Annotated in this window: 87 protein-coding genes, 2 tRNA genes and 4 pseudogenes (2 of these 93 running past the window's edge); 34 read left to right on the top strand and 59 right to left on the bottom strand. The window is 37.7% G+C overall.

All coding sequences use genetic code 11. The features are described from left to right. The 10 genes from CYTFE_RS0103970 to CYTFE_RS0103920 form a co-directional block, all read right to left on the bottom strand. Nucleotides 1-129, bottom strand: partial view of a sialate O-acetylesterase gene (locus CYTFE_RS0103970; RefSeq protein WP_152541675.1) — the start only. 1,191 nt of this gene lie to the left of the window's left edge; the window shows 129 of its 1,320 coding nt (coding positions 1-129); its start codon is at nt 127-129; its stop codon lies beyond the left edge, outside the window. Nucleotides 130-417: 288 nt separating this feature from the next. After that, nucleotides 418-900, bottom strand: coding sequence for a DUF5018-related domain-containing protein (locus CYTFE_RS0103965; protein ID WP_027470755.1), 483 nt, complete (start codon nt 898-900; stop codon nt 418-420). A 176-nt stretch (nt 901-1,076) separates the two neighbouring features. Continuing rightward, a complete protein-coding gene (locus tag CYTFE_RS0103960) occupies nt 1,077-2,879 on the bottom strand; it encodes a RagB/SusD family nutrient uptake outer membrane protein (RefSeq protein WP_027470754.1) in 1,803 nt (600 codons plus the stop codon). Nucleotides 2,880-2,893: 14 nt separating this feature from the next. After that, entirely contained in the window at nt 2,894-6,046 is a 3,153-nt protein-coding gene (locus tag CYTFE_RS0103955; RefSeq protein ID WP_052342975.1) for a SusC/RagA family TonB-linked outer membrane protein, read from the bottom strand. 428 nt (nt 6,047-6,474) lie between these two features. Continuing rightward, on the bottom strand, nt 6,475-7,251 hold the full coding sequence (locus tag CYTFE_RS0103950; RefSeq protein ID WP_027470752.1) for a T9SS type A sorting domain-containing protein: 777 nt from the start codon (nt 7,249-7,251) through the stop codon (nt 6,475-6,477). Nucleotides 7,252-7,262: 11 nt separating this feature from the next. After that, a complete protein-coding gene (locus CYTFE_RS0103945) occupies nt 7,263-10,250 on the bottom strand; it encodes a hypothetical protein (RefSeq protein ID WP_052342974.1) in 2,988 nt (995 codons plus the stop codon). Between the two features lie 96 nt (nt 10,251-10,346). Further along, nucleotides 10,347-11,828, bottom strand: a complete 1,482-nt coding sequence (locus tag CYTFE_RS0103940) for a sulfatase-like hydrolase/transferase (protein WP_044262550.1) — start codon at nt 11,826-11,828, stop codon at nt 10,347-10,349. 240 nt (nt 11,829-12,068) lie between these two features. Beyond that, nucleotides 12,069-13,433, bottom strand: coding sequence for a sulfatase (locus CYTFE_RS0103935; protein WP_027470749.1), 1,365 nt, complete (start codon nt 13,431-13,433; stop codon nt 12,069-12,071). Between the two features lie 223 nt (nt 13,434-13,656). Further along, nucleotides 13,657-15,522 carry a right-handed parallel beta-helix repeat-containing protein gene (locus CYTFE_RS0103925; RefSeq protein ID WP_200871224.1) on the bottom strand — a complete coding sequence of 622 codons (1,866 nt, stop codon included), beginning with the start codon at nt 15,520-15,522 and terminating at the stop codon, nt 13,657-13,659. A 523-nt stretch (nt 15,523-16,045) separates the two neighbouring features. Next, nucleotides 16,046-17,254: a hybrid sensor histidine kinase/response regulator transcription factor gene (locus tag CYTFE_RS0103920; protein WP_262505572.1), complete on the bottom strand. Its 1,209-nt coding sequence runs from the start codon at nt 17,252-17,254 to the stop codon at nt 16,046-16,048. 197 nt (nt 17,255-17,451) lie between these two features. Between CYTFE_RS0103920 and CYTFE_RS0103915 the strand changes: the two genes are divergently transcribed. Then, entirely contained in the window at nt 17,452-18,759 is a 1,308-nt protein-coding gene (locus CYTFE_RS0103915) for an IS701 family transposase (protein ID WP_027470370.1), read from the top strand. Here the strand turns inward: CYTFE_RS0103915 and CYTFE_RS0103910 are convergent. The 5 genes from CYTFE_RS0103910 to CYTFE_RS0103890 all read right to left on the bottom strand — a co-directional run bounded on the left by CYTFE_RS0103910 (nt 18,748) and on the right by CYTFE_RS0103890 (nt 23,764). Next, the gene (locus CYTFE_RS0103910; protein ID WP_027470746.1) at nt 18,748-21,705 is read right to left on the bottom strand and encodes a ligand-binding sensor domain-containing protein; all 2,958 of its coding nucleotides are present in this window, start codon (nt 21,703-21,705) and stop codon (nt 18,748-18,750) included. The two genes, CYTFE_RS0103915 and CYTFE_RS0103910, sit on opposite strands and share 12 nt — an antisense overlap. A gap of 132 nt (nt 21,706-21,837) precedes the next feature. Next, nucleotides 21,838-21,911: transfer RNA gene (locus tag CYTFE_RS0103905), tRNA-Arg, on the bottom strand. Between the two features lie 34 nt (nt 21,912-21,945). Next, nucleotides 21,946-22,019: transfer RNA gene (locus tag CYTFE_RS0103900), tRNA-Arg, on the bottom strand. A 226-nt stretch (nt 22,020-22,245) separates the two neighbouring features. Then, the gene (locus CYTFE_RS24885) at nt 22,246-23,013 is read right to left on the bottom strand and encodes a NigD1/NigD2 family lipoprotein (RefSeq protein WP_052342973.1); all 768 of its coding nucleotides are present in this window, start codon (nt 23,011-23,013) and stop codon (nt 22,246-22,248) included. 76 nt (nt 23,014-23,089) lie between these two features. Next, nucleotides 23,090-23,764, bottom strand: coding sequence for a Crp/Fnr family transcriptional regulator (locus CYTFE_RS0103890; RefSeq protein ID WP_027470745.1), 675 nt, complete (start codon nt 23,762-23,764; stop codon nt 23,090-23,092). A gap of 122 nt (nt 23,765-23,886) precedes the next feature. Between CYTFE_RS0103890 and CYTFE_RS0103885 the strand changes: the two genes are divergently transcribed. From CYTFE_RS0103885 to CYTFE_RS24880, 3 genes are all read left to right on the top strand, one after another. Continuing rightward, nucleotides 23,887-24,768, top strand: coding sequence for an ATP-binding protein (locus tag CYTFE_RS0103885; protein ID WP_027470744.1), 882 nt, complete (start codon nt 23,887-23,889; stop codon nt 24,766-24,768). Between the two features lie 66 nt (nt 24,769-24,834). Next, nucleotides 24,835-26,481: a hydroxylamine reductase gene (hcp, locus tag CYTFE_RS0103880; protein WP_027470743.1), complete on the top strand. Its 1,647-nt coding sequence runs from the start codon at nt 24,835-24,837 to the stop codon at nt 26,479-26,481. Between the two features lie 105 nt (nt 26,482-26,586). Further along, nucleotides 26,587-27,108 (top strand): GNAT family N-acetyltransferase, encoded by a 522-nt coding sequence (locus tag CYTFE_RS24880; RefSeq protein ID WP_052522369.1) that lies wholly within the window; start codon nt 26,587-26,589, stop codon nt 27,106-27,108. 368 nt (nt 27,109-27,476) lie between these two features. Here CYTFE_RS24880 and sucD read toward each other — a convergent pair whose 3' ends face one another. After that, nucleotides 27,477-28,346, bottom strand: coding sequence for a succinate--CoA ligase subunit alpha (gene sucD / locus CYTFE_RS0103870; RefSeq protein ID WP_027470742.1), 870 nt, complete (start codon nt 28,344-28,346; stop codon nt 27,477-27,479). Nucleotides 28,347-28,831: 485 nt separating this feature from the next. Between sucD and CYTFE_RS31020 the strand changes: the two are divergent. Then, a pseudogene (locus CYTFE_RS31020) lies at nt 28,832-29,032 on the top strand (methyl-accepting chemotaxis protein); the annotation flags it as partial. Nucleotides 29,033-29,416: 384 nt separating this feature from the next. Further along, the gene (gene mnmE, locus CYTFE_RS0103850) at nt 29,417-30,832 is read left to right on the top strand and encodes a tRNA uridine-5-carboxymethylaminomethyl(34) synthesis GTPase MnmE (RefSeq protein WP_044214266.1); all 1,416 of its coding nucleotides are present in this window, start codon (nt 29,417-29,419) and stop codon (nt 30,830-30,832) included. A gap of 67 nt (nt 30,833-30,899) precedes the next feature. Here mnmE and CYTFE_RS0103845 read toward each other — a convergent pair whose 3' ends face one another. Next, complete coding sequence (locus tag CYTFE_RS0103845; RefSeq protein ID WP_027470740.1) at nt 30,900-32,063, bottom strand: RtcB family protein; 1,164 nt, start codon at nt 32,061-32,063, stop codon at nt 30,900-30,902. A 156-nt stretch (nt 32,064-32,219) separates the two neighbouring features. Next, nucleotides 32,220-33,320 carry a slipin family protein gene (locus CYTFE_RS0103840; protein ID WP_027470739.1) on the bottom strand — a complete coding sequence of 367 codons (1,101 nt, stop codon included), beginning with the start codon at nt 33,318-33,320 and terminating at the stop codon, nt 32,220-32,222. A gap of 663 nt (nt 33,321-33,983) precedes the next feature. Between CYTFE_RS0103840 and CYTFE_RS0103835 the strand changes: the two genes are divergently transcribed. After that, nucleotides 33,984-34,997, top strand: a complete 1,014-nt coding sequence (locus CYTFE_RS0103835; RefSeq protein WP_027470738.1) for a helix-turn-helix transcriptional regulator — start codon at nt 33,984-33,986, stop codon at nt 34,995-34,997. A gap of 394 nt (nt 34,998-35,391) precedes the next feature. Here CYTFE_RS0103835 and CYTFE_RS24870 read toward each other — a convergent pair. The 7 genes and pseudogenes from CYTFE_RS24870 to tssD all read right to left on the bottom strand — a co-directional run bounded on the left by CYTFE_RS24870 (nt 35,392) and on the right by tssD (nt 41,991). Continuing rightward, nucleotides 35,392-36,578: pseudogene (locus tag CYTFE_RS24870) on the bottom strand (IS256 family transposase). A gap of 122 nt (nt 36,579-36,700) precedes the next feature. After that, entirely contained in the window at nt 36,701-37,417 is a 717-nt protein-coding gene (locus CYTFE_RS0103825) for a hypothetical protein (RefSeq protein WP_152541938.1), read from the bottom strand. A gap of 528 nt (nt 37,418-37,945) precedes the next feature. Beyond that, nucleotides 37,946-38,260, bottom strand: a complete 315-nt coding sequence (locus CYTFE_RS0103820; protein WP_027470736.1) for a transposase domain-containing protein — start codon at nt 38,258-38,260, stop codon at nt 37,946-37,948. Beyond that, nucleotides 38,223-38,873 carry a hypothetical protein gene (locus CYTFE_RS0103815; RefSeq protein ID WP_027470735.1) on the bottom strand — a complete coding sequence of 217 codons (651 nt, stop codon included), beginning with the start codon at nt 38,871-38,873 and terminating at the stop codon, nt 38,223-38,225. Before CYTFE_RS0103815 ends, CYTFE_RS0103820 begins: the two co-directional genes overlap by 38 nt. A 28-nt stretch (nt 38,874-38,901) precedes the next feature. After that, a complete protein-coding gene (locus CYTFE_RS0103810) occupies nt 38,902-39,546 on the bottom strand; it encodes a toxin-antitoxin system YwqK family antitoxin (RefSeq protein ID WP_027470734.1) in 645 nt (214 codons plus the stop codon). Between the two features lie 2 nt (nt 39,547-39,548). Further along, nucleotides 39,549-41,270, bottom strand: coding sequence for a hypothetical protein (locus CYTFE_RS0103805; RefSeq protein WP_027470733.1), 1,722 nt, complete (start codon nt 41,268-41,270; stop codon nt 39,549-39,551). A gap of 1 nt (nt 41,271) precedes the next feature. Next, nucleotides 41,272-41,991, bottom strand: a complete 720-nt coding sequence (gene tssD / locus CYTFE_RS0103800) for a type VI secretion system tube protein TssD (protein ID WP_027470732.1) — start codon at nt 41,989-41,991, stop codon at nt 41,272-41,274. 75 nt (nt 41,992-42,066) lie between these two features. Here tssD and CYTFE_RS24865 point away from each other — a divergent pair, with 75 nt between their 5' ends. Next, on the top strand, nt 42,067-42,327 hold the full coding sequence (locus tag CYTFE_RS24865; protein WP_044262546.1) for a transposase: 261 nt from the start codon (nt 42,067-42,069) through the stop codon (nt 42,325-42,327). Nucleotides 42,328-42,358: 31 nt separating this feature from the next. Continuing rightward, nucleotides 42,359-43,381, top strand: coding sequence for an integrase core domain-containing protein (locus CYTFE_RS24860; RefSeq protein ID WP_052342971.1), 1,023 nt, complete (start codon nt 42,359-42,361; stop codon nt 43,379-43,381). A gap of 502 nt (nt 43,382-43,883) precedes the next feature. On the opposite strand, the gene CYTFE_RS29285 is transcribed toward CYTFE_RS24860, so the two are convergent. The 5 genes and pseudogenes from CYTFE_RS29285 to CYTFE_RS30620 form a co-directional block, all read right to left on the bottom strand. Beyond that, nucleotides 43,884-44,063, bottom strand: a complete 180-nt coding sequence (locus CYTFE_RS29285) for a transposase domain-containing protein (protein ID WP_027470731.1) — start codon at nt 44,061-44,063, stop codon at nt 43,884-43,886. A 725-nt stretch (nt 44,064-44,788) separates the two neighbouring features. Further along, nucleotides 44,789-45,352, bottom strand: a pseudogene (locus CYTFE_RS28335) (IS66 family transposase); the annotation flags it as partial. A 98-nt stretch (nt 45,353-45,450) separates the two neighbouring features. Next, nucleotides 45,451-45,960 carry a HigA family addiction module antitoxin gene (locus tag CYTFE_RS0103770; RefSeq protein ID WP_027470729.1) on the bottom strand — a complete coding sequence of 170 codons (510 nt, stop codon included), beginning with the start codon at nt 45,958-45,960 and terminating at the stop codon, nt 45,451-45,453. A gap of 379 nt (nt 45,961-46,339) precedes the next feature. Then, the gene (locus CYTFE_RS24850; RefSeq protein WP_316929582.1) at nt 46,340-46,891 is read right to left on the bottom strand and encodes an RtcB family protein; all 552 of its coding nucleotides are present in this window, start codon (nt 46,889-46,891) and stop codon (nt 46,340-46,342) included. A gap of 105 nt (nt 46,892-46,996) precedes the next feature. After that, complete coding sequence (locus tag CYTFE_RS30620) at nt 46,997-47,152, bottom strand: RtcB family protein (RefSeq protein ID WP_200871236.1); 156 nt, start codon at nt 47,150-47,152, stop codon at nt 46,997-46,999. 211 nt (nt 47,153-47,363) lie between these two features. On the opposite strand from CYTFE_RS30620, the gene CYTFE_RS24845 reads away from it, so the two are divergent. After that, nucleotides 47,364-49,118: a glycoside hydrolase family 9 protein gene (locus CYTFE_RS24845; protein WP_052342969.1), complete on the top strand. Its 1,755-nt coding sequence runs from the start codon at nt 47,364-47,366 to the stop codon at nt 49,116-49,118. A gap of 86 nt (nt 49,119-49,204) precedes the next feature. After that, on the top strand, nt 49,205-49,642 hold the full coding sequence (locus tag CYTFE_RS0103755) for a hypothetical protein (protein WP_044212270.1): 438 nt from the start codon (nt 49,205-49,207) through the stop codon (nt 49,640-49,642). A gap of 74 nt (nt 49,643-49,716) precedes the next feature. Here the strand turns inward: CYTFE_RS0103755 and CYTFE_RS0103750 are convergent, their stop codons facing one another. Together CYTFE_RS0103750 and CYTFE_RS24840 are read right to left on the bottom strand one after the other, a co-directional pair. After that, nucleotides 49,717-51,060 (bottom strand): hypothetical protein, encoded by a 1,344-nt coding sequence (locus CYTFE_RS0103750; protein ID WP_152541688.1) that lies wholly within the window; start codon nt 51,058-51,060, stop codon nt 49,717-49,719. Nucleotides 51,061-51,171: 111 nt separating this feature from the next. Further along, the gene (locus CYTFE_RS24840) at nt 51,172-52,986 is read right to left on the bottom strand and encodes a DNA/RNA non-specific endonuclease (RefSeq protein ID WP_044212282.1); all 1,815 of its coding nucleotides are present in this window, start codon (nt 52,984-52,986) and stop codon (nt 51,172-51,174) included. Between the two features lie 287 nt (nt 52,987-53,273). Here CYTFE_RS24840 and CYTFE_RS0103740 point away from each other — a divergent pair, with 287 nt between their 5' ends. The 4 genes from CYTFE_RS0103740 (at nt 53,274) to CYTFE_RS0103725 (ending at nt 58,329) form a co-directional block, all read left to right on the top strand. Continuing rightward, nucleotides 53,274-53,978: an NUDIX hydrolase gene (locus CYTFE_RS0103740; RefSeq protein ID WP_044212269.1), complete on the top strand. Its 705-nt coding sequence runs from the start codon at nt 53,274-53,276 to the stop codon at nt 53,976-53,978. Nucleotides 53,979-54,200: 222 nt separating this feature from the next. Then, nucleotides 54,201-55,211: an SPFH domain-containing protein gene (locus CYTFE_RS0103735; RefSeq protein WP_027470725.1), complete on the top strand. Its 1,011-nt coding sequence runs from the start codon at nt 54,201-54,203 to the stop codon at nt 55,209-55,211. A gap of 3 nt (nt 55,212-55,214) precedes the next feature. Continuing rightward, entirely contained in the window at nt 55,215-56,156 is a 942-nt protein-coding gene (locus CYTFE_RS0103730; protein ID WP_027470724.1) for a diacylglycerol kinase catalytic domain-containing protein, read from the top strand. Between the two features lie 28 nt (nt 56,157-56,184). After that, entirely contained in the window at nt 56,185-58,329 is a 2,145-nt protein-coding gene (locus CYTFE_RS0103725) for a class I SAM-dependent methyltransferase (protein WP_044262543.1), read from the top strand. Between the two features lie 76 nt (nt 58,330-58,405). On the opposite strand, the gene arsB is transcribed toward CYTFE_RS0103725, so the two are convergent. From arsB to CYTFE_RS24835, 4 genes are all read right to left on the bottom strand, one after another. Continuing rightward, a complete protein-coding gene (arsB, locus tag CYTFE_RS0103720) occupies nt 58,406-59,428 on the bottom strand; it encodes an ACR3 family arsenite efflux transporter (protein WP_027470722.1) in 1,023 nt (340 codons plus the stop codon). Nucleotides 59,429-59,527: 99 nt separating this feature from the next. Next, nucleotides 59,528-60,337 carry an arsenite methyltransferase gene (locus CYTFE_RS0103715; protein WP_027470721.1) on the bottom strand — a complete coding sequence of 270 codons (810 nt, stop codon included), beginning with the start codon at nt 60,335-60,337 and terminating at the stop codon, nt 59,528-59,530. A 93-nt stretch (nt 60,338-60,430) separates the two neighbouring features. After that, nucleotides 60,431-60,850, bottom strand: coding sequence for an arsenate reductase ArsC (locus tag CYTFE_RS0103710; RefSeq protein WP_027470720.1), 420 nt, complete (start codon nt 60,848-60,850; stop codon nt 60,431-60,433). 206 nt (nt 60,851-61,056) lie between these two features. Beyond that, a complete protein-coding gene (locus CYTFE_RS24835) occupies nt 61,057-61,413 on the bottom strand; it encodes an ArsR/SmtB family transcription factor (protein WP_044212281.1) in 357 nt (118 codons plus the stop codon). A 448-nt stretch (nt 61,414-61,861) separates the two neighbouring features. On the opposite strand from CYTFE_RS24835, the gene CYTFE_RS0103700 reads away from it, so the two are divergent. Next, nucleotides 61,862-62,557, top strand: coding sequence for a hypothetical protein (locus CYTFE_RS0103700; protein WP_027470719.1), 696 nt, complete (start codon nt 61,862-61,864; stop codon nt 62,555-62,557). Continuing rightward, nucleotides 62,547-63,245, top strand: coding sequence for a DUF3307 domain-containing protein (locus CYTFE_RS0103695; protein WP_027470718.1), 699 nt, complete (start codon nt 62,547-62,549; stop codon nt 63,243-63,245). Before CYTFE_RS0103700 ends, CYTFE_RS0103695 begins: the two co-directional genes overlap by 11 nt. Nucleotides 63,246-63,356: 111 nt before the next feature. On the opposite strand, the gene speA is transcribed toward CYTFE_RS0103695, so the two are convergent. From speA to CYTFE_RS0103650, 9 genes are all read right to left on the bottom strand, one after another. Beyond that, complete coding sequence (speA, locus tag CYTFE_RS0103690; RefSeq protein ID WP_027470717.1) at nt 63,357-65,249, bottom strand: biosynthetic arginine decarboxylase; 1,893 nt, start codon at nt 65,247-65,249, stop codon at nt 63,357-63,359. 57 nt (nt 65,250-65,306) lie between these two features. Then, the gene (gene speB, locus CYTFE_RS0103685; protein WP_027470716.1) at nt 65,307-66,152 is read right to left on the bottom strand and encodes an agmatinase; all 846 of its coding nucleotides are present in this window, start codon (nt 66,150-66,152) and stop codon (nt 65,307-65,309) included. A 9-nt stretch (nt 66,153-66,161) separates the two neighbouring features. Next, nucleotides 66,162-67,331 (bottom strand): carboxynorspermidine decarboxylase, encoded by a 1,170-nt coding sequence (gene nspC, locus CYTFE_RS0103680; RefSeq protein WP_152541687.1) that lies wholly within the window; start codon nt 67,329-67,331, stop codon nt 66,162-66,164. Continuing rightward, on the bottom strand, nt 67,310-68,512 hold the full coding sequence (locus CYTFE_RS0103675) for a saccharopine dehydrogenase family protein (RefSeq protein WP_027470714.1): 1,203 nt from the start codon (nt 68,510-68,512) through the stop codon (nt 67,310-67,312). Before CYTFE_RS0103675 ends, nspC begins: the two co-directional genes overlap by 22 nt. Nucleotides 68,513-68,686: 174 nt before the next feature. Continuing rightward, the gene (locus CYTFE_RS0103670) at nt 68,687-68,923 is read right to left on the bottom strand and encodes a hypothetical protein (RefSeq protein WP_027470713.1); all 237 of its coding nucleotides are present in this window, start codon (nt 68,921-68,923) and stop codon (nt 68,687-68,689) included. A 6-nt stretch (nt 68,924-68,929) separates the two neighbouring features. Next, nucleotides 68,930-70,207, bottom strand: a complete 1,278-nt coding sequence (locus tag CYTFE_RS0103665) for a Gfo/Idh/MocA family protein (RefSeq protein ID WP_027470712.1) — start codon at nt 70,205-70,207, stop codon at nt 68,930-68,932. A 14-nt stretch (nt 70,208-70,221) separates the two neighbouring features. Then, the gene (locus CYTFE_RS28330) at nt 70,222-70,980 is read right to left on the bottom strand and encodes an FAD:protein FMN transferase (protein ID WP_162150066.1); all 759 of its coding nucleotides are present in this window, start codon (nt 70,978-70,980) and stop codon (nt 70,222-70,224) included. Between the two features lie 132 nt (nt 70,981-71,112). Continuing rightward, nucleotides 71,113-72,441, bottom strand: a complete 1,329-nt coding sequence (locus CYTFE_RS0103655; protein WP_027470711.1) for a Gfo/Idh/MocA family protein — start codon at nt 72,439-72,441, stop codon at nt 71,113-71,115. 55 nt (nt 72,442-72,496) lie between these two features. Then, nucleotides 72,497-73,855 carry a 3-keto-disaccharide hydrolase gene (locus CYTFE_RS0103650; protein WP_027470710.1) on the bottom strand — a complete coding sequence of 453 codons (1,359 nt, stop codon included), beginning with the start codon at nt 73,853-73,855 and terminating at the stop codon, nt 72,497-72,499. Between the two features lie 250 nt (nt 73,856-74,105). On the opposite strand from CYTFE_RS0103650, the gene CYTFE_RS0103645 reads away from it, so the two are divergent. From CYTFE_RS0103645 to CYTFE_RS31010, 9 genes and pseudogenes are all read left to right on the top strand, one after another. Then, nucleotides 74,106-75,335, top strand: a complete 1,230-nt coding sequence (locus CYTFE_RS0103645; protein WP_044212266.1) for a ligand-binding sensor domain-containing protein — start codon at nt 74,106-74,108, stop codon at nt 75,333-75,335. Then, entirely contained in the window at nt 75,281-78,061 is a 2,781-nt protein-coding gene (locus CYTFE_RS0103640) for a hybrid sensor histidine kinase/response regulator transcription factor (RefSeq protein WP_407689937.1), read from the top strand. The genes CYTFE_RS0103645 and CYTFE_RS0103640 overlap by 55 nt, the downstream gene beginning before the upstream one ends. An 87-nt stretch (nt 78,062-78,148) precedes the next feature. Next, nucleotides 78,149-79,501, top strand: coding sequence for a family 43 glycosylhydrolase (locus CYTFE_RS0103635; protein ID WP_081735901.1), 1,353 nt, complete (start codon nt 78,149-78,151; stop codon nt 79,499-79,501). A 108-nt stretch (nt 79,502-79,609) separates the two neighbouring features. Continuing rightward, complete coding sequence (locus CYTFE_RS24825) at nt 79,610-81,130, top strand: sulfatase family protein (protein ID WP_044212265.1); 1,521 nt, start codon at nt 79,610-79,612, stop codon at nt 81,128-81,130. 74 nt (nt 81,131-81,204) lie between these two features. Further along, entirely contained in the window at nt 81,205-83,658 is a 2,454-nt protein-coding gene (gene galB / locus CYTFE_RS0103625) for a beta-galactosidase GalB (RefSeq protein ID WP_027470706.1), read from the top strand. Nucleotides 83,659-84,221: 563 nt separating this feature from the next. Further along, nucleotides 84,222-85,349 (top strand): permease, encoded by a 1,128-nt coding sequence (locus CYTFE_RS0103620; protein WP_211238147.1) that lies wholly within the window; start codon nt 84,222-84,224, stop codon nt 85,347-85,349. 10 nt (nt 85,350-85,359) lie between these two features. Next, a complete protein-coding gene (locus tag CYTFE_RS0103615) occupies nt 85,360-86,424 on the top strand; it encodes a hypothetical protein (protein WP_027470704.1) in 1,065 nt (354 codons plus the stop codon). Nucleotides 86,425-86,537: 113 nt separating this feature from the next. Continuing rightward, nucleotides 86,538-87,671, top strand: a pseudogene (locus tag CYTFE_RS31015) (alpha-L-fucosidase); the annotation flags it as partial. Further along, complete coding sequence (locus CYTFE_RS31010) at nt 87,645-88,061, top strand: alpha-L-fucosidase C-terminal domain-containing protein (protein ID WP_316929581.1); 417 nt, start codon at nt 87,645-87,647, stop codon at nt 88,059-88,061. The pseudogene CYTFE_RS31015 and the gene CYTFE_RS31010, both read left to right, overlap by 27 nt. Nucleotides 88,062-88,360: 299 nt before the next feature. Here the strand turns inward: CYTFE_RS31010 and CYTFE_RS0103600 are convergent, their stop codons facing one another. The 3 genes from CYTFE_RS0103600 to CYTFE_RS0103590 are packed head-to-tail and all read right to left on the bottom strand — an operon-like array spanning nt 88,361 to nt 91,614. Then, nucleotides 88,361-89,818, bottom strand: coding sequence for an aminoacyl-histidine dipeptidase (locus CYTFE_RS0103600; RefSeq protein WP_027470701.1), 1,458 nt, complete (start codon nt 89,816-89,818; stop codon nt 88,361-88,363). 31 nt (nt 89,819-89,849) lie between these two features. Next, entirely contained in the window at nt 89,850-90,716 is an 867-nt protein-coding gene (locus tag CYTFE_RS0103595) for a transglutaminase-like domain-containing protein (RefSeq protein WP_027470700.1), read from the bottom strand. A gap of 22 nt (nt 90,717-90,738) precedes the next feature. Beyond that, entirely contained in the window at nt 90,739-91,614 is an 876-nt protein-coding gene (locus CYTFE_RS0103590) for a nucleoside phosphorylase (protein WP_027470699.1), read from the bottom strand. Nucleotides 91,615-91,793: 179 nt separating this feature from the next. On the opposite strand from CYTFE_RS0103590, the gene CYTFE_RS0103585 reads away from it, so the two are divergent. Then, nucleotides 91,794-92,255 carry a DUF4293 domain-containing protein gene (locus CYTFE_RS0103585; protein ID WP_027470698.1) on the top strand — a complete coding sequence of 154 codons (462 nt, stop codon included), beginning with the start codon at nt 91,794-91,796 and terminating at the stop codon, nt 92,253-92,255. A gap of 226 nt (nt 92,256-92,481) precedes the next feature. Here the strand turns inward: CYTFE_RS0103585 and CYTFE_RS0103580 are convergent, their stop codons facing one another. Beyond that, nucleotides 92,482-93,975: an IMP dehydrogenase gene (locus CYTFE_RS0103580; RefSeq protein ID WP_027470697.1), complete on the bottom strand. Its 1,494-nt coding sequence runs from the start codon at nt 93,973-93,975 to the stop codon at nt 92,482-92,484. Nucleotides 93,976-94,223: 248 nt separating this feature from the next. Here CYTFE_RS0103580 and CYTFE_RS0103575 point away from each other — a divergent pair, with 248 nt between their 5' ends. The 4 genes from CYTFE_RS0103575 to CYTFE_RS0103560 are packed head-to-tail and all read left to right on the top strand — an operon-like array spanning nt 94,224 to nt 98,484. Continuing rightward, nucleotides 94,224-94,739, top strand: a complete 516-nt coding sequence (locus CYTFE_RS0103575) for a KdsC family phosphatase (protein WP_027470696.1) — start codon at nt 94,224-94,226, stop codon at nt 94,737-94,739. A 9-nt stretch (nt 94,740-94,748) separates the two neighbouring features. Next, nucleotides 94,749-95,693, top strand: coding sequence for a geranylgeranylglycerol-phosphate geranylgeranyltransferase (locus CYTFE_RS0103570; protein WP_027470695.1), 945 nt, complete (start codon nt 94,749-94,751; stop codon nt 95,691-95,693). A 13-nt stretch (nt 95,694-95,706) separates the two neighbouring features. Next, nucleotides 95,707-96,291, top strand: a complete 585-nt coding sequence (locus tag CYTFE_RS0103565) for a Maf family nucleotide pyrophosphatase (protein WP_027470694.1) — start codon at nt 95,707-95,709, stop codon at nt 96,289-96,291. 42 nt (nt 96,292-96,333) lie between these two features. Beyond that, on the top strand, nt 96,334-98,484 hold the full coding sequence (locus CYTFE_RS0103560; RefSeq protein WP_027470693.1) for a S46 family peptidase: 2,151 nt from the start codon (nt 96,334-96,336) through the stop codon (nt 98,482-98,484). A gap of 66 nt (nt 98,485-98,550) precedes the next feature. Here the strand turns inward: CYTFE_RS0103560 and CYTFE_RS0103555 are convergent, their stop codons facing one another. Continuing rightward, on the bottom strand, nt 98,551-99,339 hold the full coding sequence (locus tag CYTFE_RS0103555) for a Rossmann-like and DUF2520 domain-containing protein (RefSeq protein ID WP_027470692.1): 789 nt from the start codon (nt 99,337-99,339) through the stop codon (nt 98,551-98,553). A gap of 398 nt (nt 99,340-99,737) precedes the next feature. On the opposite strand from CYTFE_RS0103555, the gene mnmA reads away from it, so the two are divergent. Continuing rightward, nucleotides 99,738-100,835, top strand: coding sequence for a tRNA 2-thiouridine(34) synthase MnmA (mnmA, locus tag CYTFE_RS0103550; protein WP_044212262.1), 1,098 nt, complete (start codon nt 99,738-99,740; stop codon nt 100,833-100,835). Here mnmA and tilS read toward each other — a convergent pair. The 5 genes from tilS to proS all read right to left on the bottom strand — a co-directional run bounded on the left by tilS (nt 100,810) and on the right by proS (nt 107,545). After that, nucleotides 100,810-102,141, bottom strand: coding sequence for a tRNA lysidine(34) synthetase TilS (tilS, locus tag CYTFE_RS0103545; RefSeq protein ID WP_027470690.1), 1,332 nt, complete (start codon nt 102,139-102,141; stop codon nt 100,810-100,812). The genes mnmA and tilS overlap by 26 nt on opposite strands. After that, on the bottom strand, nt 102,134-103,453 hold the full coding sequence (locus tag CYTFE_RS0103540) for an anthranilate synthase component I family protein (protein WP_027470689.1): 1,320 nt from the start codon (nt 103,451-103,453) through the stop codon (nt 102,134-102,136). The genes tilS and CYTFE_RS0103540 overlap by 8 nt, the downstream gene beginning before the upstream one ends. Before the next feature lie 99 nt (nt 103,454-103,552). After that, the gene (locus CYTFE_RS0103535; protein ID WP_027470688.1) at nt 103,553-104,188 is read right to left on the bottom strand and encodes a peroxiredoxin; all 636 of its coding nucleotides are present in this window, start codon (nt 104,186-104,188) and stop codon (nt 103,553-103,555) included. A gap of 195 nt (nt 104,189-104,383) precedes the next feature. Continuing rightward, the gene (gene pepT, locus CYTFE_RS0103530; RefSeq protein ID WP_027470687.1) at nt 104,384-105,607 is read right to left on the bottom strand and encodes a peptidase T; all 1,224 of its coding nucleotides are present in this window, start codon (nt 105,605-105,607) and stop codon (nt 104,384-104,386) included. 462 nt (nt 105,608-106,069) lie between these two features. After that, complete coding sequence (gene proS / locus CYTFE_RS0103525) at nt 106,070-107,545, bottom strand: proline--tRNA ligase (protein ID WP_027470686.1); 1,476 nt, start codon at nt 107,543-107,545, stop codon at nt 106,070-106,072. Between the two features lie 376 nt (nt 107,546-107,921). Between proS and CYTFE_RS28325 the strand changes: the two genes are divergently transcribed. Together CYTFE_RS28325 and CYTFE_RS0103515 are read left to right on the top strand one after the other, a co-directional pair. Beyond that, on the top strand, nt 107,922-109,346 hold the full coding sequence (locus CYTFE_RS28325) for a hypothetical protein (protein WP_027470685.1): 1,425 nt from the start codon (nt 107,922-107,924) through the stop codon (nt 109,344-109,346). 44 nt (nt 109,347-109,390) lie between these two features. Continuing rightward, nucleotides 109,391-110,917 carry an OmpP1/FadL family transporter gene (locus CYTFE_RS0103515; protein ID WP_152541683.1) on the top strand — a complete coding sequence of 509 codons (1,527 nt, stop codon included), beginning with the start codon at nt 109,391-109,393 and terminating at the stop codon, nt 110,915-110,917. A gap of 83 nt (nt 110,918-111,000) precedes the next feature. Here the strand turns inward: CYTFE_RS0103515 and cysN are convergent, their stop codons facing one another. From cysN to recN, 4 genes are all read right to left on the bottom strand, one after another. Next, a complete protein-coding gene (cysN, locus tag CYTFE_RS0103510) occupies nt 111,001-112,272 on the bottom strand; it encodes a sulfate adenylyltransferase subunit CysN (protein ID WP_027470683.1) in 1,272 nt (423 codons plus the stop codon). Nucleotides 112,273-112,301: 29 nt separating this feature from the next. Further along, the gene (cysD, locus tag CYTFE_RS0103505; protein ID WP_027470682.1) at nt 112,302-113,207 is read right to left on the bottom strand and encodes a sulfate adenylyltransferase subunit CysD; all 906 of its coding nucleotides are present in this window, start codon (nt 113,205-113,207) and stop codon (nt 112,302-112,304) included. Between the two features lie 159 nt (nt 113,208-113,366). Continuing rightward, the gene (locus CYTFE_RS0103500; RefSeq protein ID WP_027470681.1) at nt 113,367-114,212 is read right to left on the bottom strand and encodes an enoyl-ACP reductase FabI; all 846 of its coding nucleotides are present in this window, start codon (nt 114,210-114,212) and stop codon (nt 113,367-113,369) included. A gap of 289 nt (nt 114,213-114,501) precedes the next feature. Next, on the bottom strand, nt 114,502-115,343 hold the 3' portion of the coding sequence (gene recN, locus CYTFE_RS0103495; protein WP_027470680.1) for a DNA repair protein RecN. The gene runs 820 nt beyond the window's last position; 842 of the gene's 1,662 nt are visible here — the last part of the coding sequence; its start codon lies beyond the right edge, outside the window; the stop codon is at nt 114,502-114,504.

Genomic DNA, 115,343 nt, shown 5'->3' with positions numbered 1-115,343 from the left:
TCCATACATATCGCTTAGGGAATAGGCATCTTTTCCCCATGTTGATCTAACAATGATTCTCACATTGGGCTTGTCTTTACCCCATAACGCAACATTTGATTTTTGCTGCAATACCATATGGTCAGACAAAACCGAGGCCAATCTAGTCTGTGAAAAAACAGATAAAAATGAAAAAAAGAGTAACAAATAAAATCTTATTCATGTATCTTAAGATTAATATTTTAACAGCTGTATGAATCATATCCGCACCATTACTTTTCGTTGTATAAACCTAAAAAACACATTAGAAAATCTATTCTGAAATTATAATGCAACATTCGGGCTAAAAGATTCTTCTTTGTGTTACCAAGTATAAAACAGATACTAAACCTGTCCCATCCACTTTAAATGGATAGGTCAGGTAAAATCAAACTATTATTACTTATTAAATTCAGTAATATTCAGTGTCCATTCCTTCACTGTACCATCAGCTGCCACTACTTTATACATCAACGGAGAAACACTATAATCACCCATTTCACCCAACTTAGGTGCATTATCTATTGGCGACATGGTAGCTGCCGTTGATATATTGGCATAACCCACTAAAGAAGACAAGGAAACTTGATTTCTAATTTCAGTCGGAAAATCGTCTTTAGGGTTAGCACCTGTATCGGTTGCAGAAGGAACAGTGATTACACAATTCACCGTATTGGAAATCTCATCTACTGTTGAATTTACATCCATTGGATATACCCGAAGCTGATCATAATCTCCATTTTTCACAAGCCATCGATATTCAAAGGTGAAATTTTCAATATTTGCTTCATCAAAGGCGGGTAAATCGTCTAATCCGGACTTTAAACACGAAGAAAAAACAAGCATCAAAAGAGCTAATGATATATAATTAATTTTTTTCATATACTTATATTATAACAGTTACTATATGAAACATCCATGCAATGAACCACATAAAGGTTTATAAAACTTCACTACATGAGTATTTCTTAATTTATCTTTCACAAGATGAATAAACGAGCGCATCAAAGCACAATACAATCTTATGAGCACTCGTCATAATAAACTCATAAAGAGTACTACCATCCCGGATTTTGATCCAACATATCGTTAAGTATTCTCTCATTTTCAGGAACAGGGAACAGGTAACGTTTGGTAGAAAATCTCTTCTTATGGTTGTTAGGACTCAAAATTACAGGCATAATTTGATAACTCTTACCGTCAGCTGCAATTTCAAAAAATGTATGTTGTGTATCATTTAACTCTGAAATAACATTTCCACCTTCCTCTTTACCCCATCTTAAAAGAGACCAGTATCTATCATTTTCAAAAAACAGCTCAACTCTACGTTCAATTTTATACCACCTCCATGCTTCATTGAGACCAATACTTGTTGATAAAGCGGGTAATCCTCCATGCACTGTTCGTGTTTTATTAATATACTCAATCGCTATTTCAGGCTGATTCAATCGCAACATTACCTCAGCATAATTCAAATAAGCTCTTCCAATACGAGTAACAACCTGATGATAATTAGTATGCACTACTGCTTTAAATCCTTCCATGTCATAAATTCCCTTACGAATAAAGTAGCCTGATGGTGTTGAACGATTTGTTCCTTTGGTACTCTCTGCATAATGAAGATTTCCTCCCACACGTGTTGATATAACATTAGAAAAAAGCTTAGATGAATCCTGCACTATAGAGGCAAAAAATCTAGCATCACGATGTTTGTTATATATGGCATTGGAAATATAACCGCCTTTTGACTCAAAATCGTCAAAATAAGAAGTCTCATCCCAGCGCTTGGCTACTCCATCAACATCAGCTACCAAATAATCATCCACAAGACTACAGGAAGGCCATACTTCTGTCCATCCTAAAAAAGACTCCTTTAATGCAGGGCTACCTGTGGTTGCAGACACTTCAAGGTTGGGTACAATACCTTGCATCAGTGTTTGCTGACACCAAGTAACATCAATATGCTTATATAATCCAAGTATTATAGAATTCGAATTTAATGCATAATCGTAATCATTAAATAATGTACCATAATCCGAATCCAACGAATACCCTAAATCAAACAATTTTTCACTAGCCTCTTTGGCAATCTGATAGTAATCTTCTTTTCCTTCTTCAATATATGCAGCCCCTTGTAAAGCAATTTCAGCTAACATTGCATATGCAGCCCCCTGGGTGAGTTGCCCACTTTGTACTTCATTTGCTCCTTTTAAGTCAGGTGCTGCTTCCTGAAGATCTTTAATGATAAAATCATAGGTCTCCTTAATGGTTTTTGAACGTGGTAATTTCAACTCATCATCAGGAGTCAGTACCTTGTCAATAATGACATACTTACCAAACAAACGAGCTTTGGTATAATAAATCAAGGCTCGTAACATTTTACCTTGTGCTACCAGTGCTGCCTTTTCACTTTCGATAATACCTGTCGAAGCTGATACCTTTTCAATAATTAGATTACAGTCTCGAATTACCTCAAAGGAATTCTTTTTGATAGGCGCCTTATTTCCAGAAGGAGCCTTCCCGAAGAAATAGTACGAATTATTTTTTGCCCAACCAGCATCAAAGTATTTGTCTATCAGATCACGTGCTATGTTATTTGATTTTCGTGTTAATACATTGTCTGTATAATCATCATTTCCTACTCCACCAAAACGACTTTGTGGATCCAGTGGATTAACAAATAATTCCGGAATAACAGAGCCATATGTATTATAAATAAAACCTTGCGCCAAGCTGGCATCATTCCATATGTCCACCTCTGTATATTTATCTAGAGGCTTGGTATCTAGGAGGTCATCATTACAAGAAAAACAAATGTACCCCGAAAGAATAGTTAGTGTATATAATAATATTTTATTCATTGCTCTTTTATTTTTTAAAATCCAATATTAACACCTAAAGAATAAGTCCGTTGCACCGGATACCCATAGCTTTGTGTACCACTATTACTTTGTTCAACTTGTTCTGGATCAAAATAATCATTCACCTCTGATATGGTAAATAAATTAGTACCACTTACAAACATTTTACAAGATGCTATCCATGCTAGCTTATCTAATACTGACTGCTTAAAATCGTAACCAATCTGCAAGTTTTTAAGTCTGAAATACTTGGCATTTTTCAAGTAAAAATCAGAAGGATTACTCTGATTACTATTATTACCTCCATTCACTGCTTCAGAATGTGATACCCGAGGAAACAATGCATTCGGATTTTCAGGTGTCCAATAATTTTGTTGGTATTCATAGGTACGCCTTTTGGCTTCCACTACCATAAAATTATCAAAAGCAAGATATCTGTTTCCTGTCCCCTGAAAAAGTCCATTGGCAAACCAACCTTTATATTTCATACTGAAATCAATTCCATAGTTTAATCGTGGCAGACTAGGTAATCCAACAATTCGTTTGTCCTGATCATCAATTTTACCGTCACCATTCATATCACTATAACGAATATCCCCAGGCTGGGTTTGGGTAGAACCTAATAGGCGTGGAGTATTTAATATTTCACTTCCATCCTGATAAAGTCCATCCGAAACAAGTACAGCACCACCATCCCAATAACTGGTACGATGTGTTTTACGGGTATAAGGATTTTTAAGTGTAGCTTCATCTTCAGTATCTAGTTGTTCCCACAATTCATTAAAATAGGCTAGATTAGCTCCAAGCTGTAACTGCAAGTCTTTTATCTTGGTTTTATATCGTAATGAAAGTTCATAACCAGTTCTTCTATGAGCAGAGTTAGATTTTATCTGCGGTAGATCTTTACCTAATGGTTGGGAATAAGTATCCTTAGGGCTTACTAGATATCCAGTAGTACGATAATAAAAATATTCGAATGTACCACTTAACTTGTTTCCTAAAGAAGAAAAGTCAAGACCGTAATTTAAAGAAGATCGAGTATACCATGTAAGTTCAGATGGATTCACCAACTCTCCTTCAGAATAGCCATTTACAAGGTTACCTCCTACATTGTAGATACTAGATTCTAAATTATATACAGGAATATATCCAAAGCGATTAACGCCTTCAGTAACACCCATCTTTCCATAAGATGCTCTAATTTTTAGACTATTTAGGATATTTCTATCATCTAAACCATCCATAAAATCCTCTTCTGAAATATTCCAGGCTGCTGAACTAGCTGGAAAGAAACCCCACCTTTGATCTGGCGAGAAATTATCATTGCCATCATAACGTCCGCTGAACTCAACGATATATTTATAGTTATAATCGTATTTAACCCTTACAACATAGCCTGCATTGGCGCCTTCCTTTTCATTACCATCATTATCTTTACCGTCCTGCGGACCCGCAAACAACTGATCTACTGCACCCGACTGATAATCACGACGTGAAGCAGACATGTCCTCAGATGAACTTGTAGTTTGGTTATAAACAAAAGTTGCATCTATTCCATGTTTTCCAAATGTATTAGAATATGCAAGGCTAGACTCTACATACAAACGCTTCGAATAATAAGAAGAAACACCCAAATATGGTTTAGGCTGCACCATCAAAGAACCATCTTGCATATACAAAGGAGTATTTTTTTGCCATAACTTACCCCAACCATCTCCGTCACGATAGCTCCCCATTAAACCAAGTTTAAGTCCTTTTACACCAGACACATTCCATTTTGCGTGCAATTGAGTATTTATGAACTTATCTCTTGTCCTGTTATATCCAGCTTCTTTGCTTATAATAGCAATAGGATGATCTCCATTACCGCCTCCTGCAAGTGTTCCATCGATGTTATAGGCTCTATACATAGGATTGGTATTTTGGTTGATAGCTCGCCAAATACTATACATCCCAGCCGATGGCTCCTCATAATTTTCAATACTGGCACTAATGTTGATTCCTACCTCTAGTCCAATATTTTCAAAAGTGGTATTTACATTACTACGAATATTAAACCTATCGTAATTCACCACATCTTGCTTAAGAATACCCCCTTGATCAACATATCCAAGAGAAACAAAATATTTGGTTTGCTTATCTCCACCTGTGAGCGACAAATTATGTCGTTGTTGGGGCGCAAAATTCTTAAGTGTAAGATCTGGCCAATTATTGTCCGGATAAGTATCTAAATCAGAATGAGAACGTATAGTTTCAAGCTGTTCGTCAGTATAGGTTAATGGTGTACCATCGTATACGTTTGCCACATTTTGAAGTTTGGCATAGTCATATGAGTTCATCATCTCGGGCAATACTGTGGGTTGACTTAATTGAAAATTGTATGAATAATTTACATTAATTTTCCCTTCTTCACCTCGTTTTGTGGTAACCAATACGATTCCATTTCCTGCTCTTGATCCAAAAACTGCTGTTGCAGAAGCATCTTTCAAAAAACTAATAGATTCAATGTCGTCCGAATTGATAGCATTAAAATCCTGTTCTGCAGTTATTACTCCATCAATAACATACAGAGGCGATCCTCCTCCTCGAATAGAGATACTGGGAGTACTCCCTGGTCCTCCACCACTATTTTTAACAATAAGTCCTGGAACTTGACCTTGTAATGACTCTCCTGCACTCATAAATGGCGAATTCTCAAGCGTCTCAGCTTTCATCGTAGATATGGCACCAACCGCTTTTCGCTTGGTGGTTGTTCCGTATCCAATGGCCACTACTTCTTCAAGTCCTACCACATCTGACACCATAGAAACATTGATGTTTCTACTATCAATTACCTCCACTTGTTTGGATGTCATTCCTATAAAAGAAAATACCAATATAGCACCTTTTGGCACATTTGTAATCATGTAGTCTCCATCTAAACCAGTGATAGCCCCCAAAGATGTTCCTTGTACAACCACAGTTACTCCAGGTATTGGTTCGCCTTTTTCATCCACTACCTTACCCGTAATATCAAACGCGGCTTGTTGGACTAAGTTGGTAGTTAATAACATTTCACTATCGGCATCATTCTTCACCTCGGCTATACTTTGTTTTTGAATAAGAATTTTTCCTTCTTCTTCTTCATAAATACCTACTTTACTGCTATTTGCATTAGAGTAAACCATAGTAACGAAAGTAGACAGCATTAGAAGAGATATTTTTTTTATATCAAATATTTTCTTGGTTCTCTCCCTTTTCTCGCTGTCAAACCAGTATTTTTTTTCATAAATTTTAATGTTAATTTTTCAACAATTGCTAATCGTATTTTAAGAAGGGCTTCCGCCAGTCACATTTCCAATTCTGTCAAGAAATCTTTTTCTTAGAGTTTCTCATTGATTACAAATTCAAATATCTACATGTTTCATTTTTAAATATTTTATTCCTTTTTTTAACAATGTCAAGTAAGAAAAAACCTAGGCACTTGATGTACTTGCAAATAATTCAAATGCATTTATGAGTAAATTAACGCTCAACCACCTAGTTAACAAGAGCTAAAAGACCTATAAAAACTAACAAAGAATACACAGAAATAACAAATCAAATGATCTTCAAATTATTGAACTATTATTTTCTTAACAACACTTCCTTTTGCACATTTCATCTGCAACAAATAAACGCCTTGGGTTAGATCGGACACAATCACATTGAATTCATTTTCCATATGCGTAGAAGCTTTTGTCACATTTCCCTTCACATCGTAAATTCGATAACTAATACGTTCATCCGATTTAATATGCAAAATATTGTTAACTGGATTAGGAAAGACCTTAAAGTCAAAAGATTGTTTAACATTATTTGATAAACTTTTTTTATATAAAAATGATATATCATCGATATAAAACATCCCTTTTCCACCTCCATAATCCGGGTTGTTATTAACAAATATTTCAAAATAGGATTCATTAGCATCTTGACTAAAGTTCATCTCTTGAAATACTTCCACCCACCTATTCTGACTCAGCGTATCTATTTTCCATTCGCTTGAAATACAAGGTTTGTTTACTTGCGTGTAAATTTTTTTTATGGAGGTACTCTCTTCTATAAATATTTTCATTCTAACATCATAAACGCCAGCTGGTAAATAAAGATCTTTATTCAATTTTATCCTTGTAATAGAAGGGAGTACATACGCGCCCATATTTTTAACCAAACTATCCCCATACTCGGTTTCCATAGAGCTCTTAATCAAGCTGTTGAATAATGAAATATCTATAGGCCTTATAATACCAACACCCCCATAATTCAACACACAAGCCATAACTTTGGAAGTTTCACCTCGCATAAAATAGGTGAAAATCAAACACATAATAAATATCTTTGCCGTATTCATTTCTTTTCAATTTAAAGAGGCTTTGCCAATTCAATATCAATAAAACGGAACATACCACATGGCACACCTATCTCTACACCCGATGGATTACTTAGGTCAAAAAACTGATGATCTAACACATCCTGCATACTAACAGGAGTAATATTATTAAAGGTTACTTTAACTTTTCTATCGTTTGGGTTTAAATATCCACCATCCACCAATGTCAATCTTAAATGTGTGGGCGACATTTGTGCCACCACCCATCCTACCCGGTCTCCAGAAACCAGTATGGGGAGTTTTTTAGCACCTTCTTCTATGTCGTTTTTAATTTTTGTATAGTAAGAATTCGCACTAAAAACTTGCGTTCCATCACTTGACAGATAATCTACACCATTGGTAATATACTCTTTCATGATATCCTTGTAGATGGGATGTAGATGATCAACCATTTTACCCCTGGGTGCATTATTGTCGGCAAAAGCACCTTTTTGAACCGGAGTAATCAAAACCTGACCATGGGGATAAGGAGGAATACAGTTCTGACGTCTATCACCAACTCCAGAAGCATAAGTGGAGAAATCCCAAGGAGTTAGAGCAGCACCTAACCAAGTACCATTCATATGACTAAAGACTGCAGGATGATTCTCCTCATAAGTTCGTTGATAAAAAGTAGTCCATTTATTATTGGATGCTTCTTCTAAATAACTCGCTTCTGGTGAGATGATACTTAGATGAACGGGAGAGAAACTGAGAATCTCATTTCTCTTAGGAACATATAAGGCTTCCTTTTCAATGAGCTCCAACACTAAGCTCGTATGATTCTCAAATTTAGCATTTTCAGTATCCGCATAACTATTGTGAATAAAAGTGGCTCCACAGGCAACGCTATAAATTGTCTTTCTTAGAAGATGATTGGATAATTTTTGCGACGAAAACTGCCTTGATCTATCAAAACTAGGATCATCACGAGAGCAACGTACGGCCCAAGCATCAATTGAACCTGCAGCCCATAACCCCATGCGGCCCAACAAACTCAAATCTTGTGTCTTATCTGTTGTTTCTTCAAGTGTAGCAATGGCTACATTTGCATATTTACCCGAAACGATGTGTTTCCAAGTATCTGTATAAACATGACCTTGCCAAAAGGTATCTTTGGCTCTAAAGGCAACTTTTCCACCGATTGTTTTTAGGTGATCCATCAATGGATAAATTTGATGATCCATGACAAAATCAAATTCAGCACCATGATGATTCATTTCTGGATAAATATAAATAATAGATTTCTGACCATTATGATATCCATAATCAGCAATCTCTTTGAGAACTTTCAAACTATAGTAAAGTGGATCATTCCCATGACCTGCCCAGGTTGCAATTCCTTGACTACCTTCAAAATAAGTAGAGAAATGATTAAAAACATCCTCCTCACTTCGGGTATATTCGTTTCTTTTATCTCGTTTATCCTTGAATATATTTCCCTCATACAACGGACTTCTCCATGAGGGCTCCTGCAGCTTTCCTTTACTCCAAGGAGAAGCAAATAACGAAAGACTTTTACTATCTATTAACCTAGCGGCAATGGGTAAATCGAGTCCTTCAAAACCTACTACTTTTACCGGCTCTCTCTGCCAAGAAGGTTTTGTAAAAACTTCTAAATTCTCCCGCACCATCCTCGTATTTTTCATGATCTTAGCAATTTTACCTTCTGGCTCCATATTTTCAAAGGCACTTTTCCAATCAGGATTTCTAGTATCCACCATATAAATACAACTACCGCCATCTTGCACACTTGCCAATATAAAGCGTCCATGATCCATTGGCCAAATATCATTGTAAGCATAAATCCCTGACAACCTCTCTGTAACCACATCTTCACCACTTTGTGGAAAAGATAGTAACTGATTACTCGATAACACCATATAATCATAGCCTCCTTCTTGCCTATTTACAACAAACGGCTGATTAACACGATAGGAGGTTACACCCGTATTTCGCTTTTGAATATCATTCCTAGAAACAGTACTTAAGGTATACGAATCGTCACTAAATACAACTCTATTGTACGAATTACTATTTAATGTAGAAGTGCCGTATAAGATTTCCTGTTGACCATTACCAGTGGGATCCACAACTCTTAAATCACCAATACAATCAGACGTTTTAAGATCCAGTATTTCGTGATAAGTTTTTTCTGCCAATGGTTCAAACAGATACAAATGCCCTTTGGATTGCATATGATTATTAGAAGCATGGACAAGCAACAGGTCAGAACCATCTTTTAGATGAATTGGCCTTAAAAAATTTGCATTACTAACAAAATTATCTGGTTTTTGATCTCCCCATGCCTTTACCTTTGAATATTTCTTACTTGGAAGAACCTTAATAAGAGAACCTGTTTTAGTTAGGTAGTAAATATTGGTATCAAAACCGCCACAAACAACATACGGCGTTAAGGACTTATCTTTTACGACTGTAATTGCATACATCGGTGTCAAGTGACTGCTGTCAAATGGTTTAAACTCCCACAGTATCTTACCATCAATGTTCAAGCAGTACACGCTACCATTGGCATTAGCGGCTAGTATTTCATCCACCCCGTCCCCGGTAATATCTGCACACCAAAGATCATGATTCATGGTTCCGTGTCCTGTTGCACATTCCCATAAAATTGCTCCACTATAATCCACCCCTAAGAGTATACCATCATAATCAGAACCCACAATAATTTGTCGATCTTGATTCTTAGCCACACGAACTTTCATAATAGTATGACTCTTAGTATCTATACACGTAATTGGCGAAATAGAATAATCACCTTTATTGGGTGTAGCATACGCTAAACTATAATCACCCGATACAGACTTCGCATCAGAAATACTCCAAAGTGAATGAGTATCAGTTGCCCAATCTTTCTCTGTGTCATCGAAATCGTAACTTATATATTGTGCACCTAACGGTTGAACAATAATAGCAAATATAACAAAAGCAAAAAGCTCAAATAATAAATTCCTTATCATATGTCTCTTATTTATCTAATGATTAAATAAACCTCACCTTTCTATAACTACTTAGTAAAAAACAACGTTCTTCTGAGTTATTCAGATCTTAAAAGTCTATTTTGTATGTTTTTTGTAAGCTTTATATTCCTCACTCATTTTTTTAAAACCGATCTCAACCCCTTTTTGCATTTCTTCATACTGCAAAGGTTTATTGGCTTGTACCCATTTCAGCACATCAACACTGTTTGGGACAATAGGATGATATGTATGATCCACAGACAACATTTTTTTATCATACCTTGCCGTTATCTTCCTTAATTTTTCAAGTACAGCAGAATAAGATACTTCTAATGCTAGGTTATGTAATTCCTGCGGATCATTCTCCAAGTCATACAGCTCCTCCACAGGCTTATTATCAGCAAAAAACAAAGATTCTTTCTCATTCAACTTACCTTCATTTTTTAGTGATCGCATCACATGCACTGCCGGGCGATAAAATTCAAGATAAGCCTGATGAGCATCCCAAGGTTTTTCAGGCATGTCATTCCTTATATATTTCCATTTCCCAGAGGTCACAGAACGCATTTTTTCTTCCACTTCATCCCAAAGATCTCGTGCCGAATAAACATACTCTCGTCTGAAATGCTTATCAAAAATGGCCTTGCCTGTCATATATGAAGGCACTTCAATACCTGCAAAATCTAAAATAGTGGCAGTAATATCCGTAGCACATACTACATCTTTACGCACAGCTCCTCCTTTTAAAGCTGTTGGATAATACATGATGCATGGGATACGTAAACCTGAATCATATAAATAACCCTTTCCCCGAATATTACAGCGTCCATTATCACCAATAAAAATAACCAAAGTATTATCCAGTAAGTTCTTTTCTTTCAGCTCTTCCATGATCATACCAACCTCGCCATCCATATATTCCACTTGATCGAGATATTTTGCCCAATCCATTCTAATGACCGGATCATCAGCCAAGTACTTGGGTAATTCAACCTCATTTGGATCTACCCTATGAAAAGACTGTTGACGAACCTCATTCCACCAATCACCCCGATGGGTCACTACCAACTGAATTTGAGCAAAAAAAGGTTGATCTGCTGTCATTATTGTATCATACTTATCAAACAATCCAAAATTCTGCTTACCGTCCCAGGATCCTATGGCCGTATGTTGAAAGTTCACGTCGATTTTCCGTCCCTTCTTCATCACTCCATGATGACCAAGAATACATGTATATCCAGCTTTACGAAGCCAATAAGTAAAGGGCTTGTAGGGCTCAGACAATGGAACATCTCGATTACTTCGATGATGATGCGCATTGATCTTCACCTGATTGGTACCCGTCATCATAGCAGATCGACTGGGTGAACAAATAGGATTTGTAACAAAACAATTGTCAAAGCGAATCCCCTCACTAGCCAATTGGTTCAAATGAGGCGTTTTCACCGCCTTCATTCCATAACATTCCAAATCTAAGCTCATATCCTCTGCCATGATCCAAATAATATTTGGTTTATCCTGCGCAAAGGATAGCGTAGCGGCTATACATAATATATAGACGATAAATATCTTTTTCATATGATTAAATTTATCTTTCAAATAAAATTATTCTTGTACCTAGTCTTTGCAAGAAAACTCCAAATACTGCGTTATTCTCATTTTTGAAACAGTCATTTACAACCTGTAAACTCCTTGGTTTCAAAAATATCGAAAGCCTTGTCTTTGAAGCTTTCTTATCAAAGACAGAAAAAACAGTGGTTTTCTTGCAGCCACTACCTATCAACAAAAAAGCATCAAACACGAATGCCTTTCCATCATTTAGTTACTCAAAGAATTAGTAAAATCAGGCACAGCTTCTACCTCCCAAGCATCCAATTTCTTTTTAAGTTCCTTGGTTTTTTTTGGATAAACAAAAACCAAGTTGCTCACTTCTCCCATATCCTCTTTTACATTATACAATTGCACATTGCCACTGTGATATTTAATCAGCTTCCAATCGCCCTCAATAATAGCTGAATACTGATCTTCATATGATCTAAGGAAATACAATGCTCGTTTATTTAACGCCTCACCTTTAAGCAAAGGCATCAGACTCACCCCATTTATTTGTTTGTCTTTTTGGTCTTTCCCTGAAGCTATTTCTACCAGCGTTGGATATACATCTAAAGTTTGTATAGGAATATGACATTTGGTGCCAGGCTTAGTTAAACCAGGATAGTACATTATAAATGGTACCCGAGCACCACCTTCATTTAAAGTATATCCTCCATTTTTCTTTCCACGCAAAGGATAATTTGTAAAATAACCACCTTGATCAGAGGTAAATAATATAACCGTATTATCCGCGATCCCTTTTTTTTCAAGAGCAGCCCTTACGCGCCCTACAGATTCATCCATAGCTTCCACCATGGCGCCATATTCTGCGTATTTCGAATCCATTCCTTTAGCTTTATACTTATCAACCAAATCTTTACGTCCATGATGAGGTCCATGCACATTATAATACCAGAGGTTAAGCATGAAAGGCTTATTTTTATGATAACTACTAATAAAACGCTCAGCTTCATCCGTTAAGACATCTGTTAGATACTGATCATCTCCAATATTACTCAAAGGATTTCCTTTGCCAAAGAAAGGCTGATAATACCCTTTGGGATGACCATAATTACTGGTTCCATACTGGGCATCAAAACCTTGATGAATGGGGTGATATTTATCGGTACCAGAATGCCATTTTCCAATAAACATATTATAATAACCAAATTCCTTTAACCTTTCGGCATAGGTAATTTCCTCCAATGGCAAATGATTAATTGATGGCATTTGAACAGGATCTTTGCGCCACATATTATATCCTTCTTTCAAATAAGCCATTTTATTATCCTCCTCAATAATATGCCTAACCATACCAATTCTAACAGGTTCTTTACCTGTTAAGATGGATGCTCTACTGGGACTACACGAAGGAGATGCAATATATGCTCTTTCAAAGTCCAGTCCATCCTCTGATAACTGATCAATATTAGGCGTTTCAAATAAAGAGTTGCGGTAACCTAAATCAGCCCAACCTAAATCATCAACAAAAAGCACTACAATATTAGGTCTTTGTTGAGCTTTGCTTGAGTGGGCAATGCTAAAAATCATGCAAACCGATAACATTGCGCTAAATAGAATATTTTTCATTTATAACAAATTAATATTATGAATATTTTTTATATGTTTATATTTTTCCTTTCAAAGATGATATGGAACTCGCCCCAAAGACATCTCCCTATGTGGAAGATGCAATACTATGTTTTATTTCTTCAAAACATAGATAAAGAAAAGACTGATATCATGTGTTCTCTAGCGTTCAATATCATTACTTAGAGATAAAAAAATGTAAATCACACCAAGGTACATTCTTTTAATCCTTACCAAATCCCAAATTGTTTTTCACCGTCAGACTCGAACTACTCTTCTCATCAGCTTTAAAAGCAATAGGGTATGTACCTTTGTACTTATTACCTGTAATGACAATATTTTTACAATTAATAAGTTCAAATAGAGGTGCATTAGGATGTAGTTGAGGATGAGATTTTACCTTTTCAATAACATTATCCTTAATCATTAACCCATCCACCCTGTCAGCTATAACAATACGATTATCAAAGGTTTCTATTTTATTATTCTCAAATCGTATATTACGATCGTAAATAATATTCGAATCAAAATTCTTTCCTAAACGTGGTGTCACATACATTACTGCATGTTCCGACCCACTATACGCACAATACTTAAACTCATTATTACGTATTAAAACATCTTTTACAGCACCCGATTCAAACCAATAATAACTCTCACCTCTAAATAGTATGGAAGACATCATTGACGACAAAGTATTGTTCTCAATTACAATTTTCTCAGGTGTTTTAATCACAATATTACGTGCTCTATGATGCTGAATACTACATCCTCTCATCACAAATGTTGGATTCCATGTTTTATTTTCAAGTATATCACCTTTCTTTAAGTTCTTAGGCAACTTATCCTTAAATCTTAATACAGTATACTTGTCATTAATGGTATTCACCTCACTTACTCGGTTAATAATTCCACGTTCAGGATTTGGTTGATGAATAAACCACATTTGATCGCCACGACTGGCAAAATCGAAGCCCAATTGTTGAAAATGCTCTAAACCATAACGTAAGGTATAATCGTCCAACACCTCATCAACAACCACATAAGTACCATGCACATTGGTACCATCATCGAGCATACTTTCCAAACGACAGTCTTGAACCAGTATCTTACCTTTACAATTACAAAAATGAGTAGCATCGGCAATGGTAGAAACAACACGCTTAGAATCTTTAGCCACATAAACCCCACAATTCAATAAGCTTGCATTTTCTGTTTTCTCCATTAAAAAACCCATACCCAAGGCATGGTGAACAATTACACTATCCAAGGTTATATTCTTAGATGAAAGCACATGAACAGCAGGAGCATAGCGATTCTCGCCTTTGGGACCTTTAGAATTAAGAATCATACCAACCTTAGGGTAATGCTTTAATTTCTCATAGAAACGTATAATACCACCCGGACGCATTTCTACCTTACTGGGTCTGCTACTCAAATCCCAAGCACCATGTGCAACATCACCGGTTTCAGGATCAAAAGAAAGTGTACTTCCAAGACTCGAAAAATGAAATCCATCAATGTTTGGAAAGAAAATACGACCATTTTTTAATTCCCAAGAAAAACCTTCTGTGGAGGGTTTTATATCACGCCATCCTTCCTCTTTATTTACTGCCATTACTTCACCTTGAAAGGTAAAAGGGGTTTCCCAGTCGACAGAAAGGTTTTTCATATCAATCCTTTTACAATTACTAAACATAAAGGGCAATACCCTTCCATGAAATATTAATGAAGCCCCATTCCCTTGAATATCCACTGAGTCAAAATTTTCAATGGGAAAAATAACTTTCTTAAGACCATTCTCATGATTCGTGATAAAACAATATTTATCACTAGCATAATCTGGCTTAAAATAATAGGTTCCTTTCTCAAATATGATTTTAATGTCTTTATCTACCGCACTATCTATGGCTTTACGGACAATACTAGTCATATCCTCTGACGAAGGTTGTAACCTGATAACTGTTTCTGCTCTTAAGGAAACAAAACTTAGCCATATAATATTAATAACTATAATGCATACGTTCTTCATATTCTTCATTCTTAATAATTTGTCTGTTTTTATTCCTGCTAATCCATTCTTAGTCAAATAGGTTTATTTTAAGATTTGCATACATCCCTCATCGATATAGATTTTCTCACCTTGAAATATATCCTATCTTCATTTTGCTTTAAACAACTACCCCTTTTACGTAAAAGAGGTTATCCAAAGGCTTGAAACAAATGAACTAAAAACACATACATACACTATCCGTATGCGTTCAGTAAATGTACCTGAGCGTAAATTATATGCTTTTATAGAAAGAATTAGCTATTAAAAATGATATCTTAACCTAGGCAGAGTTAGAATAAACGGATAGAATATAAAAGAGGGAACTAAAAGATGAGCGTACTAAAAGGAGGCTTTTCTGTGACGAGGCATAACGCACCCTAAGATGGAAATTTCTCAACGCTTGTAATTTAAAAACACCAATCGCTTTAGAGTGATCTATGTTTTTCTAATAAATTTCCGGATCCATAGCTTTTTACCAACACCAACTACTGGGCAATTACTCTGACCTTCCCTGCAGCCTATTTATTAATAGTTAGAAATTTAATTAAACAAGAATTACTCATTCACTGGAATTACCAGTGTACTTATTTTTCATCTCGGTGGCATATTTGCCCGGCGTCACCTGGTACTTTTCTTTAAATAACTTATTAAAATGTGCACGACTTTTAAAACCTGTCATAGCAAAAGCTTCGTTAACAGATACCTTTTCCTGTCCTAGAAACTCAGCAGCCTTTTTAATACGATAATTTTTTAACAGTTCGTAAGGTGTTTGATTAGTAATAGCTTTTACTTTTTGAAAGAAATGTGTTCGATTGAGATACAACTCTTTGGCAAACAGATCCAGATCTAATTCCTGGTTATCTAGATTTTGCTCCATTAATTGATAGAGTTTTTCAAGAAATGCATTGTCCTTAGCACTGCTATCTTCTTTGCGCTGTGTTAATGGCAGGTCAATACTATATCTTTCCCTTAATTGTTGACGCCCTTTTAACAATGTTTCGGTACGCGTAATCAAGTGTTGTACATCAAATGGCTTTCTGATATAAGCATCAGCACCTAACTGAAGTCCTTGAATCTGATCATCAATAGTGGTACAAGCTGTCAATAAGATGACAGGAATATGACTGGTTTTAATATCAGCTTTTATATTCTTGCATAAATCAAATCCGTTCATTTCAGGCATCAGCACGTCACTAATCACAATATCAGGCCACTCTTCCTTCATTGCATCCAAACACTCCTGTCCATTAACAAAAGATTTCACCTTAAAAAATGCCTGCAACACGCCACACACAAAGTTTCGCATCTCAGTACTGTCCTCGACAAAATATACCGACGCCCCACTAAAATCGACATTGGACTTAATATGGTGAACATCTATATTTTGAAGCTCCAATGATTTTTGTTCCTGTTCTTTCTCTACCTTCAAAATCTCTTCATGTTCTTCATTGCTTAAACATGATTCTTCCACAACAACAGGTAAACGAAGCTCAAATGTACTTCCCTGCCCCAAGGTACTCGTGACCCATATATCGCCATAATGCATCTCAACCAATCGTTTGGTGAATGCTAAGCCAATACCAGAACCTCCCGTATAAGCACTGTGTTTTTTCTTTGATTGATAGAAACGCTCAAAAATATGGGGTAAATCCTCAGAGTCTATGCCCTTACCTGTGTCTGTAAAGCTCACAAACAAGTCTTTACCTATTCTTTTATAGTTTATAGAAATAGAACTATTAACTTTAGTATATTTAAAAGCATTATTAATTCTACTTTAACAGATTAAAATGATCACTGAAAAAACGATAATTTAGTATTGTTTTTCTTTCGTAATAAACAGTAAATTAGTATATTGCAATTGAAACAAAGAACAAAACTCAAGTTTGCAATGGGTAACGGGCGAAAAACTTAAAAAAATATACGAATAATGGTAAAACACTGCTAGCGGTCAACAACCGACTTGAAGTGTATTTATCTGAATTTCAGCACCATTTTAAAAATAGAACAAAATCCAACTTCGACAAAGCTACTCAATACGTCGAAGGTCTAGCTTTAAGCGATTTGAAAAACATCGAACGCATCACTGAGACATTAAACGCAGACTACCATAAGATGCAGCATTTTATCACCGAATCCAATTGGGATGCAAGAGCTGTCATCGACCAAATAGCAAATCAGGTAGACCAATCACTCCCAAACCAAAAATTAAAAGGATTACTCATAGACGAAAGCGGATGGGTGAAAAAAGGTGACAAAAGCATTGGTGTTGATCACCAGTATTGCGGGAACGTTGGGAAGACTGCAAACTCGCAGGTTGCAGTTTTTGGTTGCTTGTGCACGGACAAATATGCAGCGTTGGTCGACACGAGACTGTACCTTCCAAGGTCATGGTGTACTAACAACGCCAGGTGTGAAACTGCTGGCATCCCCAAAGAGGACAGGGTTTTCAAGACAAAACCGGAGCTGGCTACAGATATTGTGAAGCACCAACTGGAAATGGGTATCGAGTTCGATTACGTTGGGGGGGATGGACTTTATGGCAATGACCTTGCGTTTACCCGTTCGGTTGAGGATATGGGTTTGGTGTACATGCTTGACATTCATAGCGATCAAAAAATCCACCTTGAAAAACCAGAACTACATATTCCAGAGCGAAAGAGCAATCGTGGGCGCCCACCCAAAAGGCCGAAGGCAAGCACCCCATCGGTAAACGCTAACGAATATATAGAAACGCTTACAAACAAGGACTGGAAAAAGCTTGACATTCGTGATTCTGCCAAGGGAAAGCTGAAGGGATTGTTCCATTTTAAGACAGTTTACATTTGGGATAAGGTTCAGAACATTGTTGAGAAACGGTTGCTGGTCATTTCGAAAAGAAAGACAAAGCAGGGAGTAGAAATAAAATATTCGTTCACTAACGCAGAACTTGCTCAATACACGCATCAGGCGCTGGCATACATGCAGGCACAACGCTTTTTCATTGAGCATAGCTTCAAAGAGCAAAAACAGATAGTAGGCTTGGATCAGTTCCAAACCCGCAAATGGCTGTCATGGCATCACCAAGTAGCCCTCAACTTAATGGTGGGCAGCTTTATGCTGAAAGAAAAACTATTGAATCAAGACGAAGTCCCATTGTTGTCGGCAAGAGACATTATGGATTTTATGGTATACAAATTTTATCGTGAAATGACCGATGAACGGATGCTGGAAAAACTGCAGCAGCGACATGAAAAGCGACAGCGTGACATAGACCTCTGTTATTCAAAGCAATAAATCTGTTAAAGTAGAATTAATGATGTTATTAAATATCTTTTCTAATTTGTCTCTATCTGCCGAAACATAAATCGTGGCATCTTCCCCTTGTACACTAAACACTTTCTTTTCTGAACGGGCTAAGAATTCAAAATCAGTTTTTAGTTCATTAATAAAATCATCAAAACAAAATTGGGTGATGTCCATTTTTAACAAATTAGCTTCCAATCGCTGAAAATCATGCACTTGATCTACTAAACGGCTTATCTTTTTAGATTGTCGCTGCACGATCTTAAGCTTATCACTTACATCACTATTGGCATGAAAGCGTTCCGCTAAAATGTTTATGGGACCAGATATTAAAGTTAATGGGGTTTTAATTTCATGTGAGATATTAGAGAAAAAACGAAGTTTAGCAACATTGATTTCCTTTTGCTTATCTTTTTCGAGGTGCTCGATATGCAAATTATGTTTCAACGATTGCAGCTTTAACACAAAGTACATCACAACAAAAATAATCAATGCAATAAAAAACATATATAAAACATAAGCCTGCATCGTTTGCCAAATGGGTGGTTTAACAACAATATGCAATTCTTTGGGGGCAGTCCACTCGTGCAATGAGTTGGAAGCCATCACCCTCAGTATGTATTCTCCATGTTGAAGACCACTATACGAAATAACTCTCTGCCCAGACTTAACCTGTATCCACTCCTTATTAACAGGAGAAAGTTGATACTTGATATAATGATTATCAGGTGATGAAAAATGTAATGAATTTACCTCCAAGGAAAATACATTTTCATTATGTTTAAGTTCAATTTCTGATGTACTATTCAACCGCTTTTTGAGTAATACTCTATTGTTTATAGTATCTCCAGGTGCAACTACTTGGTTAAATACACGAAGTTTAGAAAACTCAAGTCGAGGCAAACTCTCATCATCGATAATATCTTCTGGCTTAAAATAACATATCCCCTTCATACCAGACAACACCACGTTTCCATTGTTGAGTTTCCCAAAGGAATACCAAAAATCTTCAAAAGGGAGTCCGTCAGATTCATAAAAACTCCTAAAATGATGATCTTTGACAAAAAATTTATTCAGACCTACATTTGTCGCAACCCAGAGATTATATTCATGATCGTAAAAGATACGTTTCACCACATTATTAGATAAGCCATCTTTTTCGGTGAAGGCAATAAACTTAGGATCTTTATCATAATCAAAAACCTTACAAATACCTCCTCTTTCGGTTCCTATCCACAAATCATCATTCGGTAAACGAACAATTGTACTTACAAAGTTACTAGATATGGAAAACTCTTTATTCTTATCACGCAATGAACGATGAATTTCCAGCTCTGTAATAGGGACACTCTTCTGGTTATCAATTCTAATCAGACCGTCCGAATCTGTACCTATCCAAATATAATTATGAAGAGGATCCACATATATACAGCGCACCAAATAAATGGGAGTTTGCTGAAAAAAAAGATGCTGGTTCAACTCCTCTACATTAAGAATTGAGCCATTGTCACCCACCGATATTTTGTAAACACCACTTTCTCCACCCATCCAAATATTACCAAACTGATCTTCACTGATGGTTCGAGGCCTTATATCTTTGTCAATTCCGTATTCACGTTCTCCAACTAAACTTAATTTGCGATCTCCATAACGAATCCTACACAAGCCAAGACCTCCGGTAACTTTTAACCATATATCTTTTCTGCTATCTACAAAAACTGAAGAAAAGTAACCAATCCCGTCAGGTACTTCAAAAGGTAATGGCTCCAAACGGCCTGTTTTTGTATTAAAAAGACCAAAACCTCCTCGTGGTGCACTTAAAAACACTCTATCCTGATCCCAGACAGCAATATGCGATACACTGTTATCGTAAAGATTGTACATCTCACCTTGATCTTTGTCGAAACTTTTAAAAGGATTATCCTCTATATCAAAACGATACACCCCTCTATTAAAAGTAGTAACCCAACAACCACTGGAAATATCAGCACGCACCGAGCTGGTTATAAGATTATCTCTTTCACTACTATATCTATTTTCTTCATATGGTTCCCCTAAAATAAAGGCATTGGCATTTTTAATACGAACAACACCCTTAAAGTTAGTTCCTACCCAAAGATTTCCCAATTTATCGATAGAGATACTGTTTAACTGTTCATTCTCATATTTTATTGTTTTAAGACGAAAAGCATATTGTCCATTTTCCTTTTTCCAATCAACAATAGAAACACCTCTATTTCTGGTTGCCAATATGTTATTTCCAACCAATAAAATACTCGCATTGGAAATACCGTTGTCATGTGGAATTTCAAACTTGAAAGAAAACGATTCTAATTGAAAACTAAAGAGACCAGCAGTGGTGGTAAAAATATAATTGGAACTATCCAACTCTACTCCATCAAAAAAGATCAGGTCATTATATCTCCCTTCCGGCATACATTTCGTTATTAATTGATTCTGCTTGTCAAATACTAAGATACCTTCGTATTGAGTCAGACAAAATATATACGCACCATCTTTACTTACTACTATCTTTCGAACGATCGGACTATTCTTATTTTTATCTGCTGTCTTTTGCGAATAAACAACACTAAATCTTTCTGTTTCATAATCGTAAATGGAAACTCCCTCATCCGTACCAATCCAAATATTACCCTTGCTATCCTCAGCTAAAGAACGAACTCGGTTGCTCGCCAACACTTGGTTATATATGGTATTTTTATAGGTAATTAACTCATAACCATTATACACATTAATTCCATCATAAGTTCCAATCCATAAATATCCCTTCGAATCTTCAAGTATGCAAGTTACACCATTATGCGCCAAACCATCAGAAATGGTTAGCTTTTGCGAAAGTTCCAACAAGTTACCAGCTGGTATAGCAACCATGCTATAAAAGGAAATAATCAGAAGCAGAAAAGTCTTTTGTATCATTAATTCTGGTACAAGAAATTAAATAAAATAAACCCAAAGGTATAAAAATACCCAAAACTCACCGCGCAAAAAATGCAAAAAAAAAAGCGCCTAAAACTTCTGTCCTAAGCGCTTTTTTATAATAAAATAAAGTGAACCTGAAGGGATTCGAACCCCTAACCTCTGCGGCCGTAACGCAGTGCACTATCCAGTTATGCTACAGGTCCATCATGTATTACCACAATAGTAATTTTATTTGTGTGAATCTGAAGGGATTCGAACCCCTAACCTCTGCGGCCGTAACGCAGTGCACTATCCAGTTATGCTACAGATCCATCATTTACTTGCTATTCAAGAACCATTTTCCTCAAATGCGCTGCAAATATAGGTAATTTATTTCTATCATACCAAGGGTAAAACCTAAAAACTTGATGATATTTCTGTACATTTTTAAATATAATGCAATAACAAAAAGGTTATCAGAATATTAATAGAATAAAAAAAAAGAGGCCATACCAAAAGTATTTTATAAAGCTAGTCGCACGGCCTCCACAAAGCTAATTATTGAATAGATTGTAAAAGACTCACATTCTCTGTGTCATATTGCTTATTAATAGATTCTTCCACTGAAGCAGATCCATAGGAATATGTAAGCACCTGGTTGTAATTATACGCACCGTCCTTTCCTTTGCTTCTAACAAAAAAGTCAATGGTATCCTTTTCTGCCGTCTGGAAAGCTGAAACATCGAACGAAGCGATCCCCCATTGCAGATAACTATAAGGATCTCCATTATGGTTATGCTTCAACTCCAAGATAATCGCACCATCTTCGGTAGTCGGGTTTTCTGCATCAAAAACCAAATTAATATAATGCACCGTTGCACCTCCTCCATACTCAAATTCTACATTTAAATAATCATCCGTAAACCAAGTGTCAACAATGGTTACTGCATCATCACCAATGGAATCAATAACATCGGCTGTCGTTTCAGAAGTAAACTCAAAAACAGGCTTTGTCAGAATCTTTGACAAACCATTTACTCTCACATAATAATCATAGCTGTCATTATCAGTGGCCTCTCCTAAAATAGTATAATTAACCAGCACACGCATACTATCTTCTAACAGACTAACGCTCACATTAGATGCTGATGGCCACAGCACCTTACCATTGTCTGTTTTAATGGAATAGGAATCCACATCCATTAATACGGTTCCGGATGACAGCGAAAAATTATCCAAAGAATAATCGCTATCATCGTCCAGCACATCACAAGATGTCAGCTTAAACAGAACCATCACCCCAAGAAATAATAATAACTTTTTCATTTTTACGTCCTCATTTAGTTGTTTATTCAAATGACCACAAAAAGGCACTATGGTTGCGTCTTCATGCCAAAAAATGCTAAACGAGGCATTCTTTTAATTTCTGAATATTTAAGATCTCTATTTCTTTGCCATTGGCCCGCACAATTCCATCATTATGCAATTCCCTCATCGCCCTACCAATGGATGGCCTGGCCACTCCAAAAAGCTCTCCCATTTGACTTTGCGATAAAGGTAAGGTAAGATGCATGGAATCTTCTTGGCGGATCTGCAACATATAATTAGCAATTTTTCCTTTTACAGTTTGAAAAGATAAAAATTTAATTTTTTGCGATAAAAATTGGGAACGATTAGAAATGGTGTTTAAGTAATTCAACAGAATAGTTTCATTTTTATTGAACAACTTAAGAACAGATTCTTTGGGTACAATCAATAATTCTGAGTGCTTATTAGAAACCACATTTACAGGATACCTGTTGTTCCTCCCAAATAAAAAGGCGATAGCCACCGGTTTAGGCGCTTCAATATCTTCTATTTTAATGGTCTTACCTGAAAAATCCATCATTTCCCCCTTTACACTACCCGATAACACAATCATCAAATGATCCACACGATCGCCAGCACAAGCCACCAAATGATCATCAGGATATCTCTTCACTTGAAAATGAACCTGCTTAAATAAGGCATTAATTTCTTCAAATGTTAAACCTTTAAAAACAGGACATTCCTTTAAAATAGGATAATCAAACAACATAAAAATAAGATTTAGAGGTATTAATAGCGGAAAAATACAATTTTTTCTGGAATTGTAACATATGTTACAAGCATGACACTACAAATCGCCTCATATTTGCAGTAAACAAACAACAAAAGGTGATGGAAAGAGACGTAATTAAAATTGATGAAGAGTTATGTAATGGTTGTGGCCAATGCATTCCTGGTTGCCACGAGGGAGCATTACAAATTATCGATGGAAAGGCCCGATTGATCAGTGACCTGATGTGTGATGGACTGGGCGCTTGCCTGGGTCACTGTCCGCAGGGTGCCATGGAAATCGAACGAAGAGAGGCGGATCCCTATGACGAAACCAAAGTGATGGAAATAATGGTTAGTAAAGGATTCAATACCGTTATTGCCCACCTTAAACACTTGAAAGACCATAACGAAATGGGCTTTGTGAAAGAAGCCATGGCCTTTTTAAAGAATAATACGGATAAATATGATTTTGATCTGCAAGAAGTAATAGATACGATGCACGGAAAAAAAGAAACACCCACAATGGCACACCAAGGTGGAGGCTGCCCTGGTTCGCAAAGTAGAGAAATTAAACGTACCGCCTTTTCTTTGGCTGATACAGCTCCTGTTACGCCTCAACCATCTCAGTTAAAACAATGGCCGGTGCAAATGCACCTGATCAATCCCGCAGCTAGCTTCTTTAAGGAAGCGGACATGGTGCTGGCTGCAGACTGTGTTCCTTTTGCCATGGGTGATTTTCATTCCAAATTTCTAAAAAACAAAGTATTGGCCATAGCTTGCCCTAAGTTGGATAATGGCATGGACACGTATCTAAATAAATTGGTTTCTCTAATTAACGATGCCAGAATCAATTCCTTGACCGTTGTAATTATGCAAGTACCTTGTTGCGGTGGCCTAATGGGACTCGCAAACCAAGCTTTACAGCTGGCCTCTAGAAAAATTCCCATTAAGAAAGCCGTCATCTCTATTGAGGGAGAGGTATTAAGCGAAGAATGGGTTTAACCTGGAAAATGCAATAGAAAATAATATATAAATAACACGTATCAATCACAATTAAAATATTTAATCATGAGTATGTTCTGTTATCAATGTCAGGAAGCAGCCAAAGGAACAGGTTGCACAATCAAAGGAGTATGTGGTAAAACCGATGAGGTAGCCGCACTTCAAGATGTATTATTATTTGTGACCAAAGGATTGGCGCACGTAAATACCATTGCAGCAAATAACCAATTAGCCAGTGATAAAGCCTATAAGTACATGATCGATGCTTTATTTATCACCATCACCAATGCAAATTTTGATGGTGGAAAAATAGAGTCTAAAATCATAGAGGGAATTGAACTAAGAGATGCTCTCAAAGAAGAATTAACAGCAAAAGGAATTGAGCTTCCTACGAAAGAACATAGTGTTAATTACGTGGGCTCAACCCAAGAGGACTTTCTGAAAGTAGCTCCTGCCATCGGTGTTCTTTCTATCGAAAACGAAGATATCCGCTCCTTAAAAGAGCTTTTAATTTATGGTGTTAAAGGTATGGCTGCTTATGCAGAACACGCTATGAACCTTCAATACGAAAGCAAGGAAGTATGTGAGTTTATACAAAAAGCATTGGTGGCATCTACCAATAATGATTTGGGAGTTGACGAACTGGTAGGCTTAGTGTTGGAATGTGGAAAATTTGGAGTGGATGTCATGGCGCTGTTAGATAAAGCAAACACAGAAAGTTATGGTAACCCAGAAATTACATCCGTAAATATTGGTGTTAAAAATAATCCTGCTATCCTTATTTCAGGTCATGACCTGAAAGACATGGAAGAGCTATTGAAACAAACCGAAGGAACTGGTGTAGACGTTTACACCCACAGCGAAATGCTACCTGCCAACTACTATCCTGCATTTAAAAAGTATACACATTTCGTAGGTAACTATGGCAACGCATGGTGGAAACAAAAAGAAGAGTTCGAAAGCTTTAATGGACCTATCTTATTCACAACCAACTGTATCGTCCCTCCTAAAGATAGCTACAAGGATAGAGTGTATACAACCGGAACCAGTGGTTTCGACGGATGTACACATATTGCGGACAGACAAAATGGGCAGGCTAAAGATTTCAGCGCCATTATAGAACACGCTAAAAAATGTGCTGCTCCTACTGAAATTGAAAGCGGTGAAATAGTAGGTGGATTTGCTCATAACCAAGTACTGCAATTGGCTGATAAAGTGGTTGATGCTATTAAAAGTGGTGCTATCAAGAAATTTGTTGTGATGGCAGGTTGTGATGGTAGAATGAATGAGCGTGAGTACTATAGTGAATTTGCTACTGAACTACCCAATGATACTGTAATCTTAACTGCCGGATGTGCGAAATTTCGCTACAACAAACTTCCTTTGGGAGATATAGGTGGTATACCAAGGGTATTGGATGCCGGACAGTGTAATGACTCTTACTCATTGGCAGTAACTGCGTTAAAACTAAAAGAAGTTTTTGGTCTTGATGATATTAACGACCTTCCAATTGTTTATAACATCGCTTGGTACGAACAAAAGGCTGTCATCGTATTATTGGCCTTATTAAGCCTCGGTGTTAAAAATATAAATCTGGGACCTACCTTACCTGCATTTTTATCTCCTAATGTAGCAAATGTATTAATCGAAAACTTCGGCATTGGTGGTATTACCAACGTTAAAGATGATATTGAAAGAATGATTCTTGCATAGCCTCACCTATTTAGTGGCTCAAGATATTCTTAGTACACTTTTTGTTTGTTCCCTCGTTGTGTATTCAACGGGGGATTTTTATTTTTGACACAAACAAAAACTGTCATGAACTATAATACGATACAATCAGAGGTGTACTTTCTTAAAATGATAACTCCTCCCCCACATCCCCAGAGCAATATTGAAAATACCAATATCGTTCATATTGAAAAACCAATAGACATAAATTGGTATAGAAAATTATATACCGAGGTTGGTGAAGCTTATAACTGGCTAGATAGAATCTTTATGGAAGATACCAAACTTCTTAAGAAAATAAACAGCCCCCAAACGCATATCTACACTTTTCTTGTTCATCAAAGTCTCGCAGGTTATTGTGAACTTGTTGAAGAGGGGAAGCATATTGAAATGCTCTACTTTGGCTTACTTTCTGATTTTATTGGTAAAGGGTATGGAAAATACTTTTTACGAAAAGCCATCGACCTGGCCTGGTCTTTTAATCCTACTCAAGTGCAATTAAATACCTGCGATTTGGATCATCCCAATGCCATCAGGAGTTATAAGAAAGCAGGCTTTGTACACTACAAAACCATCGTTGAAGAAAAAAAAATAACCATCGCACCTTAGCAAGCTTCTTTTCATGATAAAGAGCTCAAAATATTTTTTTTGAACAAAACAGAATCATCCCACAAAGTTGAACCTCTGATGATAGAAATATAGAACATCATAATCTAACAATAACGAAGTTCTAATACCTCACTTGGATACTTTTTTTGACTCACCATAGCTCACGCTATAATAAATTAAAGTAAATCAAACTGTTACTTGATGGACCAAAATTTCAATTCATCATCTATTTTCCAATTAGATACCGCATTCATGCAAAAAAAACCTCCAACATAAATGCCAAAGGTTTTTCAATAGATGATCATAATTAGTGGCTGCAAGAAAACAACTGTTTTTTCTTACAAAGATTAATTATATATTTTCTTGTCTTAGGAAAGGGCTTTTTTCATGGTAGCTCCCAATGAAGCAGGTGATTCCACCACATGAATACCACATTCTTTCATCACTTTCATTTTAGCTGCAGCAGTATCCTCTGCCCCACCAATAATAGCACCGGCATGTCCCATCCGGCGCCCTTTAGGTGCTGTTTGTCCTGCTATAAAACCAACAACCGGTTTAGTGGCATTCTCCTTTATCCACCGTGCCGCTTCGGTTTCCATACCACCTCCAATCTCACCAATCATAATAATACCTTCGGTTTCCGGATCATTCATCAATAATTCAACGGCCTCTTTGGTCGTAGTTCCAATAATTGGATCACCTCCAATACCAATACACGTACTCTGCCCCAAGCCTTCTTTGGTAAGCTGATCCACTGCTTCATAGGTCAAAGTACCCGAACGAGAAACAACACCAATCTTTCCTTTGGCATGAATAAAACCAGGCATAATGCCCACCTTCGCTAAGCCTGGAGATATCACTCCTGGACAGTTGGGACCAACCAAACGGGTTTCTTTATGTTGTAAATAATCTTTTACCTTCACCATATCGGCAGTAGGAATTCCTTCGGTAATAGCAATGGCCACTTTTATCCCCGCATCCGCAGCCTCCATAATTGCATCCGCAGCAAAGGCTGGGGGAACAAAGATGACAGACACGTCGGCTTGCACCTTCTCAACAGCTTCTTTTACCGTATTAAAAACAGGTAGATTCAAATGAGTTGTGCCACCTTTACCAGGCGTTACACCTCCTACTACCTTAGTACCGTATTCAATCATTTGAGAAGCGTGAAAAGTCCCTTCACTGCCGGTAAAACCTTGAACTATCACATTCGATTTATCTGTTACTAATACGCTCATAAATAAAATATCTAAATATTGGATTAACAAAGTATGAATATTTTAGACAACAGCCAAGCCTTCAATTTGTTTTTTTGTGTTAATACCAAATACCTAACATTTTAGTCGCAAACAGTGCTTTATCAATTAATTAATAGAATATAAATCTCTTTTTTTGATTTTATAACTCAAAGTGGAAAAAGCACTTACCCTAAACATCTTTCCTCTTAACGTAAGCTAATTAGGCAAGATAATGCGCCTTAAAAACCACAGCAAACGCCATATTTAATTAACAATAAAAATAAATAAAACCATAATTTTCAATTAATACTCAGCTAATGAGCCTATATACACATAGATCTATTTTTGCACGCAATAACCTACAGACAATAAATACAAAATTTACTACAAGCATTAACTTCTTTATTCTAGGCAAAAATATGAACTTTAATAAACATTGGCGAGATCTTAAGATTGCACAATAGCTAGCCACAACAGGAACCCAATCCATCGAAAAAATAGATTTGAGTCTGGAACAGAACCAACAAGCCATCCAGATGATGGATCAACTCATCCATAAGTCGGGAAGCGTCAAAGAAATCACCATGCAGACCAATATACTGGTTCTCAATGCTTCCATAGAAGCCGCCAAGGCCGGTCATACAGGCAAAGGCTTCGGTGTGGTGGCAAAGGAATCCGTGAACTAGCAGAAAGATCCCAAATCATTACCTCTGAAATAGCCAACATCTCCAGTAAAGGGAAGAAGTACTCCGATACAGGCAGTGTTAGTATTCAAAATATTCATACCGAATCTATCCAGACCATCCAGTTTATTCAAACCATCGCCCAATCATCGCAGGAACAAAAAAAGGAGGCTATACAAATAGCCAGTGCAATCAATGAATTGGATATACACACCCAAAAAATTGCATCCATGGCGCAGGAAATCTCCACTGAAGCAGATATCTTATTTAATGAATCCATTGACATGCAGGATATGTTACGCTTTTTTTCCGTAGACGAAGATCATTCTTGATCTTCCGCTTTGTTATTCGACTGCATTCTGTAAATTTGCAGCAAATAAAAATACAATGATAGACTTAAACAATACGATAGTCGCTGTTTCTACCGCTCAAGGGGCGGGTGCCATTGCAGTTGTGCGATTGACTGGCCCTGAAAGCATTCTCATTTGTGACAGGGTTTTTAACGCAGCCAAAAAAGGAAAGAGACTGACCAATCAGGCAGCCAATACCATTCATTTTGGATCACTGATGGATAACGGGAAAGAACTAGATGAGGTATTAGTAAGTATTTTTAAAGCACCCAACTCCTTTACCGGAGAAAATACAGTGGAGGTATCATGCCACGGGGCTCCATATATCCAACAAAAGGTATTGGAACTCTTCATCAAAAATGGGGCTGTAATGGCTGCTCCCGGAGAGTTCACCCAGAGAGCTTTCCTGAACGGAAAAATGGATCTTTCACAGGCAGAAGCCGTGGCTGACCTTATTGCCTCTAAGAGTGAAGCAGCCCGCAGGGTAGCCTTGCAACAAATGAAAGGTGGTTTTTCCAACGAATTAATGCGCCTGCGCGAACGCCTACTCAATTTCATCTCTCTCATTGAACTGGAACTGGACTTTAGCGAGGAAGACGTGGAATTTGCCGACCGCCAGCAGTTGATTGATCTCATCAACGAAATTGAACAACTATTGTCGAAACTACTCCACTCCTTCTCCTTGGGTAACGCCATCAAAAATGGAATCCCGGTGGCTATCGTTGGTCATACCAATGCGGGTAAATCTACCTTACTTAATACAATCCTGCAAGAAGAACGTGCCATCGTATCTGACATACATGGAACCACCCGGGATGTTATTGAAGATACCATCAATATAGAAGGTATCTCGTTCCGTTTTATCGACACTGCTGGCATACGAAAAACCACCGACACCATCGAAAACCTAGGCATAAACCGTACTTTTAGTAAAATAGAATCTGCGTCCATCGTTGTCTTGATGCTCGACATCAATGACCCCGATGAGAAAATACATGAGGCCATCGCCGAAGTCAAAGATAAAATGAATGCAGATCAAAAATTAATAGTGGCCATCAATAAAATTGATTTGTTGCCCCCAGAGGAAGTGGAAAAACGATTCAACAAAACAAAATTCCAAGATCTGTCAGGAACTGATACCATCATTTCCATATCGGCACAGAAACAAACGGGAATAGACCAACTATCGGCCGAATTGATAAAAATCATCAATCTAAAAGCTGTAGACAATGACGAAGTAATCGTCACCAATGCCCGTCACTACGAAGCCTTACAACGCTCTCACTCTTCAATACTACGTGTTGTCGACGGACTGCAAAAAGGTATTTCAGGCGATTTTCTGGCTCAGGATATCCGTGAGGTACTGGTGTTTCTGGGTGAAATAACCGGTGGTGAAATACAAACTGACGAAGTACTGGGCAATATATTTAAAAATTTCTGTATCGGAAAATAGTCGTCCGACGACGGCGAATAATTGAATTTTAATAGCAAAAAAACTGGTTATTTACACCAGTTTTTCTCTACCGTTTCACCACTGCCAAAGGCTCCAACTCCACTTTTACTTTAACTAAATCTTGTTGATTGGCCATTACGGTATCAATATCCTTGTAGGCTCCTGCCGCTTCATCTAGATCTTTGTTATGACGAATGCCGTGAATAATGCCCTTATCATCCAAACGCTTGATCTCAGTGTTCAAATCTAACTCTCGTTGCGCTTGTTTACGCCCCATTACACGACCTGCACCATGCGAGCATGACTCAAAGCTTTCTGGATTTCCTAAACCTTCCACGATATATGATTTGGTTCCTTGTGATCCCGGAATAATACCTAATTCACCTAAACGTGCTCTGGTTGCCCCTTTACGATGAACCAGCACATTTTCGCCAAAATGATTCTCCCAAGCAGCATAGTTATGGGCAATGTTTATTAATTCATCAAACTCCACTTCTCCTTTCATAACTGATTGAAAAGCATGTTGCACACGCTCCATCATTAAACGACGGTTAGCAAAAGCAAAATCTACACAATAATTCATCTCTTTCATATAAGCATGTGCTTCATCCGTTTCGATGGGCAAAAATGCTAAGTCGTATGAAGCTGGAACTGAAGCATGCCAACGTTCGTTTAAAGCTTTCGCTTTTTTGTTATAGAATTGAGCTACTTGATTGCCTAAGTTTCTACTCCCAGAATGAATCATTACCCAGATATAACCATCCGATCCGTGTTGAATTTCAATAAAATGATTTCCACCGCCTAAAGAACCAATCTGCTTTTGGGCTTTTATAATATGTCGTTCAACAATTGCGGGTAACACATCCATATTTGGCATATATTTTTCATCTTGAGCCTCTTTATGCCAATTAAATCCTACAGGAATCAGCTTTCGTATTTGACTCATGATACTCTTTAATGTATCAGAATCAGCATCACCTATACTGGTTCGCATAGCACACATACCGCATCCAATATCAACGCCTACAGCATTGGGAATGATAACACCTTTGGTGGCCAATACACCACCTATAGGCATTCCATAGCCCATATGCGCGTCTGGCATTAAAGCAACATGCTTATGTACAAAGGGCAAGTTGGCCATGTTTTTTGCCTGAATTAAGGCATTCTCTTCTATTTCGTCCAACCACATTTTTATAGGTCGGTTTTCTGTTGATATAACTTGTTTCATATTTAATTTTAATATCAAGACACAAGTATAAAGTATTTAGACTGATGTACAGGAATTAAAACCAATACACCATAATTCTTTACTTACTCCCATTAGGTTCTGGTCATACTCTATGTGACATTTTTTTAAATGGGATTCTTTAATGTTTTCTATTTTTTATCTATCAGTAGAAAATATCTCCTTTAACTGATCTACTACTTGTCCACCACCGGATAAGGAAATAGTATTGATTTTATCTGCAATTTTTTCCACATACTCCATTTCTTTTAACTTAAAAAGCATAGTATTATCCTCCATCAATTTAGCAGTATTCAATAAACTTCGTGTAGATGCTGTTTCTTCTCTGCGCGTGATAATATTAGCTTGAGCTCTCTTTTGTGCCACCAATACCTGATTCATGATTTCTTTAACTTCTCCTGGCAAAATTATATCTCGAATACCACCATCAGATAACTCTATACCATAATCAACAGATTTTTCGCGTACGGAACCCATAATAAAATCAGCCACCTCCTCTTTTCTCTCCAATATTTCATCCAAGGTTAACGTACCCACATATTCTCGCAAAGCTAACTGAAGCGTTACATGCAATTGCTTCTTATAATCTTGATTTTCTGTTAAAGCTTTCATCGCATTTACTACTTTATACGTAGAAAAAAAGCTGATTCGAATCGCTGCTTTATCTTTTGTTAATAATTCCTGACCTGAGATTTCTAGTTGTGTTTGACGCAAATCTGCTTTCATAACTAGTACTGGTGTATTATTTTTCCAAAAACAATATACACCTTGGTTTAACTCTTTAATAAACTTATCATCAACAAACAACAAACCTTTTTCGTACGACTCTACACGATAAATTCTTACATAAGGAAAAATATCAGTTTTATAAAGAATATTTACAGGTATATCTTCGGTAATATCTACCTTACTTAAATCTACTTTTTTAAAGGCATAGTTCGTTGATCCTTTCCAATACGCATAACGCCCAGGCTTAAGCACTTCATTGAATACTCCGTTTTCATATTTCAATACCAATTCATTATCCAACACTTCTACAACTTCTAACATGTCGGCTAATTCTTCATCTTGCAACAAGATGTTTAATTCCATAGATACTGTAAATGGTTGCGACATATTACAAATCCCTACTTTATCAAAGAACCACACCCAATGAGTACCAGCTTTTAATATTTTAATATAATCTCCATTTCTAAATACTAAACCGATTTTACCTTTGTTTATTCTTATTCGTTTCATCTTTAGGTATTTTTAGTTTGTTAATCATTCATTTAATAAATAAGCAGAGCGACAAAGCCATCTTTGGTAACGGGAATTAGAGAATCACTATTTCTGAACAATTAGTTTATCTATGGATTGAATTCGATAATCTGAATTGCATATCTATAGAGTAAGTAATTATCCGCAATAATCATTACACCTCATTCGCTAGTAAGCCAAAGATTGTTATCATCCGAAAATGAATACCGGCTATTAGTCACTCTACTTTCATGTAACTGTTAAAAAGTGAGTAGTTAACTCAGAGTCAGGGTTCGAACCTGTAGTCTTGCGACCTTACCAATTAGAGATGTTGCTCTACCTATTTTAGCTATTCTGACATTTATCAGAAGGAGGACTCGAACCTCCAACACACATCGGGTATGAAAAAAAGCAAAAAAACAAGTAGCACATTGAACTTTACTAAGCCAATACTATGAAGCTATACAGAAACTTACATCAAGCCTTGAAACTTTGTTTTAATCATGTCTTTATCCTCTCATACAGAGAAGAAATATTTTTAATCACAAAAGTGAGTGTATTCAAAGAACGTTTGTCTGATTGACTCTACAAAGATTCATCGTTACTGCGCAATCTTTTTGCGTAGTAGAATATTTTTTCTATTTTTCTTAAAAAAAATACAATATGCCAGTTAATAGGAATGCCCTCATTAGATATACTACTATTGATAAATGCTTGCGTAACAGATATAGGAAGTGGACTTTAGAGGATTTAATTGAAACTTGTTCTGATGCTTTATATGAGTTTGAGGGAATTGACAAAGGGGTTAGTAAACGTACCATTCAATTGGATATTCAAACCATGCGAAGTGAGAAATTGGGATATAATGCTCCTATCATCATCACCGATAAAAAGTACTACACTTATGAAGATCCTGATTATTCAATTACGAATTTACCCTTGTCAAATCAGGACTTAGATAAACTAACGGATGCAATAGAAATCTTAAAGCAGTTTCAAGGATTTAGTCATTTTAAAGAGATGACAGGATTAATACAGAAATTAGAGAACAAAATACATACTGAGCAAAATCAATCTCGTCCAATCATACATATTGAACGCAACGAAGAATTAAAAGGTCTTGAGCATCTAAATGGATTATACGAAGAGATTCTTAAACAGCAAGTCATTATCATTAATTATAAATCTTTTAAAGCCAGGAAATCACAACGCATCTATTTTCATCCATATCTACTAAAAGAGTTTAATAATAGATGGTTTTTAGTTGGAAGAAAAACAAAAGGAGAAACAATTATCACCTTAGCATTGGATCGTATTGAATCTTTTCAACCAGCTGAGAATATTAAATTTAAAATGGATGAAACTTTTCATCCGGACTCCTATTATGAAAACATTATTGGTGTTACCGTCAATCATGGCCTTGAACCAAGAATAATAAAATTAGCCATCAATTCAGAAAACGCACCTTACGTTTTAACCAAACCCATCCATTGGACGCAGAAACTCATTGAGCAAAACGATAATGGAATTATCATCAGTATTAAATTAATACCAAATTATGAATTGGAACGATTATTCCTAGGTTTTGGACCAGCATTGGAAGTATTATCTCCTCCTTCTTTAAGGAAAAAAATGAGTGATTTGCTTACAAAAGCCTATGAACAATACAACAAATAGATTACGAACGCAGTGCGTTCGTAATTGAGTATTGATTAATAATATTATATGCATTAAGATATAAAAAGCATAACTAACTACTAATTATATCTAAATACATATAACGAAAAACACTTTCATAAAAGTGTAAAACAGAAAACGTAAAGAAGATAATTTCACTCAGGTAGAATGAGCATATGAAGCTGATAATAAGTAGGGAATGTTAGCTGAACTCTGTCCTGTTGTTTTTTTACGATTTCAAATTAACTCATTATTTTTCTTTTAACCAATTTCTAAAAGCTTCATCGGGGAGCTTATGATTTTTGCCAAGGGCGGCTGAGGTACGAAGCCGTTTATATACCCTTGGCAGAACTCATAAGCGGACCTACCTTCGCTTTTATAATTTGGTGTGTGCTCACAGATTGATAACAAACCTCCCCTCAAACATGATACAAAGCTGCTGGGCTGTCAATGCCCAGTTCTGTATGGGTTGAGTCCACTTTTTCGATATGTTTTCGGTGGCCAGATAAATGAGTTTCATCAAAGCCATGTCGCTGGAAAACGCACCCTTGGTCTTGGTTACCTTGCGAACCTGCCTGTGGAAGCCTTCGACGGCGTTTGTGGTATAAATCAGTTTCCTAATGGGGGCGTCATATTTAAAGTAAGCGGACAGCTCCTCCCAGTTGTCGTTCCACGAACGCAGCACCACGGGGTACTTTTTGCCCCACATTACTTCTAGGTTAATCAGCTCGCTCTCGGCCTGTGACTTGGTTGGGGCTTGGTACACTTTTTTCAAGTCCTTCATAAATTCTTTCTGGTCTTTGGAGACCACGTATTTGAGCGAATTCCGAATTTGGTGTATCACGCACTTTTGAATTTCTGTATCGGGGAATATGCTTAATATCGCCTGTGAAAAACCCGTCAGATTATCCGTACAGGCAATCAGGATATCCTTTACTCCGCGACTCTTTAGGTCTGTCAATACCGACAGCCAGAAGTTAGCGCCCTCGCTTTCGGAAATGTACATCCCTATGAGTTCCTTCCTGCCGCTTTTGTTGATAGCCAAAATATTGTATACGGCGCGCGATACTACCCTTCCCCCGTCCCTTACCTTGTAGTGCATAGCATCCATCCAAACAATGGGGTAAACATCGTCTAGGGGTCGGTTCTGCCACTCCTTGACCTGTGGGATCACCCTGTCGGTAATGTTGCTCAAAACGGTTGGGGAAACCTCAACGTCGTACATGTCCCGGATATATGATCCGATGTCACGTAGGCTCATACCCTTGCCGTAAAGGCTAATAATTTGGGGGCAAGGCTGTCTGCCAAAACGGTCTGCCGCTTCTTTACTATTTCGGGCTCAAAATCCCCGTGGCGGTCATAGGGCGGTTCAATGTCCACACTACCGCCTTCGGATCTAACCGTTTTGTTACCCTTGCCGTTGCGCTTATTGCCCTGGGAGCGACGCTCGGAGGTCAAATGCTCGTCCATCTCGGCCTCCAAAGCGCTCTCCAAAAACTCCTTTATAATGGGTGTAAATACTCCACCCTTACCCGTCAGGGATTTACCGCTCTTTAACTGTTCGAGTGCCATATCACGCATAGCGATATACTCGGGGTTCAATTCTTTTTTTTCCATAATCCTCAAAAATATAATTTCTAAATTATGGACAGAGTTGAGTTTACAGTCTCTTTGAAAACGTAAAAATAATCACAGGAAAGTGTTCAGCTTACATTCCCGTCAAAGCAGATTAAAAGGCCTGAAACGGATTCTTTTAATACTTTAAGTTGTTTTGTTCCAGTAGGTTCTATCCTACCACAAACCTTAATATCATCTAAGTCTTTAAGGCTATCCTCTATATCTTTTAACTGGATCTTTAAATTTTTATAGAAAAATAAACTTAATGATTTTATCAATAATTCTCTTTCATTTTGAAGTAAACTATAACCTGTATCTGTATTTTTTTTAATCAAAGAAATTAAATCTAAAGATTCAATAAGTTCATTTCTATAACTTGTATTTAAAACTTTAGTTAAATTTTTAGGCTTTCCCCCAGCTTCAATTGCAGCTTGTGAGATCACGTCATTCCTAAATACATTTAATGCATATTTACCCTGATTATCTGCACCTTCTATAGATTTATATTGCAATTCAAAGAAACGTTTTTTTGTGTCATTAAATAAGGTATAAAGAATATCAAAGTTTCTTTTATTATCCGCTTTTTTATTTGCTCTTCTTTGCTCGTTATAGGCAAAATATATTAAAAAGCTACTTAAGACTCCAATAATTGGAGCTGTAACACCACCAATTGCACTTCCTATATTACTTGCATTATTAGTAGTAAAATCAAATCCCCATGTACTTTTAATAAAAATTCTCGGTAATATAAACAAGATAATAATCCCAAAAATCAGAAATAATAGAACCGAATACTTTTTCATAATTGTTTTCATTTATTGTTTCTTAAAAATATGTCTATAACATATTTCTATACTATATTCAAATATAAAAAAACGAAGTTAAGGTATAAAGTAAAGAGAACAATTGTAAGAGGCTTTAAAATGAGTATCAAACATAATTGACTAAGATGTTTTCAATATCGGTAAGTCTAGAAAATATTACCACGATTCTCATCGCTTATTTTGCGATATTTTGCAATATTTGCATGCCAAATGTACCCCCACCGCGGCACGTGCAATGCCATTAAGCTAAGATGCAAATCATTGTATACCAACATTATATAGTTGTTTTTGCCAATAGTGTTTTGTATGTTTGATTCATAATCAAAGTAATACGAACATGAAAAAAAACACCTGAAATTATTCTATCTAAAATCAGGAGTAAAGTAAATATGCGGTAAATATTCGGTCTGCTACATATTGCAAAGTAAAAAAATGCTCCAATCCGGATGTCGATTGGAGCGTTGGAATTCTCTAAGTTTTACTGGAATCTTTTGGAATTAATCGAAATTAGTGGGTGTTTTTTGGAATATTCTGACAACTATTAGACTTTTTCCAATTGTGCGGCAAAAGATCAGCCAAGTCTAAATCATAATTGCTGTTGTATAACGCAATCTTAGAAAATACATCCGTAAGCCATTCGCGAGGATTTACATCACTGGCTTTGCAGCATCCCAGTAGTAAATACCTAAAATCATTTTCTGAAGTTACACAGGCGACTAGAAGTCTATCGAACAGATTGTCTATGAGATAACGCCGATTAAAAGTTCCTTGATGTAAATCAACCTTAAAATTCTTCTTCCTTTTCCAAGTAATAGTGTCCATCTTTGGAACGAATCCAAGTTTTTTTATAAACCAATGTGCTGTCTTTTTGCAGATAAAAATTCTGTTCGAATACTGGCGCTTTAAGTAAGCATTCGTTATTAAATAGACCTAAACCTAATGGTATGTTTTTATAATGATGAAGTTGAAAGACAGATGAAGCATATGTATCCATCTTATCTTTATCGGTATATATTTTAGCAGTTATAGTAGTATCGATCCTATTATTTGTATAATACCATGTATCCCCCCATAATAAGCCATTTCTGCGTGTAGTTAATTGCCACTTTTCCCCGTCATAATAATCTATTTGCTCACCATCTAACAGTCCATTTTTGTATGTATATTGATACTTCATCAAACCTTTATAATAATGCGTCTTTTTTCCATTATCAAACCCATCTTTAAAATGTTGATTGCTATAACCTCTACAAAAAAAACGTTTGGATTTTATTATATAGTTACCGTTTAAAGGTTCACCCTTGTAAAAGTATTGTTTTCTACAATCACTTGTCGTAACGTCTATTTTTTTAAAAAAATAGACGTTCACTCCATCCTTTACTGTGATGCAGGAGGTAAATAAGCTGACAATTAAAAAATATTTAAATAGTTTCATTGTAATCGTTCCTTGATGTAAATGAACCTTAAAATTCCTCTTCCTTTTCCACGTAATAGTATCCATCTTTGGAACGAATCCAAGTTTTTTTATAAACCAATGTGCTGTCTTTTTGCAGATAAAAATTCTGCTCGAATACTGGCGCTTTAAGTAAGCAGACGTTCTCGAATAATACTAAAGGTAAGTTTTTATAAAAATGAAGTTGATAGACAGATGAAGCATATGTATCCATCTTATCTTTATGGGTATATATTTTAGCAAAAAAAGCAGTATCTCTACGATTTTCTCCATACATCAATGTATTTCCCCATAACAGACCATTTCTACGCGTTGATACTTGCCACTTTTCTCCGTCATAATAATCTATTTGCTCACCATCTAACAGTCCATTTTTGTATGTATATTGATACTTCATCAAACCTTTATAATAATGCGTCTTTTTTCCATTATCAAACCCATCTTTAAAATGTTGATTGCTATAACTTCTACAAAAAAAACGTCTGGATTTTATTATATAGTTACCGTTTAAAGGTTCACCCTTGTAAAAGTATTGTTTTCTACAATCACTTGTCGTAACGTCTATTTTTTTAAAAAAATAGACGTTCACTCCATCCTTTACTGTGATGCAGGAGGTAAATAAGCTGACAATTAAAAAATATTTAAATAGTTTCATGATTAAGAATTTATAAGTGTATTTATTTGTGAAATTGTGAATGACTTTCTATTTTCATCACCTGCCAGGTAATCCATAAAATTCTCTAAAGTCTCGCCCTTCTCTAAAGGATCAATGATTGCAGAAATAGCCTTTGGTGCAGCATTCGTAATTTTATTTGTAATTTCGAATGATTTCTCAGCTGCTATTTTAGACTCCATATCCAATAAACACAAGTTTGTGGATGTAATGATAAAATGTTGATTAGAGTAATTAGCGAAATAATAAATTTCATTTGGATTCTCTGGAATAAGCCATGTATTTAAATTTTCAAGATTACTTGTGATGTTCCTATACATATCATTATCGATAGTCGTTTTTTGTGTGCTCTCCTCTTCTTTTTCTGAAAAGGTATGATCCAAATCAAAAGCATGGCCAAATTCGTGAGCTAGTGCCCCATTTTGTTTGAATAGATCGCTAAAAGCACAGATGGTTTTTTTTCCATTTACCGACCATCCTGGATTACTTTTGGTTATAGTACCTGAAGACTTGCTTAGATTCTTTATTGCTGGCATGGTAAATAATAATAAATCCTCTTTAAGAGCCTCATTTTTCCAGTAAGTATTTGCATCATCATTAATGGACATATCGCTATTGCCGGGTGCAGGAAGCGTACCATATTCACTGAGCTTATCCCTATACTTATCAATGTATTCTTGATTTTCACTTATCGTTAAGGCTATTCTGTTCGCACTTCCTGCATGCTTATCAAAGGATTTCTGTAGCTTCTTAGCCATTTTATATGCAAAACGCCTTAAGGGAGACAAGTTCGGATAACTATTCAGATCTTTACTTAAAATTGTTCCTGTTTTTAGCTGATACCACGACTCGATAAGAGCTTTAAGAAAATAGTTTTGATTTTCAGAATTGTAATCAATTGTGCCGCTCGCACTATTATATCCTTTTAATTCTAATTCAGGGATAGTAAATTCATGGCAAGTAGTTGGTTGTTTTATGTATATTAATGCTTGGTTTAGCGAGTTTAGTTGCAAATAATCAAAATTTGATTTATACTGACTAGGTAAGGACACTGAGGTAATAGCGCTACTCCTACTGGAGCCAATATTTACCAAATAGACAGTTGGTTTTACTATTTTAATATGGTTGTTTTTAAGGACATTTAATTTTCCAATAACAACGTCAGAATCAATTGGATAAACATTAATACATTCATTGTTGGTTAACTCCCCTAAGATCTCAATTTCAATTTCTACCTTATCCCCAATACCGACTTCAGCCAATTCTGCAACCTGCGAACCGTTTATGACGAGATTAGGATTTGAAGATTCCACTCTTAATTGTCCTTTGCCATTTACACTATTACCTTTTTCAACCTTTAAGCAAACGAAGGCTTTGTTTACAGGATTATAAGATGCATCAATATCTTTATATTTACTCAAGACTGATTTTGGTGGCCAAAGTACTAACCAAGGTACTAAATATTCAGCATTAGCAATTTTCAAGTTTTCGAAAGCCGATTTAGGAGTTTGTCCTTCTCCATCAACAGCTAAATCATACCAGTCAAATCCAAATTCGCCACTGTACTGATTATCAGACGAACCAAATTTACCATCGGCACTCTTTTTTGATCTATAAAAACAAACTGTGGGCTCGAAGTGAGCGCTTTCATTTATCTTCAGTGTTTTTTCACCAACACCTTCTATTTTAGTCTTTATAATTAACATGTTAGTTATTATTTAAAGGTTGTTGTTTTATTACTTCCAAAGGGACTCGCTCTGTATTCTGGTTGATTACATAGTTTTTAAGGATATCATCTTTCACTATTTCACCATTGTGTTTGTAATCACATTTTTCGTTACTTAAATCAATTGTAATACTCTTACCGATACACCCCGAAGTTTTAATCACAAGATCAACATGCATGCCTGGCACAACATCATCAATTATATTGTTTTTATCATCAACCATATAAAGTTCATCATATGCAAGCTCCTCAGTAGTTGCCCCAGGCCCAAAAGCCTTGCTTTTAGGACTTATATCTGTTACTTTCCACACTTTCTGATCTTCTACACTACGGTTTCTGGTAATAGCTGGCGATAGACGCAGGTGAATACGCATGGGGGCACTTCCTTGGGAGCTCATGTGCTCGGCCAAACCCACGCAATAACAATCCCAGAACTCCATTTTATAACTCGATGTAGCATCGTCGAGATTTTGGCGGCATTTGCGTTCTAATTCTTTATCCAAAAGGCTCTGCTTAATAAGCGGCAAACTACGGTGATTATAAGGAGCCAGATTATAGGAATCAGACAACTCGTAAGGGAAATTCTTTTGGAGAAATTTGCGATAACGATCTTCGTTAATATCTACGGGGCAAAAGTATTCGTAATGCAGAGCTGTTAACCAACGCTCATAGCCATTCACTTCCAATTTTGCTTTAAACATGTTAGGCTTGTTATTTTTCTATATTAGCCCGTAATAAAACCGAGCAGAAAAATAAACAATTAAATTTGTACTGCTATGGAAAAAAAGACACGTTTTACGACAAAAATCAAAACAGAAATTGTTCTGTCCTTGCTTCGAGGAGAAAGCATGGAGGCTGCAAGCCGTAAGTATGGAGTAACGATCGCCGATCTGAGTTTTTGGCGTGATCAGTTTGTTAAGCATGGAGCTGATGGATTTAAGCGCAAGCCCGATGATTCTAGACTAAAGGAGGCCGAACGTATGATTGGTAAGCTGCAAATGGAGTTGGAACTCAAAAAAAAAAGAACGAATTGGTAGCAAAACTAAAAAGGAGATAATCGCCTTGTTGATGAAAGAGGTTTGCTCTATAACGCAAAAACCATATCCAAAGCGACTTATATTTAAGGTAGTGGGTTATAGTAGTAGCACATGGTATGAGAAACCAGTGGCAAAAACAGGTAAACGAGGTAGAAAACCCCTTCATAGTGATGAGACCGTCTTGCATGAGATCAAGGTTGAAATTCAGAATAGTGTATTTAAATCTGAAGGCTATTTCAAGGTTAAAAAGCGCATGCAAAGAAGGCCTAACAATGCCATTAGGGCTGGGAAAGAGCGAGTGAATAAGCTTATGCGTGAGAATGATTTACTGAGTCCAAACAGGAGATCCAGAAGTACTAAGAAGAACGATCATAAGGGGCGCATTATAACTGACAAACCAAATATAATGTGGGCCACTGATGGCAAAAAGTTCTGGATTAATGGAAGTGGGTGGCACTGGTTTTTCGGTGTTATTGACCATTTTAATGACGAAATATTGGCATGGCATATAGCAAAGATTGGTAACCGTTTTGCGGCTATGGAGCCAGTACGTTCTGCTATTCGGAAACAATTTGGCTCCGTTAATAGAGATGTTTGCAGAGGTATGGAGCTGCAGTTACGTAGTGATCACGGTTCACAATATGACTCTGCAGACTTTATGAATGAGATGAAGTTTCTTGGCCTAGGAATGTCGAAGGCGTATGTGAGGTCGCCGGAATGCAATGGCATAATTGAGCGGTTTCACCGTACCCTGGAGGAAGAGCTTCTACAGATCAAGCCTTTTAATTCTATTGAGGAAGCTCAACGGGAAATAGCTGAATTTATTGACAATTACAATACACATTGGATATTACACAGGTTGAACCATTACTCCCCGATGGAGTATAAACGAATGTATATAGAAGCGCTGAAGAACGCCCAGTCCGATACTTCGGGTAATATTGAGCCAGAGGGCCAGTTTGTCCTCCTTTTGAGTGGTTCGATACCACGAAAAAAGGATCAAACACAAAAAATAAGCAAAGGGGTAAAACTTGCGGAAATATCCCTTTCGTAGATCCTTCGGTATAACAAATCACCGTCGGACCAGTTTGTCCGACACAAAAATAGAAAAAAACTAAAAAAGTGCTCGGTTTTTAGAGGCCAATACAGGCTTGTTATTTTTCTGAGTTATTTACTTCTACGTATCTGTTATTAAATAGCTAATAAGCGAACTGCTTATTTAATTTCTAAACTATCTACACAAAACTAAAAAGTAAATGAATTTAAACTTTTTCCAAATATATTCAATTTATCAATATATACCTAAAAAACGCAAATTGATTATTTGGTCAGAAAATTAAAGAATTATATGTTTACATGGGATAATATGCTTGTTTTTTCTTTACTAATCTTGTCCTAAACGTTTTTTCTCAATCATATTGGAACCCTAAAAGTAGATGTTTCGTAAATATGCGGTCTGCTACATATTGCAAAGTAAAAAAATGCTCCAATCCGGATGTCGATTGGAGCGTTGGAATTCTCTAAGTTTTACTGGAATCTTTTGGAATTAATCGAAATTAGTGGGTGTTTTTTGGAATATTCTGACAACTATTAGACTTTTTCCAATTGTGCGGCAAAAGATCAGCCAAGTCTAAATCATAATTGCTGTTGTATAACGCAATCTTAGAAAATACATCCGTAAGCCATTCGCGAGGATTTACATCACTGGCTTTGCAGCATCCCAGTAGTGAGTACATAATTGCTGCATTTTCTGCGGCATCATGGTTACTACAAAAAAGAAGGCTTTCTGAGACGAGGCATAGCAACTACTATGGTGAGTTGAAGAAAAGTAACGTAGTGACTTTTTTTGAAGCCATTTAAACACGTAATAGATTTTCTAATGCATTTTCCGGGTTACAGCTCTCGCCGCCGACCACGGCTATTGTTCTGGCCAACCCTGCGCTCGTTAACCTGATAGTTGAGCTTTCAAATGAGAATCACTCATTGATTGAAAATTATCATCATGTCCTTTTTGTCATTGCCACAAAAAGGACCAAAAAAGTCTAGAACAATAGATCGCTATCAACCCGCACCGAGCTCCAATTCCATCCTGCACACTCTTCTTTCGCGCTAGGCCAGCCACACTACCTCCTCGAGTGCGCCCTTGAAGCTCTCTCGCGAACGCCGGCCCCGGGGCTATTGTTCTGGCCTGCCCTGCGGTCGTTTTATTGATAGTTTAATATTCAGTAAATATGCGGTCTGCTACATATTGCAAAAGTAATAAAAACGCTCCAATCTAGATGTCGATTGGAGCGTTGGAATTCTCTAAGTTTTACTGGAATCTTTTGGAATTAATCGAAATTAGTGGGTGTTTTTTGGAATATTCTGACAACTATTAGACTTTTTCCAATTGTGCTGCAAAAGATCAGCCAAGTCTAAATCATAATTGCTTCTGTATAACGCAATCTTAGAAAATACATCCGTAAGCCAGCGCCTTACTCATCTTTCCTCCTTGTAGCTTTTTGGGGTAATAGCCTTCGATCCATTTTTCAAAAGCACGCATGATTGGATAAGCCAAGCGCTTTCGCAGTTCAGCTCTTTGTTTGTAATTCATGTTCTGATCGGTGGCCATTTGCTCAACCTGATAGATTTTAGCAATTTGTGCCAATGCGTATTCAGCCCCCGTTTTGTCTTCTTTTAGACTTTCGGAGAATTTCCTGCGCGCATGAGCCCAACAACCCAGAAGCAAAACACCTTTCTTTTGCTCATAGATTGAATATGCCTGATATCCATCGGTTTGAATAGCTCCCTGAAAATCCTTTAATAAAGGAAGTATCACTTTTTGTGCTCGGGAGCCTTTGTCGTAGTGAAAGAAAACCAAGTTATTCATTACTGATCGAACCATCCACAGATAAGCCTTTTGTGCTTTGTGCTTTTCGTTGCTAATAACCGGAATGGTACTTTCGTCAACCTGAATATAATCAGATTTTAGAACAATTTCTTTTAAACGTGCATAAAGAGCTCTTAGTAAATCACAGCTTCCTTTTATACCAACCTAAAAGCATCCAGTTCTTTAAACTTCATTAATTTTTTAAGCGTATCCCAAAGTAAATCTGAAACTGTTTCTTTATGGATGGTCATAATTTAAGATAAATATTTTGCTACATTCTTGCTAAACGAATCTAGATAACTGCTTCCTATGTTACGTATCTCGTGCTTTACATCTGCTGTACCATAGAAATTTAATATTTCACGAATCTCAATATCATTGCCTCTTTCGAAAATACGCTTTATAATAGCTCTCTTATTTTTCAACCAATCTATTTTATCAAAATCGGTATCCCAAAAAATAGCCTTTCTAATTAGTTTAAGATTGGGGATTAATTTATTACCTGTTTTCTGATAAGCCTTTTTAACATCATAACTGGCTTGTAAAAGCATAAAATAATCTTCTTCCACACCTAGTTGTTTTCCCAACCTAATGGATAATTTAGGATTTACACTTCTTTTTTCCTTCAATATGGCGCTAATTGTTTGAGCATGCTCATCTACCATAAGAGCCAAATCCTTATTTTTCAGACCTCGCTTTTTAACCTCTCGTTTCAGAATAGCTCCTGGGTGAATACCTTTTATTTTATTTATATCCGGTAGCATAATTAGTATTTTAATTCTTCAAAATTACAAAACCATTCAATTATAAACAAATTTGTTTACTTTTTCTATAAATTGTGTTTTTTACTACTTTTACAATTCTATAGAGAGGCATGTTTATTTCGAAAACCATAGCTAAGGAATAAAGTGAACAAAGAATAAGAAATTTTGGGAAGTGAACACTTTAGGAAGAGTCTTAAAATCAAAGCCTTTATAAACAATATTAAGAACATATAATCTTTACCTCTTTTTTACAACTCAAACCCACTAAACACCTAGACATAAGCACTTAGAAAATATTGTATCGGAAAATAGTCGTCCGACGACGGCCTATAATTGAATTTTAATAGCAAAAAAACTGGTTATTTACACCAGTTTTTCTCTACCCTTTCACAACAGCCAAAGGTTCCAATTCAACCTTAATTTTCACTAAATCCTGTTGATTGGCCATTACGGTATCAATATCCTTGTAGGCTCCTGCCGCTTCATCTAGATCTTTGTTATGACGAATGCCGTGAATAATGCCCTTATCATCCAAACGCTTGATCTCAGTGTTCAAATCTAACTCCCGTTGGGCTTGCTTTCTTCCCATCACACGTCCTGCACCATGCGAGCATGACTCAAAGCTTTCTGGATTGCCTAAACCTTCCACGATATATGATTTGGTTCCTTGTGATCCGGGAATAATACCTAATTCACCTAAACGTGCTATGGTTGCCCCTTTACGATGAACCAGGACATTTTCACCAAAATAATTCTCCCAGACAGCATAGTTAAGCGCTATATTCATCAATTCATCAAACTGCACCTCTCCTTTCATAACAAATTGAACAGCATGTTGCACGCGCTCCATCATTAAACAACGGTTAGCAAAAGCAAAATTTACGCAGTAATTCATCTCTTCCATATAAGCGTGCGCTTCATCCGTTTCGATGGCAAAAATGCCAGGTCGTATGAAGCTGGAACTGAAGTATGCCAGCGTTCGTTTAGGGATTTCGCTTTTTTGTTGTAGAATTGAGCAACTTGATTTCCTAGGTTTCTACTCCCAGAACATATCAGAATCGGCATCACCTATATTGGTTCGCATGGCGCACATACCGTACCCAATATCAACACCTACCGCATTGGGAACAATAACACCTTTGGTCGCCAATACTCCTCCAATAGGCATATCGACCAGGTTTAAGGACTTCACTCAAAATGCCATTTTCATATTTTATAACCATTTCATGGTCTAATACTTCAACAACATCTAACATATTGGCTAATTCTTTATCTTGCAACAGGATGTTTAATTCCATAGAACATCCCCTTTTTTTTTTAGAAAATTTCAGACTAGTTGAAAATATTTGGTATTTTTAAAACAATAAATTCAAGTTGTTACCCTAATAAAAAAATCTACAAGAATGAAATATCTGATGGCCATATTTATTTTTGCAGCTTTATACAGCTGCCAAGTTAAAAAGGACTCAAAAAATAAAGTAAGCACAGGCAATGATCCAGGTGCAACATTAAAATATATACATCCCGCCTCAGAAAACATTCGTTTAAACCAATTAGGTTATTTTCCCAAAGCCCTCAAAATAGCAACTATTGTAGTCAACAAGGAAATAACGACTTTTTCTATTATCGACTTAAAAACAGGAGAAGAAGTGCTAAATGGAAAAGCTGAAGATAAGAAGGAAGCACAATTATCAGGTGAAACCATTCAACAATTGGACTTCTCTGCACTCAATAAAGTTGGTCACTACCAGATCAAATGCGATAACGAAATATATTCTTACCCATTTAAAATTGGTAATGACATTTACGACAAGGTACTTCAATCGGTTGCCAAATCATACTATTACCAAAGGGTTGGCACAGCTATTACCGAAGAATATGGCGGCTTATGGAAACGTAAAGCCGGACACCCGGATCATCAGGTTTTATTTCATCCCTCAACCGGAAAAAACGGAGCCATAGCATCTGCAAAAGGGTGGTACGATGCCGGAGACTTTGGAAAGTACGTTACAAATGGTTCTTTTGCTGCAGGTCAATTACTTTATACCCTGGAAGAATATCCCGACCTATATCCGGATAATTCCTTAAATATACCAGAAAGTGGAAATGATATAAATGATTTATTGGATGAGATTAAATACGAAGCTGACTGGATAGCTACTATGCAAGATCGGGATGGTGGCGTGTTTCATAAACTTACCACCAAAAGCTTTGCGGATGCCATCATGCCTCATGAAGCAACCGAACCTCGTTTTATCATGCCCAAGAGCTCCGTAGCAACATTTGACTTTGCAGCTTTTATGGCTAAAATGGCGCGAAATTATCAGAAATACGATGCCAACCTTGCAAAAACATGGATAACACAGGCTCAAAATGCATGGCATTGGGGCGTACAAAACCCGGATGTGATTTTTAAAAATCCCTCAGATGTGGTAACTGGTGAATATGGCGATGATGATTCTTCGCAAGAACAATTCTGGGCAGCCTCTGAGTTATATATTTCTACCGGCAAAAAACAATATCTAGACTTTATACAAAATAACCTGCCAGACCTTACCTATACATATGGCGATGGGTGGAAAAGCTTTATGCGTTACTTAGGTGTTTTTACCTTATTAAGCGAAAAGAGTGACATCCCGGTACGTACTTTAAAAGAACTCGAAAAAAGATTAATAGTTAGTGCTGATGATTTAACAAAACGTATACAAACCTACGATTATCAGCAAGGTGTAAATGATTTTCAATGGGCATCTAACAGTGATGTCCAAAATATTGCTTTTATCATAGCCAATGCTTATTCTATTTCGGACAAACAAGAATATGCCGATGCTGTGTATTCATCTTTAAACTACCTGTTTGGTCATAATGCCTTGGGTATTTCCATGGTCACTGGTGTAGGATCCAAATCTCCGATGAATATACATCACAGGGCATCCAAATCCGATAGCATTAAAGCGCCTGTACCTGGTTTTGTATGCGGTGGTCCCAACTACGGCAGGCAAGATTCCAATGATGTGGAATATCCCAAAAACGTTTCACCTATGCAGGCTTATCGCGATGTATGGAAAAGCTATGCCAGTAACGAAGTCTGCTTAAATTGGAATTCTCCCACCCCCTACCTCCTTCAATTTGCCATCGATAATAACCGTATGCACTGAGCCTCATATTTTTTCCACTGCGTTTTTTATAAAAAATGTACCAATCTATTTTCGACCACATCCAAAACATAATTCAATTCGAACAAATGAAAAAACAAAGACTTTTATCTCTAAACATGAAAAATTTAATGATTGTAATAGCAAGCATTTTTATACTTAATTCTTGTTCTGACAAAGACCAACTAATTGGAAAATGGGATGATGTTATAAAACTATCAACAAAGCATGTTGACCTTGAAGCAAAAACAGATTCAGCAACAATAACAACAAAAGGAGATGGCTGGTGGATTGATGCCATTACCTTTGAAGATAGCATTTATAGCTACTATGGTAGAGAGGATATAAACCTTGAATCACACTCATTTCGTATTATTGAAAAACATTTTTTGGTTGAGAAGCGAGATAAAAATACCCTTTTCGTCAAAATAAATGAAAATAACACTGAAGATGACCGAGTTATGAATATCACTTTTGAAGCAGGTGATTATTTTGACTACGTTAATATTCAACAAGCGGGTAAATAATAAGATTCGGGGTGTATACTAGAATATACACCCCAAATATCGCATATGTCCAGACTATGGGAATGCACAATCATTCACTTTTTACTAACAATCACATAAGACACGCTCACAAACCAGCCAGTCTTTAGCTTATGGTAGGTAGGTATAGATTCTGCGGTAATGGGCACAGTATGTGTTCCATCCGATTCTCTTGTAACACTTGCAGACAATTGTTCAAGCTTAGCAAAGCTAAGTCCTCCGGTCATAGATAACTTATTCCTTTTACCAAATAATACGGTAGGACCCAATAAGTACCTCAAGTTACCATCATATAAAGACAGGCTAGCACCTGTGGCTATTCCCACTTTAAAACAAGGAGAATATTTATACGTCAAATGTCCCAAACCACCAAAACCAAAATCCATTTCGCTCCCATCTTCTTCTATAACTTCATAACGCGCATCATCCAAACTTTTTAAAGCATACGCTTTGTTAATCAAAGAATTCATCATAAATCCTGTTGAAAAATCAAATGACCACCCCCCATAAGTATCAAGGACAATCTTATTGTCGGCCAAGGTATCTCCAGTAAATGTATTCATCAACTTCACATCTAGTTCAACCAGATCTTTATCCGCCTTAAATGAAGAAACCATGATCTTTTCTTTTGCCTTTTTAGATGCCTTTAAAAAAGCCAGCAATTTAGCATAATTTACGCCCTCTATTTCCTCTACATACAATCGCAACAAAATCGCATTACGTATGCATTCTTTCGACACACAGTCGGGCTTCAACTGCGACAAATAAGCGGCATACAACTCTTCCACTGTTTTTACAAAAAGATGATGCTCTTTAATTTTCATGGCAAATTCATCATCCGACAAATCCTTTCCTCCCAATAGAATCGAAATCGTATCGCTAGTATTTACTGCCATTTCCATATTGGGCAATATAGCAGTAGATTCGTAAAGATTTAATATACCTTGTTTGATGTCCATCAAATTCTGATACTTTATAATCGCCTCTTCTATTAATGAGCTCAAGCTCTTCGGTACACAAGTACTTTCAGCATTCATCGATTCCGGCGCAGATAAGTCCCCCACTTCTTTACTTATAAGATATTGATAAGAAGAACCCATGGGAAAAATAGTTTCTAAAATTTTAGGTCGCTCAGAAACCCAAAAGAAACTCTTTTGATGAAACTGTTGCTTGACAATCGCAGAATTAACACCCTCAATAAAAACAGTATACTCGGTATTCTTTTTCAACCAAAACGGTTTATCAATAACCAATGCTTTTTTGTCTGAATAATACTTTAGAGTTATAGCATGTTGAGGTTTCTCAAACGATGTTTCATGAACCTCCTTAACAGTACCCTTCACCTGCGCATACAAGCTAAAACAGAATGAACTTACCATAATCATTAAACAATATTTCATAGCCTTAGTATTTTTATTTGTTGCATGAAACAGGCCGATACTAACCATCCCCCTATGTGCGAATCAAAGGTCAGCGAAGCTAAACAATTCCCATGGCTCGTTTCATCATTATTAATTGAATATGTCATAAACAGAGAATATCTCTCTCACTTCCTCTATTGTTTCAACAGACTCCTTTGAAACAAGGTCAACAATCTTAAAATTAGACTTTTCAGCAATGGTTGAAATGGAAACTTTAAATAATTTAAATGCATCAAAGTCCAACCTTTCCAAATCAGCAACCAGATCTGACTGAGTTAAGATAAAGCAGTGATGTACGAGCTGATTATTCACCTCATCCACATAACATATTACTTTCCAGTATTCCTTAGGAATCTTCACACCTCTGTATATGGGATCACTCTCATTAAATAAGGGCCCTGCCATCACAGAAACCTTCAAGTCTTTTATTTTGGCCTGATCAAAAACCGCATTCTCAAGTTGTCCCCACACACCATACATATGAGATTGATTAAAACGTTTATGTTGAGGAGCGATATTCGTATAATAAAAAGAATCGTCATTGGCTTTTTTTGCCTCAGCAAGTGTCCCCCAACACAATTCGGCCCTACGAGCCATATGTCCCCTATCTAAATCATTGTGTTTATACAATTCATTTCCTATTTGTGCCTCCATCGGTAAATGAGGATCTTTCTTAAAGTCCACCCTATTCACCTTCTTAATATGACCGCCATCAATATTCCAAGCAACCCATGCAGCCAGCTTTCTTTCGCGATGTAAAACCAAAGAATAATGCATATAATCAAATACATTTTCGTTTTTATGCTTTAGGAGTTCATCAAAAACACCCTCATTAACAGGGTAGGGAGACCTCAAGGGAATGGACAAAAAATTGCTATCGTATCCTTTTTTAATTTCTTGAAGAACAGCAGCTTGCGTAGGCGGCTTTGCAGATATATTTAATTTTTCAAAAACCGAAGTAGCATAACAAGCCAAAGCGTGTTCAGGCGCATTGCCCACCTCACCCGCAAAATGAAGTCCCAACATGGTAGATGTAGCCTTACTATCATCCGCTAACATAACTGCAGCACCCGAATCACCTCCCATGCTGATTTCTCCATCAAAAGGTAAATGATCTGGATCAGGTGTATATTCAAAACAACCTATATTAATATCACCTTGGGCACCATAATTCATCTTGGTTGTCACATCAATCCGAGTTACAATACCAAAGGTTAGAGATGTTGTTCTTCCCGATTTCATGACCTTGTCTCCCAGCCAAGGTGCTGAGATATTCTCCACGCAAACATCTAGGTCTATTATTTGGCCATCGACCTTTCTTTTATCCATTTTCGCTATTGCACAATCTCCCGCCAAGCCCAGGTGACTATTCACCAGAACACCCGCATCATTGCGATCTTTTCGGGCATCATCATGCATTCCGGGTTGCACTACTCTATCGCCAATATTACCACGACTCCCTTGAAGAACATGCCAATTAGATAAAATATATTCTTCCCCATTGTATTTATCAAATACCACACAGCCGGCAGTACCTGCCGAAATAGTTGGATGCCCAATACTACAACCGGGCAATATAGGATCTAAAAATTGCTTACGTAAACCCTTTGTTTTGTCAATCATTTTTACGGGGTTAATATCATAATCTCGTTCAATGATATCCGATGGTATATCCTTTCCATCCACTTGAAAGGATGCAGGAATGGGAACCTCATTGATCGATTCTAGCGACTCTAGTGCGACCTTTTTACAAACCGTAAATTGAATCGCTAATTGATCCGTTCGTTTTCCATTTTCAATTTTATAAGCCAATCCAACTGAATTAACATTGGCTTGTTTCAAATAACTGGGAGCATGCTTCCTAACAAAATCCTTGAGTTTCTGCTCATCAATTTTAGAGTCCATAATCATTGTTTTTATTCCAAAATATATTCTGGAGATGTACGACTAATATTATGATAATTTAAGCGAATTGTCAAGGATATAAGCGTGACAAAAGCGTGACATAGATTAATTTCATCCCTTTTATGCTAATTCCAAATATATTTTCATCAGACATCTAGGACAACAATCATCCATATCATTAATTATCAATACAATACAATATTTATGGTTTTTTTGTGTAATTTTGACACAAAATTTTTGGCAGTCAAATATTTATTCATACATTTGTGTCGTTAAGACACATAAATATGAACACACAAAACAAAACATATAGCTATGAATATCCTCGCCCATCGGTAACTACCGACTGTGTTATCTTTGGTTTTGATGGAATAGAGTTAAACATCTTGCTTATTGAAAGAGGAATAGAACCCTTCAAAGGGCAATGGGCACTTCCGGGAGGTTTTCTTCAAATGGACGAAACAACAGAAGAATGTGCCAGAAGAGAACTCACTGAAGAAACGGGTGTAAGTGATCTCTATTTGGAACAATTATATACTTTTAGCGATGTAAAGAGGGACCCCCGGGGTAGAGTCATTACAGTCTCATACTACGCCCTGATTCGATCCACAGATTTTAAAGTTATTGGCGGAGATGATGCCAGCGCTGCAAAGTGGTTTCCCATACATCAGGTTCCGTCCTTGGCTTTTGATCACGACAGGATACTGAGAGAGGGGCATAATCGCTTAAAATCTAAAATTAGATATGAACCCATTGGCTTTGAATTACTGGAAGAAATTTTCACCATACCGCAGTTACAAAGGCTCTATGAGGCCATACTAGGCATACAACTTGACAGAAGAAATTTTAACAGAAAAATTACCAGTCTTGATATTCTGGAACCCATAGAAAACAAACTCAAAGGTGTAGGGCACAAAGGTGCTCGACAATTTAGGTTTGACAAAGAAAAGTATCAGGCTTTAAAAAGCAGAGGGTTAAATTTTGAAATTTAAATCCATCATCAATATGTACCTGTAGCACAAGTCAGACTTTAGCTGTATTTGTCTGACAAACCAAAATACAGCTAAATGGAAAGCTACCCCCTTTTACCCGGATGAGGCATTATAACATCGTTATACAAAGTTCGGGTTTAACAATGGCAGCAGTCATTGAATGGAAATCATACACCCTTTTAGTAAGGTATTTGAATCAATAATCGTTTAAAAATTAACACTATGTTTGGAATAAACTTTATAAAATTTGATGCAATGACGCACGTCATTCAGTTTTCTAACGGTAAAATAAAAAGAGAAGGCAAAGGATTGTCTTTCTATTACTGGGCTCCCAAAACATCCATCGCAGCCATTCCTATTGGTAGCAAGGACATTCAATTTATTTTTAGAGAGACAACCCATGATTTTCAAAAAATTGCCATTCAAGGACAAATAACATACGTTATTACCGATCCTAAACAATTATCTGAAGTACTGGATTTCACACTGGTTAATAAACAGCAACACAAAGAAGACAACTTTGAAAAAATTAATCAGCGTTTGAATAATGAGGCCCAGACAGCCACAGCAAAATTCATACAACAATTAGACTTAAAATCAGCCATTCGAAGTGCCAAGGAAATAGGAGAAATGATCAGCACCGGCTTAACCAACTCCAAAGCCATCAAACACCTGGGAGTGGAAGTGATCAACGTGGATGTTATTGCAGTAACGCCTACCCCCGAAATGGCCAAAGCATTGGAAACGGAAACACGGGAGGCATTACAAAAAGAAGCCGATCAGGCCATATACGAACGACGCAACTTCGCCGTTGAACAAGAAAGAAAAATTCGCGAGAGTGAGTTAAATACCGAAATCGCAGTTCAGGAAAAAGAAAAGCAGATACAGGAGAAAAAAGCCCAGATAAAAATTAAAGAACAGGAAAACGATCGTAAGATACGTGAAACTAAAATCGAAGCAGACGTATCCATTGAGCAGTCCAAAACAGAACTGACAAAGATGCGCGTGGAGAACATGAAAAAAGAAGCAGATGCCAAGGGTTATCTATTGGATAAAACCTTATCTCCTTACAAAGATTTTGATTGGAAAATGCTGATGGCTATGAATGCAGGTAGTATGGATGCCAAAGACAACATCGCCTTTGCCTTCAGAGAACTTGCCGAAAACTCCCAAAAAATAGAAAACTTAAATATCACACCCGATCTTTTACAGTCCTTACTGCAAAACAAGTAAATAATGTCAATAGATAATGTAATTATAGTAACACATAAAACCAGGCTTGAGCTGCTGATTGAACGTTTTAACACAAAAGCGCAAGCCCGGTTTTACATTGAACATTCGGGTGGTCGGTTTGAGGAGTATGAATTAGAACATGATTGTATCAAAAAATCACTGGACGAAATTCAGAAACTCACCAACAAACACCTAAAGTTCAAGGTCATAGACCGATCTTTCTTACCAAACTTCATGTTCAGTGCTTCAGACAGTATTGTTGTGCTAGGACAAGATGGATTGGTAGCGAACACTGCCAAATATGCCAAGGGATTACCCATGATACCCGTAAATCCCGATCCCGTCAGGAACGATGGGGTTTTATTACCATTCAAGGTCAGTAGCTACGAAAAAGGATTGCTCCAGCTTCTGGAAGGCAAATGCGGTTTTTCAAAGGTCACCATGGCTGAGGCTAAACTAAATGACGGACAAAGCATGCTAGCGTTCAATGACTTATTCATTGGGCCTAGCTCCCACACATCTGCCCGATATCAGTTATCCTATAAGCAACAATCAGAACAACAATCCTCAAGTGGTATCATTGTATCAACAGGTGCAGGATCAACAGGATGGTTAAGCTCCCTGCTGAATATGGCAAATGGTATATATAAGTCTTTTGATGGAAAACATGCAAATCTAGACATAAAGATGGATTGGAATGAAAAGAATCTGATCTTTGTTGTGCGAGAACCTTTTAAAAGTCAGCACTCTGACATACGTATATGTGCAGGAATTATTTCAAAGAGTCAGCCTTTAAATATAGAATCTTACATGCCCATGAATGGCAAAATATTTAGTGACGGTTTAGAAGATGACTACTTGCAATTCAACGCAGGATCTATTGCTGAAATTGGCATCGCCAACGAAAGTGCAAACATTGTTTTGTCACAAAATAATAACTCGTAATTTTAGACTCCAAAAAATATTTCAAATTATGTATGCAGATCAAGATAGAGGTGACAAAAGTAAATACCAAAGATATCTGGCCGGAATGGATTCTATTATTGTTGAAAAAGTAGCTTCGGCCAGTGCCTATTTCTCCGAAAAAGAAGGCCATTCCATCGTAGACGTAGGGATGGCTTCTGGCACTAGTTCATACATACTGGCATTACTATTCCCTAAAACAAAAATAATTGGCATCGATATCAACCCTAAGATGGTTGAGATAGCCAGAGAAAAATACAGTTTACCCAACCTAGAGTTTAGAGCCGATGACGGAGAAACCCTGGAAACATTGAGCTCCGAAAAAATATGCGGCTTCTTCAATTGCTCCTCTATTCATCACATCACCTCTTTTAACAACTATGCACCACAAAAAGCATATTTAACACTTAAAAGGCAAGCTGAGCTTCTTTGTGAAGAGGGCGTATTGGTGATTCGTGATTTTGTAAAACCTGACAATGAAGATATCTTCATTCATTTTCCGAATAATAAACAAGGTCATTTTGATGCCGAGCTACTGGAGCAATTTGCACGTGATGCCAGGTCTTTATCTACCGTTGAGGAGCGGGGATTCCCCTTAAAAAAAATAGAAGAAAACAATGAGCCTAGCTATCAATTAAGCTTCCCTGATGCCGTTGAATTCATCCGTAGAAAAGATTATTTAAAGGATTGGAAAATTGAATTACAGGAAGAATATGGCTACTTTAATCAGGAAGAATTTGAAAATGTAATGGCCTCTCTTGGTATGAGAACTATCGTATCGCAACCCATATACAATGCGTGGATTATCAACAACAGATACAAAGGAAAATTTAAACTCACCAATGCCCAGGGCGAAGTCATCAGTACCCCTCCTACCAATTATGTAATCGCAGCAGAAAAGGTTATCAATAAGGGTACCCTCCTCAAGGCTGCCCGCCAGCTGCCGGTTCAAAACAACAGTTTTTTAGAGTTACATTCTTATGTGCATGAGGAAACCCATGCCATATTTGACCTGGCCAATCGCCCGGGTTCGGTTATCGACCTCCTCCCCTATTATATAGACAAGGAAAACATTAAGATAATTGCCAAACACAATTACCCCCGCCCAATCATCAATACACTCTCCAGGATACTTGATAACAAACGATATAGCGGTTATATCATTGAAGGCATCACAGGTTCCACCAACAAGCATATCACTGCTGATCATATCAAAGATATTTTAACAGAAAGAACCGGGATCAAGAAAGATAAGGTACAGCAACTATCCAAAGAACTCCAATTTTATACCTCTCCGGGAGGCATTAATGAATGTGTAGTTTCCTATTCCATTGAAATATCAAGCACTCCCCAAACACTCAAAAGCTTAGGTTCGTTCTCAGGCTTTAAAGAATCCGGAAAAATCATCGAATATGATGCATTGCAACTTCTAAAATCGGCACAAGTTGGTGCACTTCCTGAGGCTCGACTAGAACTGGGGCTTTATCGTTTATTAAATAAACTCAATAAACCCTTGGGCAAATGGCTAAATGAAGAAATTCAAATTCAAAAAACTCAGGAGCTTGTTGTATCAAACATAGATACAATCACCCAAGTAACCAAGCAGCCCTATAAAAAGAGTGATCGTACCGCCCACTTTTTAGTACATAAGCGTGCAAAGTTTTATGAATACCAACAAGAAGATAGCGAAGCGATTCTTGAATACATTGAACCACAACACCTTAGTTCAAACACTATAGTAACCCTTCCTGTATTTTCTTTTAACAACAAGATTTATTTAGGTATTGAAAAAAGAGAACTACCTGTTCCGCAGTTAAAAGAAGGCAATAGTACTATTTTAACAGCACCAGCTTATCGTCTACCCAAGGAGATTACAAACCTATATGAGATGAAGCGTTATATCTCTGCAAAAAAAATGTTCAATTGTAAAATTGAATCCATGCAAAAACTTGGAGAAAAATACATACCATGTGCGGGAGCCAGCCCCGAACAGGTGTACCCTTATGTCATTACCTTAGATTCTCCTTCTAAAGAATTGCATTGGATATCCATGGAAAGCCTATTGAACCACAGTACAAAACTTCGTGATGGACATCTATTAATTTGTTTGTTTAGGTTAAAACACTTTGTTGAGAATCATGCCAGCATGCAATAAACAGACATAAAAAAATAAGCGAAGAAGCGTAAACCTGATTTCAATAAAGAATATCAGGTTTACGCTTACCATTATACTAATATTTCCATTTATTGGCCAATTTCACAAGCGATAACATCACAGGTACTTCCACTAAAACACCTACTACGGTAACCATCGCTGCCGGAGACTGCAAGCCAAATAAAGCAATAGCCACAGCTACAGCCAGCTCAAAAAAGTTACTTGCCCCAATCATGGCAGCAGGCGAACAAATGGCATAAGGTAACCTTAGTTTTTTGCCACTAAACCAAGTCACAAAAAATATAAAGTAGGTTTGTATAACCAATGGAATAGCCACCAAAAGAATAATAAGAGGATTCTCCACAATAATGCTTCCCTGGAAGGCAAATAATAATACCAATGTAAGCAGTAAAGCAAAAATTGACACGGGCTTAAATTTTGGTAGAAACTCATTTTTAAACCATTCAGCTCCCCTGCGTTTAATCAGAATTTTGTGGGTTATATACCCGGCTAAAAGAGGAACCACTACAAACACAACAACACTAGCCACCAAAGTATCGTAAGGAATCGTGATATTAGTAATACCCAACAACAAACCCACAATAGGAATAAAAGCCACCAAAATAATCAGGTCGTTTACTGACACCTGTACCAATGTATAATTCGGATCCCCATCACTTAGGTAACTCCATACAAATACCATTGCGGTACAGGGTGCAGCTCCCAATAAAATGGCACCGGCAATATATTCTCCTGCCTCCTCTGGAGAAATCCATGCCCCATACAATTTTGAAAAAAACATCCATGCAAAAAAAGCCATGGTAAATGGTTTAATTAACCAATTCACCACCAGGGTTAATATTAAACCCTTGGGACGTTTTCCTACATTTTTAATACTTGAAAAATCAATTTGTAGCATCATAGGGTAAATCATAAGCCAGATTAAAATGGCAACCGGAATATTCACTTTGTAAATCTCCATGTTAGCCAATACCTGAATTCCATCTCCAACAAAGCCACCAATAGCAATACCTACAGCAATACAGATAGCAACCCAAAGACTTAAATACTTTTCAAAGAATCCAATTTGCTTTTTCATATGTCTAAATTTATCTTTCAATGGCCATAAGTAACTCACCGAAAACAATCACCCCCTTGTGTGTGAATCTATTCTCATGGCTCGTTTCATATACTCCAATTAAATTTCCTTTGTTCCATTCACAGTTATACTATAAATACCTACCTTACTCTTTTTAAAATCCGTCAATTCATCCTGCGAGATATAATTCAAAAGAATATTTTGAGGTATCTCTATCTCCTTCTCTTTTTTTACCACAACATGAGTAAATCCATTCCCTGTAATAATATTTAAATAATGTTCCTTTTGAATGGCTCCCGAGACACAGCCCGCATACATTTCGGCAGCCTGCTGCATTTTTTCAGGTAATTGCCCTGTCAACACTACATCTGAAATACAAAAATGACCACCTGGTTTCAACACCCTAAAAATTTCTCCAAAAGCTTTTTGTTTATCAGGAACAAGATTCAAAACACAGTTACTGATAACCACGTCAAAACAATTATCCTTCAAGGGCATATCTTCAATGTCACCTTTTATAAAATCAATATTTTTAAATCCTGTTTTTTGCAGATTTTTATTTGCTTTCTCCAGCATGGCATCGGTGAAGTCGATTCCCGTTACATGTCCCGATTCTCCAATTATGGTACGCGCAACAAAACAATCATTACCCGCTCCTGAGCCCAGGTCCAATATATGATCACCGGATTTTATCTCAGCATACTGGGTAGGCAAACCACACCCCAATCCCAAATCAGCCTCCGGACGATAGCCTGCCAACTTAGTATAGTCATCACTAAAAATAGTATAGTCCATATGATCACTACAACCAGTACTGCCGCAACAAGAACTTTGATTTTGTTTTTTACTTTGTGAAGCTATTTCACCATATTTTTCTTTCACAACAAATTTTAAATCCTGTGCTTTCATATATATAAATTTTATCTTTCAAAGACCATAAGTAACTCACCGAAAACAATCACCCCCTTGTGTGTGAATCTATTCTCATGGCTCGTTTCATACTTACCGTTTAATTTGTTCGTCATAAAATTTTCTAAAACCTGCTTTTATTTCATCACGTACCCGTATAAATTCACTCCATATAAATTCCTCTGAACCCAATGCATGAGAAGGATCATCAAAACCAATATGCAAACGATGTTTTACTTTTCCCACGAAGGCAGGACAAGCTTCATTGGCGCCACCACAAACAGTAATAACATAATCCCATTCCTCATCCAAGTACTTACTAACCGAATCAGAAGTATGTCCACTAATATCAATACCTATTTCAGCCATTGCCTTAACAGCCTTAGCATTCAGCTTACCCGATGCTTCTGTACCCGCTGAGCACACAGTAATATTTGCATCAAATGATTGCAAAAAGCCATGAGCCATCTGACTCCTACAGCTATTGCCTGTACATAAAATCAATACTTTCATCCGTTTAAAAATTAGCAAAACGTCACTAGCCGGTGCAAATTCCAATCATTCACCCATGTGCCCAATTATTTGCGCTGGCCAGGCCAGTTTCATATGTTTATAATTTATCTTTCAATGGCCATATGAAACTCACTAAAATGATCCATACTCCTGTGTATGAACCCATTCCCATAGCTCGTTTGATATACTCCAGTTATTCCTACATTTTATTTTGAATTCGACTCTTTGACCTGGTTTGTATCACAATGAATACTGACCGATTTGATGGGCTCAAAAAAACTTTCGAGCAAAAGAAGATATCTGTTAATATCAGTATTACACAAACAGTAATTAACTTTTAATCCATCAATGGTTCCCTGTATCAATCCCAATTCTTTTAATTCATTCAAGTGTTGAGATACCGTACTCCTGCTAAGAGGTAACGAACCTGAAATATCACCTGAAATACAAGTCTTGGTTTCCGCTAGATACTTCAGAATCGCTAATCTTGCCGGATGCGAAATGGCTTTGGCAAAACGCGCCAGCTCCTGCAGTTCTTCACTAAAAACATTCGTTTTAATCATCTCCTCTATTTTTATGTTGTATGTTGCAAACATACGACATAAAAACGTAAAACGAACAAACAGAGGCCTATTTTTTTATGAATCGTACAACTACAAAGAAAAATTTTCATACATTACATGTAGGTAACTAAGCTCTTACTCGCTAATTAGTGGCTGCAAGAGAACGACTGTTTTTTCTGTCTTTGATAAGAAAGCTTCAAAGACAAGGCTTTCGATATTTTTGAAAACAAAAAGTTTACTGATTGTAAATGACTGTTTCAAAAATGAGAATAACACAGTATTTGGAGTTTTCTTGCAAAGACTAATTAGCCAACCGTAAGATGCACCAATAAAAAAGTAAGCAACGTGATCGCTTAGCAAAAGACAATGTATAACACATTGTTAATTTAACGGTTTTTTTACCGATAAATAATATTTATGTGTATATTTACCGATAAACACAAGAATCATGTATTTTGCAACAATATCAGCAGATGTAATTTCCTACACATCCCTAAATGAAATTGAAAAACGAAATTTAGAGGAATCTATCCATAAACTGATAGATAATTTAGGAGAATTATATAAGAATGAGAAATTTTACGGACGGCTTATACAAGGCGATTACATCGAATTTGCATTAAACGAACCCACCTTTGCTCTTCGCATAGCTCTACTGTTAAAAGCTTTTGTTAAATCTCTTTCATTGGAGATTAACAAAAAGGATAAGACACGCTTAAAGCACTTCAGTGAACATGGCATTAGGCTAGCCATTGCCATTGCTCCACTAGAGACTTTTAAGCCTGAAAAAGGAATTATTGATGGGGAAGCCATTTATCTCTCAGGAAGAGCAATTAAACGATATTCCACTTCCAATAAGCAAAAGGTAGTTATTAAGAACACCATGTATTTTTGCAGTTCCAATGAAAAAATACAAAACGAATTTGATGTTATATTAGCATTGCTTGATACGATTTTTACACGTTTCTCTCCCAAACAAAGTGAAGTCATTTATCTAAAATTACTGGGCTATACAGAAAAAGAAATCGCATCAAAATTAGAAAAATACCAGTCAACCATTAGCCAACATTCAACTGCTGCCGGATGGCTAGCCATTGAGAAAGCAGTAAACTACTTTGAAAATTATTTCAATCATGCAGATTAAGCTCATCCTCCTATTATTTATAGCACATTTGCTAGCTGATTTTATTTTCCAGACACAAGCTATGTCGGATAAAAAAGGCGAAAAAGCACTTACCTGGAATCACATATACCATGTGCTCATCGTTGGGGTATTAAGTTACATAGCATCACTGAATATACACTTCTGGAAAGCCGCTATTTTATTAATGAGCTTGCACCTGATCACTGACATAGCCAAAAGTACGATCCAACTAAGGTACCCTTTAAAAAATTTCTTCTTTTGGGATCAAGGCATTCATATGGTAATCATCATTTCGGTAGCATACGCCTACTGGGGTAATGTCACGTTTTTATTGGATCTGAAAATAAAGACATTGGCCACTATTGCCAGCTTTATATTTGTAACCAAACCAACCAATATCATCATTGGCAATATCTTAAAGATATCTAAAATACAAATTTCAGACTCCATCAATAAAGAGGATAGTTTACCCAATGCAGGCAAATTAATAGGAATCATTGAACGTTTACTGGTACTTTCATTAATACTGATAGGACAATTTGCAGCAGTGGGTTTAATACTAGCTGCCAAATCCATATTACGATTTAATGGTACACAAAAAAGCGAATACATACTAATAGGTACCCTATTAAGCTTCGGTTTTGCAGTGCTTGCCGGAATATTAATCACTCAATTTACCATACAATAACGGTGTTTTTACCGATAAATACCATTTAACGGTGTTTTTACCGAAACAACACATACAACATAGGAGTACAAAAGAAAATAAAAACAAATTCAGAAGCGCCATAAAAAACACTTACTCCAAGTAGGTATAACCATAGAGTCCTGAACGATAATTGGACAAAAACTCTTTTCCTTCAGACAAAGAAATTTTACCACTCTTAACCGATGAAGTTACCCATGTTTCCACGGCGCGCACCAATTTCTTAGGACTATATTGAACATACTCCAATACTTCAGCAACAGTTTCCCCATCAATAATCTTGTCGATGTGATAACCATGCTCATCGGCTGAAATATGAACCGCATTAGTATCACCAAACAAATTATGAAGATCCCCCAATATTTCTTGATATGCACCAACCAGGAAGACTCCTATATAATAAGGCTCATCCTTTTTAACGGTATGAACAGGTAAGTGATGCGATAAATTACGCGTAGCAATAAACCTATCAATCTTTCCATCACTATCACAGGTGATATCCTGCAAAGTGGCATGTCGAGTTGGCTTTTCTTGATGACGATGAATGGGAATAATGGGAAATATCTGGTCAATGGCCCATGAATCTGGTAAAGATTGAAACAAGGAAAAATTACAAAAATACTTATCCGACAAAAGTTTTGGAAGACTATGAAACTCGTCGGGTATATGCTTCAGACTTTGGGTAATTTTATGAATATCGTAGGCAATAGACCAGAACAAACGTTCCACTTGAGCGCGGGTTTTTATATCCAACAATCCCAAACTAAACCTATCCAATGCTTCCTCCCGAACCGATTGGGCATCATGCCAGACTTCCAACATCTTAGTTTGGTTCAGCACTTCCCACGAGTTATATAATTCTTTCACCAATTCATGATCATCGTCGGTAATCTCATCCTCCTCTGGCCATTGGGGCAAGGAAGTAGATTCCAATACTTCAAATACCAACATAGAATGATGAGCTGTTAAGGAACGACCCGACTCCGTAATTATATTAGGATGAGAAATATCGTTTTTATCACTGGCATCAACCAGACTCGAAATGGCATCGTTCACATATTCTTGTATGGAATAATTAACACTACTTTCGCTATTGGCCGATTTAGTTCCATCGTAATCAACCCCAAGTCCACCACCTATATCCACAAAGTCCACATTAAACCCCAGTCCATGCAGCTGAACATAAAACTGAGCGGCTTCACGCAAGGCAATTTTAATACGTCTAATTTTAGTCACCTGACTACCAATGTGAAAATGCACCAGTCGCAGACAATCTTTTAAACCATTGGCTTCCATAAAATCAAGGGCCTCAATTAGCTCACTGGCTGTTAATCCAAACTTACTTGCATCCCCACCTGAGCTCTCCCATTTACCTGAACCCGAGCTAGCCAATTTAATACGAATACCAATATTAGGACGGATATTTAGTCGTTTAGCAATATCCGCAATAATCAGCAACTCATTAAGTTTCTCTACCACCAAGAAAATATTTCGCCCCATCTTTTGAGCCAATAATGCCAACTCAACATAGTCCTCATCTTTATACCCATTACAAATGATAATAGAGTCATTGTTAACGCTGGTGGCAATCACTGCATGTAATTCTGGTTTTGAACCGGCCTCTAGTCCCACATTAAATTTACGTCCATGACTTACAATCTCTTCAACCACATGATTGGTTTGATTTACCTTAATGGGATAAACCACAAAGCTATCGCCCTTAAAGTCAAATTCCTTTTTTGCACGATCAAAGCATTCGGTCATCATTAAGATACGATTATCCAGAATATCAGGAAATCGTAATAGCACAGGCGCGGTTACATCTCTAAGTTGAAGCTCATCTATCACCTCCTTCAGATCAATATGAACGCTGTCCTTGTTCGGACAAACCGTTACATTACCTTTTTTATTGATGGAGAAATAGTCTGTTCCCCATCCTTCTATATTGTATAATTCTTTAGAGTCTTCAACAGTCCATTTTCTCATCACCGTAATCTTAAAAAAAACAAAATTATATAATCTTAAAATTGAGCTTAAAACACATTAAATTCCGCTTAACACTTGGTAAACAAGTTTCGCGGCCAAAAAATCGGGCGCCTTATTTTTTTCATTGGGACATAACTCAACCACATCAAAACCCACAATGTTACAATGCGTTTGAACTTTTCGAATCATTGAAAGCACCTCGTGATACAACAGTCCATCTGGTTCAGGGGTACCTGTAGATGGCATAATAGAAGGGTCAAAAACATCCAGGTCGATCGTAATATAGACATCCCCACTCAGTTGCGCCATAACATCGTTTTGCCAATCCATATTTTGCCGTATTTGATAACGAAAAAACATCTTCTCAGGGTCAACATACACACGCTCTTCTTGGCACATACTTCGTATACCTACCTGAACAATAGGAGCCAGTTTTTTGGCCTGGTGCATCACACAGGCATGGTTGTATGCGGAACCTTCGTAAGATTCCCGCAGGTCTGCATGGGCATCAAACTGCAAAAAGGTGATATTCTCATATCGCTTAGCCATGGCTTTAAAAGCACCAATACTCACAGAATGCTCTCCTCCCACTAAAACAGGGAGTTTACCATCACCCAATAGTTGGGTAATGGCACGTTCCACCGCCTCACTCATTTTTTCCGGTGATCGGTCTTCTATTACCGGAGGCAGCGTATATATACCTTTTTTAGAAACATCATTTCCGGTTTCAATATCGAACATTTCCAATGTTCCTGAAGCTTCAATTAACGCTGCCGGTCCCTTATCTGAGCCCTTCACCCATGTACTCGTTCCATCATAAGGAACAGGCAATACGGCAACAGCTGCCTTATTATAATCAAGACAGTAGCCATCTTCTCCACAAAAATATTTAGTGTAATCCATTGTCCCTTACTAACTCAAACGATTTTTATAATCCTCGTACGTAAAATGCTTCACCAAACGGCACTGATCTGCTTCTTCATCATAAATATACATAGAAGGCAAACGTACTCCATTAAAAGTAGTATTTTTAACCATCGTATAATGAGCCATATCTCCGAATATCAATCGATCACCCACCTTAAGTTCATCATCAAAACTATAATCACCCACCACATCACCGGCCAAACAACTTACACCCCCCAAGCGATAAGTATATTTTTTACGATTGGGCTCATCGGCATTTAAAATAAGTGGACGGTAAGGCATCTCAAGCACATCGGGCATATGTGCAGTTACTGAAGTATCCAGCAAGGCAATACTCTTTTCGTTAATAATCACATCTTCTACTGTAGTAACTAAAACACCTGTATTTAAGGCAATGGCTTCACCTGGCTCCAAGTACACCTCTAAAGCATGCCTTCGTTTGAAGTCTTTGATCAGTTGAATTAAACGATCCACTTGGTAATCGGAACGACTGATATGGTGTCCTCCCCCAAAATTAATCCACGATAACCGCTGCAATAAAAAACCAAACTTATCTTCCACCACCGCCAAAGTTCTCTCAAGGGCATCCACATTTTGCTCACACAAATTATGAAAATGTAAACCGGAGATACCCTCCAGGTGATCCAAATGATTCTTCAGGTTTTCAAGAGTGGTACCCAAGCGGCTATAGCGACCACTGGGATCATAAAGTGGCGTATCCGCTTCTGAATGCTCAGGATTAATGCGAATGCCGGCTTTGATAGAATCATGCTTTTCCAGCAGAGCTTTAAAACGTTTGTATTGACCTGGACTGTTAAAAACAATATGGTCGGCTAACGCAAGGTGTTCAGCCATGTCTGCATCTGAAAAGGCAGGAGCATAAACATGCAGTTCACCCCCATATACTTCACGTCCCAACCTGGCCTCATTAACCGAACTGGCAGAAGTACCTGGTAAATACTTACGTACCAAAGGAGCCAGATTCCACATGGCAAAACCTTTAAAAGCCAATAGAATTTTACAGCCTGCCTGTTGTTGCACATGCTGCAACAACAGTAGGTTACGTTCCAATTGAGTTTTACTAACCACATAACATGGCGTTTGCAAATCAGCCAACGCTTGCTGTGAGAACTTTATTCCACCGAACTGCTCCATTCTTCCACATGCCAGGGTAAACCATACTTATTCAAGTCATCCATAAAAAGATCTGGATCTAATTGCTCCATATTATAAACACCTTCTTTTTTCCAATGACCTTCCAAAATCATTTTGGCACCTATCATGGCTGGCACGCCTGTGGTATAAGACACAGCCTGCGACCCCACTTCTTTGTAAGTTTCCTGATGGTCGCAAATATTATAAATAAATTTACGCACTTTCTTACCATCTTTCAAGCCTTCAATGACGCAGCCAATGGATGTTTTTCCTGTATAGTTAGCAGCCAGCGAGCCTGGGTCGGGTAATAATCTTTTCAGAAACTCCAACGGAACAATTTTTTGTCCCTTATAATCTACTTCATCAATTCTATTTAAACCCAGATTCTGAATCACACGTAAATGGGTTAAATATTCCTCGCCAAAGGTCATCCAAAAACGGATGCGTTTTAAACCTTTAATATTCTGACATAAGGATTCCATCTCCTCATGATACATCAAATACATTTTCCTTTCACCCACCCCAGGGAAATCAAAATCCTGCTTTACGGCGAGAGGGTCTGTACTTTTCCATTCCCCATCTTCCCAATAACGACCCCTGGCTGTTATCTCTCTGATATTTATTTCTGGATTAAAATTGGTCGCGAATGCTTTACCGTGATCACCGCCATTGCAATCCACAATGTCGATGGTATGAATTTCATCGAATAAATGTTTTTGGGCATAGGCACAAAACATATTGGTTACTCCCGGATCAAAACCACTACCCAGCAAAGCCATTAAGCCCGCTTCTTTAAACTTATCTTGATAAGCCCATTGCCATTTATACTCAAATTTAGCTTCATCTTTGGGCTCGTAATTAGCTGTATCCAGATAATCTACACCTGTCTCTAAACAAGCATCCATGATGACCAAGTCCTGATAAGGCAATGCCACATTAATAACCAACTTAGGGCTGTGTTTTTTGATGAGAGCAACCGTATTCGCAGTTTGATCCGCATCCAACTGTTCGGTTAAAATCTCTACTCCAAATTTTTCATTTACCGACTTAGCGATAATATCACATTTGCTTTTGGTACGTGAAGCCAAAATAATTTGACCAAATACCTCAGGAAGAGCCGCACATTTATGTACTACTACATTACTTACCCCTCCAGCTCCAATAATAAGAACCTTGTTCATTTTTTTAAAATATAAAAAAGTAAAAAACGGAATGAACCACGTTTAACTCACTCACAAAAAAACACTCATAAAAACCTATTTATCAACACCCTACATTCATTTTTTCAGGTTTCTAAAATAGGACGGGCAAATGTAATAAAATTAAGGTATGAAAAAACTGAAAGAGAAAAAAAATTAAATAAATTTAATCAAGGTTCTTAGTCCCTCTATCAGTAACCTACAAAGCCCTGCTAAAACATAAAATACAACAGTTAAAATAGCCACAAATCCCATGGATGTGAACAGTTCAATCCATGCTGTTTCATATATTAATATGGAACATATATTCACCACCATAGCCAGTCCAAAAGAAATCAGCAATATCCATAATTCTCTTTTAACGGAACTTCCTTTCAATACAATATCCTTCATTTTTTCTTATATTCTATATTTATGCGGCATGGTTAACACCTCTCCCTTATCAATTGCCTGCTCTGTTAATAAGGTCCAAATACTAGCATTATATCCTTCTTTAAGCATCCATGAAGGACACTGACCTTTTTTTATAAAACGCACAAAATGTATCAGCTCTTCTTTTGTGCCATCCCCCACCTGTCCTTCGAATATTGGCACAGCCATTTGTCTTTTCTTGGTTTCAGGAGACCAGCTAGGGCCACCAATAGGGACATCCTCAAACAGCCCCTTTTCAATATCTCCGATCATTTGCGCAATTCCCGGAGCAGGTTCTGGAAGCACGGCCTTAGTAGGGTAGTACTTATTGGTTTCTAATTCAAAAACTCCTTTATCGCCAACAATCTCCTCTTCGCAGCCATAGCGCTTATTTATTGTCTGTGAATCATAGGTAAATTGGGTACCATCATCATAAGTGAATATGGCAGCCAAATTATCATCAACCTCTCTTCCATCGTGCCAATAACGAATACTCCCAGTTCCCATGACCGAAACAGGAGTTTTTTGTTTTACCCAGTTGGCTACCTGAATTTGGTGAGACATTAGTTCTGTCAGTAGACCCGCAGAATATTCCTTATATAAACGCCAGTTAATTTGACGTTCCAACTCTGGTTTATCTTTAGGTACCGATCTGCGCCAATCGTTACCACGATGCCAATGGGCATGCATTTGACCAATAACACCAAGTTCGCCTTTCTGAATACGTTGCATGGCCATATTATACTTATCACTAAAGAGACGCTGATGGCCAATCAATAAGATGCTACCTGTATTCACATGCGTATCATACATCGCTTTTGTATCCTCTAGGGTACGAGCCATCGCTTTCTCACATAGCACATGAACACCCTCTTTCATGCAATCTATGGCAATATGGGCATGCTGAAACAAAGGCGTTGCTATAACAACCCCCTCCACACTCACCTGCTTTAGTAAACTTTTATAGTTACGGAAAGCCTTGGGCGAATTATGATACTTTTTAGCCAAAGCCAAAGATTTGTTTAAACTGGGTGCATAATTATCACACAGTGCAACTATTTCAAACTCTTTATTCCCTTCTTCTTGAATCCTGTATAAATGTTCTTGTAAATACCGTCCCCGACTTCCTGTTCCAATAATAGCCAATTTGGTCACCCCACTGTTATTTCCAGCAAAAACATCATTAAACAAGGGATTTGCCATGACCGATACTCCGGCACCAACCACAGCCATCTTTTTAATAAATTCCCTTCTACTTTTTCCCATTTTAATTTATTTAACTACAATGATTGCAATATCAGTTTATTCACATTAAAATTATTGAGTATAGATCGATGGTACTCCTGCGGTGCCACCAATAATGCAGTAGACAAGATCTCTGCTTCCACCGGGCAGTCCATCTTTACGGCAACCAATAACTGCCGATGCTTCAATTCTCCCGTTTGCGGTTCAACAACATGCATTGGCTCGCTCACATTGTGCCGATGCAATCCGCTTATGGACAAGGCATCGTTACGCAAATCTAAAGTTGTTTGAACATCATCTTCCAAAGCCAGAGGCCAATAATCTCCGTAGGGATGATGGCCCCGAGTCAATACAGAACTTCCTCCAAAACAAATAAACGCATTCATTTTTTCCTCTTGCGCTATAATAGCTGCTAATTCTTTCAGGGCTATTCCTTTTCCCACACCTCCAAAATCCAGCTCTACACGCTCCGAGGTAAAAGCCACTCGCTGACCATCATCATCAAAAATCAACTGACTATCAAGAGATTGTGCACTAGTATATCCTATATTAAAGTACCCCTTCGTTTTAAGGTGATATTCAACACTCTTTTTTAGCATAGACCACAAACTCGCACTCACCTCCACCGAAGTCTTCCCTGCATTCTTATTTAAATGATATAGTTCTGCTCTCTCATCAAACTTACTATATATCAACTCTATCTCTTCCACTTTCCTTACCATCTTAGCAAAAACAGAAGAAAAATGAACATTAGCATTCCGACTCCACAAAACCACATCAAGTCTTGAGTTCATTGCAGCCATGGTATTATGAAAGAGGTAAGGCGATTGCATCTAATCAAATATATTTTAATGATTCGTATTCAACGTGAATATACTAGGTATACTATCGATTCTTTGCACGAATCTCAATCCACATTATCCGCACTACAATTGGGGCTCCCACCCTTTTTCATACACACGTTTCCATTTATGCATGGCCGCCTTATTTTTCAACACTCGTCCGGTTTTTGGATCCACCAAAATGCTCTCCTTAACATCCTGCGCTATATTACCTAAATGGCATAACTGCGTAGAAATACCACCATCATAAATAGGAGCATTTAATTTTTCTCCCTTTAAGATAGCATTCACCAAGTTACGCATATGCTGAACAGTCAATATGTCAAAACCAATGGAGTCATTTGTATCATTGGCAGCCTTGAAATCGCCTTCACGCTCCGTTTTTATTACTTTCCCATTGAGATCCATTAACACATATTTACCTCTATCCAGATGAATAACACCTTCCGAACCATAAATAAGTGTCCCTCTGCCTCCTCCTGGCTTATAGGCATGGGCACTATATCCTTCCCATGTAATATTTTTATTGCCTTCAAACTCATAACTGGCCAGCTGAGTATCAAACCATTGCCAATCATCTCCCGAATATGCAAGACGACCACCATTGGAAACCACCCTCACCGGATAATCCACACCTAATGCCCAACGTGCAATATCAATTTCATGTGTGCCATTATTATGTATTTCACCGGTACCCCAAGTACGAAACCAATGCCAGTTATAGGGATGAATATTATCCCGATAAGCTTCACGCGGGGCAGGACCCTGCCATAAATCCCAGTCTAAATGATCCGGAACAGCAATTTTATTGCCTACCCCAATAGGCTTACGTGCCCTTGCATAAAAGGCCTTGCCCATATAAGGGGTTCCAATAATACCCTCTTGAATTTCCCGGACTGCCATCGCCGATGTTTTGGACGAACGTTGTTGATTACCCATCTGGCACAACATACCTGTTTTCTTCTGCACCTCAATCAACAATTCTGTTTCATGGGGATTGTGACTACACGGTTTCTCCACATAAACATGCTTACCTGCCTGCATGGCCATGATAGCCATAGGTGCATGCCAATGTTCCGGTGTTGCCACAATAACAGCATCCACCTCTTTGTTGCTTAGTAAATTCCTAAAGTCCTTTTCCAATACAGGAGCATACCCAATATTCTTCTTGCAATAATCTTTAAATTTCTGCAATCGAATTGCATCCACATCACATATATGCGACACCCGGGCATTCTCGGCAGCTGCCACAGCCGGTGCCAACCCATATGCCCGACCTCCGGTTCCTATAATCGCAAAATTTATCCTTTCATTGGCACCCATAACATTTCCCAAAACCCGGGTTGAACTTAAAACACTCATCCCAACTGTTCCAACAGCTGCCTTTTTTATAAAACTTCTTCTCGTAACCATATTCTTAAAATAAATGAATGAAAGATAAGTGATACCACTACCTGACTACAACATCTTATAATTCCTTAATCTTAATATTCTTAAAATGAACCTCATCCCCATGGTCCTGAAGCAGGATCAAACCCTCTTCGGCCTCTCCAAAGTTGGGCCATTTTGCATATTTACTATAAGCAACCAATGCTTTCCACTGTTGTGTACCTCGTTCATACTCCACTACCGTACAACCATTCAATATATGCTTCACATATGCACCTCTTACTTCTATTCTGGCCCTATTCCATTGACCATAATTTACATACTTCAGTGGCTTCAAGCCTGGTACAAAAAGTCTGGAATCTGCTTTAATTAGGTCATACAACGAACCAACTGTACGTTTTTCTCCAACACCTTTTTTGGCATCCGGATGCACCTTATCATCTAAAATTTGAAACTCACATCCAATGGCCGACCCTTTGCCCTTATTCAAATCAGTATCCACAAAATACTTGATTCCACTATTGGCACCTTTGGTAAACTTAAAATCCAGCTCAAGAATAAAATTCTTATAAGGCCTAGTTGTAACAATATCCCCACCATTCTCTGATTCTCCACCTCCCGAAGCATGTACTGTTAAAATACCATCACTTATACTCCATCCTTTCTCGGGAAAATCATCTCTTTTAGCACCTCTCCACCCTTGGCTTGTTTTTCCATCCCAAAGTAATTTCCAGCCATCTTTTTTCTCTGCATCTGTCAGCTTATTCGTAAGATAACTAATGGTAGGGGCAGTCGTTTGCGAAAAGTCAGGCGCTGTATTCAACTCAGTAATGGTCATATTTCTCCATTTATTCTCCACACCTTCTTTATCTTTACCCGCACTATGTACTTGCAGCGCAATAAAACCGGTCTCTACTGTTTCTTCCAACAAATCGGCCACATGAACGCCATTCAGCCATGTAGCAATATGGTTTTCATAGGCCACCACCTTTATCCTATTCCATTGACCTTTTCTAAAAACATTTTTAGCATTGGGATTATAAGTTAAGGGATAGCGCCACCCCTTACGCCCCTGATCATATATACCGCCAGTCCATCCTCGCTCTGAATCGTCGCCTTCTACCTGCAAACCAAATAGATGTTTTTTCACATCGTCAAATTGCGTACGAATCTGTACTCCTGTATTCAGTCCTTCACCAACCATCATCTCATACTCCAATATAAAATTGGTATACTCCTTTTTCGTGGCTAAAAAAGTACTTTGCCGGGTGGCTTTCGAAACACCAACGATAACCCCATCCTCTACTTTAAATTCTGCATCCCCAATTAACACTTGCCATCCTTTTAGATTTTTTCCATTAAAAAGAGACTTCGTTTTTTGTGCCTTCATTGCCGGAAATAAAGCAAGGCAAATCACAAATAATAGTTTAAATTTCATAACTGTACATTTTTTCTCAACAATATGTTGTCATTCGTATAAATAGTTGATTTATTTTTTTTGCTTTTAACACTATCACAAAACTAGCCTACTAGGCCTGTAGACCTGTATCACGAATGTGTCATAAATGAATGTTTTTGTGTCATAAATGGTTTATAAAAGTTTTTTTTATTTTTAACCCTCACAAAATCATCCTATGCTACAAATTCGACCATTATTTTCATTTTTCATATTCCTTAACGTCTTCCTTTTGGATGGACAAAATATCCGATTCGATCACCTGGACATCAACAACGGCCTTTCTCAGAACAGTGCCTTTTGCATGGATATGGATAAAAATGGTTACCTGTGGGTAGGAACTTTAAACGGACTAAACAGATACAACGGTTATTCTTTTGAAGTATTTAAACCCAGCCTAAACAAAAAAGGCAGCCTACATGGAAGCTTATGTGTTGACCTATGTGCTGATAACCAAGGAAACACTTGGGTTGTTACCCGGGATGGTGGACTGAATAAATACGACGCCAGCCGCCAGGAATTTGTTTACTACCCCGACTCTTTATTTAAACAACTCTCTTCAAAATATATCAACTCCATACAAGCCGATAACAACAATCACATCTGGCTAAAAGCCAACAAAGGAGTTCTTTGTTTCAATCCTCAGGACAGCACAGCGGCTTATCTTCTTCAACAACATAAAATACAAGACATTACCTTACTACCCAATGGAAATATTGCGGCCTATGGTTCTTTTGGAATTTTTGAGATGCTACAGAATAACGATGGCACATACACCACCGTACACCGGATCCACGAAGCCGTAAATGGCATTGCCTTTTCAAATAAAAATACAGTGGTTTTACATCCCGACAGAATTGCTTTTTACACTGATTTACAATCCCCAAGTGACCAACATTTTTTATTTGCTGACATTAAAAATCATATTCCCATAACAGTCAATCCAGCCATTTGTGTTGATTCAACAAAGATATGGATAGGGGGAAACGATGGACTAATTCAATACGAACACACAGACAATCATATAATTTGTCACCGCCACCAATACAATGCAGCAAATCCACATTCATTCAGGGGCTACATCGTAACAAAAATATTAAAAGACAGCGGAGGCAACCTTTGGATTGGCACTGCTAAACATGGCATCAATTTTATTAGCAAAAGAAATAATGCATTTAAACATTTCAACTGGCAACAGAACCATGTCACAGACCAAGAAATAGATCTGATCAGGGCTATCTGTGTCAGTTCTCAACATGAATACTGGGTAGGGTTCGATCGTAGAGACCTCGGAATAATTCACCCTGACGGAAGGCAAACACTAATCACTGATTACGAAGATGAGAATGGAGAAAAACACCCACTTAGGAACGTGAGAGCCATTTTTGAAGACCAAACAAAAAATATCTGGGTTGCCATGCTCCATGGTATCTGCATCTACAACCGAAAAAAAACAAACTAGAACACATCAATCGTTATTTCAAATCACCATGGAACTACCGTAGCTATTTTATTAAACAATATAGTAATGATCAGGTACTGGTTACGTCAGGGTCTAAAGTAGGAATTTTATCCCTGAAAAATAAAACAGAACAAATACTCACACAAACAATCTATCATTCCATTTGGAGTAACATACGAGATGCAGAACTAGACGGTGATAATATCTGGCTTGGCCTGGATAATCAGGGAATAGCCCGACTAAACATACAGAACAAACAATTAAAAACCTTTCATCCCGACTCCATCGGCTTAAGTAATGCTAAGGTATACAGCATAACAAAAAACGGTAACGACCTATGGATCGGAACAAACAATGGCCTTAACCGCTTTAACCTATCTTCCTTTAAAGTAGAAGAAATATTTTATGAAGAACATGGCCTAAGTAACAATATTGTTTACAGCTTAAATGTAGACCATGAAGGACACTTATGGATGAGCACCAACCGAGGATTGAGCAAGTTAAACACCAAAACCAAGCAATTCTCTACCTTCCTCAAAAGTGATTTCTTTATGGATGATGCCTCATTCCAAGCTCAGGACGGACATATATACTACGGAGGTTACAATGGCATCGTCCATTTCAACCCTCAAAATATTCAATCATCGGACAAAAGTCTGACACCCGTTATCGAAAACTTTAAATTAAATAATAAAATAATAAAGCAAAACGAAACAGTCAATAACAGAATCCTGTTCAAACAAGCCATTCATCACATTAGCTCGCTCAAGCTAAGCCATGAAGAAAACACTTTCACCTTTGAGTTCAATGCAATCCCTTACGACCTGCCTAACACCAACCAATTCCGATACAAACTAGAAAATTGGCAAAACAATTGGCAGACAGGCAATAACAGATCTGTTACTTTTACAAATGTAAGCCCCGGAAACTACAGGATGCTTCTCTCTGTTTGCAACGCCGAAAACATATGGTCCTCACCCAAAGAAATCAACATACAAATTACACCTCCCTATTGGCAAGAACTATGGTTTAAACTACTACTAATAGGAATCATCACCATATTGCTGGTAACACTCTATCGTTGGCGGCTCTTTCGCATTAGGCAACGCAACATATTGTTAAAACGAAAAGTTAAAGAACAAACACAAGATATCTTAAAAAAAAGCAACGAAATACAAGTCATATCACAACGTCTACATGAAGCCGATGAAGCCAAACTACGCTTTTTTACCAATATTTCACATGAGTTCCGAACTCCACTCACTCTTATTTTAGGATACCTTGAAGAAATAGAAGATGCCGGATCCATCCAGATCCGAAAATCCATTAAAAACAATGCACTTAGGCTATTGCGTTTAGTAAACCAATTGATCGAATTCAGAAAACTCGACCAAGACCAGCTAAAACTAAACATTACCCACCTGGAAATAAATGCCTTTATTGAAGATATCGTTATTTCCTTTCAAAAGCTGGCCGAACAAAAAAACATTGATCTAAGATTTGAGCCCACTCCCAACAGACTATTTGTTTGGTTGGACATGGATAAAACCGAAAAAATATTTTTCAACCTAATATCTAATGCCATAAAATATACTCCAGAAAATAATCCGGTACTAATTTCCATACATGAAAATACGGATACATTCTCCATTGAGGTGGCCGACTACGGCATAGGCATAAATGAAGATGAACTAACATTGGTTTTCAATCGTTTTTTTCGCAGCAAAAACAGTGGTGAATCAGGCCATGGTATTGGACTGGCACTGGCAAAAGGATTGGTAGATATGCAACACGGCCACATAGATGTCCAATCCAAAATCCATCAAGGATCCATTTTTACCGTTCAGTTTAAAAAAGGCAAAGACCATTTTAAACCTGACGATTTTAACCAACATCAGCAAAGCACGCTTTCTCCGGAACAAAAGACCAACTCTCCTCAAACAATGCCAAGAGTTAACAAGTCACTACCAACCATTTCAGACAAGCAAATACTTCTGGTTGAAGACGATATGGAACTAAGAATATACTTAAAAAAGATACTGAGCGATCAATACGCAGTTATCAGTGCCAATAACGGACAGGATGCATTGGATAAACTTGAAGAGATACTCCCCGATCTTATTATCTCCGACATTTCTATGCCAGTACTCGATGGTTTAAGCTTTTGTAAAAAAATAAAAGAAAATGAAATCACCTCCGGAATTCCATTTATTCTATTGACAGCAAAAACCGATTCCTCCACACGCATAGGAAGCTATCAATTAGGCATTGATGATTACATTGAAAAACCGTTTAGCAAAAATGTATTACTTGCACGTGTAGAAGCATTGTTATCAAACCGTGAAAAACTACAAAAGAAGCCTGTGGCCACCAGAACCACCGCCTCAATAGATAAAACAAAATTAAAAAAACGTGACATCCAATTCTGGAAAAAAACCAATACGTTGATCAACAAAAACTATAACAATCCGGATTTTACCACCGAAATATTAAGTAAAAAGATGAACATGAGTCGCTCCACCTTTTACCGAAGATTTAAACATATCAGTGGTGAAAATGCAGGCGATTACATACGTAAAGTACGCCTGCACAAGGCGGCAGAGCTTTTACAGAAAAAAGAATTCTCCATACAACAAATAAGTATAGAAGTTGGATTTCAGAGTACCGCACATTTCAGAACTAAATTCAAAGAATATTTTGGAACCAACCCCTCTGAATACAATTAAAAATATCCCACCTGTTTTTCTCCCAAATTCTCCCCAATAGTAAAGCCCTATCCATCTATTTTTGACATATAACTAAAATGAATCACCATGTTAAAAATAACACAAACAATTTTTCTGTTTTGCCTTATTCTAATTTGCCAAACACATAACATCATAGCACAAAACCCACTGGTAACACATATGTTTACAGCCGATCCTACCGCACGTGTATTCAATGGTAAACTATATGTTTTTCCTTCCAGCGATACCTACCCTCCCAAAGGAAGAGAAAAAGAATTTCCACGTTTTTGTATGCCTGGTTACCATGCCTTTTCGTTAGAGAACGGTGCAACCTGGAAAGATCACGGATGGATACTGAAGGAAAACGATGTGCCATGGGGCGAAAAAGATACTTACGCCATGTGGGCACCAGACTGTATTGAGAAAGACGGTAAATATTACTATTACTATCCTGCTAAACCTAAAAACGACAGTGCCTTTCGAAGAATTGGCGTTGGGGTCTCTAAAAATCCTACTGGCCCTTTTAAATGGGAGAAAAGTTTTATCAAAGGCGTTTCTGGCATTGACCCAGGACTATTACTGGATGACGACAATAAAGCCTACTTATTTTTTGGTGGAGGTCACGAACTATATGTAGCCCCCTTAGCTGATAACATGAAAGAAATCACCCAAGAACCGATCCTGGTGGAAGGATTACCTGCCGGATACAAAGAAGGATCGTTTCCCTTTAAAAAAGATGGCCTATATTATTTAACCTTTGCTCATGTATTTGCCGAAGAAGGATATACCATTGGCTATGCCACCAGCGATCAACCAATGGGGCCATACCAATACCGAGGTAAAATAATGGATAATATCCACAATGGCACCAACCATCATTCGGTTGTAGAATACAAGGGTGAATGGATATTATTTTACCACTCATGGGATATTAGTGGCTATAACAAACTACGTTCTATGCGGGCTGACTATATGCATTTTAAAAAAGATGGTACCATAAAAAAAGTGATACCTACACTACGAGGCATTGGAACTCCCCAGATTGGCGATACAATTCAAGTGGATAGATATAATGAAATTTCAGGCGCAAAAACAGCCTTCGTGGGTGGAGAAAAGGAACCCCAAGGGTGGATGATATGTGACGCTAAGATGATGAGCTATGTACGCTTTGATCGTGTTAAATTTGATGGTGCCACAAGCATACAAGCACGCATTGCTTCAGGACAAAGAATTGGAAGCTTCGAAATACGCTTAAATAACCCCAAAGGTAAATTAATAGCTGAATTCCCTATTGAATATACCGGTGGCTGGAGCTCCTGGAAAACAATTGAAGCAAATATCAGTGAGCCCGTCACAGGAACTCACAACCTGGTTGTTGTCTTCAAGTCAGATTGGGGAAGCACTAAATCTGTAAATTTAAATTGGCTATTGTTGAAATAAAACAAAATAAAACAAAAGCACCTTATATAGGTGCTTTTTTATACCCCCTATATTAGGGCAACTTATTGTATTTTCACCTACGCAATCATACTATTAAAATCTACAAATATGATAAGATTCGGTGTTCTAATATTTCTACATGTTGCCTTGTTGAGCGGATTAAAAGGCCAAACTAAACCCAATGTAATTGTCATTCTAGCTGACGATGTGGGTTCGGGTGATGTATCGTATTACAGAAGAATGCATTCCGATCATATTGTACTTGAAACACCTAACCTGGATCAACTTTCAAAGGAAGGTATGGTATTTACCAATGCCCATGCCCCAGCCGCACTTTGTGCCCCTTCACGCTATGCTATCATGACTGGAAATAGTTGCTTTCGCAGTCCCTACCCTTGGGGCGTTTGGGGTGCTTACCAGGCTTCCCCCATAAAGAAAGATCAATTAACCCTAGGCAAGCTCATGAAACAAGCAGGCTATAATACTGCCTTCTTGGGAAAGTGGAATTTAGGCGGTGACTGGTACAGAAAAAGCAAACCCGGCACTATCTACAGAGCACCCAGAAAAGAACCAGAACTAGATATTGACATCTCTAAATTTATAGGGGCAGGTCCTAAAGATCAAGGCTTCGATTATGATTTCACCTTCCCATCTGGCATACAAGATGTACCATATGCCTGCTACGAAAACCAAAAATGGTATCCTCTGGCCAAAGATTCTAAGTTTGATTTTATTACTCAGGAAAAAATGAATAAACTCAAATTTAAACTGGATAAAAGCGAAGGCTTGGGCGACTCCAACTGGGATCCGCACAAAATGGGCCCTTTGTTAATTTCTAAAGCAGTTGATTATATCAATAAAAATGCCAGCAGATCCAAACCATTCTTTATGTACTACTGCGCACTGGCTGTTCATTTACCACATACCCCTTGTAAACAACTTGATGGCATAAAAATTAAAGGAAGCACCCCCACGTATCATATGGATATGATCAAAGAACTCGACGTTCAAATAGGGATGATGATTAAAACTCTAAAAAAGAAAGGCATTTACGATAATACCCTCATTATTTTTACTTCTGACAATGGTGGTTTAACCAGAAAAGAGACTTTAAAAACCGGACATAGGCCCAGCGACATATACAGAGGAGGTAAAAATAGGATTCACGAAGGCGGACACCGTGTTCCCTTTATCGTTTCATGGCCGAAAAACATAAAAAATGGCCTATCCGATCAGCCCATCCTTGGATTGGATATCATGGCCACATTGGCCAGTCTTACAAACACACCCATTGCCAACGGTCAGGCACTGGACTCCAAAGATATTGGCCCTTACCTAAATAACAGTAAGACTACCGTACATACCGAACTAATGCTGCAGGGAGGAACACAAAAAACAGTAGCCATACTAGAAAATAACTGGAAACTGATTATTCAGATTGACCCCAAAGACAAAACATATTCAATGAGAAAAGCCATTGCTCTTTTTAATTTAAGCGACAATGTAACAGAAGACGAAAGCAAGAACCTCATTCATTCACCGGACCACAAAGCCATCATTGAAAAATTGTTTACCAAATACAATCATATCAGAGACCAACATGACAATCCAGCACACGTGATTCAATAAACCTTTGCTTCACCAAAGCCGGCATCATACACACAACTGATTTTAATACGGAACTAATAATAATCATATAAATCATGAAACAAATCGTAACTGGATTAATACTCTTTTTACTGACCATCGGCAATACACTGTCGGCTCAAGACCAAAACTTTAACAAATCATGGCTCTTCTTTAATGACAAAGCTGAAGGTGCCGAAAAAGTCCAATTCGACGACTCCTCATGGCGAAAGTTGGATCTGCCCCATGACTGGGCCATTGAAGGCCCCTTTGACAGTAAGTACAACGCACGTTGCGGTGGACTACCATTCCACGGCATCGGATGGTACCGTAAACACTTTCTCATACCCGAATCCGCCAAAGGAAAGGTAGTCCGAATAGAGTTTGAAGGAGCTATGTACGATGCTTATGTATGGGTAAATGGAAAACTGGTAGGCAATCATCCATACGGATACATCGGTTTTGAGTTCGACATCAGTCAATACCTAAACTATGGTCAAGACAATATTATTGCCGTTCGACTGACGCCACAAGATCTATCTTCTCGTTGGTATCCGGGAGCAGGAATATACCGTAATACTTGGTTAAAAATAGACGAAGCTGTTCATGTGGCACATTGGGGCACTTATATAACTACCCCCACAGTTACCGACCAAAAAGCAACCGTTCAAAACGAAACTACTATCGAAAATAAAAACAACCAAGAAGCTACCATTACAGTAATACAAGAATACTTTTCGCCGGAAGGAAAATCTGTTGGTAAAACAGAAGAAACCATGACAATTCCTGCACATTCTTCAAAAGTTTCAGGAACCTGGTGCAATATTAAAGAACCTAAACGTTGGGATTTAGCAACACCTCACCTTTATCGTGCTGTTACAAGCATCGAACAAAATGGCAAGATACTTGACAGTTACCAAACACGTTTTGGCATTCGTCATATCAGTTACAACAAGGACGGATTTTATTTAAATGGGCGAAAAATACGCTTCAACGGCGTATGTTTACACCACGATAATGGAGCATTAGGGGCTGCCGTTTACCGTAGAGCTGACGAACGTAAACTGCAAATCATGAAAGACATGGGTGTTAACGCTATACGTACCAGCCACAACCCTCCTTCAAAAGAACTCTTGGAATTATGTGACGAGATGGGACTACTGGTTCAAGACGAAGCATTTGACGTGTGGTCGATGCCTAAGGTACCCAACGGATACAATGTATTCTTTAACGAATGGGCCGAACGCGACATCAAAGACATGGTAAAAAGAGATCGCAACCACCCTTCAATCGTCATGTGGAGCATTGGCAATGAAATACTCGAGCAAAAAGATAAAAAATACGGATGGAAAACAGCAAAAATGCTGAATGACTACGTTAAAGAGATGGACAAGACTCGGCCAACTACTGCCGGATTTAACCACTATTCGGGTCCTTATGACAATAACATGGCACAACAGGTGGATATTGCCGGGATGAATTACAAACCTACTAAATATGGTGAAGTTCGCGACAACTATCCCAACTTGCCCATTTATGGTTCTGAAACTTCCAGTTGCACCAGTAGTCGCGGCGTGTATCACCTACCCATAGAAAAATACAAAACACATGAATCTTTGCACGTAAGTAGTTACGATTTAATAGGTCCACCTTGGGCATACCCACCAGACATTGAGTTTCATTTTCAGGAACAATACCCACATAGTATGGGTGAGTTTATATGGACAGGCTTTGATTACCTGGGTGAACCCACCCCCTATGGCGGTAAAGATAACTCTACCAACGGTTATTGGAACGGTGACTGGCCCGTTCATAGCTCCTATTTTGGAGCCGTTGACCTATGCGGCTTCCCTAAAGACCGTTTCTTCTTATACCAAAGTCAATGGACCTCTAAGCCAATGATTCACTTATTACCCCATTGGAACTGGAAGGGCATGGAAGGACAAAATATACCGGTATATTGTTACACAAACTGTGACGAAGCAGAACTATTCTTAAATGGAAAATCCATGGGCAAAAAAGTCAAAGGAAAAGACCTCACTGAACTAAAAGTAGATTTCTTACGTTACGAACCTAAAACATTCATGTCAAAATACCGCTTATCATGGGATGTGCCATATGCAGCAGGTGAATTAAAAGTTGTTGGTTATAAGAACGGGCAAGCTGTCCAGGAAAAAATCATCCATACAGCAGGAAAACCAGCCAAAATCTCTCTTTCGGTAGATAGAAAAAACATAGATGCCAGTGGAACGGACTTAGCCTATGTGACGGTCCGTATCGAAGACAAAAACGGAAATCTTTGTCCTACGGCAGACAACCAGATCTTCTTCAAACTAAGAGGTGCCGGCTCACTAATCGCTGTTGACAATGGTAATCAGGCCTCACTGGAATCATTCCAGGCAAACCATAGAAAAGCCTTCAGTGGTATGGCATTGGCGATTATCAAATCAACAGAAACAGCAGGAAACATACAGCTAACAGCCACTTCAAAAGGATTAAAATCTGCCAAAGTGGTCATCATTAGCAAATAAAACTTATTAAGTTGGTGTATTTACAAAAAATCGAGAGTTTCGCATATGGCAATCCCTCGATTTTTTTATTCCCCATTCCAAGAACACAAGGCTGCTACCAATACTAAATTTCACTCCTCATTTGAAGCTTTCAAAAAAAGAAATAATTTTTGTCACCCTAAAAAAATTAATTATATTTGTTCGCAATATTACGAACATCTAAAGCAATGAAAATACAAACAAATAAAATAAAACAAAAAATGACGTACAATACCATACCATCAAGGCATCACATAAAACTAATTATCATAGAGTACACTACATAATTCCATTCGGCAAAAAAATTTAGTCAAACGGTTCGTTATTTTACGAACAACGAACAATAAACAGGTATGATGGAAACATGAAACGAGCCATGAAAATAGCTTCACACACAGGGGAGATAATTAATTCTGGCGAGTTCTATATGACCATTGAAAGATAAATTTAATCATATGAAACGAGCCATGAGAATAGCTTCACACGCAGGGGAATAATTAATTCTGGCGAGTTCCATATGACCATTGAAAGATAAATATAATCATATGAAAACAGCAAATCAACTATCAAAGCATCAGGATTCGCTAAAATGCGCAACAACCATCAATAATAGTGCACAAACCATAATGAAGGAACACAAAAAGAGAAGACGCTTAGTCATTTCCATAAGTCTTGTGTTACCTACACTCATTCTACTATACCATTACCTTCCCCTATTGGTGAATTACATGACCTTCGATTTATTTGAGCTAAATTCGGAATCTCACTTAGGTAAAGCTATTAATTTCTTTTTTTATGATACCGTTAAAATTCTAATTCTCCTTTTCCTTATCAGCAGTTTAATGGGAGTCATTAACGCATATTTTCCGGTAGATCGATTACGAATATACCTGACCACTAAGAAGATGTATGGCCTGGAATATTTTCTAGCTTCCTTTTTTGGAGCAATCACTCCATTTTGTTCCTGCTCCTCCATTCCCCTATTTATAGGTTTTGTAAAAGGAGGCATTCCCTTGGGAGTTACCTTTGCTTATCTCATCACTTCTCCATTGGTCAATGAAGTAGCTGTAGCCATGTTTATAGGTCTGTTTGGACTTAAAGCCACCCTTATCTATTCAGTAAGTGGTATTCTCTTGGGTATGGTGGGCGGTTTCATACTTGGAAAACTAAAACTCGACAAATACCTAAGCGATTGGGTACGTGAGGTTCAGAAAAACGCCATACAAATTAATGAAGAGTGGACAGACGAAAAAACACCTTTCATAGACCGCTTACCATCAATCATAAGAGAAGGTTGGGATATCGTTAAAAAAGTACTACTCTATGTTATCATTGGAATTGCTATTGGTGCAGCTATGCACGGCTACGTTCCTGAAAACTTTTTTACCGAATTTTTATCCGCCGATAAATGGTATGCCGTGCCTTTGGCTGTGATATTGGCAGTACCCATGTATGCCAACGCAGCAGGTATCGTCCCAGTTATCCAGGTTTTTGTGGCAAAAGGGGTTCCTCTGGGCACGGCTATTGCTTTTATGATGGCAGTCGTTGGTCTCTCTTTACCAGAAGCAACTCTGCTTAAAAAAGTGATGAAATGGAAACTCATTGGTATTTTCTTTGGTACTATTTCTCTATTTATTATTATCTTAGGATATATATTCAACCTGATTCTTTAACAATATACAAATGAAACAATTAAATACACTCATCATTATTCTGGTGACTAATCTTTTTTTTTCGACCATTAAAGCCCAGGACACAACCCTCACTAATACACTCAATTTCAAGCAACTCAAACCAATTGTCCAGATTTTTGGTACAGCCAGTTACGACACAGAAAATAAGCGCTACGATTATAATTTTGGCCGTGCCCATTTGGGCCTTCAATACCAATACAACGAAAGATGGAGTGCCAAAATCATAATAGACAGAGGTAGAGCCACTTCTGTAGGCGAAATCTCTATTACCGATTCCACAGGGCATACATTGGATATTCAAAACTCATCAAAGGAAGGATCCTACTACACCATGTTTTTGAAATTTGCCAGTCTCCAATGGAAAGTAAACGATCGCTTATCCCTTGAAGCAGGGGCCATTTTGCAAAACCACTATATCACCCAAGAACGTTTTTGGGGACTTCGGTATGTGGCCCAAACATTTCAGGATTTATATTGGAAAATACCCAGCTCTGATCTAGGATTCATTGCATTTTACAATGTAAACAAGGCTATCTCTCTAGATGCATCCATAACCAATGGAGAGGGCGTAAGAGTGCAACAAGATGCTACAGGCAAAGTAAAATTTGCAGGGGGACTTAACATCAATCCTACATCCATACTACAATCCAGATTCTACTACCACAACCGACAAGCAAGTGATGAAAAATTAAATACAGAACATATGTATGCGGCATTCATTGGTCTTAGGCCATCCTCTAAACTCCGCGTTGGAAGTGAGTTTAACTATATGAAACACCTCAATTACTCCGGGATGGATAGTTATGGTTACTCCATATATTCATCCTACCAGCTAACAGATAAAACAGCATATTTTATTCGTTTTGATCGCTTACTAAACGACACAAAGCATACTGAAAATACAAATACCCAAGGAGATGGCAATAGCATTATGGGTGGTATTGCTCATGCTCCTGTTAAAAAGATAAATATCTCATTGAACTATCAGGGGTGGATTTCTGACCACCACAATAATCAGAATAATATTCTGCTCAGCATGGAATACAAATTTTAATTTCAAGCCCATGCACTACTGGCAACTAATTACTCCCCTATTTTTAAATCTATCTGTCCACTATTTTTCATGACTTAACCACTAAATTGCTGCGATCATTTATTAAAAAAGTCATGTTTAAAATACCCTTTATTACAGCTATTATAGCACTCGCATTTCAACCCTCCTTTTCACAAGAAAAGTTTGAACCCAATTGGGAAAGCCTCAAGAAACACCAGGCTGTTCCTGAATGGTTTGCCAACGCCAAGCTTGGTGTATATTTCCATTGGGGAGTCTATTCCGTTCCTGCTACCGATGGAGAATGGTATCCCCGATGGATGTATGTTCCAGACAGAGACCCTAAACTCTGGGGAGGGCAGGTGTATAAAAAACATCGCGAAACCTACGGCAATGATTTCCAGTACCACGATTTTATTCCTCTATGGAAAGCACCTAAGTTTTCAGCCAAAGAATGGGTCGATATGTTCGAAGATATGGGTGCCCGATTTATTGGTTCCATTGCCGAACATCACGACGGCTTCTCACTATAGAATAGTCAGGTGAACGAATGGAATTCCGTTCAAATGGGACCTGGCATTAATGTGGTAAAAGCCATTGCCGACGAAACAAATAAGCGGAATATTAAATTTATGACCACCTTCCATCACGGCTTTCACAATCTGTTTTATCCCAAACAAGACCAAGCAGTTATGCGACCTGTAACACCTAACAAATACAACTACGTATATGAAAATTGCGAAGTGCCCCAGGATCCTAAATACAAAAAGTTGTATTGCAACATGGATTACAGCGAAGCACAAGAATTATGGTTAGGAAAATTAAATGAGGTGATAAATGAGTATTGCCCTGATTATATTTGGATGGATTTCGGACAACGCTTTATCTCCGAAAAATACCGCCAACAATTCTTGGCCAACTATTTTAACAAAGCGAGCGAACTCGACAAAGAAGTAGTTGTAAATACCAAAGGAGACTTCTTCCCCACCGATCTTTCAGTAGTTAATATTGAGCGCGCCACCATGGAAGATATTACACCCGAGGTTTGGATTACAGATTTTATTTTAGGAAGTTCATGGTGTTACAATAAAGAGAAACGTACCGCTATCAATCCACAAATAGCCATCAGAATGTTAGCCGAGGTGGTGAGCAAAAATGGAGTAATGCTACTCTCGGCCGGACCAATGGCCGATGGCACCATCCCTGAGGAACAAGTAAAAGCCATGAAAGATATAGGAGCCTGGATGAAATTATATGGAGAAGCCATTTATGATACACATCCATTTGTAACCTTTGGAGAAGGAACTACACAATTGAAACGAGACCCCAAAGATGCATGGAACGAATATGGCGCCATCAAAAAGGGTTTACACAACTTAAATGCAGCAGATGTACGCTATACCCAAAAAGGAAAAATTATATATGCCATTCAATTAGGATGGAACGATGAAAAACCACAAAGAACACTAACTACCTTTGCTAATAAAGCCAACGATATACAAATAAAAACAGTGAAGGTGCTGGGTAGTAAAGAAAAAATAAAATGGAAAAGAACCAATGAAGGACTAAGTGTTCAACAACCCTCTCATAAGCCAGATCATGCGGATGCCGCCTTGGTATACCAAATTATCACAAAATAGATGACCGAATAAATCAAACAGGTCACTCTTCTCTTTCAAAACGACAATACCTCTTGAAACCTGGATGACCAATGTCGATTTGTCAATATCACAAACCATTGCCGTCGTCAATAAGTGACGATGGCAATGGAATTTAACATAGGTCACACTTTTAAAATTGTAGCACCAGCAATTTCATACAAAACAGGCATGGCCAAAGCAAATAATCATACACGCAGCCGAATGATTGAAATTTGCACTACTTAGGAAATTACGCTAATTTAAAACATATAAAGCTGCCAGAATACGCCCAAGTAACATTACTTTTCAGGAATATTTTCCAACACATCCAATAGGTGAAGCCAGAACTTATTCACCGTTTTAATATTGATTCGTTCTTCAGGTGAATGAGCACCACGGATGGTCGGGCCAAAAGAAATCATATCTAACTGAGGATATTTTTCAAGAAAAAGACCACATTCCAGACCAGCATGAATTGCCCTCACTTCAGGAGACTCACCAAACAAACGTTCATAAGAAGCCCGGGTAATATTCAATATTTCAGAATCAGTATTCGGTGCCCATCCTGGATATCCCTCTCCATGTTTCACTTGAGCCCCGGCCAATTCAAAGACACTACGAACCATAGCTGCAATATCTTCTTTTGCAGATTCCACTGAACTACGTTGACTGGTGGTAACCAATAACTTTTCACCTTCCTGTTTAATGGCAGCCAAATTTGTTGATGTCTCCACCAACCCTTCTATTTTACGACTCATCTCCACAACCCCATGCGGACAAGCATAAACAGCATTCAATAGCCTTGTCTGAAAATCCTGTGTAAAAACATTTTCAGGCAAATCGCAAGACTCCATATGCATTTTCAGTCCAGGTTCAGTTACCTCCAACTCAGAAGACAACTCGTCATAAAAAATATTGAAAGCCACCCTAACAGCCTCTTTAACCGATGTTGGAACCACAGCTATAGCCGAAGCCTCTCGAGCAATGGCATTCCTTAAGTTACCACCATAAAACGCATGCAGCCTAAGGCCATATTGACGCGAAGCTGTCCATAAAAAGCGATTTAATATTTTATTGGCATTACCCAATCCTTTATGAATATCATCACCCGAATGCCCCCCTTTCAAACCGGATACATCCATCCTAAAAGCATAATAATTATCAGAGATTGCTTCCCTCTCCATATCAAAAGCAGCTACCGTATCGACACCTCCGGCACAGCCGATAAATAATTCTCCATCATCCTCAGAATCCAGATTCAAGAGAATGGAGCTATCAAAGAACCCATCCTTTAAGTTAAATGCACCCGTTAGTCCTGTTTCCTCATCCACTGTAAACAAGCACTCCAAATCGCCATGTTTAATACTATTACTAGCCAACAAAGCCAGCTGTGCAGCCACTCCTATTCCATCATCGGCACCCAATGTGGTATCAGAAGCCCTTACCCAATCACCATCAACCCGAGGCACAATAGGGTCCTTATCAAAATTATGCTTTACATGTGAATGTTTTTCGCAAACCATATCAACATGCGACTGCAACACAACAGATTTCATATTTTCACACCCCTCGGTGGCAGGCTTACGAATCAACACATTCCCAATTTCGTCTTGCTTATATTCAAGGTCATTCTCCTGAGCAAAAGATATTAGATACGCCAGTATCTTCTCTTCCTTTTTGGATGGTCTTGGGATTTGACAAATCTTTCCAAAATACTTCCACACCTCAGCGGGCGCTAATGATTCTAACATACTCATGATTCTATTTTTGAAGCTATAAATTTACATTCTATCTAAATAATTGCAATAATTGCAAAATCTCTTCTTTTTTAAGTTCATTTCCTTCATTGTTATAGGCATAGGACAAATTAAACAGTACCCTTTTAATTGTATCTAAATTAGAGCAAGGGTTAAAATAAGATGGTACATGATTCAGTTTTTGTTGTTTAATAAAGTACTCTATTTCTTTTCTTCCTAGAATCGCACCTTTATTCACCGGATTGATATAAAACATCACATTATCTTTATATTCCACAATAGAATAAGGATGAATATTTTCGTCCAAATAACACAGAACAAAATTCTTAGGTAAGTTCACTCCATAAATCGGCAACCCCAAACGCTGTGCCACTACCGAATAAATAATACACAATGATATAGGATTCCCTTTTTTAGTATCCATTACCTCATTGATATAAGAATTCTGCGGTGCAAAAAAATGGGTGCTATTTCTCACATATTTATGGACATCAAACATAATATGATTAATAATTCTCACTTTTTCAATAGCCGTAAGGTGATCATTCAGCTCTAACCAAACGTCTCTCTGTAATTTATTCACTTTCTCGTTCAATACATCATAGTTAAGTTCTGGATATTGATATTTGGCTACCAAAAAGGCACCATAAAACAAATCCTGACCTCCTTCATTGATCCACTTAGCCATGGAACTCTTCACATCATTGAGCTGAAGTGTATGGATGATATTCTCAACGCGTTTCTGAAAAACATCATCACAAGATACTTCCCAAGCCTTTTCTAACTCATCCACTACACCTATCTCTTCCTTGAGCAATTGTTCTTCTACAGAACTGAATATCATCTCATTGGGATCATCTAACAAAGAAATTAACGCATGTACTTTTGTTTTATCCATGGTATCCATCTTTTAAATTCCATTATACCAAACTATCGAGTACCTTCTCTATCAAATGCTTTATGACCGGTTTATAATCCTTACTATATTCTCCTGCTTGTCGGTTTGCAATGATGGCACATACAGTAGCAGCCTGGTGCCCTAACAATTTCGACAAGCCATAAATGGCCGAGCATTCCATTTCATAATTAGTAATTTTATACTGTTCATACTTAAATGTACTTATTTTTTCGTTAATATCCACATCCTGAATACCTAAACGAAGCATCCTACCTTGCGGACCATAAAACCCCGGAGCGGAAATGGTCACTCCTTGATGAAAGCCATTTACCGACAGCTTATCCAATAGTTCTTTAGAAGCATCTACCACATAGGGTGAGGCAAGCAGAGGATTCCATGCCATACTTTCTTTAAACTGCTGCTCAAAGTCCAAGTCTGCCACCTCGTTTCTACCTGCATAAAAGTTTAACAGTCCATCAAAACCAATTGCCTTGGAACTCAATAAGCAACTATCTACCGGGAGATCCTTTTGCAGAGATCCGGATGTACCAATCCTTACCATACGAAGTGCCTTATGCTCCTTATGAACCGTCCTTGTTTCAAAGTCAATATTTACCAGTGCATCTAACTCATTTACCACTATATCTATATTATCGGTACCAATCCCTGTAGCTATCACCGAGAAGCGCGTACCTTTATAGATACCGGTAGCTGATACGAACTCGCGATTTTTTCGTACAAGTTCAACAGTATCAAAAAAAGACGTTACTGTCTCAACCCGACCCGGATCACCAACCAGAATAATATTGTCAGCCAATTCACCTGGTTTTAGATGAAGATGAAAAATACTTCCATCACCATTTAAAATTAATTCCGATTCCTCTATTCTTCGTGCCATATATTTCTTTGCATTAAATTTTAAAGCAAGGTATATTTTTTTTGTAAAACATGTTATTCTTTATTACAAAAACAACAATATATTATCATTACCCACCCCCATATAAATCCCCACTACATATAATAAAATTACAACAAAATGTCATTTATTCTTTCTATTTTTGCCAAAAATTATTGACTATGATACAAAGAATCCAGACTATTTATTTATTGTTGGCAGTGGCATTTGGAACATCTATGTTTTTTTCTACACAAATAACCTTTGTTGCGGATATTGAATACATTTTAAACTACGCAGGCATCCATGCTGCAGAAACAAATGCCAATAGTGAAAGCATGGCAACTGTTGCATTAACAATATTGTTGATACTAACTCCACTCGTTTCACTGGTTTCAATATTTCTATTTAAAAGAAGAATGATTCAGATAAGACTCTGTGCAGCCAATGTGGGCCTTTTGATAGGAACAACTGCTCTCATCTATTATTTTGGAACAGTTGGTATGAAACAGCTTAACGCAACTGCCTTAAGCTACGGGATCAGCACTGTATTTCCCATTGTCGCAGCCATACTAAACATTTTAGCTCTTAGAGCCATAGGAAAAGATGAAGCCTTGGTAAGATCAATGGATCGAATTAGATAAATAAAACGTACTTATTGCGAGCAAGGTCTTAGCTTTACGCAAGACCTTGCTGTATTTTCTCCATCCATATAGGCAGGTTCTCACGCCATACAATGCAAAGCGGTATGCTGCATTAAAACTTCGTCATGAGGCTTCAAAACGCAAGGAGCACACTGATACCCCGAAAAAAAATATCCCTTTGCTGCTAACACAACAAAGGGACATTTAAATACGATGAACAAAAACTTTAATTCTTAGTTTCTTTCACTATTACGTCATGCGCACCACCTTCAATAATACTTGTTGAAGATACCAATGTAAGTTTCGCATCCGATTTTAACTCCAATAAGGATGCCACACCACAGCTACACATGGTAGATTTAATTTTACCAATGGTCATTTCAATATTGTCTTTTAGTTTTCCGGCATAAGGAACATAGCTATCTACCCCTTCTTCAAACTTCAGGTTATCATTGCCACCCATGTCATATCGTTGCCAGTTACGAGCTCTATTAGAACCTTCGCCCCAATATTCCTTCACATAATTACCACCTATTAATAATTTACGTGTTGGACTCTCATCAAAACGAGCAAAATATCTACCCATCATCAAAAAGTCAGCCCCCATAGCCAGAGCCAGTGTCATATGATAATCCTGTACAATACCTCCATCTGAACAAATAGGAATATACTCTCCTGTCTTTTTGAAATACTCATCTCTGGCGGCAGCCACCTCAATAAGTGCCGTAGCCTGTCCCCTACCAATTCCCTTTTGTTCACGAGTAATACATATTGAACCGCCGCCAACACCAACTTTTACAAAGTCAGCACCTGCTTCTGCCAGGTACATAAAACCATCTCTATCCACCACATTTCCGGCACCTACAAGAACGTGTGCAAAATTACTTTTAATGTATTCGATGGTATCCTTCTGCCATTCAGAATAACCATCTGAAGAATCAATACAAACCACATCAACTCCAGCTTCTACCAAAGCAGGCACTCTTTCTTGATAATCACGTGTATTAATTCCAGCTCCCACCAATAATCTCTTATGTTGATCCAATAACTCTCTAGGATGTTCTTTATGACTATCATAATCCTTACGGAACACAAAATACTGCAAATTATTATCTTGATCTAAAATAGGCAATGTATTAAGCTTATGCTCCCAAATAATATCATTGGCTTCTTTTAATGAAACACCACTCTTCCCATAAATTAAATCCTTTAGGGGTGTCATAAATTCTTTCACCTTTCTGTTGTGGTCATCGCGACTTGGTCTATAATCTCTACCTGTCACCAATCCTTTAAAAGACCCTGTGGCAGAACCATCTTCGGTAACTCCAATGGTTGAAAAACCTGTTCTCTTCTTTAATTCAATGACATCTTTTAAGGTATGTTCAGGAGTAAGATTGGCCCTGCTCTCCACAAAACCAGCCTTATGCGCCTTCACTCTCTTAACCATTCTGCTCTGTTCCTCGATACCTTGAGAACCGAAAATAAAGGATAAACCACCCTCTTTAGCCAATGCCTTCGCCATCCCATCATCTGATACCGATTGCATAATAGATGACACAAAGGGAATGTTCAATGTGATTGCAGACTCCTCACCTTTTTTAAATTTGACCAAAGGAGTCCGTAAATTAACTTTGTCAGGTGTATGCTCCTTGGTAGTTAAACCAGGAATAATAAGGTACTCATTAAATGTTCTTGATACTTCGTTGAAGATATTTGCCATAGTAGTTCGAATGAAAAATTGCGCAAAAATATACATTTTTTTTCTATAATCCACCATTTCCCCAAAAATCACCTTTTACCTCAGGTATTACTCCATTTCAAAGTGCTCAAATACCCTTCTGCAATAAGAGATGTACAAAAATAAAACAGCAAAATCCACATGCTGCCTAAAAAAGCACCAAACTTTCAAGTTTCAACATTCAACTAAGTGATTTGTATTTTGTAAATTCGCAGCAAATTACATTGTACATGAGCAATTTTAAAGAAGATTTAATGAAGGTAAAAGCTTTTGCCTTCGATGTGGATGGTGTTTTGTCGGCACAGATCATACCGATGGACTCCGAAGGTGTACCTATGCGAACGGTAAATATTAAAGATGGTTATGCTTTACAGCTAGCCATAAAATTAGGCTATCCTATCGCTATCATTACCGGTGGCAATACCGAAGCTGTGAAAAAGCGTTATCAGCTATTAGGTATTGATGATATTTATATGAGTGCATCATTTAAGATACCTCCTTTTGAAGACTGGATTACAAAAAGAAACCTCAAACCCGCAGAGGTCATGTACATGGGTGATGATTTACCCGACTACCCGGTAATGGATACTGTAGGTGTTCCTGTTTGTCCAGCCGATGCAGTGGAAGAGGTCAAGTCCTTATGTAAATATATAAGTCACAAAAACGGAGGCGAAGGTTGTGCCCGCGATGTTATTGAACAAGTATTGCGCGCGCATGGAAAGTGGGGATTAGATCATTCTTGGTAAAAATAAATTATGACATCATTACTACGTTTAGTACGTCTACCCAATCTACTGATAATAATACTATTACAGTGCCTCATCAGATATGGGCTCATCATACCAATCCTAGCACACTTCGGCTATCACCCTGTCTTGTCGCATTTTAGATTTGGATTATTGGTATTGGCCTCTGTTTGTATGGCAGCATCAGGTTATGTTATCAACGACTATTTTGACATAAAAATAGACCGCATCAACCGCCCCGAAAAAATGGTCATTGACAATGGGCTACAAAGACGTGCGGCCATGTTTTTTCACGTGATACTCTCTTTCATAGGAGTATTCGTTGGTCTTTTTATTTCCTATATAGCACGCAAAGAAACCTGGGCACTCATGTTTTTACTCATACCTGTGTTCCTTTGGTATTATTCCACCACCTTCAAGAAACAAGGATTCATTGGCAACATGATTGTTGCAGGGCTAACAGCCTTGGTTACCATCGTAGTTGTTTCATTGGAATTTGCGATGTTGGTTCGTGTTCATGGCGCTCCCATCATCAATAGTGAGGCTTGTTCCACTGCATGGTTCTGGACCTTAGGTTTTGCTTTTTTTGCTTTTGTGACTACCCTTATCCGGGAGATTGTAAAAGACATGGAAGATGTATTGGGAGACGAGCAAGGAGGGTGCAGAACCTTACCCATTGAAATAGGAATGAAGTTTTCCAAAATATTTGTAAGCATATTAACCTGCTGTACTCTCCTGTCTATTTGGGCTTTATATTTTTCCTTCAACATATTAAACAGCTCAGTGATTACACTTTGGTATATCATACTTCTGATAACAATTCCATTTATACTATCCATGTACTTGTTATACAAAAGTTCTACTCCCAAGGCATACCATCGCTTAAATACCTTTTATAAATTAATAATGCTGTTTGGAATTTTATTTATTCTAATAGCGGGACAATTATTTTAATACCATCTCTAGTATGCTTCAGAATCATCTTAAGAAATACCAAATAATCCTGGCTTCCAAATCTCCCCGCCGCTCGCAGCTTTTAAAGGAGTTAGGAATAGATTTCTCCATTGAAAACAAAAACATAGCAGAAATTTATCCACCAGGTTTAGACAATCATGAAGTAGCTCTTTACCTTTCCCAACTAAAAGCCGATCCATTTAAGCAAGAGATTCAAAATACCAACAAGTTGGTGATAACATCAGACACCATCGTCTGTTTAGGACAAGAAATTCTTGGCAAACCCACTGACAGAGACCTCGCAATAGCCATGCTCCAAAAACTCTCTGACCAGGTTCATGAAGTAATCACAGGAGTAACACTTACCAGCGCTCACAAAACAAAATCATTTACGGTAGCTACAAAGGTATATTTTAAGGCACTCCAACAAGACGAAATAGTATCATATATAGATCAATATAAACCATTTGACAAAGCAGGAGGCTATGGCATTCAAGAATGGATCGGAATGATTGGCATTGAAAAGATAGAAGGTTCATATTTTAATGTGATGGGACTACCTGTTCAACGATTGTACACAGAATTATACCATTTTTAGTCGACAGCATATATTCTCACATTCATAATATTAATAAAACACATGAGGAAAATTATTACTTTACTGATCGCATCGGTTATATTTAGCCTTTCGGTACAAGCCAAGGAAGGAATGTGGATTCCTATTTTACTTGAAAAATACAATATGGAAGAAATGCAGCAAATGGGATTTAAACTCACTGCTGAAGATATCTATAGTGTCAATCAGGCCTGCATGAAAGATGCAGTGATTATATTCGGACGCGGTTGCACAGGCGAACTCATCTCTGACCAAGGACTCATCATCACCAATCACCATTGTGGTTTCGATGCCATTCAAAAACACAGCAGCATTGAAAACGATTACCTTACTGAGGGATTCTGGGCCAAAGACCGTTCGCAAGAACTAACCAACGACAACCTATCCGTTACTTTCTTAAAGAGAATAGAAGATGTTACAGGGCAGGTATTAAGAGGTGTTACCGACGATATGGAAGGCAGAACAGATACCATTCAAAAAAACATAGACGCCCTCATTAAAAAAGCCACCGAAGGAACCCATTACAAAGCCAATATAAAGCCCTTCTTTCATGGCAATCAATATTTTTTATCGGTCAATGAAGTATACAACGATATTCGTTTGGTAGGTGCACCTCCTTCGGCTATTGGCAAATTTGGTGGAGATACAGACAACTGGATGTGGCCGCGTCATACAGGTGATTTTTCTTTGTTCAGGATATATGCAGATAAAGACAATAACCCCGCTGCTTATTCTAAAGACAATGTACCTTACAAACCGTTGAAACACTTTCCTATCTCATTAAAAGGAGTTAAAGAAGGTGATTTCACCATGGTATTTGGTTATCCTGGCACCACCGAAGAATATGCTCCTTCGTATCATCTGAAGATGATTACCGAAAAAGTTAATCCTGAACTGATTGACATCCGCACTAAGAAACTAGACATTATAAAAAAATATCAGATAAAAGATCCGGCTGTCAGAATTCAATACGCCTCCAAAGCCGCAAGCATTTCTAACTCATGGAAAAGATGGATTGGAGAAATAAAAGGACTGGATAAACTGAATGCCATTGATAAAAAAGAAAATTTTGAAACGCATTTTCAACGCTGGGCCAATGAGAACAGCAAGCAATATGCAAACCTGCTGAATGAGTATCGAGCAAGCTACCAAACATATGGAGATTATCGCCTGGCTTATAGCTATATCACAGAAGCCATTTTCAGAAACGGGATGGAAGCAGTTCAAACATCACGTAATTTTTATCAACTGAAAAATGCATACAAAAAAGACACGCTAGACTTGGAACAAATAAAACGAATCAAAACAGATCTAGAAAAAAAGCTGACTTCATTTTATAAAGATTACCATCAACCTATAGATAAAGAGATGACAGTAACCATTCTATCCATGTTCAAGGAAAGAATAGATCCACAGTTTCACCCGGAAATATACACACGAATCAACAAAAAGTACAAGGGTAATATCTCTAAGTTTGTAGATCATTTATTTGCTAAAACAATATTTGCAGACCCCCAAGCGAGCCTTTCATTTGCAAAGAACTTCTCAGCCAAAGACATCAAAAAACTAGAAAAAGATCCGGCTTATATACTTTATCACAGCTTTTATGATGCTTACAAACTAAAAATTTTAGATAACTACAATGCCTTGTCTGCAAAAATAGAAGAGCTCAATCGCAAGTACATGGCCGCACAGATGAAGTTTCAACCAGATACAACTTTCTACCCTGATGCCAACTTTACCCTAAGAGTATCCTATGGAAAGGTTAAAGGCTATGCTCCCAAGGATGGTGTTATTTTTAAAAACCATACTACATTGAATGGTATTATTGAAAAAGACAACCCCAATATTTACGATTACCGCGTCCCCCAAAAATTAAAAGATCTTTATGAAAAAAAAGACTTTGGCCAGTATGAATCTCAGGGAACAGTCCCTGTTTGTTTTGTTGCTACAAATCATACAACAGGTGGTAACTCTGGGAGTCCGGTGGTAAATGCTAACGGAGAACTAATTGGCATAAACTTCGACCGTGCCTGGGAAGGGGTTATGAGCGACTTAATGTTTAATCCGGAACAATGCAGAAACATTACACTGGACATCAGGTATGTACTCTTTCTGATAGATAAATTCGCAGGTGCAAGCTACCTTATAGACGAAATGACCTTGGTTAAATAGATATTGAAGGAAGGTAAAAAGAAAGGAGTCGGTTTCATATGTAAGCCGGCTCCTTTCTTTTGCATATTATTCATCCAATAGCTTTCCCCGGGCTCCCAATACCTCTATACGCTGGGTCAGCTTGCTATATAACTCTGCCAACTCCTCATCACCCCCAAGCATCGACAAATGCTTATCTATCACATTCTTATCCCCCCTTATAGCCGGCCCTGTTTGGGCTTTAACAGGCGAAAGAAATTCGGTTTTAAGAGCCGTTTCCTTGATCAAAGGTTTCAAGACATCAAAGCTAATATCGTACTTTTTAAGTATACTCTCCGCAATCACATACATATGATTTGAAAAATTACAGGCAAATACGGCTGCCAGATGAATTTGTTGACGCTGATTGGAATCACAAACCATCACCGTCTGGGAAATGGCTTTCGCAAAACTTTCCAGTTTTTTGCATACCAGTTCCCCATTGGCCTCAATAAGAATAGGAATCTCACTAAAATCAACCTCTCGCTCCTTACTAAAGGTTTGAAAGGGATAAAAAATTCCATAATTTTCAAAAGAACCCAGCATATCCATAGCCAGCGAGCCCGCAGTGTGTACCACAATACCATTTACTTTGGGCATCTGCTCAATCGTAGTTTCTATAGCCGCATCAGTAAGCGCTATAATATACAAATCGGCATCCAACTGAATCTCCGACAAACGATCGGTTGCATATGCATTTAAACGCTCTGCCAGTTCCTCTGCATTACAATGCGTACGGCTAAAAACCTGACGAATGTTAAATCCCTTTTTCACCAGACTACTACCCAGCTGGGTAGCTAACTTACCGGAACCAATTAATACTATATTTCGAAGCATATTAAACTACTTTTATGTTAAAATAAAAAGCCATGATAAAATATATCTCTCGTAGAGAAATGTCTTTGTAGCCATTTTAACATGGTCATTGAAAGAAAAATTATAAACTCATAAAAATATTAAAATAAGAGATATTTTTTATGCATAACCATCAAAATATCTTTCACAACTGCTGTATTAACCTGATTTATCCTTCAATGGTCAAAATAGATAATTTATGAATCGCTCAGGTTAAATAGTACACTTTAGTATATATTTATATTTTTGCAGTCATACAATGATAGCATATATTTTATAAGTACAATTCATACAATCATCTATTTTAATCATAAATAGAGTTTGGGTAAAAAATAATAGACTGATTGCATCCTATGGTGCCGTAGACAGATAAATTGATCATGAAAAAAGAAAAAGTATTGCTGGGAATGAGTGGAGGCATCGATAGTTCAATGTCGGCCTGGTATTTGCAAAATATGGGTTATGAAGTTATTGGAATCACATTTAACACCATATCAAATTCTTTAACAGACCATACACCTCAATTCATTGCCGAAGCGCAGACATTAGCAGCCCAACTCAATATAGAACACCATGTTTTAGATGTGTACAATCAATTTAAAAAGGAAGTGATCGATTATTTCGTGGATGAATACCTAAAAGGTCGAACCCCCAATCCTTGTATAAGATGCAATGAAACCATTAAGTGGAAATTACTACTGGAAGAGTCACAACGTCTTCAGTGTACAAAAATATCTACCGGACATTATGTGAACATTACTGAAAAAGAAGGGTTTTATCATATTCAGAAAGGTAAAGATCCTTCTAAAGACCAATCTTACTTTTTATGGAATCTCCCCCAAAGCATCTTATCCAGATGCATTTTCCCTCTGGGATCATTTTTAAAAAGTGAAGTAAAAGACAAGGCCGCCAAACTCGGATTTCAATCTATCGTCAAAAAGAGAGAAAGTATGGGCGTCTGTTTTCTGCAGGGACAGGATTACAGATCATACATCAATGACATGAGACCTGAATTAAAAAACAAATTAAAAAATGGCGAAGTTTGGAATAGCACAGGCAATAAAATAGGGACTCACGATGGTTTCCCGTACTATACCATAGGTCAAAAAAGGGGCATCAATCTGCAGGCCGACCATGGAGAATATGTGGCAAAAATAGATGCCGCAAACAATAGGTTAATCACCGCTCCTAAAAACACCTTATTCACCAAACATTTAATGATACACACATATCTGACGAGTAATCCAAGCTTTCTTCAAGGCCCACAACAGGTGGATTTGAGAATCCGAGGCTTGGATGCCGTCCCTCCTACTCCAGGCACTATTGAACTGATAGATAAGGAGCTACATATACACTTTAGCAACCCTGTATGGGCTTTGACTCCTGGTCAGTCTATTGTTTTTTACCAAGATAACATAGTGGTTGGCGGCGGCATTGTAGACAATATGGAATTCAACGCTGGTAATGAATCTTTGTGATATGCTGGGTTCTATGGGTAATTTTATACCTATCATCACATCGATGTCCAACCACCCATATGATATCATCACCCGAAAACAAAAGCCAGGTATCCTCCTTGTCTTTCAAGGAAAATTTCTCATCAATAAAGAAATCACTCAACTTTTTAAAGTTTTTCATCCCCAATGGTCGAAACTGATCACCATGTCGCCATTTTCGCAAAGTCAGTGGATAATTCAGTAAATCTTCATCCAATTGAGCCACTTCCGCACGCGTATCAATACGATAGCCCTGCGCATCAATACCCGAAGCAATATTCAATTTGACAGGCTGCTTCAATTCATATTGATCTACCTCAATATAAAAAATATCGTCCTGTTGTTTTTCGGCATGGGGCAAAAGAATAATATTAAAACGATCCTTTATGAGCCTATATGAAGGGGCATAAAACTGCTTGCCCGAGACTTGGTTTTCAATGCATTCTACCAGCTCCTGAATAACAGAACCATTAAAACCATAGGGTTGTAATATTTCAAATAACACCAAGTGTTTATCGACAAAACGATCAACATGCTGTAAAGATATGAGTAGCTGACCATCCTGTTCAACCACCACTTCCTTTGTCAGTTCTTTCACTGAATCCTGAAAAAAACGACTGACCTGCTCCATATGCTTCATATTGCTTTGCATGGTATCCATAAAAGATGGATTTAGCTCCCGAAACAAGGGAAGTATCTGATGTCTCACTTTATTACGTAAATAAACAGACTCCAGATTAGAAGAATCTGTACGGTAATTCAATTTATGAACAGCACAATAATCCTCTATTTCACCACGAGAAAACGCTAACAAGGGACGAATAAGCCGACCTCGAAGCGGCTTCATGCCCACCAGTCCCTTAATACCCGTTCCCCTAGCTAAGTTTAAAAAAAAGGTTTCAATACTATCATCCTTATGGTGCCCTGTAGCGATCCAATCAAGACGCTCGGTCTTCAACAAGTCATGAAACCATGCATAACGAAGATCCCTAGCTGCCATTTCAATGGAGATTCCTTTTTCAGTAGCAAACTCAGTCGTATCAAATGATCTTTGATAGAGGGTCACACCAAGAGAGGCACACAAATCCACCACGTATTGCTCATCTCCATCAGATTCATCTCCACGCAAATTAAAATTACAATGCGCTGCACAAATAGCTACTTTTGCTGTATGTAAAAGGTGCAATAATGCAACAGAATCGGCACCTCCACTTAAAGCCACCAAGATCTTTTGTCCAGAGATATAAACACAATAATCATGTAAATACTGTAAAAATCGCTCATTCATAAGCTCCTTGTTTATCCTGGTTAAATAATTGAAAAATAGCTTTTGCTTTTAACAAGCACTCCTCATACTCTTTTTGGGGTACACTCTTTTGGGTGATAGCACTTCCCACCATAAAAGATACATATTGGTGAGCCGCATTATATAACAAAGTACGAATGACCACATTAAAATCAAAATCTCCATCCGGACTAAAATAACCTATTGCACCAGCATACACCCCTCTTTTACTCTCCTCATATTTCTCAATCAGCTCCATCGCTCTCACTTTAGGAGCACCAGTCATGGAACCGGCAGGGAACAAGGAGCGTATTGCATCAATTCCTCCTTTATTTTGATGAAGCGTTGCTGTAACGGTAGATATCATTTGAAACACCTGTGGAAAAGCATATACACCACAAAGTTCTTCCACTCCCACAGAGCCCTGCTCCGCAATATGCGACAAATCATTCCGTACCAAGTCAACAATCATTATGTTCTCGGAACGTTCTTTGGCATTCATAAACAATGCCCTTTTCAGACTGGTATCTTCACGCTTATCTTTACCCCTTTGGGCAGTTCCTTTAATGGGTTGACTGATAATTTTACCACCTTCTTTCTTGACAAACCGTTCTGGTGAAGCACAAAGAATATAATGATCCTCCGCCTTAAAAAAACCAGAAAAAGGAGTAGGAGATATTTCTACCAAACTATTATAGGTTGTAAAAGGATCCAAGACCACCTTTTCAGCATAAAACTCTATGCAGTAATTGAGTTCATAAACATCACCCCTATGAATATGATCTAAAATAGCTTCCACAGATCTACAATATTTGTCCTTATCAACCCTTGCTTTAAAACGGAGTGCAGTCTTTTCTTGAAAACCTTTGTTTTGACAATAAATAGTCGACATCATTTCCCGAACATCCTCTTTCGTGTTTACTCCCTCTAAATAACCAATAACCCAACGATTCTCCCGCTGCAAAATAATGAAACGCGGTTGGTAAAAACACGCTTTGTCAAAATTTAATCCATCCCTATTTACAGAACACAAATTCTCCAAGTCGTTTTTTAAATCATAACTCCAATAACCACAAAGCCAATCCCGGATATCTTCATTTAGTTTTTGAACAACATCAAAACCACCTCTTACTACATTTATATGATCCAGTCCCGCCAGAAAATCTATTGAATGATAATGAACTCCAGATCTCTTTGGTAGATAGTGGTCACAACTATCATAGACAGCACCATATTTAAATCTTCTGCAATATTGAACCACTTGATGTTTAAAATCCTTGGGATTATCAACATCAAAAGAAATATACTTTCGCATGGCGCAAATTTAGTTCAAAATGGAATAACAAAACACCGGAAAGCAAAAAAAAAGCATCTACAAATACATGCAGATGCTTTCATTTTATTTTCAGAAAAACTATCCTCGCTTACCTAGATACTCTGAGATACCCTCTTGCGAAGCTACCAATCCTTCGTCTCCTGCATGCCAATTAGCAGGACAAACCTCTCCATTTTCTTCGAAGAACTGCAAAGCATCAATCATTCTTAGGGTTTCATCAACACTACGTCCAAGTGGCATATCATTCACAACTTGATGACGCACAACACCCTCCTTATCAATCAAAAACAATCCCCTATATGCCATTGGAGTACCTTCAAAAACCATTTGTCCTTCTTCGTTATAATCATACTCTCCGGCCAATACGTCATAATTTTCAGAAATGGTCATTGCATTATCAGCAACCAATGGGAATTTAACACCCTTGATTCCACCTTCTTTTTTATCTGTTTGCAACCATTTCCAATGCGAAAAAGCCGAGTCTACAGAAACCCCAATTACCTGAACATTTCTTTTTTCAAACTCTTCAATCTTGTCCTGAAAAGCAATAATCTCGGTTGGACAAACAAATGTAAAATCAGCGGGATAAAAGAACAACACCACGTTCTTTTTACCTACAAATTGATCAAGAGAATAATTCTCAACCATTTCACTGCCATTAATAACTGCTTCTGCTTTAAAAGCGGGTGCTTTTTTTCCTACTAAAACTGCCATAATTTTTTTATTTGTTTATTTGATTCTGAAATATGATACAATTACACGTGAAACAAAAGATAATAAATTTTGTTCTTCACAAAGCGCAAAAAATCGATTAACAGGTTCATAAAATTATTCCCAAAGAATAGATACCCACTTCAAAATCTATTTAACCTACATTTATTTTATACATGCGTTATTTTTACCAATGGATTATCTAATTGAAAGTTCAACTATTTTCAAAATTACCTCCACGGCCTTTTCCATACTCTGTAATGGAACAAATTCGAAGCGGCCATGAAAATTATGACCTCCGGCAAAAATATTGGGTGTTGGTAAACCCATAAAAGATAAACGAGCACCGTCGGTACCTCCTCGAATAGGTTTTATATTAGGCTTAACACCAACTTCTTCCATGGCTTTTTTAGCCTGTTCTACAATGTGCATCACTGGTTTCACCTTCTCACACATATTGTAATATTGGTCTTTTATTTCCACTGAAGCTGTACCCTTTCCGTATTCACTATTAATTTTACTAACCAGGTGCGCCATTTCCTTTTTACGATCTTCAAATCTACCACGCTTAAAATCTCTAATAATATAGGTAAGCTCACTCTTTTCAACTTCCCCTTTAAAAGACATTAAGTGAAAAAATCCTTCATAACCAGAGGTATGCTCCGGAGTTTCCACTCTTGGTAACAGGGAAATAATCTGGTTAGCAATACGTATAGAATTACGCATTTTATTTTTTGCATAACCTGGGTGTACATTCCGGCCAAGCACGGTAATCTTTGCCAATGCTGCATTAAAATTCTCATACTCAAGCTCACCTATTTCACCCCCATCCATTGTATAAGCATATTCTGCCCCGAATTTTTTCACATCAAAATAATCGGCACCTGCCCCTATCTCTTCGTCTGGTGTAAAACCAATCCTTATTTTTCCATGTTTAATTTCAGGATGCTTCATCAAATATTCTGCTGCAGTAACAATTTCAGCCACCCCGGCTTTATCATCTGCCCCCAGCAAAGTGGTACCATCCGTAGTAATTAAAGTCTGTCCCACATAATTTTTCAGTTCAGGGAAATCAGCTGTTTCCATAATGATATTCTCTTCTTTATTTAAGACAATATCCTGACCATCATAACCTTCTAATATTTGCGGATTAACATGCTTTCCTGTAAAATCAGGACTGGTATCAACGTGCGCTATGAAACCCATTACAGGTACTTCTTTTTTAATATTTGAAGGTATGGTAGCCATTACATAACCATTATCATCCAGTTCAACCTCATGCAAGCCTATTTCTTTTAACTCCTCTACCAGCTGCTCCGAAAACCTCATTTGACCTGGTGTAGAAGGCGTTAAGCCTGTATCCGTATCCGATTGCGTATCTATACCTACATATTTTAAAAACCTATCTTTTATATTTTTCATATGTTTATAATTAAATTTTCAAAGGCCATATGGAACTCGCCTAAATTAATCATTCCTCTGTGTGAGAATCCATTCCCATGGCTCGTTTCAGATATTTGTCATCTATTGATGGGGCACTCCTAACAAAAAGAATGCCACCTCAGCTTATAAAAATAAGCCTTAATCCAATAAATACAAAAAGGGGAAGCTAATATATAGTCTCCCCTGATAAATATCATTACTCTGAGTGAAATGGTCGGATAAAATATCAATCTCCCCCTTACACTTCTACCCATATATAAATAGTTCACATGTCAGCCACAACATTTTCTTTCAATGGTTATATGAACCACGCCGAAACTAAATCAAACTCCTATGTGATGGCTGCAAGAAAACAACTGTTTCAAAATAGAACCAACTGAAGCCACATTGAACTATTCACAAAAAATTATTACTTCGCAGACCATCACATCAGCAATACGATTAATAGGCCTTTGCAAACACAACACGTTGTAAAGACGGTTTGCCTGTCACCATACATTTACCCGGTGTTTTATCACCTTCCAAAGGAATACAACGAATGGTTGCCTTGGTTTCTTCTTTTATTTTTTGTTCTGTTTCAGCCGTACCGTCCCAATGAGCGAGAATAAAACCACCTTTTTTCTCAAGTATTTCCTTAAATTCATCGTAGCTATTCACTTCTGTGGTTTTCTCTGCTCTAAAATCCAGTGCCTTCTTATAAATATTATCCTGAATCACATCTAATAACTCTGTCACATAGTCATCAATACCGTCAATAGCAACCACTTCTTTGGTTAAAGTGTCACGGCGCGCCACTTCAACAGTATTGTTCTCAATATCGCGAGGTCCTATAGCTAAGCGGAGAGGCACCCCTTTCAACTCATACTGTGCAAACTTCCATCCTGGTTTACGGTTATCACTATCATCAAACTTCACAGAAACACCACGCTGTTTTAACTTGAGCACTATTTCATCGACTACAACCGAAATCTTATCCAGATCTTCTTTGCTCTTATAAATAGGAACAATGGCAACTTGTATAGGTGCTAATTTAGGAGGTAATACCAAACCATAATCATCAGAGTGAGCCATAATCAAAGCCCCCATCAGGCGAGTTGAAACACCCCAAGAAGAAGCCCACACATAATCCTCTTTTCCTTCTTTGTTCGCAAATTTCACATCAAAAGCCTTGGCAAAATTCTGACCCAGAAAGTGCGAAGTACCAGACTGTAAAGCTTTACCATCCTGCATCAATGCTTCTATCGTATAGGTTTCCAGCGCCCCAGCAAATCGTTCATTAGCCGTTTTAACACCCTGAATAACGGGTACCCCCATATATTGTTGTGCAAAATCGGCATATACTTGAATCATGGTCTCTGTTTCCTCCAGTGCCTCTTGCTTGGTTGCATGAGCCGTATGCCCTTCCTGCCACAGAAACTCAGCTGTACGCAAAAATAAACGTGTTCTCATTTCCCAACGTACCACATTTGCCCATTGATTACATTTAATAGGCAGATCGCGATAAGATTGTATCCAATTTTTATAAGTATTCCAAATAATAGTTTCCGACGTTGGTCTGACGATCAACTCCTCTTCAAGTTTAGCATCCGGATCAACAACTACCCCATTACCATCAGGGTCATTTTTTAAACGATAATGCGTAACCACTGCACATTCCTTTGCAAAACCTTCCACATGATCCGCTTCCTTACTAAAAAATGATTTAGGAATAAACAATGGGAAATAGGCATTTTCATGTCCTGTATCCTTAAACATTTTATCCAGCTGCTGTTGCATCTTCTCCCAAATAGCGTAGCCATAAGGTTTAATAACCATGCATCCGCGCACTGCCGAGTTTTCAGCCAGATCGGCCTTCATTACTAACTCGTTATACCATTGTGAGTAATCAACACTCCTTTTTGTTAATCCTTTTGCCATATGTTTGAATCATTTATATTCTTAGTCAGTCTTTTTTACGCTCCATTCGCTTCAATCCTTCATCATATCCCCCAAGAGCATTTTACCCGTATTCCTTAGAAAGTCCAAAATAACAAAAAATCAAGGATATATTTAAGTGCATACCTGTAAAAAAAAGGCTTTATTCTCTCTAAAGCAAAATAAAGATCTTAAAACTATCCATTTCACGAACAGTTAGCTTCCGAAAAACAATAGTATGGTACGTTTATTGTAATTCATCATATACTCATCATCTTTATTTGAGTAATTGGGCCTTTTATGATTTAGAATTGCTATTTTGTTGGCAATTTATATCATTTCATCTCATTATACTGATAGTAACTTAAAAGTACAGACCATGAAAAAGTTTACATATTTAATCGCCATAATCACGTTAGTATTCAGCGGATGTGTAACTCAAAACTCATACACATCGGATGTATATGAAGATGATCTCTACTACACTCCTTCAACGAATACCGCAACTGTAGCTCAAGGGTATTCAGCATTGCCTAAACCTGATGAGCATTTAAATAAGGAAAATAACAAACGTTACTCCTCTCTTCAGGAGGAATATCAAAAATCAGACAGAACTGATCAACAAGAAGATACGAGAGACTTTTCTCAGATTCAACAAGAATACACCAGCTTATTAACCAATGATTCTATTCAAGAAATAGATTCCTTGTTATATTACGATGATAATACTGGGTATTGGGTAAATGAATTTGAAGGCTCTGAGATGGATAGGGACTATGCAGAGCGCTTAGCTCGTTTTCACGGGCCATTCAGAGGCATTCCTTATTGGTCTCCATTATATCAGGAAGTCATATTCAATAGTGGCTTCGACTACAATGTGTATATAGACGGAGACTATGCATTGGTAGTGCCTGAATGGCACAACCCTAATTATTGGAACTGGCGCTATGGCAGTCGTTTTAACTCTTTTGGCTATTATGGTAACTATGGTTTTTATAATAGCTGGTACGGTTTCAGTTCTCCCTACTATTCATCATGGGGCTACCCTTATTATGCATGGGATTATGCATGGGGTATGGGTGGATATTACAACCCATATTACAACCGTCACCACCATGGCGGCTATTATGGAGGGCATGGATCAAACTACAATAACTTCAACAAGCGACCTGCCTATTCCAGCAGCAGACAAAGAGTAGAACAAAACGCAACTACTTCGAGTAGAAACGGACAAATCAAATCAAACACCGGTTCCTCGAGAGCAGCTATTCGGTCACAATCAACTACCAGTCGCAGCACCCGGGCATCCTACTCCAATGCCAACAGCACTGCAGCAAGTAGCAGAACAACAAAAAGCACACAAGGTACCAGAAGTACCAGGAGCTCATATACACCTACCTACAATAACACCAAACAATATTCTACTACCACACGAAGCAATTACAATCGTGTGAGTAGCGCGCCTAGCACAAAATCAAGTACCAGAAAAACAAGAACATATAGCAATACCACTTCAAGCCGTAAGTATTCCAACGGGAGCAGTACTAAGAGTACCGGCTACAGCACCACACCAAGCAGGAGTACACAAAGCAGAACCTACAGTACTGGGAGTTCCAGCAACCGTAGTTCGAGCTATAGGAGCAGTGGAAGTTCTTCATCTAGATCATACAGCCCCTCAACTACCAGCACTAGATCTTCTGGCTCTACCAGCTCCTACTCCGGCTCCAGCAGCAGGTCAAGCAGCTCCGGTAGCAGTAGCAGATCCAGCAGTGGAAGCAGTAGATCTAGCAGAGGAAGTAGATAACACCAATGAACAACAAATATGTTTAATCCAAACAACATATAACGATGAACCATATAAAAACAATAATAGGACTTTTTCTGTCATTTACAATGATTTCATTAAATGCACAGAACTATGAAGATATGTTGAGATATTCTCAAACCCAATATAGCGGCACAGCCCGTACAATGGCCATGGGAAATGCTTTTGCATCACTGGGTGGTGACTTTGGTTCCTTATCCATTAATCCTGCCGGTATTGCTGTATACCGCTCTTCAGAATTTACCCTAACGCCGTCTATCATCATAAATTCAACCAATAGTCAGCTACAAGGTAACAAATCAGATGAATCAAAACTGAGCTTTGCGCCAAGTCAAATAGGATTTGTAGGTACCTACAAACCTATGAGAGATGTAAAAAATGGCTTGGTTAGTTCCCACTTTTCCATCGGATACAGCCGAAATAATAATTTTAATTACAAAAGTATGGCTGCTGCGCGCAATACCGATCAATCCTTAGCCAGATACTTCGAGGAAAATACAAACAATTCCAATGATAATTGGAGTCAACTTAGTCAACTGGCCTACGACTCTTATCTAATTGACGAAGTAGACGACGGAATGGGAGGTTCATATTATTCCTCTTTTATGAATCCAGGCGATAAGGTTCATCAAACAAATATTCTAGATAAAGAAGGTTACTCCGGAGAAATTAATCTTACCGGAGGTGTAAATATTAGTAATATACTAATGCTGGGGGCAAGTGTTAATATTGTTACCATGCGCTATAAAGAAGAAGCACACTATTACGAAGAATACAGCTTAGATGACGGACAAGTAAATAGTTATGATGTATTTAACAGGTATTCGGTTCGAAATTACCTGGATGCTTCGGGAGTTGGCATTAATTTGAAAGCCGGTTTTATTGTAAAACCCATGCAGTTTCTTAGAATAGGCGCAGCTTACCATAGTCCAACATGGTATAACATGGAAGAAGAATTTGGCTCCGGAATAGATGGCCTATTCTTTAACGACATAGATGCTGTGGGAGGTAATTCCACATATGCACATGATTATGAAAATATATTTGAATATAAATTAATTACTCCTGAAAAACTGGTAGCAGGTGCCTCTTTCGTTATCGGTAAAATAGCCATAATAAGCGCAGATTACGAACATATTAATTATGCAAACGGCAAGTTTAAAACCAATTCCAACAACTATGTTGACATCGCTGCCATCAAAGAAGCTAGTGATGCATTAGAGGCTGATTTAACAAGTGCCAACAATTTAAGAGCGGGTATTGAATTCAGGTTAGGAAAACAAATAAGCCTTAGGGGTGGTTATGCCTATCAAGGAACACCTTATAAAATAGAAGAAAATGACAGGGAGATAATTAGCTATTCAGCGGGTCTGGGCTTTAGGAATAAAAACTATTTTGTTGATTTTGCCTATAAGCTTTCTGCCTACGATAGCCGTTACACCAGCTATAATTGGGATCCAAGCTATGACGCTGAGCTCGGCATACCTTACCAAACGATAACAGAAACAAAAGATCACTTTATTGCCTTAACCATGGGGTGGAAATTTTAAAAAGTAGCATCTCTTTATAAAATAAAACACCCGATGTTCTGTATTGAACATCGGGTGTTTTTATATATGCTTGTATATTTTTTTTAAAGAATCATTCCAGCCGCTACCGTTTCATTGGTTCCTTCGTCCACCAAGATAATACTTCCGGTAAAACGATTAACCTGATACGAATCAACATGCAAAGGTTTGGTCACTCTTAAATTAACTTTCGCGATATCATTCATACCCACAGTTAAGTCATCAGTATTCTTTTCTAAGGAATTAATATCCATCTTATACTGAACACCTGTGACCATACAACGTGCATCTGCGGATGTATGTTTGATCACATATTTTCCTCTTGGGACCAGATTACGTTCGTTGAACCAGCATATCATTAATTCCAGATCTTGCGTCGTATTAGGAAGGTTATCGGACTTAACCAACATATCACCGCGACTAATATCTATTTCATCCTCCAATGTAATCGTCACTGATTGTGGAGCAAAGGCTTCCTTCAAGGAGTCCTCAAAAAAATCGATGGTCTTCACCTTAGAAGTAAAACCAGAAGGCAGTACAGTAATTGGGTCACCTACCTTTACAGCACCACTCGCAATTCTACCTCCATATCCTCTATAATCAGGAAATTCAGCAGATTGCGGACGAATCACATACTGAACAGGAAAACGGAAATCGCTATGATTAATATCGCTTCCAATATGAATATTCTCCAATAGATGCAACAAGGTAGGCCCTTGATACCAATCCATTTTTGTGGATCTATCCACCACATTATCGCCGTTAAGCGCACTAATAGGTACAAAACGTATATCCTTTACGCTCAATTTTGATGAGAATCCATCAATATCTCCCTTAATTTTTTCAAAGGTCTCTTCTGCATAATCCATCAAATCCATCTTGTTAATACAAAAAATAACATGAGGTATTTGCAATAGAGAAGCAATGTATGAATGACGCATGGTTTGCTCCAATACACCATGACGTGCGTCCACCAATATAATGGCCACATTGGCAGTACTCGCACCCGTAACCATGTTACGAGTATACTGTATATGCCCGGGTGTATCGGCAATAATAAATTTACGTTTGGGAGTGGCAAAATAACGATATGCCACATCAATGGTGATACCCTGTTCACGTTCGGCTCTAAGACCATCCGTTAACAAAGCCAAGTTCACCTCTTCATTTCCGATTCGTTCACTAGCCTTTTCAATGGCTTCCATCTGATCCTCAAAGATGGCTTTACTATCGTACAACAATCGGCCAATTAAAGTACTTTTACCGTCATCAACACTACCCGCAGTGGTGAAACGCAAAAGCTCCATATCTAAATATCCTGAATTCTTTTCGCTCATAATAATTTGATGCTAGCTAAAAACATTGATTAAAAGTACCCTTCTTTTTTACGGTCTTCCATGGCCGACTCTGAACGCTTATCATCTGCACGTCCACCACGCTCTGTTGTTCTGGTTGCTGCTACTTCCTGAATAATATCTTCTAAGTTATCAGCTTTTGAAAGGGTTAAACCGGTACAAGTGATATCACCAATGGTACGACATCTCACATCCATTTCCACTAACTTCTCATCAGGTTTAAGCTGCATAAACGGCGCCTTAAACATCCAAACACCATCTCGATTAAAAACTTCGCGTTTGTGGGTAAAATATAAGTTAGGCAACTCAATATTTTCCATATAAATATATTGCCAAACATCCATTTCTGTCCAGTTACTAATTGGAAAAACACGGAAGTGCTCACCCATATTCTTACGACCATTGAAGATATTCCACAATTCAGGACGCTGATTTTTGGGATCCCATTGTCCGAACTCATCCCTATGAGAAAAGAAGCGTTCTTTGGCACGCGCTTTTTCCTCATCACGACGACCGCCTCCCATTGCTGCATCTGTTTTTAACTCCTCTAAAGCATCCAAAAGGGTCACAGTTTGCAACTTGTTACGAGAAGCATTCACTCCTTTTTCCTCTACCGCTTTTCCTTGATCAATAGAATCCTGCACATATCTAACGATACATTTGGCACCAGTCTTCTTCATTAGATTATCTCTATAATCCAATGTTTCTTGGAAATTATGCCCTGTATCAATATGTAAGAGCGAAAACGGTACTTTAGCCGGATAAAAAGCTTTACGGGCTAAGTGAAACATAACAATTGAATCTTTCCCTCCGGAAAAAAGCATCACCGGTTTTTCAAACTGAGCCGCCACTTCACGAATTACGTAAATAGATTCGGCTTCCAGCTCCCTCAGGTGATTAATCTGGTATTTATCCATAGTTACTTTAATGATTTTAACCTAGTAGGTTCCTAAAAACGCAGCCAAAGTTAATGTTTTTAATCATACTTTAAAACTATACTGCATTGCCTAAAAACAAAAAGTCCTACCATTACTGGTAGGACAAAAAGACATCATCGTGATGTCATACTATATAATCTAGTCGAGAGAACTGATATCGTCTACATCAAAACTCTTGTTATACTGGGTCATGGCTCTTAAACTCATTCCAACATTTGAAAATCCTCCGTCATGAAACAAGTTTTGCATGGTTACTTTCCTGGTAAAATCAGAGAATAAAGTCAGACAGTAACCCGCACATTCTTCGGCCGTCGCATTACCCAATGGAGACATTCTTTCTGAGAAATCCATAAGCCCATCAAAACCTTTCACACCGCTTCCTGCAGTTGTCATAGTAGGCGACTGGGAAATAGTATTTACCCTAACTTTCTTTTCACGACCATAGATATAACCAAAACTACGAGCAATTGATTCAAGCAATGATTTAGCATCTGCCATGTCATTGTATCCATAAAAGGAACGTTGTGCTGCCACATAAGACAATCCCACAACAGAACCCCATTCACTGATTGCATCCATTTTAAAGCCCACTTGCAAAAGCTTGTGAAACGATATAGCCGAAATATCCAATGTCTTGTTCAGATAGCTATAATTAAGATCGTGATACACTCTCTTTTTACGAACGTTTAATGACATTCCGATGGAGTGTAATACAAAATCTATTTTTCCACCCAACACTTCCATGGATCTGGCATAAACTGCTTCCAAATCTTCAACACTGGTAGCGTCCGCAGGAATAACTTCTGCGTTACATTTCTCTGAAAGCTCGGTGAGCGTACCCATTCTACATGCAACAGGCGTATTGGTCAATGTAAAAGTAGCACCTTCAGCGTGTGCCATTTCTGCAACTTTCCAAGCAATAGACATATCATTTAATGCCCCGAAAATAATTCCTCTTTTTCCTTTTAATAAATTATATCCCATTGTTATATTCTATTTTGAGCGTACAAATATATATGATTAAGCCTTTCTACGATCATTTATACTAGAATTAATTCTCTTTTTTCATCAATCTATTTATCAATATAAGCCTCTAATCTATCCTTAACCATATGGAATCAACATCAAAATAAATTACACCCGTTGGTGTTACAACTTATTAATATGACAATTTCTTATGGCAATAAATCAAAGCTTTAAAAAATCAGCTCGTGATGCATATGATTGCACCTTATATTAATACTCGTGTTTAAAACCACGCCACTCAATACCCTCAGGCCGATGCACCTAAAAGCTCTTTTGCATTGGAAAGTGCAGCATCCGTAAGGTTACTTCCACTCAACATCTTTGCAATTTCAGTCACCCTTAAGTCATAATCCAATTTCTCAATACTAGAATTGGTATCAGACAAACTATCTTTTTTGTAAACTTTATAATGATGTTTACCCTTAACGGCTATCTGTGGCAGGTGTGTTATACTGATGACCTGAATATTTTCAGAGATCTCTTGCATAATTCCTCCCATCTTATCAGCTACCTCACCGGAAACCCCGGTATCGATCTCATCAAAAATAATAGTAGGTAAACCTTTTGAAACCGACAACAAAGCCTTTATACACAACATCACACGCGACATTTCACCACCAGATGCCACCTTAGGAATAGCTGCAAGCTCACCCTTTTTGTTGGCTGAAAACTGGAAGTTAATATCATCACATCCATTTTCGCTATAATCTGCACCCGATTTACAATCCACTACTAAACGAGCATTGGGCATTCCCAGCTCCACTAGCTGATTCACAATCTGCTTTTCGATGCTCGGGATCACTTTTTTGCGTGATTCCGTCAATTGTTTAGATGATTGTTTCAGTACCTTTAACGCAGCATCTATTTCTTTGTTCACTTTCTCTATATCCTCATCAAAGGATGATATCTTTTCCAGCTTCTCGGATAGCTGGTCTCTTATTTCAATAAGCCCTGCTAAATCATCTACCCTATGCTTCTGCTGCAAAGAGTATAACTGATCTAACCTAGACGAAACAAACTCGAGACGTGCCGGATCATGATCAATCCCTTCCATCTTATCTTCCAACTCCTTTGTGAGATCCTCCAGAT

This window comes from Saccharicrinis fermentans DSM 9555 = JCM 21142, assembly GCF_000517085.1.
Taxonomy (GTDB): Bacteria; Bacteroidota; Bacteroidia; order Bacteroidales; family Marinilabiliaceae; genus Saccharicrinis; species Saccharicrinis fermentans.
The sequence above is the reverse complement of the archived record's forward strand: the minus strand, read 5'-3'. Positions and strand labels throughout refer to the sequence as shown.

What these genes read in the sequence shown, in the direction of transcription:
- CYTFE_RS0103965 (WP_027470755.1), bottom strand. Translation starts at nt 900, where the DNA reads ATGAAAAAAATTAATTATATATCATTAGCTCTTTTGATGCTTGTTTTT.
- CYTFE_RS0103960 (WP_027470754.1), bottom strand. Translation starts at nt 2,879, where the DNA reads ATGAATAAAATATTATTATATACACTAACTATTCTTTCGGGGTACATT.
- CYTFE_RS0103955 (WP_052342975.1), bottom strand. Translation starts at nt 6,046, where the DNA reads ATGGTTTACTCTAATGCAAATAGCAGTAAAGTAGGTATTTATGAAGAA.
- CYTFE_RS0103950 (WP_027470752.1), bottom strand. Translation starts at nt 7,251, where the DNA reads ATGAATACGGCAAAGATATTTATTATGTGTTTGATTTTCACCTATTTT.
- CYTFE_RS0103945 (WP_052342974.1), bottom strand. Translation starts at nt 10,250, where the DNA reads ATGATAAGGAATTTATTATTTGAGCTTTTTGCTTTTGTTATATTTGCT.
- CYTFE_RS0103940 (WP_044262550.1), bottom strand. Translation starts at nt 11,828, where the DNA reads ATGAAAAAGATATTTATCGTCTATATATTATGTATAGCCGCTACGCTA.
- CYTFE_RS0103935 (WP_027470749.1), bottom strand. Translation starts at nt 13,433, where the DNA reads ATGAAAAATATTCTATTTAGCGCAATGTTATCGGTTTGCATGATTTTT.
- CYTFE_RS0103910 (WP_027470746.1), bottom strand. Translation starts at nt 21,705, where the DNA reads ATGATACAAAAGACTTTTCTGCTTCTGATTATTTCCTTTTATAGCATG.
- CYTFE_RS24885 (WP_052342973.1), bottom strand. Translation starts at nt 23,013, where the DNA reads ATGAAAAAGTTATTATTATTTCTTGGGGTGATGGTTCTGTTTAAGCTG.
- CYTFE_RS0103890 (WP_027470745.1), bottom strand. Translation starts at nt 23,764, where the DNA reads ATGTTGTTTGATTATCCTATTTTAAAGGAATGTCCTGTTTTTAAAGGT.
- CYTFE_RS0103885 (WP_027470744.1), top strand. Translation starts at nt 23,887, where the DNA reads ATGGAAAGAGACGTAATTAAAATTGATGAAGAGTTATGTAATGGTTGT.
- hcp (WP_027470743.1), top strand. Translation starts at nt 24,835, where the DNA reads ATGAGTATGTTCTGTTATCAATGTCAGGAAGCAGCCAAAGGAACAGGT.
- CYTFE_RS24880 (WP_052522369.1), top strand. Translation starts at nt 26,587, where the DNA reads ATGAACTATAATACGATACAATCAGAGGTGTACTTTCTTAAAATGATA.
- sucD (WP_027470742.1), bottom strand. Translation starts at nt 28,346, where the DNA reads ATGAGCGTATTAGTAACAGATAAATCGAATGTGATAGTTCAAGGTTTT.
- mnmE (WP_044214266.1), top strand. Translation starts at nt 29,417, where the DNA reads ATGATAGACTTAAACAATACGATAGTCGCTGTTTCTACCGCTCAAGGG.
- CYTFE_RS0103845 (WP_027470740.1), bottom strand. Translation starts at nt 32,063, where the DNA reads ATGAAACAAGTTATATCAACAGAAAACCGACCTATAAAAATGTGGTTG.
- CYTFE_RS0103840 (WP_027470739.1), bottom strand. Translation starts at nt 33,320, where the DNA reads ATGAAACGAATAAGAATAAACAAAGGTAAAATCGGTTTAGTATTTAGA.
- CYTFE_RS0103835 (WP_027470738.1), top strand. Translation starts at nt 33,984, where the DNA reads ATGCCAGTTAATAGGAATGCCCTCATTAGATATACTACTATTGATAAA.
- CYTFE_RS0103825 (WP_152541938.1), bottom strand. Translation starts at nt 37,417, where the DNA reads ATGAAAAAGTATTCGGTTCTATTATTTCTGATTTTTGGGATTATTATC.
- CYTFE_RS0103820 (WP_027470736.1), bottom strand. Translation starts at nt 38,260, where the DNA reads ATGGACACTATTACTTGGAAAAGGAAGAAGAATTTTAAGGTTGATTTA.
- CYTFE_RS0103815 (WP_027470735.1), bottom strand. Translation starts at nt 38,873, where the DNA reads ATGAAACTATTTAAATATTTTTTAATTGTCAGCTTATTTACCTCCTGC.
- CYTFE_RS0103810 (WP_027470734.1), bottom strand. Translation starts at nt 39,546, where the DNA reads ATGAAACTATTTAAATATTTTTTAATTGTCAGCTTATTTACCTCCTGC.
- CYTFE_RS0103805 (WP_027470733.1), bottom strand. Translation starts at nt 41,270, where the DNA reads ATGTTAATTATAAAGACTAAAATAGAAGGTGTTGGTGAAAAAACACTG.
- tssD (WP_027470732.1), bottom strand. Translation starts at nt 41,991, where the DNA reads ATGTTTAAAGCAAAATTGGAAGTGAATGGCTATGAGCGTTGGTTAACA.
- CYTFE_RS24865 (WP_044262546.1), top strand. Translation starts at nt 42,067, where the DNA reads ATGGAAAAAAAGACACGTTTTACGACAAAAATCAAAACAGAAATTGTT.
- CYTFE_RS24860 (WP_052342971.1), top strand. Translation starts at nt 42,359, where the DNA reads ATGAAAGAGGTTTGCTCTATAACGCAAAAACCATATCCAAAGCGACTT.
- CYTFE_RS29285 (WP_027470731.1), bottom strand. Translation starts at nt 44,063, where the DNA reads ATGTACTCACTACTGGGATGCTGCAAAGCCAGTGATGTAAATCCTCGC.
- CYTFE_RS0103770 (WP_027470729.1), bottom strand. Translation starts at nt 45,960, where the DNA reads ATGCTACCGGATATAAATAAAATAAAAGGTATTCACCCAGGAGCTATT.
- CYTFE_RS24845 (WP_052342969.1), top strand. Translation starts at nt 47,364, where the DNA reads ATGAAATATCTGATGGCCATATTTATTTTTGCAGCTTTATACAGCTGC.
- CYTFE_RS0103755 (WP_044212270.1), top strand. Translation starts at nt 49,205, where the DNA reads ATGAAAAAACAAAGACTTTTATCTCTAAACATGAAAAATTTAATGATT.
- CYTFE_RS0103750 (WP_152541688.1), bottom strand. Translation starts at nt 51,060, where the DNA reads ATGAAATATTGTTTAATGATTATGGTAAGTTCATTCTGTTTTAGCTTG.
- CYTFE_RS24840 (WP_044212282.1), bottom strand. Translation starts at nt 52,986, where the DNA reads ATGGACTCTAAAATTGATGAGCAGAAACTCAAGGATTTTGTTAGGAAG.
- CYTFE_RS0103740 (WP_044212269.1), top strand. Translation starts at nt 53,274, where the DNA reads ATGAACACACAAAACAAAACATATAGCTATGAATATCCTCGCCCATCG.
- CYTFE_RS0103735 (WP_027470725.1), top strand. Translation starts at nt 54,201, where the DNA reads ATGTTTGGAATAAACTTTATAAAATTTGATGCAATGACGCACGTCATT.
- CYTFE_RS0103730 (WP_027470724.1), top strand. Translation starts at nt 55,215, where the DNA reads ATGTCAATAGATAATGTAATTATAGTAACACATAAAACCAGGCTTGAG.
- CYTFE_RS0103725 (WP_044262543.1), top strand. Translation starts at nt 56,185, where the DNA reads ATGTATGCAGATCAAGATAGAGGTGACAAAAGTAAATACCAAAGATAT.
- arsB (WP_027470722.1), bottom strand. Translation starts at nt 59,428, where the DNA reads ATGAAAAAGCAAATTGGATTCTTTGAAAAGTATTTAAGTCTTTGGGTT.
- CYTFE_RS0103715 (WP_027470721.1), bottom strand. Translation starts at nt 60,337, where the DNA reads ATGAAAGCACAGGATTTAAAATTTGTTGTGAAAGAAAAATATGGTGAA.
- CYTFE_RS0103710 (WP_027470720.1), bottom strand. Translation starts at nt 60,850, where the DNA reads ATGAAAGTATTGATTTTATGTACAGGCAATAGCTGTAGGAGTCAGATG.
- CYTFE_RS24835 (WP_044212281.1), bottom strand. Translation starts at nt 61,413, where the DNA reads ATGATTAAAACGAATGTTTTTAGTGAAGAACTGCAGGAGCTGGCGCGT.
- CYTFE_RS0103700 (WP_027470719.1), top strand. Translation starts at nt 61,862, where the DNA reads ATGTATTTTGCAACAATATCAGCAGATGTAATTTCCTACACATCCCTA.
- CYTFE_RS0103695 (WP_027470718.1), top strand. Translation starts at nt 62,547, where the DNA reads ATGCAGATTAAGCTCATCCTCCTATTATTTATAGCACATTTGCTAGCT.
- speA (WP_027470717.1), bottom strand. Translation starts at nt 65,249, where the DNA reads ATGAGAAAATGGACTGTTGAAGACTCTAAAGAATTATACAATATAGAA.
- speB (WP_027470716.1), bottom strand. Translation starts at nt 66,152, where the DNA reads ATGGATTACACTAAATATTTTTGTGGAGAAGATGGCTACTGTCTTGAT.
- nspC (WP_152541687.1), bottom strand. Translation starts at nt 67,331, where the DNA reads ATGGAGCAGTTCGGTGGAATAAAGTTCTCACAGCAAGCGTTGGCTGAT.
- CYTFE_RS0103675 (WP_027470714.1), bottom strand. Translation starts at nt 68,512, where the DNA reads ATGAACAAGGTTCTTATTATTGGAGCTGGAGGGGTAAGTAATGTAGTA.
- CYTFE_RS0103670 (WP_027470713.1), bottom strand. Translation starts at nt 68,923, where the DNA reads ATGAAGGATATTGTATTGAAAGGAAGTTCCGTTAAAAGAGAATTATGG.
- CYTFE_RS0103665 (WP_027470712.1), bottom strand. Translation starts at nt 70,207, where the DNA reads ATGGGAAAAAGTAGAAGGGAATTTATTAAAAAGATGGCTGTGGTTGGT.
- CYTFE_RS28330 (WP_162150066.1), bottom strand. Translation starts at nt 70,980, where the DNA reads ATGAACTCAAGACTTGATGTGGTTTTGTGGAGTCGGAATGCTAATGTT.
- CYTFE_RS0103655 (WP_027470711.1), bottom strand. Translation starts at nt 72,441, where the DNA reads ATGGTTACGAGAAGAAGTTTTATAAAAAAGGCAGCTGTTGGAACAGTT.
- CYTFE_RS0103650 (WP_027470710.1), bottom strand. Translation starts at nt 73,855, where the DNA reads ATGAAATTTAAACTATTATTTGTGATTTGCCTTGCTTTATTTCCGGCA.
- CYTFE_RS0103635 (WP_081735901.1), top strand. Translation starts at nt 78,149, where the DNA reads ATGTTAAAAATAACACAAACAATTTTTCTGTTTTGCCTTATTCTAATT.
- CYTFE_RS24825 (WP_044212265.1), top strand. Translation starts at nt 79,610, where the DNA reads ATGATAAGATTCGGTGTTCTAATATTTCTACATGTTGCCTTGTTGAGC.
- galB (WP_027470706.1), top strand. Translation starts at nt 81,205, where the DNA reads ATGAAACAAATCGTAACTGGATTAATACTCTTTTTACTGACCATCGGC.
- CYTFE_RS0103620 (WP_211238147.1), top strand. Translation starts at nt 84,222, where the DNA reads ATGAAAACAGCAAATCAACTATCAAAGCATCAGGATTCGCTAAAATGC.
- CYTFE_RS0103615 (WP_027470704.1), top strand. Translation starts at nt 85,360, where the DNA reads ATGAAACAATTAAATACACTCATCATTATTCTGGTGACTAATCTTTTT.
- CYTFE_RS31010 (WP_316929581.1), top strand. Translation starts at nt 87,645, where the DNA reads ATGAAAGATATAGGAGCCTGGATGAAATTATATGGAGAAGCCATTTAT.
- CYTFE_RS0103600 (WP_027470701.1), bottom strand. Translation starts at nt 89,818, where the DNA reads ATGAGTATGTTAGAATCATTAGCGCCCGCTGAGGTGTGGAAGTATTTT.
- CYTFE_RS0103595 (WP_027470700.1), bottom strand. Translation starts at nt 90,716, where the DNA reads ATGGATAAAACAAAAGTACATGCGTTAATTTCTTTGTTAGATGATCCC.
- CYTFE_RS0103590 (WP_027470699.1), bottom strand. Translation starts at nt 91,614, where the DNA reads ATGGCACGAAGAATAGAGGAATCGGAATTAATTTTAAATGGTGATGGA.
- CYTFE_RS0103585 (WP_027470698.1), top strand. Translation starts at nt 91,794, where the DNA reads ATGATACAAAGAATCCAGACTATTTATTTATTGTTGGCAGTGGCATTT.
- CYTFE_RS0103580 (WP_027470697.1), bottom strand. Translation starts at nt 93,975, where the DNA reads ATGGCAAATATCTTCAACGAAGTATCAAGAACATTTAATGAGTACCTT.
- CYTFE_RS0103575 (WP_027470696.1), top strand. Translation starts at nt 94,224, where the DNA reads ATGAGCAATTTTAAAGAAGATTTAATGAAGGTAAAAGCTTTTGCCTTC.
- CYTFE_RS0103570 (WP_027470695.1), top strand. Translation starts at nt 94,749, where the DNA reads ATGACATCATTACTACGTTTAGTACGTCTACCCAATCTACTGATAATA.
- CYTFE_RS0103565 (WP_027470694.1), top strand. Translation starts at nt 95,707, where the DNA reads ATGCTTCAGAATCATCTTAAGAAATACCAAATAATCCTGGCTTCCAAA.
- CYTFE_RS0103560 (WP_027470693.1), top strand. Translation starts at nt 96,334, where the DNA reads ATGAGGAAAATTATTACTTTACTGATCGCATCGGTTATATTTAGCCTT.
- CYTFE_RS0103555 (WP_027470692.1), bottom strand. Translation starts at nt 99,339, where the DNA reads ATGCTTCGAAATATAGTATTAATTGGTTCCGGTAAGTTAGCTACCCAG.
- mnmA (WP_044212262.1), top strand. Translation starts at nt 99,738, where the DNA reads ATGAAAAAAGAAAAAGTATTGCTGGGAATGAGTGGAGGCATCGATAGT.
- tilS (WP_027470690.1), bottom strand. Translation starts at nt 102,141, where the DNA reads ATGAATGAGCGATTTTTACAGTATTTACATGATTATTGTGTTTATATC.
- CYTFE_RS0103540 (WP_027470689.1), bottom strand. Translation starts at nt 103,453, where the DNA reads ATGCGAAAGTATATTTCTTTTGATGTTGATAATCCCAAGGATTTTAAA.
- CYTFE_RS0103535 (WP_027470688.1), bottom strand. Translation starts at nt 104,188, where the DNA reads ATGGCAGTTTTAGTAGGAAAAAAAGCACCCGCTTTTAAAGCAGAAGCA.
- pepT (WP_027470687.1), bottom strand. Translation starts at nt 105,607, where the DNA reads ATGAAAAATATAAAAGATAGGTTTTTAAAATATGTAGGTATAGATACG.
- proS (WP_027470686.1), bottom strand. Translation starts at nt 107,545, where the DNA reads ATGGCAAAAGGATTAACAAAAAGGAGTGTTGATTACTCACAATGGTAT.
- CYTFE_RS28325 (WP_027470685.1), top strand. Translation starts at nt 107,922, where the DNA reads ATGAAAAAGTTTACATATTTAATCGCCATAATCACGTTAGTATTCAGC.
- CYTFE_RS0103515 (WP_152541683.1), top strand. Translation starts at nt 109,391, where the DNA reads ATGAACCATATAAAAACAATAATAGGACTTTTTCTGTCATTTACAATG.
- cysN (WP_027470683.1), bottom strand. Translation starts at nt 112,272, where the DNA reads ATGAGCGAAAAGAATTCAGGATATTTAGATATGGAGCTTTTGCGTTTC.
- cysD (WP_027470682.1), bottom strand. Translation starts at nt 113,207, where the DNA reads ATGGATAAATACCAGATTAATCACCTGAGGGAGCTGGAAGCCGAATCT.
- CYTFE_RS0103500 (WP_027470681.1), bottom strand. Translation starts at nt 114,212, where the DNA reads ATGGGATATAATTTATTAAAAGGAAAAAGAGGAATTATTTTCGGGGCA.